At 71.6% G+C, this 115343-nt stretch carries 77 protein-coding genes (1 of these 77 running past the window's edge); 48 read left to right on the forward strand and 29 right to left on the reverse strand.

The window, feature by feature from the left end; genetic code table 11:
* Positions 1–336 precede the first annotated feature (336 nt).
* The 5 genes from K8638_RS29385 to K8638_RS29405 all read left to right on the forward strand — a co-directional run bounded on the left by K8638_RS29385 (position 337) and on the right by K8638_RS29405 (position 5518).
* Entirely contained in the window at positions 337–1692 is a 1356-nt protein-coding gene (locus K8638_RS29385; protein ID WP_223757979.1) for a hypothetical protein, read from the forward strand.
* Positions 1689–2606, forward strand: coding sequence for an AHH domain-containing protein (locus tag K8638_RS29390; protein ID WP_223757980.1), 918 nt, complete (start codon positions 1689–1691; stop codon positions 2604–2606). Before K8638_RS29385 ends, K8638_RS29390 begins: the two co-directional genes overlap by 4 nt.
* Before the next feature lie 18 nt (positions 2607–2624).
* Complete coding sequence (locus K8638_RS29395) at positions 2625–3203, forward strand: imm11 family protein (protein ID WP_223757981.1); 579 nt, start codon at positions 2625–2627, stop codon at positions 3201–3203.
* A 12-nt stretch (positions 3204–3215) separates the two neighbouring features.
* Positions 3216–4007 (forward strand): immunity 49 family protein, encoded by a 792-nt coding sequence (locus K8638_RS29400; RefSeq protein WP_223757982.1) that lies wholly within the window; start codon positions 3216–3218, stop codon positions 4005–4007.
* 95 nt (positions 4008–4102) lie between these two features.
* Positions 4103–5518, forward strand: a complete 1416-nt coding sequence (locus K8638_RS29405; protein ID WP_223757983.1) for a serine/threonine-protein kinase — start codon at positions 4103–4105, stop codon at positions 5516–5518.
* 61 nt (positions 5519–5579) lie between these two features.
* On the opposite strand, the gene K8638_RS29410 is transcribed toward K8638_RS29405, so the two are convergent.
* Positions 5580–6215 carry a DUF2621 family protein gene (locus K8638_RS29410; protein WP_223757984.1) on the reverse strand — a complete coding sequence of 212 codons (636 nt, stop codon included), beginning with the start codon at positions 6213–6215 and terminating at the stop codon, positions 5580–5582.
* A gap of 105 nt (positions 6216–6320) precedes the next feature.
* On the opposite strand from K8638_RS29410, the gene K8638_RS29415 reads away from it, so the two are divergent.
* From K8638_RS29415 to K8638_RS29425, 3 genes are read left to right on the forward strand one after another with little or no spacing between them, the layout of a single operon-like run.
* Entirely contained in the window at positions 6321–7244 is a 924-nt protein-coding gene (locus K8638_RS29415) for a hypothetical protein (RefSeq protein WP_223757985.1), read from the forward strand.
* On the forward strand, positions 7237–8619 hold the full coding sequence (locus tag K8638_RS29420; protein WP_223757986.1) for an ATP-binding cassette domain-containing protein: 1383 nt from the start codon (positions 7237–7239) through the stop codon (positions 8617–8619). The genes K8638_RS29415 and K8638_RS29420 overlap by 8 nt, the downstream gene beginning before the upstream one ends.
* Positions 8616–9023, forward strand: coding sequence for a hypothetical protein (locus tag K8638_RS29425; RefSeq protein ID WP_223757987.1), 408 nt, complete (start codon positions 8616–8618; stop codon positions 9021–9023). Before K8638_RS29420 ends, K8638_RS29425 begins: the two co-directional genes overlap by 4 nt.
* A gap of 112 nt (positions 9024–9135) precedes the next feature.
* On the opposite strand, the gene K8638_RS29430 is transcribed toward K8638_RS29425, so the two are convergent.
* Both K8638_RS29430 and K8638_RS29435 read right to left on the reverse strand, forming a co-directional pair.
* A complete protein-coding gene (locus K8638_RS29430; RefSeq protein ID WP_223757988.1) occupies positions 9136–10359 on the reverse strand; it encodes a hypothetical protein in 1224 nt (407 codons plus the stop codon).
* Positions 10360–10626: 267 nt separating this feature from the next.
* Positions 10627–10944 (reverse strand): hypothetical protein, encoded by a 318-nt coding sequence (locus K8638_RS29435; protein ID WP_223757989.1) that lies wholly within the window; start codon positions 10942–10944, stop codon positions 10627–10629.
* 117 nt (positions 10945–11061) lie between these two features.
* Here K8638_RS29435 and K8638_RS29440 point away from each other — a divergent pair, with 117 nt between their 5' ends.
* The 5 genes from K8638_RS29440 (at position 11062) to K8638_RS29460 (ending at position 21754) form a co-directional block, all read left to right on the forward strand.
* Positions 11062–16776: an alpha-2-macroglobulin gene (locus tag K8638_RS29440; RefSeq protein ID WP_223757990.1), complete on the forward strand. Its 5715-nt coding sequence runs from the start codon at positions 11062–11064 to the stop codon at positions 16774–16776.
* Positions 16773–19337: a penicillin-binding protein 1C gene (gene pbpC / locus K8638_RS29445; RefSeq protein ID WP_223757991.1), complete on the forward strand. Its 2565-nt coding sequence runs from the start codon at positions 16773–16775 to the stop codon at positions 19335–19337. Before K8638_RS29440 ends, pbpC begins: the two co-directional genes overlap by 4 nt.
* 45 nt (positions 19338–19382) lie before the next feature.
* On the forward strand, positions 19383–20192 hold the full coding sequence (locus K8638_RS29450; RefSeq protein WP_223757992.1) for an SAM-dependent methyltransferase: 810 nt from the start codon (positions 19383–19385) through the stop codon (positions 20190–20192).
* Positions 20193–20330: 138 nt separating this feature from the next.
* On the forward strand, positions 20331–21038 hold the full coding sequence (locus K8638_RS29455; protein ID WP_223757993.1) for a hypothetical protein: 708 nt from the start codon (positions 20331–20333) through the stop codon (positions 21036–21038).
* A gap of 68 nt (positions 21039–21106) precedes the next feature.
* On the forward strand, positions 21107–21754 hold the full coding sequence (locus tag K8638_RS29460; protein ID WP_223757994.1) for a carbonic anhydrase: 648 nt from the start codon (positions 21107–21109) through the stop codon (positions 21752–21754).
* 16 nt (positions 21755–21770) lie between these two features.
* On the opposite strand, the gene K8638_RS29465 is transcribed toward K8638_RS29460, so the two are convergent.
* The 4 genes from K8638_RS29465 to K8638_RS29480 all read right to left on the reverse strand — a co-directional run bounded on the left by K8638_RS29465 (position 21771) and on the right by K8638_RS29480 (position 28102).
* On the reverse strand, positions 21771–22907 hold the full coding sequence (locus tag K8638_RS29465; RefSeq protein WP_223757995.1) for a tetratricopeptide repeat protein: 1137 nt from the start codon (positions 22905–22907) through the stop codon (positions 21771–21773).
* Between the two features lie 60 nt (positions 22908–22967).
* Positions 22968–24422, reverse strand: coding sequence for a hypothetical protein (locus K8638_RS29470; protein ID WP_223757996.1), 1455 nt, complete (start codon positions 24420–24422; stop codon positions 22968–22970).
* Positions 24423–24631: 209 nt separating this feature from the next.
* Positions 24632–26380 carry a DUF4215 domain-containing protein gene (locus K8638_RS29475; protein ID WP_223757997.1) on the reverse strand — a complete coding sequence of 583 codons (1749 nt, stop codon included), beginning with the start codon at positions 26378–26380 and terminating at the stop codon, positions 24632–24634.
* Between the two features lie 264 nt (positions 26381–26644).
* The gene (locus K8638_RS29480) at positions 26645–28102 is read right to left on the reverse strand and encodes a M20 family peptidase (protein ID WP_223757998.1); all 1458 of its coding nucleotides are present in this window, start codon (positions 28100–28102) and stop codon (positions 26645–26647) included.
* 209 nt (positions 28103–28311) lie between these two features.
* Here K8638_RS29480 and K8638_RS29485 point away from each other — a divergent pair, with 209 nt between their 5' ends.
* A complete protein-coding gene (locus K8638_RS29485; protein WP_223757999.1) occupies positions 28312–30072 on the forward strand; it encodes a glycosyl hydrolase family 18 protein in 1761 nt (586 codons plus the stop codon).
* Positions 30073–30087: 15 nt separating this feature from the next.
* Here the strand turns inward: K8638_RS29485 and K8638_RS29490 are convergent, their stop codons facing one another.
* Complete coding sequence (locus tag K8638_RS29490; RefSeq protein WP_223758000.1) at positions 30088–30567, reverse strand: hypothetical protein; 480 nt, start codon at positions 30565–30567, stop codon at positions 30088–30090.
* A gap of 138 nt (positions 30568–30705) precedes the next feature.
* Between K8638_RS29490 and thiD the strand changes: the two genes are divergently transcribed.
* Positions 30706–31524, forward strand: coding sequence for a bifunctional hydroxymethylpyrimidine kinase/phosphomethylpyrimidine kinase (gene thiD / locus K8638_RS29495; RefSeq protein ID WP_223758001.1), 819 nt, complete (start codon positions 30706–30708; stop codon positions 31522–31524).
* A gap of 45 nt (positions 31525–31569) precedes the next feature.
* On the opposite strand, the gene K8638_RS29500 is transcribed toward thiD, so the two are convergent.
* Positions 31570–33786 (reverse strand): M3 family metallopeptidase, encoded by a 2217-nt coding sequence (locus tag K8638_RS29500; protein ID WP_223758002.1) that lies wholly within the window; start codon positions 33784–33786, stop codon positions 31570–31572.
* 263 nt (positions 33787–34049) lie between these two features.
* Here K8638_RS29500 and K8638_RS29505 point away from each other — a divergent pair, with 263 nt between their 5' ends.
* Positions 34050–35579: an acetyl-CoA hydrolase/transferase C-terminal domain-containing protein gene (locus tag K8638_RS29505; protein ID WP_223758003.1), complete on the forward strand. Its 1530-nt coding sequence runs from the start codon at positions 34050–34052 to the stop codon at positions 35577–35579.
* A 7-nt stretch (positions 35580–35586) separates the two neighbouring features.
* Complete coding sequence (locus tag K8638_RS29510) at positions 35587–36312, forward strand: tetratricopeptide repeat protein (RefSeq protein WP_223758004.1); 726 nt, start codon at positions 35587–35589, stop codon at positions 36310–36312.
* A 393-nt stretch (positions 36313–36705) separates the two neighbouring features.
* On the opposite strand, the gene K8638_RS29515 is transcribed toward K8638_RS29510, so the two are convergent.
* Positions 36706–37209 (reverse strand): hypothetical protein, encoded by a 504-nt coding sequence (locus tag K8638_RS29515; RefSeq protein ID WP_223758005.1) that lies wholly within the window; start codon positions 37207–37209, stop codon positions 36706–36708.
* Positions 37210–37278: 69 nt separating this feature from the next.
* Between K8638_RS29515 and K8638_RS29520 the strand changes: the two genes are divergently transcribed.
* The 3 genes from K8638_RS29520 (at position 37279) to K8638_RS29530 (ending at position 40834) form a co-directional block, all read left to right on the forward strand.
* Positions 37279–37965 (forward strand): TIGR02269 family lipoprotein, encoded by a 687-nt coding sequence (locus tag K8638_RS29520; protein WP_223758006.1) that lies wholly within the window; start codon positions 37279–37281, stop codon positions 37963–37965.
* A gap of 4 nt (positions 37966–37969) precedes the next feature.
* Positions 37970–38686: a double-CXXCG motif protein gene (locus K8638_RS29525; RefSeq protein WP_223758007.1), complete on the forward strand. Its 717-nt coding sequence runs from the start codon at positions 37970–37972 to the stop codon at positions 38684–38686.
* Between the two features lie 90 nt (positions 38687–38776).
* A complete protein-coding gene (locus K8638_RS29530; RefSeq protein ID WP_223758008.1) occupies positions 38777–40834 on the forward strand; it encodes a DUF3160 domain-containing protein in 2058 nt (685 codons plus the stop codon).
* 10 nt (positions 40835–40844) lie between these two features.
* Here K8638_RS29530 and dusA read toward each other — a convergent pair whose 3' ends face one another.
* Positions 40845–41843 (reverse strand): tRNA dihydrouridine(20/20a) synthase DusA, encoded by a 999-nt coding sequence (gene dusA, locus K8638_RS29535; RefSeq protein WP_223758009.1) that lies wholly within the window; start codon positions 41841–41843, stop codon positions 40845–40847.
* 188 nt (positions 41844–42031) lie between these two features.
* Here dusA and K8638_RS29540 point away from each other — a divergent pair, with 188 nt between their 5' ends.
* Together K8638_RS29540 and trxA are read left to right on the forward strand one after the other, a co-directional pair.
* Complete coding sequence (locus tag K8638_RS29540) at positions 42032–42916, forward strand: LysR family transcriptional regulator (protein ID WP_223758010.1); 885 nt, start codon at positions 42032–42034, stop codon at positions 42914–42916.
* A 122-nt stretch (positions 42917–43038) separates the two neighbouring features.
* Positions 43039–43380 carry a thioredoxin gene (gene trxA / locus K8638_RS29545; RefSeq protein ID WP_223758011.1) on the forward strand — a complete coding sequence of 114 codons (342 nt, stop codon included), beginning with the start codon at positions 43039–43041 and terminating at the stop codon, positions 43378–43380.
* Between the two features lie 38 nt (positions 43381–43418).
* Here the strand turns inward: trxA and K8638_RS29550 are convergent, their stop codons facing one another.
* Positions 43419–45020 carry a sigma 54-interacting transcriptional regulator gene (locus K8638_RS29550; protein WP_223758012.1) on the reverse strand — a complete coding sequence of 534 codons (1602 nt, stop codon included), beginning with the start codon at positions 45018–45020 and terminating at the stop codon, positions 43419–43421.
* 176 nt (positions 45021–45196) lie between these two features.
* Here K8638_RS29550 and K8638_RS29555 point away from each other — a divergent pair, with 176 nt between their 5' ends.
* The 4 genes from K8638_RS29555 to thrA all read left to right on the forward strand — a co-directional run bounded on the left by K8638_RS29555 (position 45197) and on the right by thrA (position 50338).
* Positions 45197–45607, forward strand: coding sequence for a nuclear transport factor 2 family protein (locus K8638_RS29555; protein ID WP_223758013.1), 411 nt, complete (start codon positions 45197–45199; stop codon positions 45605–45607).
* A 166-nt stretch (positions 45608–45773) separates the two neighbouring features.
* Complete coding sequence (locus tag K8638_RS29560) at positions 45774–46400, forward strand: DUF47 domain-containing protein (RefSeq protein WP_223758014.1); 627 nt, start codon at positions 45774–45776, stop codon at positions 46398–46400.
* A 1-nt stretch (position 46401) separates the two neighbouring features.
* Positions 46402–47427, forward strand: coding sequence for an inorganic phosphate transporter (locus K8638_RS29565; RefSeq protein WP_223758015.1), 1026 nt, complete (start codon positions 46402–46404; stop codon positions 47425–47427).
* Between the two features lie 454 nt (positions 47428–47881).
* Positions 47882–50338 (forward strand): bifunctional aspartate kinase/homoserine dehydrogenase I, encoded by a 2457-nt coding sequence (thrA, locus tag K8638_RS29570; RefSeq protein WP_223758016.1) that lies wholly within the window; start codon positions 47882–47884, stop codon positions 50336–50338.
* Positions 50339–50369: 31 nt separating this feature from the next.
* On the opposite strand, the gene K8638_RS29575 is transcribed toward thrA, so the two are convergent.
* Entirely contained in the window at positions 50370–53198 is a 2829-nt protein-coding gene (locus tag K8638_RS29575) for a GAF domain-containing protein (protein WP_223758091.1), read from the reverse strand.
* Positions 53199–53409: 211 nt separating this feature from the next.
* On the opposite strand from K8638_RS29575, the gene K8638_RS29580 reads away from it, so the two are divergent.
* A complete protein-coding gene (locus tag K8638_RS29580; RefSeq protein ID WP_223758017.1) occupies positions 53410–55026 on the forward strand; it encodes a hypothetical protein in 1617 nt (538 codons plus the stop codon).
* A 13-nt stretch (positions 55027–55039) separates the two neighbouring features.
* Positions 55040–55555: a hypothetical protein gene (locus tag K8638_RS29585; RefSeq protein WP_223758018.1), complete on the forward strand. Its 516-nt coding sequence runs from the start codon at positions 55040–55042 to the stop codon at positions 55553–55555.
* A 448-nt stretch (positions 55556–56003) separates the two neighbouring features.
* Here the strand turns inward: K8638_RS29585 and K8638_RS29590 are convergent, their stop codons facing one another.
* Together K8638_RS29590 and rsgA are read right to left on the reverse strand one after the other, a co-directional pair.
* The gene (locus K8638_RS29590) at positions 56004–57362 is read right to left on the reverse strand and encodes a TAXI family TRAP transporter solute-binding subunit (RefSeq protein WP_223758019.1); all 1359 of its coding nucleotides are present in this window, start codon (positions 57360–57362) and stop codon (positions 56004–56006) included.
* Positions 57363–57478: 116 nt separating this feature from the next.
* Positions 57479–58570: a ribosome small subunit-dependent GTPase A gene (gene rsgA, locus K8638_RS29595; RefSeq protein WP_223758020.1), complete on the reverse strand. Its 1092-nt coding sequence runs from the start codon at positions 58568–58570 to the stop codon at positions 57479–57481.
* A gap of 352 nt (positions 58571–58922) precedes the next feature.
* Between rsgA and K8638_RS29600 the strand changes: the two genes are divergently transcribed.
* Positions 58923–60275, forward strand: coding sequence for an APC family permease (locus K8638_RS29600; protein WP_223758021.1), 1353 nt, complete (start codon positions 58923–58925; stop codon positions 60273–60275).
* 10 nt (positions 60276–60285) lie between these two features.
* On the opposite strand, the gene K8638_RS45350 is transcribed toward K8638_RS29600, so the two are convergent.
* The 4 genes from K8638_RS45350 to K8638_RS29620 all read right to left on the reverse strand — a co-directional run bounded on the left by K8638_RS45350 (position 60286) and on the right by K8638_RS29620 (position 64054).
* On the reverse strand, positions 60286–60897 hold the full coding sequence (locus K8638_RS45350; protein ID WP_223758022.1) for a QsdR family transcriptional regulator: 612 nt from the start codon (positions 60895–60897) through the stop codon (positions 60286–60288).
* A 209-nt stretch (positions 60898–61106) separates the two neighbouring features.
* A complete protein-coding gene (locus K8638_RS29610; RefSeq protein WP_223758023.1) occupies positions 61107–61952 on the reverse strand; it encodes an SDR family oxidoreductase in 846 nt (281 codons plus the stop codon).
* On the reverse strand, positions 61949–63517 hold the full coding sequence (locus K8638_RS29615) for an NAD(P)/FAD-dependent oxidoreductase (RefSeq protein WP_223758024.1): 1569 nt from the start codon (positions 63515–63517) through the stop codon (positions 61949–61951). The genes K8638_RS29610 and K8638_RS29615 overlap by 4 nt, the downstream gene beginning before the upstream one ends.
* 150 nt (positions 63518–63667) lie before the next feature.
* A complete protein-coding gene (locus tag K8638_RS29620; protein WP_223758025.1) occupies positions 63668–64054 on the reverse strand; it encodes a response regulator in 387 nt (128 codons plus the stop codon).
* Positions 64055–64335: 281 nt separating this feature from the next.
* On the opposite strand from K8638_RS29620, the gene K8638_RS29625 reads away from it, so the two are divergent.
* Both K8638_RS29625 and K8638_RS29630 read left to right on the forward strand, forming a co-directional pair.
* A complete protein-coding gene (locus K8638_RS29625; RefSeq protein ID WP_223758026.1) occupies positions 64336–64812 on the forward strand; it encodes an FBP domain-containing protein in 477 nt (158 codons plus the stop codon).
* Positions 64813–64845: 33 nt separating this feature from the next.
* Positions 64846–65607, forward strand: coding sequence for an alpha/beta fold hydrolase (locus K8638_RS29630; RefSeq protein WP_223758027.1), 762 nt, complete (start codon positions 64846–64848; stop codon positions 65605–65607).
* 33 nt (positions 65608–65640) lie between these two features.
* On the opposite strand, the gene K8638_RS29635 is transcribed toward K8638_RS29630, so the two are convergent.
* The 3 genes from K8638_RS29635 to K8638_RS29645 all read right to left on the reverse strand — a co-directional run bounded on the left by K8638_RS29635 (position 65641) and on the right by K8638_RS29645 (position 72287).
* Entirely contained in the window at positions 65641–70482 is a 4842-nt protein-coding gene (locus tag K8638_RS29635) for a hypothetical protein (protein ID WP_223758028.1), read from the reverse strand.
* 147 nt (positions 70483–70629) lie between these two features.
* On the reverse strand, positions 70630–71892 hold the full coding sequence (locus K8638_RS29640; RefSeq protein WP_223758029.1) for a trans-acting enoyl reductase family protein: 1263 nt from the start codon (positions 71890–71892) through the stop codon (positions 70630–70632).
* A 245-nt stretch (positions 71893–72137) separates the two neighbouring features.
* The gene (locus K8638_RS29645; protein ID WP_223758030.1) at positions 72138–72287 is read right to left on the reverse strand and encodes a hypothetical protein; all 150 of its coding nucleotides are present in this window, start codon (positions 72285–72287) and stop codon (positions 72138–72140) included.
* 215 nt (positions 72288–72502) lie between these two features.
* Between K8638_RS29645 and K8638_RS29650 the strand changes: the two genes are divergently transcribed.
* The 4 genes from K8638_RS29650 to K8638_RS29665 all read left to right on the forward strand — a co-directional run bounded on the left by K8638_RS29650 (position 72503) and on the right by K8638_RS29665 (position 78203).
* Positions 72503–73807, forward strand: a complete 1305-nt coding sequence (locus K8638_RS29650) for a lanthionine synthetase C family protein (protein ID WP_223758031.1) — start codon at positions 72503–72505, stop codon at positions 73805–73807.
* Positions 73804–76989, forward strand: coding sequence for a lantibiotic dehydratase (locus K8638_RS29655; RefSeq protein ID WP_223758032.1), 3186 nt, complete (start codon positions 73804–73806; stop codon positions 76987–76989). The genes K8638_RS29650 and K8638_RS29655 overlap by 4 nt, the downstream gene beginning before the upstream one ends.
* A gap of 86 nt (positions 76990–77075) precedes the next feature.
* Positions 77076–77660: a hypothetical protein gene (locus tag K8638_RS29660; protein WP_223758033.1), complete on the forward strand. Its 585-nt coding sequence runs from the start codon at positions 77076–77078 to the stop codon at positions 77658–77660.
* The gene (locus K8638_RS29665; RefSeq protein WP_223758034.1) at positions 77661–78203 is read left to right on the forward strand and encodes a hypothetical protein; all 543 of its coding nucleotides are present in this window, start codon (positions 77661–77663) and stop codon (positions 78201–78203) included.
* 16 nt (positions 78204–78219) lie between these two features.
* On the opposite strand, the gene K8638_RS29670 is transcribed toward K8638_RS29665, so the two are convergent.
* From K8638_RS29670 to K8638_RS29680, 3 genes are read right to left on the reverse strand one after another with little or no spacing between them, the layout of a single operon-like run.
* Entirely contained in the window at positions 78220–82899 is a 4680-nt protein-coding gene (locus K8638_RS29670) for a MupA/Atu3671 family FMN-dependent luciferase-like monooxygenase (protein WP_223758035.1), read from the reverse strand.
* A 23-nt stretch (positions 82900–82922) separates the two neighbouring features.
* Positions 82923–83747 (reverse strand): alpha/beta fold hydrolase, encoded by an 825-nt coding sequence (locus tag K8638_RS29675; RefSeq protein ID WP_223758036.1) that lies wholly within the window; start codon positions 83745–83747, stop codon positions 82923–82925.
* Positions 83744–89983, reverse strand: coding sequence for a type I polyketide synthase (locus tag K8638_RS29680; protein WP_223758037.1), 6240 nt, complete (start codon positions 89981–89983; stop codon positions 83744–83746). The genes K8638_RS29675 and K8638_RS29680 overlap by 4 nt, the downstream gene beginning before the upstream one ends.
* 477 nt (positions 89984–90460) lie before the next feature.
* Between K8638_RS29680 and K8638_RS29685 the strand changes: the two genes are divergently transcribed.
* From K8638_RS29685 to K8638_RS29695, 3 genes are all read left to right on the forward strand, one after another.
* Positions 90461–91105 carry a DsbA family protein gene (locus tag K8638_RS29685; protein WP_223758038.1) on the forward strand — a complete coding sequence of 215 codons (645 nt, stop codon included), beginning with the start codon at positions 90461–90463 and terminating at the stop codon, positions 91103–91105.
* Between the two features lie 470 nt (positions 91106–91575).
* A complete protein-coding gene (locus tag K8638_RS29690) occupies positions 91576–92253 on the forward strand; it encodes a heparin lyase I family protein (RefSeq protein ID WP_223758092.1) in 678 nt (225 codons plus the stop codon).
* Between the two features lie 134 nt (positions 92254–92387).
* Entirely contained in the window at positions 92388–94160 is a 1773-nt protein-coding gene (locus K8638_RS29695) for an ATP-binding protein (RefSeq protein WP_223758039.1), read from the forward strand.
* Between the two features lies 1 nt (position 94161).
* Here K8638_RS29695 and K8638_RS29700 read toward each other — a convergent pair whose 3' ends face one another.
* Both K8638_RS29700 and K8638_RS29705 read right to left on the reverse strand, forming a co-directional pair.
* Positions 94162–95856 (reverse strand): S53 family peptidase, encoded by a 1695-nt coding sequence (locus K8638_RS29700; RefSeq protein ID WP_223758040.1) that lies wholly within the window; start codon positions 95854–95856, stop codon positions 94162–94164.
* Positions 95857–96048: 192 nt separating this feature from the next.
* Entirely contained in the window at positions 96049–97269 is a 1221-nt protein-coding gene (locus K8638_RS29705; protein WP_223758041.1) for an amidohydrolase family protein, read from the reverse strand.
* A 125-nt stretch (positions 97270–97394) separates the two neighbouring features.
* Here K8638_RS29705 and K8638_RS29710 point away from each other — a divergent pair, with 125 nt between their 5' ends.
* The 8 genes from K8638_RS29710 to K8638_RS29745 all read left to right on the forward strand — a co-directional run bounded on the left by K8638_RS29710 (position 97395) and on the right by K8638_RS29745 (position 111999).
* Positions 97395–97925, forward strand: a complete 531-nt coding sequence (locus tag K8638_RS29710; protein WP_223758042.1) for a hypothetical protein — start codon at positions 97395–97397, stop codon at positions 97923–97925.
* 13 nt (positions 97926–97938) lie between these two features.
* Positions 97939–100188 (forward strand): TOMM precursor leader peptide-binding protein, encoded by a 2250-nt coding sequence (locus K8638_RS29715; protein ID WP_223758043.1) that lies wholly within the window; start codon positions 97939–97941, stop codon positions 100186–100188.
* Positions 100188–101654, forward strand: coding sequence for a SagB family peptide dehydrogenase (locus K8638_RS44980; RefSeq protein ID WP_305071200.1), 1467 nt, complete (start codon positions 100188–100190; stop codon positions 101652–101654). Before K8638_RS29715 ends, K8638_RS44980 begins: the two co-directional genes overlap by 1 nt.
* Before the next feature lie 2 nt (positions 101655–101656).
* Positions 101657–105553, forward strand: coding sequence for a serine/threonine-protein kinase PknK (locus tag K8638_RS29725; RefSeq protein WP_223758044.1), 3897 nt, complete (start codon positions 101657–101659; stop codon positions 105551–105553).
* On the forward strand, positions 105550–108510 hold the full coding sequence (gene lanM, locus K8638_RS29730; protein WP_223758045.1) for a type 2 lanthipeptide synthetase LanM: 2961 nt from the start codon (positions 105550–105552) through the stop codon (positions 108508–108510). Before K8638_RS29725 ends, lanM begins: the two co-directional genes overlap by 4 nt.
* Positions 108511–108521: 11 nt before the next feature.
* Positions 108522–109745, forward strand: coding sequence for a YcaO-like family protein (locus K8638_RS29735; RefSeq protein WP_223758046.1), 1224 nt, complete (start codon positions 108522–108524; stop codon positions 109743–109745).
* A gap of 14 nt (positions 109746–109759) precedes the next feature.
* Positions 109760–111046 carry a TfuA-like protein gene (locus tag K8638_RS29740; protein WP_223758047.1) on the forward strand — a complete coding sequence of 429 codons (1287 nt, stop codon included), beginning with the start codon at positions 109760–109762 and terminating at the stop codon, positions 111044–111046.
* Between the two features lie 65 nt (positions 111047–111111).
* A complete protein-coding gene (locus K8638_RS29745) occupies positions 111112–111999 on the forward strand; it encodes an aldo/keto reductase (RefSeq protein ID WP_223758048.1) in 888 nt (295 codons plus the stop codon).
* A gap of 304 nt (positions 112000–112303) precedes the next feature.
* Here K8638_RS29745 and K8638_RS29750 read toward each other — a convergent pair whose 3' ends face one another.
* Positions 112304–113305 (reverse strand): aldo/keto reductase, encoded by a 1002-nt coding sequence (locus K8638_RS29750; RefSeq protein ID WP_223758049.1) that lies wholly within the window; start codon positions 113303–113305, stop codon positions 112304–112306.
* 75 nt (positions 113306–113380) lie between these two features.
* Between K8638_RS29750 and K8638_RS29755 the strand changes: the two genes are divergently transcribed.
* Positions 113381–114313: a LysR family transcriptional regulator gene (locus K8638_RS29755; protein WP_223758050.1), complete on the forward strand. Its 933-nt coding sequence runs from the start codon at positions 113381–113383 to the stop codon at positions 114311–114313.
* Positions 114314–114495: 182 nt separating this feature from the next.
* Positions 114496–115251 carry a penicillin-insensitive murein endopeptidase gene (locus K8638_RS29760; protein WP_223758051.1) on the forward strand — a complete coding sequence of 252 codons (756 nt, stop codon included), beginning with the start codon at positions 114496–114498 and terminating at the stop codon, positions 115249–115251.
* A 12-nt stretch (positions 115252–115263) separates the two neighbouring features.
* On the opposite strand, the gene K8638_RS29765 is transcribed toward K8638_RS29760, so the two are convergent.
* On the reverse strand, positions 115264–115343 hold the end of the coding sequence (locus K8638_RS29765; protein ID WP_223758052.1) for a L,D-transpeptidase. It continues 1168 nt past the right edge of the window; the window shows 80 of its 1248 coding nt (coding positions 1169–1248); its start codon lies off the right edge, out of view; it ends in the stop codon at positions 115264–115266.

Consider the following 115343-nt stretch of genomic DNA (forward strand, 5'->3'; position numbering starts at 1 on the left):
GTGGTCTCGCGGCCCCAACATGCCTCCCTACACGCACGGCCAGGGAGCGACACGCTCCCTACACCTTGAAAGGGGTGCTCTTGAGTCCACCATCAAGACAGCATGCAGCCGGGGGTCGCGCAGCAACCCGTCCACGAGTTTCGCAAGCGCGCCCTCGAGTTCCTGGCCCGGACGCAGACCACTCTTGCATTGCACCTCAACTGAAGTGCCACCACGGAGTCTGACCTGGAAGTCGTCTCCAGGCCCCCCTGTCTCCGCAGAGACCTCCACCGGGACATCTCCGCCCTCGACTTCGAACCATTTCAGTGGTTCGCCGGCCAGGACATGGGCCGCCGCATGGGCAATGGCCTTCGCCTGGAAGCCATACCCCCCTGCTCCAGCCATACCACCCGTCGTGTTGCGACGCCCGTGTGCCACGCGATTCCCCATGCCTTCCATTCCTATCCCAGCCAGCAGGCCCACGTCCTGTCCTCGCTCCGTCTTGGGCGGCAGTTGGCAAGCCCCGGGTTCGTGGCTGACCTGCCGCTTCCTCCCCACTGCACGCTTGGTTGGGACATGGTGAGCGTGCCATCATCAGGGACTCACCGGGGGCAGGTGATGAAAGTCGAGGCCATCGGAATGAGTTCCTGCCTGGGTCCAGGGGTGACGGCGTGTGCGGCCTTCAGGGCGGGCATCGTGCGGCACCAGCCCTCGGAGGAGGTGACCACGTTCTCCCCTGGCGACAGCGAGGCCCAGCCCGTCAACGTCTGCGCGATTCCGGGAATCACCCTGGGCTTCTCCGGCGTCGGCAGGCTCGTCGCCATCGCCGAGGACTCACTGGAAGACCTCGGTGCGAAGACGTCCCTGACGGCACTGGGCCGCGAGGCAGGAATCTTTCTCGCACTCCCTGACTTCTCGGCACCTGAAGACGCACCTCGGACCAGAGCCGCCACCCAGGAGGCCCTGGGCCGGCAGGTGCTGGAGCGGGCCCTGGCGACACACCGCGTGTCCTGGTCCGAAGACCGCTGGCGCTTCTTCACCGGTGGCTCGGCGGGTTTCGCACTGGCCCTGGTCGCCGCGCGGCGGGAACTGGAGCGTCGCGCCTTCGATGTGGTGGTGGTAGGTGGCATCGACTCACTCGTGGCCCCCGAGCACCTCCGTTTCCTGCTCGCCGAGCGGCGGCTCAAGACGGCTGACAATCCTGTCGGCCTTCTGCCTGGCGAGGCGGGAGCCCTGCTCGTGCTGCGCGCCCGCGCGCCGGGGGGCGCTGGCGGCAGAAGCCCCCAGGTCGAGGTCACCGCCGTGCATACCGCCGTGGAACCGCGGTCTCAAGGACCGGGGGCAATGCCCGATGGCGGGGCCCTCGCCACATGCGTGCGGGAAGTGCTCGGGGCTTCTCCGGAACAGGACGCTGCCTTCATCTGGGACCTCAATGGCGAGCAGCGCCGCGCCTGGGAGTGGGGCTCCACCCTGGTACGCCTGAAGTCCCACGCCCCGTCTCTGGGGGACGCCCCCGCGTGGGTGCCCGCCACGGGCTTCGGGGACGTGGGAGCGGCATCCGGCGCCGTGGGAGCCTGCATCGCGGTGCGTGCCTTCGAGCGCCGCTACGCGCCCGCACGCCAACTCGTCGTCGTCTCGCAATCAGACTCGGGAGAGCGCGCGGCGTTCGCGCTGGCCGTTGGCGCCCCTTCCCGAGAAGGAGGTCCGGCATGAGCAGCATGCGCAGGGGTGGACTCGGGGCGACGCTCGATTCCCTCATGCAGGGCAACTACGAACTGTACGGCCAGGGCATCGCCAACGGGCACTCCAACGTCCGGGACCTCGGCCCCAAGCCCGGCAGCTCCGGCGCCATGAAACGGAACGAGGCGCGCAAGCAGCAGGTGAACGAGACGAAGAAGCGTCGCAAGGGTGACAGCGCCAGCGATTCCGGAGGCCCCCATGCCAGCGCGTTGACGCCGCACAGGGCCATCCTCGGCAAGGGCACGAACTACGCTCGGAACGGTGCCACGTACATCCGGAGCAACCGTGCCAGCGAGTACAGCACCTTCGGGCACCTGGGGCCTCCAGATTTCCAGGTGAGCGTCGCCGGCCACGCGAGCATCACCCGGATATCCAACTTCGAACCCACACTGAGCGGTCAGCAACAGCCCTATCGGTGGCAGGCCCACCACCTCATTCCAGGGGAAGCCTTTTATACCGAGGACTCCTCGGGAAAGCCTGTCTTCAACAAGGAGGAGAACTTCGACCTCCTCCTTCAAACGCCCTACGACATCGATCATGGCCACAACCTGATCATCCTTCCCGGCGTCTCCTGGGCTGTCCCCGTCCACGCGCTGCTACAACACCCCAACAACCACAACGGATACACGCTGGACGTCATGCAGGGGCTCAAGGACATCGACTCGGCGATCGACACGCTGCGGGGGCAGGAGAAGCCCCACGAGGCCATCGTCGCGAACGTCTTCGACGACCTGAAGAAGCTCGAAGAAAACCTCTGGTCGAAGATGCTGAAGCGCTCACGCAAGGCCGTCCGTGGGGCGGCGGAGGGGCAGCGGTACGATGGGCCCTGGTGCCGATGGCAGACGCAGGAAGGGCGGGATTATGGCGGCTGGCCAGCGCTGTGGTGAGCACGGCAGGAGGGACACATGAGCTTCTGGGTGCTGTCCGGTAGGAATGACGGGGCGGTGCTTGACGCCTATCCGGAAGGACCCGAGGGCTGGCGGTATCTCGAGCCCCAGCCGCTCGCCCGTGAGTTCCGAGCAGGCTCGGTCATGGGCTTCTCGCCCAGCTTTCCGGAACGGCGGAAGGTCTACGACTTCATCAACAACGTCCTGCGCTTGCAGGTTGTCTCCGAGCGCGTCCGCCGCGTCGTCATCGAACTGGCACCGAACGACGTCGAGTTCCTGCCCATCACGCTGGTGGACCACAACAAGGACGTGGTCTCGCGTGAGCACTTCATCATGAACCTGCTCCACCGACGGGAGGTCATCGACTTGGAGCACTCGGATGTCGTGATGAGCTCCATTCTCAAGGCGGAGATCCAGTTCGTGCAGGGGCTGGCGCTCAAGCAGGACATTCCCTCCGAGGGCCCCCACGCCTTCCGGCCTGTCTACCTGCGCAGCCACACCTTCGTGGATGCCGTCCTCCGGGACGCGCTCGTCCAGGCGGGGCTCAAGGGCTGCCGCTTCCTGCCCGCTCACGGCTGGGACGGCGACGAGGACTGAGGCCCGGCACGCATGGAGATTGACTACACGTTATTGCGTGAGGACGCGGGAGCCGCGGTGCGAGCCCTCATCGCGCACATCGGGCGGGGGGACGGCGACCGGGAAGCGCTCCTGAGCAATACCCGAGAGCTGTGCGGGAGCTTCGTCACCATCGCCGCCGCCACGCTACTGCTCGAAGGACGCACCCAGCCCTTCTTCATGAACCTGTGCCGGTCGGCGGAAAACTGGCGCCGCCTCCTCATCCACCTGGAGCAGCGCGGACTGACACCTGCTCCCGCCTCATGGGGCCTCACCCCATTGGCGGGCGCGGTGGTCGCCTGCCACTGGGAGCTCGCGGCCGAGGTCGCCGCGCGCCTCACAGCCCTGCGGCAGGAAGGGGAGGAGTACGCGGTGGAGTTCGCGTGGGTGCACGCGCTCGGGGCCCTGGTGCTTCACGACGTGCGGGGCCAGGACCCCGCGCCATGGCTCGAGCTGCTGGAACGGGACGCCCGTGAGGAGTGCTGGCCCGCGCTCGCGTGGGCGCTGGTGCGCGCGGACTCCAGTGCCTTCACGGCGGCTTTCGACACCGCGATCTCCGAGCACACGACACGCACCGAGAAGCTCGCTCGCGCCTTCACCACGCGAGTGGACCGCTTCGCCGCGCATCGGCACCTGTGGTTCGAGGGGCTCGCCCTGCTCCGAATGGCCCGGAGGCGGGGGCTTGCCGTCCCCAACGGGGGCTACCGCTACTGTCCACCGCTCGCACTTGCGCCCGTGACGGAGCTCTATCAGGGTGACTGGGTGCTCTCCCTATCCCCGTGTTGATTTGACGGGGGCAACTCCCCCAGCCACCGCCCCCGCACGGTTCCAGTACCCTGCCGGCGAGCAGAACAGACCGCGCATCTCCTCGCGAGGCCCCCATGCAGCCTGCCCACCTGAATCCGGCGCGCCTTCCCCTGGGTACCCGGGTGGGGCCCTGGCGCGTGCTGGAGCGGCGCGGGCTGGGGACCTACGGCGCCGTCTACCGCGCCATCGGCGCACAGGCCCCCTCCGGCCCCGTCGCCCTCAAGCTCGCCCTGCACCCTCGCGACGAGCGCTTCGCCAGGGAGGTGGAGCTGCTCTCCCGCATCCGCCACCCCCACGTCCCGCGCCTCCTCGACCATGGCGTCTGGCAACAGCCCTCGGGCCTCGCCACCCCGTACCTCGCCATGGAGCTGGTGGACGGCGCGTCGCTGTACGAATGGGCGCTCAAGCAGCGGCCCTCCTCGCGGCGGGTGCTCCACGTCCTCGCCAGCCTCGCGCGCGCCCTGGAGGCCACCCATTCCGCGGGCGGCGTTCACCGCGACGTCAAAGGTGACAACACGCTCGTCAGAGAGGCCGACGGCCGGGTCTTCCTCACCGACTTCGGCGCCGGGCACTTCATTGGCGCCGCCACGCTCACGCAGCCACCGTTTCCGCCCGGGACGCCGCCCTACCGCTCGCCAGAGGCGTGGCGCTCCGTGCGCCTCCCCATGCGCGAGCCCATCGTGCCCTACGCCCCCGGCCCCGCGGATGATGTCTTCGCGCTGGGCGTCACCGCCTTCCGGCTCGTCACCGGCGAGTACCCCTTCCCCTCCCCGCCACAAGAGGAAGCCGGCGCCCCATTCGCGCGTGCGCTCACCCCCCGCTGCTGCCTGGAGCTGAGCGAGTTGACGGCCCGGATGCTCTCCACGAATCCCGAAGTCCGCGGCAGTGCCCGCGAGTTGGCCGAGGCGCTGGAGGATGCCGCGCACCATGCCGGGCCCGAGGCGGATGTGCCCCTCTTCGTCCAGCAGACACCTCGCCCCGTGGAGGCCAGTGCCGCGCCCAGGCCACTCCCCCGCCGAGCGCCGGAGCGCGCCAGGCGCGGCTGGCTCACGGCGGCCAGTCTCGCGGGAGCCCTGGCGCTGGGAGCCGGGTGGATGCTGCGCGCGCATCCCGGCGAGGAACCTGAGCAGGTGCACGCCTCCGTGGCGGAGGATGCGAAGGATGGAGGCGCCGTCGCAGCCGGAGACTCGGCGTTGTCGGCCCAGGTGCCTCTCACATCAGTCCCCTTTGCGTGGTCAACCATCGCCGTGGACCTGCCCCCCAGGCCCCTTCCCGGGCAGAGGCGGCCGGGTGCCAACGGTCGTTGCCCCAGGAAACTGCAGGTGCCCATCAATGGTGGGTGCTGGGTGAAGCTGCCATTGGACCTGAGGGACTGTGGCGAGGACTATTACGTGTACAAGGGTGAGTGTTACATGCCTGCCATCTCACCGGAGCGCCCTTCCACCTCGAGTCCCGCGATTCATGCAGGCGACGCTGGAGCGCCTCCCTGATACATGCGTTTCGCGGCGTAGCTACTGACACAGCTCCGGCTTGATCCGAGGAAGGCGAGACTCAAGCCTCGAACTCCTCACGATAGGCATCCGGGTCATAGCCGTGCTTGCGCAGCGGCTCACGCACACGGTTCCGCGTCAGCTTCGCGTTGGACAGGATGTACGCGCGCACCACGTGCTCACACGTCACCACGCGCGTGTCGCGCGCCAGGTGCTCGGCGTTGCGCACCACCTTCGGGCGCGCCATCGCGCGGAACAGCGCGGGCACCTCCGCCAGCAGGGACTTCAGCAGCGCCTCCGCCTCCGGCCGCCACGTGAGCGCCTTGGGCAGCTCTGGCAGGAAGCCGTACTCGTCCTCGCTCAGCTCGCGCCACACCACCAGCGAGTGCCCGTCCGGGTCCACCAGTGTCGCGGCCAGCGTCAGCTCCGGCGTGCGCACCGCTTCGTAGACCAGGCGGGCGCCAGCATTCACGAGCACCCGGACGGCCGCTTCCACGTCGGCCACCTGCAGACGCAGGGTGGCGCGGGACTCCGGCCGTTGGGACTCCACCAGCCTCAACAGCACGCCCCCTCCCTCCAGGTCCACGAAACCCTGGCCTTCTTGTTTCACCCTGAAACCCAACACCTGCGCATAGAGCACACGGGCGGACGGGAGGTCGCGGACTGGCAGGTCTACATGGCTGATACCAAAAAACATGAAACACCCGGTTGCAGACGCGGCAGGCGAGTCACCCCTGCCTCATTCACTTGCTAGACACAAAGAGAGGAAACTCCGTAGACAACATCCCGCTTCAAGATTCGCATGCCCTCGCGCTCCGCCTCCCACTTCAAGGATGCCTCCAACCCCGCGCAATGTGTTTCACGGTGCGAGCCGGTAGACAGGCTGCGCTGGCGGGCGTTTTCGTTGCTGGAGCAACTGGCGGCAGGCCCGGAGACGGGCGAGCTGGGGTTGATGTCTGAGCGGGGAGCGCTCCTCGGACGGCTGTTGATGGTGAACGGCAGGATGGGGCTGGTGGAGGACGTGGCGGGCCTGCCGCGCCTGTCCACGATGCTGGAGCAGGAGAGCCCGGAGGCCGCGGACCACCTCAACCATGCCGCCCAGCGCGCGCGAGCCGAGGGACGGCTGCTGGGGACGGTGCTGCTGGAGCTGCAACCGGAAGAGATGGAGCGCATCCGCCGGGTGCTGCTGCGCCAGTTCGCGCTCGGCGTGCTGGCGGTGGCACGTGCCTCGGAGGGCCCGCTGCCGCTGGGCGTATGGCGGCACGCGCCGGACGTGATGCGCGTGGAGGAGTCGCGGCTGAGCGGCTTTCCCCTGGAAGAGGTGGCGCTGGAGATAGGCCGCGCGACGGACGACGGCGTGCCGGACATCGCCTCTCGGCTGCTGGACGAGTGCGGAGACTCCGCCCAGGTGGCGCTGCTCTTCTCCCGCGAGGAGGACGACGGTGAGCTCGGGCCGTATCCGCTCCAGCTCAAGGGGCTGCCGGCCACGGGCCTTGGCGAGCTGCGAGAGCTGTCGTCCTCGGTGCGGCAGATGCTGCGCCCGCCCGCCCTGTGCGCCGCGGGCGTGCGGCCGCGGTTGATGATGCTCGGAGGCCAGGACTCGGACTGGGTGGCGTTGCGAGGCCCGTGCCGGCAGGCGCTGGTGGGCGGGCTGAGCGCTCGCGGCCGCGTGGAAGCCCTGTCGCGGGCAATGCGGCTTTGCCGCGAGGAGCCGTGCCATGGGTGAAGCTGTCCCTGCCGGGATGTCTGGGGGAGTGGCGGCGGCGCCCGAGCGGCTGCTGCGCCTGGAAGGCTTTGGCGTGGCGTACGGCGACCGCGTGGTGCTCAGCGACGTCACGCTGTCGTGTGCCCCCCGGGGCGTGCTGACCGTGCTGGGACCCGGCGGGGCGGGCAAGTCCACCCTGCTGCGTGCGCTGGTGGGAGCGGCGGGACGGCCGCCGTACTTCAGCACCTGGGGCACCGCGGAGCTGGGGGGCGTGCCGCTGGAGTCCGCGCCGCGCCCCGCGCTGGTGGTGCAGAACGCGCAGCGGCTGGTGGGCACCGTGTACGAGGCGGTGGCCAGTGGCCTGCCGGACCGCGCCCTCCTGCCGCGCGCGGAGCAGGCCGGCCGCATCCGCGCCCTGCTCACGGAGGCGGGGCTGGGCACGCTGGGCGGCGCGCTCGGCCAGGAGGTGCTGGAGCTATCCCTCGGGACACAGCGGCGGCTCGCCCTGGTGCGCTGCTGCGCGGCGAACCCGGCCCTGGTGATGCTCGATGAGCCCACCGCGGGCCTCTGCGAGCCGGAGGCCGAGGCGCTGCTGGAGCACCTGCGAGGCGAGGCCACCCGCCGCGCCGTCCTCTTCGTCACGCACCACCAGGGCCATGCGCGGAAGCTGGGAGGACAGGTGGCGTTGCTGGCGGGCGGCCGCGTCCAGGAGGTGCGCCCCTGTGAGGCCTTCTTCACCGCGCCCCGCTCCGAGGCGGGCAGACAGTTCCTGCAAACCGGCGGCTGCGCGGTGCCCTCGCCCACGGCCGTCGCGGAGGAGCTGGACGAGGGAGTGCCACCTCCGCCGCCCCTGCCCGCCGCGGCCGTGCGGGCGGTGCAGCGCGCGGCGGGCCCCCAGGGCTTCCACTGGCTGCGGCGCGGGGCGCTGGCCGGCACGCCACGGCCCGGCCTGCTCGCGGAGCTGGAGCATGACCTGGAGCGGCTGGTGGCCGCGGGCGTCACGGTGCTCGTCACGGTGGAGGACACCCCTCCGCCCGCCGCCGCGCTCGCCCGCCATGGGCTGCGGGCGCGCTACTTCCCCTGCCGCGACATGCAGGCCCCCTCGCTGGACGAGGCCCGCGAGCAGTGCGCCGAGGTGCAGGCCCTGCTGGAGGCGGGCGAGGCGGTGGCCATCCACTGCCGCGCCGGCCTGGGCCGCACCGGCACCGCGCTGGCCGCACAGCTCATCTGGGAAGGCTGCTCCGCCGAGCAGGCCCTCCAGGACGTAAGGCGCGTGGAGGCGCAGTGGGTCCAGTCCGAGGCCCAGGAGCGCTTCCTCCATCTCTTCGCCAAGGCCTGCGCCGACCCGGCCTTCCGGCTCCGCTGTCCCCCCTCACCCCAGGAGAAGTCATCATGAGCAAGCTCGAATCCGCCCTCACCTCCGCCCAGTCCCAGATTCCCGAGTGCGTTGCCTCCGGCTACGTGGAGATGTCCACGGGCATGCTGCTGGCGGTGCGCACCGTCGACTCCCATCCCCGCGAGGTGCTCGACCTGGTGGCCGCGGCCACGGCGGACCTCTTCGAGGGCACCAACGTCAGCGCCATCGAACGGATGTTCAAGAAGGCCCGCGGCCTGGCCGAGGACAACCACCACTACTTCCAGGAGCTGGTGGTGCTGAGCGACAACCTGCTGCACATCTTCCTGCGCGGGAAGAAGTACCCGCAGCACGCGCTCGTCTTCGTGTGCCGCAAGAGCGCCAACCTGGGCATGGCCCTCACCAAGGCCCGCATGTCCCAGGCCACCGTCGAAGGCGCCGTCTGACCGGGCCGGCGCGGGAGTAGACCTCTCCAGCGGCCCGGCCGTTCGAAGGAGCTTGCCGAGAAGCTCGAGAAGGCGCCGCAGCTGTGGGTCATCGGCGGCTCGGGCCCGCAGCTCAGTGCCGCAAGGTCACATCGAAGCCCAGGAACCACCGCTGGAGCCGGTCCTCCAGCGGAACCGAGACGGAGACGCCCGGCAGCAGCGAGTTCCTCCCCTTCGGGACAAGCCGCAGCGAGCTCCCGAGGGAGTGATGGAACTCACTCTTCGAGGAGGTCGTCTCCGCGTACCGGGCGCCCGCCACCTCGAGCGTGGCGACGAACGGTGCATGGCGATAGGCGACCCCCGCACCCCACCGGGGGGAGAGCTGGAAGGAGCTGGCGAAGGGAGAGTACCCATCCAGCCCGGCGTCCAGCCGGAGGGAACAGGTGTCACAGACGGAGCCGGTCAGGAGCAGGGAGGTGCCCACCCTGCCGCCCAGGGCTCCTGGCTGGAACAACACGGCCTGGGTCGGGCGCATCGCCGCCACGGCGGAATTGAGGGCGGCGCCCACCTCGTCCTCGTCGCCCGTGGGAAGGAGCAGCCCGCCATGAAGCACGAGCCAGGTGTCGGCGAGGACGACCCTGGCCCACGCCAGTCCCACGTCGAGGTTGCTCAGCGCCGAGGCCGCTTGGGGGGCTCCCGTGAGCTTCGTCAGGGCGACGGCCGCGTAGGGGCCCAGGCCGCAGCGTCCCAGGAACGCCATGGAGAGGTCGAACCGGACGGGGACTCCATCTCCCCTGCCGTCGAACAGGAACCCCGGCGCGAGGGACAGGTGGCCCCGGCCAGCGAGCGGGTCCAGCAAGGAGAAGAACGCCCCGTACGGCACCTCATCATCCGGAGAGTAGTAGCCGGGCTGAATCATCTCCAGTTCCTCCCGGTCGAGCCCCGCGGTGGCGGCCCATCGCGTGAGCAGCGGTGAGTCGATCTCACGGATGAAGGCGTATTTGAAGTCGGCGGCGATGGCCTCGGCGGCGCCCCGGCCGAGGTCCTGCTCGAGGAGGTACCCCACCGCGCAGATGCGGCCCCGCGAGTCGATGAAGGTGGGGCGCCGCGCATCGGGATGGTCGTCGTTCCGGGGAAACACGCCCGCGCGGGCATAGGCCGCCAGCCGCTCGAGGTTGCGCGCCCGGGCCGCGCGCTCGGCGGGCGTGCGATGCGCGGTGGGACGCTGCCGCAGCAGCTCAAGCACGTACTCCAGATGGACCCGGATGCGGAGGTCCTCCGGGTCGTGCGCCGTCGGAGCCCGGCCGAAGCGAGCCTGGAAGCTCGCATCCCCGAGCACGAGGTTGACGGAGTCCATGTGGAGCGGCTCCGGTGCCGGTGGAGCTCCACATGCGAGGAGGCCGGACAGCAAGAGGATGGCGGAGACAGCCCTACGCCGCGACGGAGTCATGGGAGCGGTGCCCTCCAGGAGTGAGTGCCTTCGAAGCACCACTCTGGGGGAGCGCCAGGAGTCGAGCCGCACGCGGGGCTCATTCCTCCATCACGATTCCATCATGGCCCGCGCCGCATGCCCGGAACGGACGCGGTCGGGCCGGAGAGCGCGTCCGCCGGCGCTGCCGGGCCGCTACGGCAGGGTGACGGCCGCCGTGCACCCGGTAGCGGTCGCATCGGAGGTCAGGGACTGGTTCGATGGGTAGTAGCGGGCGCAGGCGGAGACCGTCAGCACCTCCGTGCCCGGCCCCCTTGCCCTGCCCCGGGAGCCCCGCTCAGCGCGGCGGGGCTTCAGCTCGGCGTAGAAGGTGTGGAGGTTGGCGCGCTCGGGGAGGCCGGAGACCTGTGCAAGTGAGGGTTGCCTCCAGCGACGGCCCTGGAGGTTGACGAAACAAGACGCGAGGGGGCCCGTGGTCACCCGGACACGCACCACGTGGCTGGGAGGACGCACGCGCGCACCGATCGCCTCCGGAAGAGGCCCCTTCGCGGCGTTTCACCCCTGGTACGGCGGTTGCTCTGCGGCCCGTGACAAGCCCTCGCCCCACTTCGCCTCCTCCCAGGAGCCGTCATGCCCACACCCCGTCGCCGCCCGCTGCTCGGGTGGCTCTTCGCCACCTTCCTTGCCGCGGGATGTCAACGCGGCGCCGAGCCCACGGGTCCCGTTCCCTCGGGAAGCCTCGGGGACACTCCGGCCTCCCAGGTCGTCGACTCCTCCGCCCTGGTGAGCCTGCCGCCACCCGTGGAGCCCCCTCCCCTTCCGGCCCCCGAGCCCACCCCGCCCGAGACAGCCCCCACCGAGGACACGGAGCACCTCACCATCGAGCGCGGCGCGTGTGAGCAGGCCGGCTGCGAGCTGGTGCTCACCTTCAGCCAGCCCGTGGAGGAGAAATCGGTGGCCGTCACCTTCGAGCCACCCCAGCAGGGCTCATGGTCCTGGCGCTCCCCCACGGAGCGCGTCTTCACCCCGGCGGCGGGCGCGCTGGGCTGGGGCCACACGGTGACGGTGCGCGTGGACAAGGCCACGCCCGCGGACGATGCGGGAACGGCGTTCGCGCTCCCATGGGAGGACACCTTCCAGGTGCCCTTCTTCCAGGTCGCGGGCAAGGTGGCGGCGTGGCCCGTCCTCCCCGGCCGGCCGCGCTTCATCGCCTTCCTCAACGACTTCACCAACGAAGTCGGCAACGGGCCGCTGCTGGCGCTCTACGACCAGCCCATCTCCGCCAAGGCCCTGAGCAAGCACTTCCAGGCCGAGGACGCGGAGGGCAAGTCCATCCCCGTGAAGGTGGCCGCGCTGGCCGACGACGAGGCGCCCTCCAGCGTGACGGTGGACCCGAAGCACGTCCTCGCGCTGCGCTTCCCCCGCCCTCCCGCGCACGGGAGCACCCTGCGGCTCGTCTACCCCAGCTACAGCGACACGGACTCGCGTGAGCCCGCCGCGGAGACGCAGTCGCTCACCGTCAACCGCCGCCTGACGCTGAACGGCCAGTCGCTCGCCACCGGCGAGGCCCCGGAGCGCGCGCCCCTGGATGCGCGGTGGGAGCTCGCCTTCAACAACCCCGTCGACACGGACGCGCTCCGCGCGCACCTCGTCGTGGAGCCGGAGCCCGAGTCGCTGGACGTGTCCGGCTGGGGCCGCGCCGCCACGGTGACGATGCGGCTCGCCCCCGGCCAGAAGTACCGCGCGTCCCTCACGCGGGGCCTCGAGGACGTGCTGGGCAACCCGCTGGAGGGCACTCCGAAGTGGACGTTCAAGGCACAGGACCTGCCGCCCGTGCTCCAGCTCCCCTCGCAGCACCTGACGCTGGAGCTGCCCGGTGCCCGCCTCCCCTTCCAGGGACGCAACCTGGCCACCGTGCAGGCGCAGGCGCACCGCATCAACGCGCCGGACGCCTTCGTGAAGGCATACGCGCTGGAGCGTCAGCCCACGTGCGAGGACTACGGCGCCCCCATGGGGCCCGCGAGAAACGTGAGCGCCCCCCGGACGAAGGCGCCCAACACGCTGGAGCCGCTGGAGGTCTCCCTGGAGACCGGCAAGCCGGGCCTCTACTGCCTGGAGCTGTCCGCCAGGGGCCGGGGCAGCGAGGCCGGAGTGGAGCCGTGGCAGGACGCGGTGCTGCTCCAGCTCTCCGGCCTGGGCCTCACCGCCAAGGTGCATGACGGCGGCATCCTCGTCTGGCTCACGCGGCTGAGCGACGCGACGCCCGTGCCCCAGGGACAGGTGCTGCTGCTCGACGAGGCCGGGACGAAGCTCGCCTCCGCGGAGACGGGGGCGGACGGTGTCGCGCTGCTGCGCGCTCCGGGCGTGGCGACGGCCACCGGGCTGGAGCGCCGCGTCTTCATCTCCGCGCGCAAGGACGAGGACCGGCTGGTGGCGGAGGTGAACGAGGAGCGCCTGTCATCGGCCTGGCAGTTCGGGCTCACGGGCGAGGTGAAGGGCTCCGAGCGGCTCGCCTCGCTCGTCTTCACCGACCGGGGCGTCTACCGGCCGGAGGAGACGGTCCACATCAAGGCCCTGGTGAAGGACGCCGGGCGCCTGCCGAAGGCCCAGCGCGACGTCCAGGTGCGGGTGATGGACCCGCGCGGCCAGGGCGTGCTGGACACGAAGCTGACGCTGGACACCTTCGGCGCGGCGGACGTGGACCTGAAGCTGAAGGCGGGCGCGGCCGTGGGCGAGTACTCGCTGCGCCTCACGCATGGGGAGCGCGCGGTGGGCCACAGCTTCCGCGTGGAGGAGTACCGCGTGCCCACCTTCGAGGTGAAGGTGTCCACCGCCGAGAAGGAGTGGCCCCTGGGCGCGGACGTGGAGGCGGTGGTGGAGGCGCGCTACCTCCACGGCGGCGAGCTGTCCGGCCGCGAGGTGCGCTACCAGGTGTGGAAGGCGCGTGAGCCCTTCTCGCCCGCGGGCTTCGCGCAGTACGCCTTCGGGCTGCCGGAGGACGGCTCGGGCGCGACGCTCGTCACCAGCGCGGACGAGCGCCTGGACGGCCAGGGCCGCACCCGCGTCCACTTCAAGGCGGACCACCCGTCCTACGCCGGGCCCCAGCGCTACACCGTGGAGGCGAGCGTCACCGACGTGGACCGGCAGGCGTACGCCGGCCGCCTCTCCCGCGTCGTCCACCCCGCCGCCTTCTACGTGGGCGTGCTGCCCCCCGCGCAGGCCGTGGTCCGCGCGGGTCAGACGCTGAAGGTGCCCGTCATCGCCCTCAAGCCCGACGGCACGGTGCAGGAGGGCGTGAGGGTGCGCGCGCAACTGGAGCGTGTGGACACCCATACCTACGCGCGGGTGAGCGGCACCCACGCGCAGCTCGTCAACCGCGAGGAGACGGTGGAGGCGGACCAGTGCCTCGTCACCACGGAGAAGACGGCCGTCACCTGTGAGCTCGACGTCCCGCGGGCGGGCGCGTACCAGGTGCGCGCCTGGGCGCAGGACACGGCGCAGCGGCTGGTGCAGGCGGGCTTCCGCGTGTCCGCGTCGGGCGACAACACCGTGGCCTGGCCGCGCTTCGACCAGGACCGCATCCAGGTGGTGGCGGACAAGCCGCGCTACCTCCCCGGCGAGACGGCGAAGCTGGTGGTGCAGACGCCCTTCCCCGAGGCGCGCGGGCTGCTCACCGTGGAGCGCGGCGGCGTGCTGGAGCACCGCCTCTTCGAGATTCACGGCGACACGCCCACGCTGGAGCTGCCCATCACCGACGCGCACGTGCCCAACGTGTACGCCTCGGTGGTGCTGCTGCGAGGCCGCATCCACACGGAGAAGGACGCCACGGGCTTCGAGACGGGCGCGCCCGCCTTCAAGCTCGGCTACGTACAGCTCCACGTCGAGCCGAAGAACCAGCGCCTCGCGGTGGACGTCTCGACGGAGAAGCCGGTGGCCCGCCCCGGCGGCACGGTGCGCGTGGACGTGACGGTGCGCGACAGCGCGGGCAAGCCCGCCTCCGGTCAGGCCACGGTGATGGTGGTGGACGAGGCCGTGCTGGGCCTCACCGGCTACCGGACGCCGGACCCGGTGCCGGCGCTCTACGCGGCGCTGCCCCTGGGCGTGCGCACCGCGGAGAGCCGGCTGGACCTGCCGCACGCCCGGCGCCAGCGGCACGAGGCGCTCTTCCCCGGTGGTGACGGCGGCGAGGGCTTCGCCCTGGGCGACTTCCCGGCCGACCTGCGCACCCTCTTCCAGAGCACCGCGTACTGGAACCCGCGCGTCATGGTGGGCGCGGACGGAAGGGCGAGCGTGAGCGTGAAGCTGCCGGACAACCTCACCCGCTACCGCGTCATGGCGGTGGTGGTGGACGAGGCGGGCCGGGCCGGCTCGGCGGAGAAGGGGCTGGTGGTGAAGAAGCCGCTGATGCTGCAGCCCGTGCTCCCGCGCTTCGCGTACCCCGGGGACACGCTCCGGGTGGAGGCGCTCGCCTTCAACGGCCAGGCGGAGGCGGGCCCGGTGCAGCTCACCGCGTCCTTCGACGGGCTGGAGCTCCAGCAAGGTGCCGCCCTCACGCCGCCGGCCCGGACGGTGAAGCCGGGTGAGTCCGCGTCCTTCGGCTTCCCGGTGAAGGTGGCCGGCCGTGGCCCCGCGAAGGTGCGCTTCGCCGCGCGCATGGGCGAGGAGACGGACTCGGTGGAGGTGACGCTGCCGGTGCTCAACCCGGGCTCGCGGCGCGTCCTGGTGTCCAGCGCCCAGGTGACGGGGGAGCAGCGCCTGGAGTTGGCGCTGCCGGCGGACCGCCAGCCGGGCAGCGTGGAGCTGGAGGTGACGGTGTCCGGCACCGCGCTCACCGAGCTGAAGGACGCGGTGGGCTACCTCATGCAGTACCCGAACGGCTGCATCGAGCAGACCACCAGCACGGCGTACCCGCTGGTGGTGCTGAAGGACCTGCTGCCGGAGATGGGGGTGACGGTGAGCGAGGCCGACCTGAAGAAGTTCTCCGAGGCCGGCATCAAGCGCATCCTCTCCTTCCAGACGACGGCGGGCGGGCTGTCCTACTGGCCGGGCGGCACGGAGCCGCACGCCTTCGCCACGGCCTTCGGCCTCACCGCGCTCATCGAAGGGAAGAAGCGCGGCTACGACGTGCCGGACGAGGCCCTGAAGCGGATGGGGGACTACCTGGAGCTGCGGCTGCGCGACGGCAACATCACCGAGGAGATTCCCCACGGCGGCATGGCGGACGCGGACACGCGGGCGTACTTCGTGATGACGCTGGGCCGACTGGGCCGGCCGCAGCCCGCGTACGTGTCCACCCTGTGGCGCGAGAAGGCGAAGCTCACCCCGTTCGGACTGTCCTTCCTCGCCGTCGCGGTGAGCGAGATGAAGGGCCAGGACCCGTCCCTGCTCCAGCCGATTCTCGCGGAGGTGGAGGCGGCGGCGAAGAAGTCGGAGCAGGAGGCGTGGTTCGACGGGGACCCGCACGGAGGCTGGTCCATGGACTCGCCGCTGCGCACGCACGCCACCTCCCTGCTGGCCTTCGCCTCCGTGGGCGGGACGGCGGGGAAGATGGGGGACAAGCTGCTGGCCGGCCTGCTCAAGCGTCAGCGGTACGGGCTGTGGGGCAACACGCAGGAGAACGTGTTCGGCATCATGGGCGTGGCCCGCATGGCGCAGTCGACGAAGAACGGCAGCGCGCCGCGCATGTCGCTCACGCTCGACGGCCGGCCGGTGAAGGACGGCGACATGGAGGTCGTCAGCCAGCGCGTGCGCCGGCTGCGGCTGACGGAGGCGGACCTCGGCCTGAAGGCGGGCCGGGCGCACACGCACCAGGTGGCGCTCACCAACCGGGGCCCCGGCCCCGCCATGCTCCGCGTGAGAGCGCAGTACGAGGCGGAGCTGAACGCGAAGAACCGCGCCGCCCGCGAGGATGGCTTCCGCGTGGAGCGCACGTACGAGACGATGACGGGTGAGCCGCTCGACGTGAAGGCCCTTCCGCTGGGCTCGCTGGTGCGGGTGCGGCTGAAGGTGCGCGCGGAGAGCCACCAGAACTACGTGGCCATCGACGACAAGCTGCCCGCCGGCCTGGAGCCGATGAACACGAACCTGGACACCACGGAGAAGGTGTCGCAGGGGCCGCTGACCGCGGCGCTCCAGCGGGGCCTCGCCTCGCTGTCCTATAGCGAGATGCGGGACCACCGCGTGGCCTTCTACGTGGATGACATGAACGCGGGCGACTACGAGTTCAGCTACGTCGCGCGCGCCACCACGCCGGGCACCTTCCTGCGCCCCGCCGCCGGCGCCGAGGCCATGTACGCCCCCGAGGTGGCCGGCGCCACCGCCATCGACGAGGTCACGGTGCGATGAGCCGGCCTGCCTCCATGGGCCCGGCGTCGTCCGAGGCCGAGGCCGCGACTGGCTCCGTGGCAGCGCACGGGCCGGCGACGGTGCTCGGGCCCTCGGACACATCCGAGCCCGCCAGCACGCGTGGCCCCACGAAGCCTGGCCGCGCCGGCCCCGCCGCGCGCCCGCGCCCGAAGCGCCGCCGCGTCCTCCGCCTCGCCGCGGCCACCACGGGCGCACTGACCCTCGGCCTCATCGCCTGCGCCGCCGCCCTGTGGGCCTACGTGGTCCTCCACCCCTACCCCGTGGAGGAGCTGCACGCGCGCACGGGGGACTCGCTGCGCATCCACGACACACAGGGCCGGCTGCTACGCGAGGTGGTGAACGCGGAGGGCGAGCGCATGCGGTGGCGCGCCCTGGAGGACATCTCCCCGCTGGTGGTCCAGGCCACCATCGCCGTGGAGGACGCTCGCTTCCACGAACACCCCGGCGTGGACGTCCGCTCGGTGGCACGCGCGGTGGCGCAGGCCCTCCGCTACCGGCGCGTGGTCTCCGGTGCCTCCACGCTGACGATGCAGCTCGCGCGGCGCCTCCACCCGCACCCGCGCACCCTGCGCGGCAAGCTGGGAGAGATGCTCGTGGCGCTGCGCCTGGAGCGAGCCGTGGACAAGCACACCGTGCTGGAGCAGTACCTCAACCGCGCCCCCTACGGCGCGGGCACGGTGGGCGTGGAGGCCGCCAGCCAGCGCTACTTCGGCAAGCCCGGCACGCACCTCAGCCTGGCGGAGGCGGCGCTCCTCGCGGGACTCCCGCAGGCCCCTACAAGTCTCAACCCCTTCAAGGACCTCGAACGGGCCCGGGTCCGCCAGCGCACGGTGCTCGCCCGCATGCGCGCCACCGGCGCCATCTCCGAGGAGGAGCACGCCCGCGCCCTCGCCGAGCCCCTGCGCCTCGCCGGGCGCGACGCGCCTCCCTCCACCCAGGCCGACACGGCGCTCCACTTCACCGACTACGTCGTCTCCCTCCGCCCGCCCCAGGGCGAGGTGCGCACCACGCTGGACGGCGACCTCCAGCGGGAATTGGAGTCCCTCGTGCGCGGACACGTGGACGCCCTCTCCGCGGGCGGCGTGACGAACGCGGCCGTGGTGGTGCTGGACAACACCGACTGCCACATCCTGGCCATGGTGGGCTCCGCCCGGTACGGAGACGCCGGGGCCGCGGGCTCGGTGAACGGGGCGCTGGCCCGCCGCCAGCCGGGCTCCGCGCTCAAGCCCTTCACCTACGCGCTGGCCTTCGAGCGCGGCGACACGCCCGCCTCCGTCGTCGCGGACGTGGAGACGCGCTACGGCGAGGCGGACGGCGACCTCTTCAGCCCGAGGAACTACTCCGGCGACTACTCCGGCCCCGTGCTGATGGGCGAGGCGCTGGGCCGCAGCCTCAACGTGCCCGCCATCCGCGTGGCCCGGCGCGTGGGGCTGGAGCCCCTGCTCACGCGACTGCGCGACGTGGGCTTCTCCTCACTGGACGCGCCCGCCTCGCACTACGGCCTGGGCCTCACCCTGGGCAATGGCGAGGTGACGCTGCTGGAGCTGGCCCAGGCGTACGCCATGTTCGCGCGCAAGGGCCTCACCTGCCGCGCCACACCCTTCGCCGGCCCGCCCGCTCCGGGCGACGCGCCCCACCGGGCCTTCTCCGAGGAGGTGGCCTGGCTCATCACCGACGTGCTCTCCGACGAGTCCCTGCGCATGCGCGGCTTCGGCGCGGGTAACGCGCTGATGCTGGGCTTCCCCGTCGCGGTGAAGACGGGCACCAGCACCAACTGGCGCGACAACTGGGCGGTGGGCTACACGCCGCGCTTCACCGTGGCCGTGTGGACGGGTGACTTCTCCAACCGCCCGCTGAACGGGATGACCGGAGCCACCGGCGCCGGCCCCCTCTTCCACAAGGTGATGAAGCGCGTGGTGCGGCGCGCGGACCCCTCCGCCGAGCCGGAGCGGACGCCCCCGCCGGAGGGCATCGTGGAGGGCCAGGTGTGCGCGCACTCGGGCCAGCTCCCCACATCCTCGTGCCCGGTGCGCCGGCGCGTGCGCCTGCCGAAGGAGCATGCGCCCGACCAGCCCTGCCCCTGGCACCGCGAGGTGCGTCTGGACGCGCGCAACGGCCTGCTGGCCGGGGACAGGTGCCCGGAGGAGCACGTGGTGAAGCGGGCCTTCGCCTTCCTCCCGGCCCCGTACGCTTCCTGGCAGGCCACGCACGGGCGGGAGTCCGCGCCCGCCGCGCCCACGCGCTACTCCCCCCTGTGTCCGGAGCAGGGCCCCGTCCCGGGAGCGCTCGTCATCACCTGGCCCCGCCCGGGAGAGGTCTTCCTCATCGAGCCCGGCTACTCGCGGAGCACCCAGACGCTGCGACTGAGCGCGGAGGTGGAGCCCCGGCTCGCGGCGGTGACCTGGCTGGTGGACGGCAGGCCCGTGCGGCAGGCGCCGTGGCCCTATGACGCCTCGTGGGCCCTCCAGCCCGGACGGCACCGGCTGGAGGTGGTGGCCCGGGGGCTGCGCAGCGAACCGGTGGACATCGAGGTGCGCTGAGCGATAGGGACACATAGGACTTCCCTCCTCCGGAGACGCCACCGCATGGATGTCAATGAGCTGGCCCGCGTGCCAGGAGTCAACCCCAAGGTCCCCGAAGCGTCCCGCATCTACGACTACACGCTGGGCGGCACGAACAACTTCGAGTCGGACCGCCAGGCGGCGGAGTTCATGTTCTCGCTGGTGCCCTCCACCCGGAAGTGGGTGCGGATGTTGCGCGCGTGCCTGCAGACCGCGGCCCGGCGCATGTCCGCGGACGGCTTCACGCACTGGGTGGACTTCGCCTCGGGCCTGCCCACCGCGGACCACGTCCACACGGTGCTGCCCAACACCCGGGTGCTCTATAGCGACATCGCCCCGCTGACCATCGCCATGGCCAAGCACCTGCTCGGCGACGACCCGCGCGTTCGCTACATGCAGTGCGACATCCGCCAGGCCGGGGACTTCCTGCGGCGGCCCGACGTGGAGTCCTTCCTCCAGGGCCAGCGCCGCGTGGCCTTCGGCGCCAACGCCATCTGCGTGTTCCTCTCCGCCGAGGAGAACCGGAGGTTCTTCCGGGACCTCTACGACTGGGCCGCGCCGGGCTCCAAGCTCTTCGCCACCTTCGAGACGAAGGAGGCGGGCCTCACCACGCCCCAGTGGGAGCAGTTCATCGGCATGTTCCGGAAGATGGGCGAGTCCTTCAACCTCTACTCGCTGCCCGAGTACCTGGACATCTGCGGCCCCTGGGCCCAGGACAAGATGGGCGTGGTGCCGGTCAGCGAGTTCCTCGGCCTGCCTCCCGGGTACATCACCGAGGAGGACCGCGAGGGCATCGGCATCGAGTTCTACGCCGTCATCCTGGAGAAGCGGTAGGGCGCCCGTCCGCCCGCTCCCCCTCCCGCCGTGCGCCTGGACGTGGGTCGGCTCCGCGGCCGTCCCTCCGCACGGTGTCTCCATCGCGTGACTACCGTGTCCGGAAGGACAACGCGCGCAACGGAGAGGAGGCAGTACATGTTCCAGGCGAGAAGGCGCCGGGTGCTCGGGGGCGTGGCCCTGGGAGCCATGCTGGCGATGTCGGGCAGCGGGTGCGGCACGTCCCGCGAGGCAAAGGTGGATGAGGCCTGGCTGGCCCGCGTCCCGGAGGAGCAACTGGGCGACGTCCGCTCGGCCCAGTCGGAGCGCCGCAAGGCCCAGGACGAGGTCACCCGCGCCGACGTGGCGCTGAAGGACGCGGAGCGGGAGCTGCAGGTGGCCCGCCACAACGAGGAGGCGTCCAAGCAGCGCAAGAAGGCGAACGAGGCCTCGCTGGAAGCGGCCCAGGCCACCGGCCAGAGTGCGGAAATCGAGCGGGCGAAGGCCGAGCTGCTGAACTCGGAGAATGGCGTCGCCGCGGCCCAGGCCCGGGTGAACTGGCGCCAGCAGTCCATCGACGCCATGAAGGCGCAGAAGCAGCTCCGCGAGCGGGAGCTGGAGATGGCCGACGCCCGGCTCCGTCAGGCCGAGTACCAGGCCCTCAAGCAGAATGGGGACGTCCGCGTCGCGGAGATGTCCGAGGCGGACTTCGCCGCCGCCGTCGCGGACGCCCAGAAGAAGGTCGAGGACGCCCGGAGGCAGGTGGACTCGCAGTCACAGGAGGAGCAGCAGGCCCGCGCCCAGTGGGAGCGCCTGCGCACCCAGGCCCAGGGCTACGGAGGCAGCGGCGCCCCCGTCCAGCAGTGAGCCTTCCTGGCGCGGCGCGGCGTGGGAGTGCCTTCCCCGCCGCGCCCGCTCGTGCGAGGGTGCCGCCCGTGACTCCCTACGAGAAGATCTTCGAGAACAACCGCCGCTGGGCCGAGGAGCAGCTCCGCACGGACCCGGAGTATTTCGCGAAGCTCTCCGTCGAGCAGCGTCCGGACTTCCTCTACATCGGCTGCTCCGACAGCCGCGTGCCGGCCAATCAAATCATGGGCCTGCCGCCGGGTGACGTCTTCGTCCACCGCAACATCGCCAACCTGGTGAACAACGTCGACCTGAACGTGATGTCGGTCATCTCCTACGGCGTCCAGACGCTCGACGTGAAGCACATCATCGTGTGCGGCCACTACGGGTGCGGCGGCGTGAAGGCGGCCATGCAGCCCAGGGATTTGGGCATCCTCAACCCCTGGCTGCGCAACATCCGCGACGTGTACCGCCTGCACAAGGCGGAGCTGGACGCCATCAAGGACGAGGCCCAGCGCTACGACCGCCTGGTGGAAATCAACGTCACCGAGCAGTGCATCAACATCATCAAGACGGCCGCGGTGCAGAAGTCCTTCCTCATCCGGGGCTTCCCCACGGTGCACGCCTGGGTGTTCGACATGCGCAACGGCCTCATCAAGGACCTGAAGCTCGACTTCCGGGCCACCCTGCGCAACATCCAGCAGGTCTATGACCTGACGGGCAGCAGCTGGGACTGAGCCGCGGCGCGCGGCCTCACAGCGAGTGGAGCAGCGCGCGGAACTCCTCGTCCTCGGGAATGGGGTGGATGCCCGCGTCCTGGAGCTCCGTCTCCCGCACGGACTCGCCGCCCAGCCGGAGCGCCTCCGCCAGCAGCGAGCGCGCCTCCTCGCGCCGGCCCTGGAGGAAGGCGATGTAGCCCGCGTTCCCCAGCGCCAGGGGCTCTCCCGGGCGGCGGTCCAGCGTCGCCTCCACCCGCTCGCGGGCCTGCTGCAGGAGCACCAGCGCCCGCTCCCGCTGCCGGGGCCAGAGCCGCTTCGCCTCGCGGAGCAGCGCGAAGCCCGCGCTGTTGAGCGCGTTGGACACGCGCTCGCGCAGGGCCGGCTCCGTTGCTCCGGCGAACCGGCGCACCACGTCGTCGAAGCCCGCCAGCGCCTCGTCCATCCGCTGGAGCTGCCCCAGCAGCTCCGCCCTGCACACGAGCGCGCGGGCCACCTCCACCCGCAGGTCCAGCGCGTGCTCCCCGCCGAAGCGCCGGTCCACCTCCTCGAAGGCGGCCATGGACTCCTCGTTGCGCCCCAGCTTCCCCAGCAGCGACGCCTTGAACATCAGCGACCGGGCGGCCTGCATGCGCAGCTCCGCCTCCGCGTCGTTGCTGAAGCGGCGCACCAGCTCGTCATGGACGGGCAGCGCCTCCTCCGCCCGGCCCAGGAACCGCAGGAACACCGCCTTGCGCAGGAGCGCCTCGGACAGCAGCTCCCGCTGGACGAGCTCCGTCGCCCCCTCCAGCCGCCGGAAGGCCTCGTCGCAGACGGCGACGCCCTCCTCGGGCAGCCCGAGCTGCCCCAGGGCCACGCACTTGTAGAGCAGCACCCGGGCCATTCCCTCGCGCAGCTTCGCGTCGTTGGAGCCGCCGAACTGCCGGAGGGCCTCATTGCACGCGGCCAGCGTGTCCTCGGGCCTGTCGAGCTGCACCAGCGCCAGCGCCTTGTTGACGAGCGCGCGGAGGACCTGCAGGCGCACGGCCGGAATCATCGTCCCGCCGAACCACTGGATGACCTCTTCGTAGAGGGCGAGCGCCTCGTCGAACCGGCCCGTCTCGCCCAGCTCGTTGGCCCTGTCGAGCAGCGCCTGTGAGACGTGCTCGGGGCTCGCCGTGTCATCCATCGCCATGGGTCCCTCCCTCCCGTCGGGCGCACGAGCATAGGCCGAAGGGAACTCCCGCGCTGGACGTCACTTCGGCGGGCGGAAGACGTACTGGAAGACGGGCTCGTCGCGCCCCGGCGGGTACTGGGCGTCCAGGAAGGCGAAGTACGCGTGGCCGGCGATGAGCGGGTCCTTGAGGCTGTCGTAGAGCGTGTCCACCTGGGTGGCGCGCCCATTCTCGTCCACCTTGACGCGCACCTTGAGGTTGCCCTTCAGGTCCGGCTGCTGCTTGAGCCGCTCCATGTAGAGCGCGACCAGGCCCAGCGACACCCGGCTGTAGATTGTGTCCTGCGTCCCCTTCGCGGGCGTGGAGGGCAGGCGGAAGAGGCGGACCAGCGCGGCGGCCTCCGCCTCCGCTTCCGGCACCCGGCGCTCGGGAGCCGCCAGCGCCGCGCGGTACGCCGCCAGCGCCTCCTGGAACAGCTCCCGCTTCATGAAGAGCCGGGCCCGGCGCACGTGGATGTCGGCGCGCCCCGGCGCCCGCTCGGACGCCTTCAGGAAGAACCCCTCGGCGGCGGCCCCGTCGCCCCCCGCCTCGGCCAGCTCCGCCAGGCGGATGGCCGGCTCCGCGTCCTTCGGGTCCGCCTCCAGGAGCCGGAGCAGGGCCTTCGTCTCGTCGGCGGCCCGGCCCAGCTCCGCGTACAGCCGCGCCAGCAGCCCCAGCGGCGCGGGCTCCGCGCCACCCAGCGCGACGTACCGCTCCAGGGACTGCGCGGCCTTCTCCTTCTCCGAAGCGGCCAGCCACAGGTCGGCCTGCAGCCGGTGCGCCTCCTTGTCTCGCGGCTTGAGGGCGACGAGCTTGTCCCCCGCCACCGCCGCCGCGCGCACGTCGTTCGACACCCGGGCGAGCTGCGCCAGCGTCCTCAGCGCCTCGGGCTGCTCGGGCCAGGCCTCCACCGAGCGCGTCAGCTCCGCGCGCGCCTCCGCCTCCCGCCCTGGCAGCTTCGCCAGGAGCAGCCCCAGGCTGGTGCGAATCTGCGGCGCGTCCAGCCCCGCCAGCGCCTCGCGAAACCGCGCCTCCGCCTCCGCCGTCCGGCCCTCCGCCTGGAGCAGCAGCCCCTCCCCCCACAGCGCGGGCGCGAAGCCGGGCGCCTCGCGCAGCGCGGCGGCGAACATGGGCCGGGCCTCCACCGGCAGCTTCCAGCGCAGGTAGACGAGTCCCATGCCCACATGGGGCCAGGGGTTCTCCGGGTAGAGCGTGGAGACGGCCTTCAGCTCGTTCCAGCACGCGTCCGCGGGGAACTGGAGCCACGCCAGGTAGACGCGGGGCATCGCGTCGTTCGGCCGTGTCCGGACCTGCTCCTCCAGGTCGGCCTCCAGCGCGCGTGTCTTCCCCTGCGCCCGGGCCGTCTCGAGCTGGCGAAGCATCCCCATCACCTCCGAGGGAGGTGGCGGCGCCTGCGCGGGGGCGGCGCTCGCGGCGGGGACGGCCAGCACGAGCAAGACGAGGGCCGGGAGACGGAGGAACGAACGGAGGGCCATGGAAACTCGCGCGGACCATACCAGACGGCCCGCGCCGCGCCGCCCGACCTGTCCGGGAGCGCCTGCCCCCCCTCCCCCTGCCCTACTCCCGAGAGAGGGCCCGGAGAGTCTTCCCGGACCCGGCCCGAAGGGGTGATACCGGGAGTGCGTCCCGCTCCGGGGCCCTGCCTCCGGAGCGGAAGCCTCAGCCCGCGACGGGGAGACGGGCCTCAGCCAATCTCGACGCCGCAGGTGGCGCTGCAGCCGTCACCGTTGCGGGTGTTGCCGTCGTCGCACTCCTCGCCGTACTCCGTCTGCGGGTCGCCGCCGTCACCGCAGCGGGGGCCCCACACGCAGCCCCGGGCGCACTGCCCGTAGCCGCCGTCATTGGCGATGTCGTCGCACTCCTCGCCCGGGTCCACGGTGCCGTTGCCGCACGTCGCGGTGCACACGCTGCGCTGGGTCTCGAAGTTGTTGAGCGTGAGCCGGTACGAGGACGCGGTGGTGTGGCGCTCGGCCTGGAGCACCAGGACCTCGTAGATGCCACCCTTCGTGAGCCCCAGTTCGGCGGCCTTCTGGGACAGCGTGATGGAGCCGTCCAACGCGCCGTGGACGCCGCCCAGGTCCAGCGCCAGCTTCCGGTTGATGAACACCCACACGTCGTCGTCGCCGCGGAAGGTGAGCACCTCGGTGCCCTTGTACTCGAACCAGTAGCGGGCCTCGCTGGTGAAGCTGAAGTTGTGGCCGTTGTTGCGGGGGCTCTCGTTGCCGGAAGCCACCCAGCCCAGGCCGTCGAGCGGGAAGAAGGTCTGGTCGTCGAACACGTAGGAGCCATTCGACGTGTCGCGGGTGAGCTCCAGCGTCCCCACCACCGTCTTGTTGACGTTGTCCACGTCCCGGTACCACTGGTCGAAGGCCGCCTTGCCGTTGGTGTTCGCGGAGCTCACGCTCTCCTTTGCATAGACGGGCTTGCCGTCCTCGCCCAGGTTGGTCGCGACGATGCCCGTCTCATGGCCCGCGTTCTTGTTCTCGAAGTCGATGTGGCCGCGCGGCAGGCCGTTGCCCGCCGGCAGGTCATAGCCGCGGAAGTCACGGTAGACGACGGGGATGGACACCTTCGCCGGCGGGGCCTCGGTGACCACCTGGCACACGTAGCCCTCCTCCTTCTTGCACGTGGGCGAGCAGCCGTCGTAGGCGCGCGTGTTGCCGTCGTCGCACTCCTCGGTGGTGCTGTTGGGCAGCATCACGCCGTCGCCACACACCGCCTCGCAGGTGCCGTTGGTGCAGCGCGGCTCGCGCGTGCACAGCGGCGAGCAGCCGTCGCCGGTGTTGTTGTTGCCGTCGTCGCACTGCTCGGTGCCCTCGGGCTCGCCGTCGCCGCAGGTGGTGCGGGTGCAGGGCTGGCCGGGGGGGCACTTCCAGCCGGGCTCCAGCCGGCACGTGGAGCTGCAGCCATCCCCGTTGCCGGTGTTGCCGTCCTCGCACTCCTCGTCGCCGGCGATGATGCGGTCACCACACTCCTTGGCATGGCAGCGGCCGCCGGACTGCGGGCAGTTCCAACCAGCCTCCACGGTGTCGCACGTCGCGTTGCAGCCGTCGCCCGAGATGTTGTTGCGGTCATCGCACTTCTCGGGAGCGTCGACACGGCCGTTGCCGCACCCCTCCACCTTGATGCAGGCCTGGCCCGGGGTGTCACACGACCAGCCGGTCTCCACGGCGGAGCAGTCGGCGGTGCAGCCGTCGCCGCTCGTCGTGTTGCCGTCGTCACATGCCTCGCCGGCCTGCTTCTCCTTGTCGCCACACAGGAGGCTGCCGCCATCCACGCCGGAGTCCGGGTCGTCCGGCCCGGAGCCACCATCCGGCTTCGCCGAGCCACCACCGCCGCCACAGGCGGCGAGTGAGACGAGAAGAGAAGCGAGCACGAGACTCGCGATTCGATTTCTACGAGGGGGGAGCTTCGAGCGTGGGGGGGTCTGCATGAAACAGATGGTGAAATTGCTTGGAGCCCCTGTCAACGCGTCCAATCAGCCCGGCCGCTGAGCACGAATTGAGCCGTGCAGGCGGCGCGCACATGTGCAGAACAGGTGGACTTTCGCTCGGAGATTGGGACCTGTCCCCACATCCACATCCATGAACGGAGAGCAGACAAACAGGAGCCACCAGCAACACGATGACTCCTGGCGTCCGGCTGCACGGGCTACACGGGCGCGCGTGCAAGCCCTCCCCGCGGGGCGCCTGCCCCCTCAGTGCGTGGCATTGCGCAGGTACTGTGCGTAGAAGCGCACCGCTTTCGCATAGCCCTGGATGGACACGCGCTCATCCCTGCCATGGAGGCGCGCGAGGTCCTCGCGCTCCAGGTGCAGCGGCATGAAGCGGTAGACGCTGTCACTCAGGCCGGCGAAGTGGCGCGCGTCGGTGGCGCCCACCATGAGGTACGGCGCGACGAGCGTCTCCGGGAACACCTGGCGGATGCTCCGCTGGAGCACGCTCCACGCCTCGGTGTCCGTCCGCGACACCGGCGAGGCCTCGCTGATGAAGCCCAGGGTGCCCACCTTGACGCGGGGGTCGTCCACCACGCGCCGCACGTGCTCGAGCACGCCCTGCACGGTGTCCCCGGGGAGGGTGCGGAAGTTCACCACCGCCCGCGCGCGGGCCGGCAGCACGTTGTCCTTCACGCTGCCCTCGAACATGGTGGCCGCGGTGGTGGTGCGCACCGCGGCGTTGGTGGAGGGCCGCGCGGCGAGCTGGCGCACGACGAGCGGCTCGAAGAGCCACAGGTTGGCGAACACCAGCCGCATCCCGAAGGGCATCTCCGGCCCCACGAAGTCGAAGAGGGCCCGGCTCCCGCCACGCAGCTCCGCGGGCATCGGCTCCTCCTCCAGGCGCGAGACGGCGCGGCTGAGCACGCCCACCGCCGTCTGCCTCGGCGGCATGGACGAGTGGCCGCCCTCCCCTTCCGCCACCAGCTCCACGCTGACCATGCCCTTCTCCGCCACGCCCACCACGGCCACCGGCGCCTTCACGCCCGGGACGGTGCCGGTCAGCATCATCCCTCCCTCGTCCAGCACGGACTCCAGCGTCACCCCACGCTCGCGGAGCAGCTTCGCCATGGCCTCCGCGCCGAGCCCGCCCACCTCCTCGTCCGCGCCGAAGGCGAACAGCACCGTGCGCTTCGGCCGGTGTCCCGCCGCGAGCAGCGCCTCCACCGCCTCCAGGATGGCGAGCACGCTGCCCTTGTCGTCCAGCGCGCCGCGCCCCCACACGTACCCGTCCGCGATGTCCCCGCTGAACGGGGGGCGCGTCCAGGTGCCTTCCGTGCCGGGCTCCACGGGCACCACGTCCAGATGCCCCATCAGCAGCACCGGGCGCAGCGAGGCGTCCGTGCCCGGCCACGTGTAGAGCACCGAGTGCGCGCCCTGGGGCTCGCGCCGCAGCTCCGCGTGCACGCGGGGGAAGTGCTCCCGGAGGTAGTCATGGAGCGCGGCGAAGGCCGCGTCCTCGGCGGGCCGGCCTTCCGACGCGGCCAGCGTCTTCAGCCGCAGCGCCCCCGCGAGGCGGACGGCCGCGGCGTCCGCGTCCACGGAGAACGGCGCGGCCGCCTCCGGAGTGACTTGACGGGAGGAGAAGCCCACCGCCCGCGTCACCAGGACGGCGGCCAGCAGGCAGATGCCGAGCAGCATCATCAGGAAGAGGCGTTTCATCGGCGGGCTCGCGAGAGGAACTCCGCACGCTATCAGACGGCCCCGTGGCGGCCCCGCGGCCCCACGCCGGCTATCGACTTCTCACATGCCGAGACAGATGCAACGCGTGTTTCAACACGGGAAACCCCGAGAGACACTAATATTCAATTTTCCACTGTAAGTGTCAGCCCTGCCCCGTATATACGGCGCCTGTCCGAGGGGGTGGGTCCATGAAGATTCAGTCCACATTGAACCGGCCCGGAGTGCTGCCGCTCCTGCTGGGAGCCCTGCTGTGGGGCTGCGGGGGCGAGAAGGTCGTAGGTGACGGGCTTCCGGGAACGCCGTCCGCCGTGCGGGCCGAGGCCGCGGATGCCATGGCCCTGGTCAGCTGGACGCCTCCCACGACGGATGGCGGCAACCCGCTGCTGTACTACCTGGTCCGCTGCGAGCCGGTGTGCGGTGGCGCCATCGTGGCCGCGGACCAGATGCAGGCCACCGTGCGCGGGCTCAACAACGGAATCCCCTACACCTTCAAGGTGTCGGCGGTGAACACCCGCGGGGAGGGCCCCCACTCCATCCCGACGGAGTTCGTGACGCCCATGGCCGGCGCCGAGGTGGCCAACCCCACCGCGCCGGGCCAGCCGCGCGCCGTCCGCGCGACGGCGGGCAACAGTGGCGTGTACGTGAGCTGGCTGGCACCGGCGACCTTCGGCGGGCGTCCCCTGCGCTCCTACCGCGTCACCGCGGAGCCCGGCGGCGCCACGGTGACGGTGCCCCCGACGGAGTCCATGGCCTTCATCCCCGGCCTGTTCAACGGCCTGCACTACCGCGTCAAGGTCGTGGCCTCCAACGAGGTGGGCGAGGGCCCGGAGGCGCTCAGCGCGAAGGTGATGCCGCACTCCGGCGGCGAGCCGGCGAGCTGGGTGGCGGGCTACTACGTCGGCTACCAGCGCGGGCTGCTCCCCATGGACTCGGTGGACTTCTCGGGGATGACCCACCTCATCGTCGGCCGCTTCAAGCCGGGGCCCTTCGGCACGGTGAGCGCGGACCTGGACGTCACCGAGTACGAGGGCCCCATCATCGCGAAGGAGCTGGCGACGCGGGCGCACCAGGCCGGGCGCAAGGCGCTGATGATGCTCGGCGGCTACGGCGAGCACGACAACTTCGTGCCGGCCACCACTCCCGAGCGGCGCCCCATCCTGGTGCGCAACCTCATCAAGCTCATGGACGAGCTGGGCTACGACGGCATCGACATCGACTGGGAGCCCATCAACCTGCCGCCCGTGGGCAATGATGGCGAGCAGCTCCTGGCCCTGCTGGACGACCTGCGCGCCGCCCGCCCCGGCATCATCCTCGCGGTGCCCGTGTACTGGGTGAACTCCAACTACGGCATCAGCGAGCAGGAGAAGGCGTTCATGCGCGAGCTGTCGGCCCGCGTCGACCAGCTCAACATCATGTCCTACAAGATGAGCGGGAACTGGGGCGGCTGGGAGAGCTGGCACTCCAGCCCGCTGGAGGACGAGGCGCCCAACCGGCCCACCTCGGTGGCCAGCTCCGTCCGCGGCTACCTGGACGCGGGCGTGCCCGCGGGGCGTATCGGCGTGGGCATCGGCTTCTTCGGCACGTGCATGCGCGGCGTGACGGAGCCGCGCACGCCGCTCGCGGACCGGGACGTCGTCGAGGTGCAGAGCGACAACGCCATGAGCTACACCAACATCATGCAGCTCTACTACGAGCCTGACTCGCGCCGCTGGGACGAGAAGGCGAAGTCCCCCTACCTGTCCTTCACCCATGAGAGCGGCCCCGGACGCTGCAACTTCATCACCTACGAGGACGAGCAGTCCATCGCCGCCAAGGGCCGGTACCTGCGCAAGGAGGGCCTGGGGGGTGCCATCATCTGGACCATCAACCAGGGCCACCTCCCCCTGGAGCCCCAGGGGAAGAAGGACCCGCTGCTGGACGCGGTGAAGCGCGCGTTCCTGGACCGGTGAGGCCTCCGGCGGGACTCAGCGGGCGAGGCAGATTTCCCCGCTGGCCTCGTTGATGAACGTCGAGGTGCCGGTGCCCTGGAAGAGCAGGTAGCCGGTGGCGCCGGCGAAGATGCCGGTGCCGCCCACCACCACGTCCCGCGCGCCGATGAGTCCGTTCTCCGTATCGAGGATGCCCGTATCGCGGGTGGTCAGCGTGCCGTCCTTCGTCTGGATGGTCAGCAGTCCCGAATAGACGAGCGTCGTGGGCGCCTCGGTGGGCGCCGCCGGCATCAGCGAGTCCGCGACGAAGGTCGTGCGGCCGTTGAGCAGGCCGTTGCCCTCGAACTCACCGGTGGTGCAGATGCCCACCGGGCTCGCGCAGGCCCCGCTGCTCATGGCGCTCGTCAGCGTCCCGGAAATCTTGAAGCACTTCTGCCTCGGACGAGGCATCGCTGAAGCCGACAGTCCACCCGCCACCACCGCGCCCACGAGGACTGGAACCGCGAACCGACGCACGCTCTGCCACATGAGGTACCCCTCCCGCGAGGCTGGAAAGATACAGCATGCCCGCCAAGACGGTAGTACCTGTAGGGGAATTTTCACACCCACGGTGGAACACGAAACGCTGGCCGCGGTGAGGGGCCGTGCCGCACCATGGGAGTCATGGAGACCCCCAAGCCCGTGGCCACCGCGCTCACCATCGCCGGCTCCGACAGCGGTGGTGGCGCCGGCATCCAGGCCGACCTGAGCACCTTCGCCTTCCACCGCGTCCATGGCACCAGCGCGGTGACGGCCATCACCGCGCAGAACACGCTGGGCGTCACGCGCGTGGACGTGCTGCCCGCCGAGTCCGTGGCCGCGCAGGTGGACGCGGTGGCGGCGGACATCGGCGCCGGGGCGGTGAAGACGGGCATGCTCGTCAACCCGGCCATCATCACCGCCGTGGCCTCGCGGCTGCGGGAGCTGAAGCTGGGGCCGCTGGTGGTGGACCCCGTCATGGTGTCTCGGGCGGGCGCGCGGCTCATCGACGACGAGGCCGTGGGGGCGCTGAAGGCGCTGCTGCTGCCGCTGGCCGCCGTCGTCACGCCCAACCGCCATGAGGCGGAGCTGCTCGCGGGGATGGAATTGCGCACGCTGGAGGACATGCGCGAGGCCGCGCGCCGCATCCACCGGCTCGGCCCCCGGGCGGTGCTCGTCAAGGGCGGGGGGATGCCGGGGGCGCTGCGCGGGACGGACGTCTGGTTCGACGGCGAGCAACTGGAGACGCTGCACCTGCGCTCGGTGGAGACACGCAACACCCACGGCACCGGCTGCACGCTGTCCGCGGCCATCGCCGCGCACCTGGCGCTCGGGCGGGGCACGCTGGAGGCCACCCGGCGCGCCAAGGCCTACGTCACCGCCGCGCTGGAGCACCCGCTGGCCCTGGGCCGGGGGCCCGGCCCCTTCAGCCACTTCTTCCCGCTGGACGGGTAGAGACACGAAGGGGGCCGCGGTCGCCCACGGCCCCCTCCGGGTGCGTCAGCGCGTCGCCTTCGTCTGCGCCGCCGCGCCGGGCACGGGGAAGCCGCGCTTGCGCATCAGCGCGTCGATGCCCGCGTCGCGTCCCCGGAAGCCGCGGTAGCCCTCGGCCGGGTCCAGCGTGTTGCCCACGGAGAAGACGTGCTGGCGCAGCCGCTCGGCCACGGCCTTGTCGTAGGCGCCCCTGCCCGCCGTGAAGGCCTCGTAGGCATCCGCCGTCAGCGTGTCCGACCACAGGTAGCTGTAGTAGCCCGCCGAGTACCCGTCGCTGGCGAAGACGTGGCCGAACTGCGGCGTGCGGTGCCGCATGACGATTTCCTTCGGCATGCCCAGCGACTTCAGCGTGTCGCGCTCGAAGACGTCCGCGTCGATGGGCGTGTCACCGGCCAGGTGCAGCTTCATGTCGATGAGCGCGCTGGACAGGTACTCCACGGTGGCGAAGCCCTGGTTGAAGGTGGAGGCCTTCTCGATGCGGGCCACCAGCGCCTTCGGGATGGGCTTGCCCGTCTGGTAGTGCAGCGCGTACGTGTTGAGCACCTCGGGCGTGGACAGCCAGTGCTCCAGCAGCTGCGAGGGGAACTCCACGTAGTCGCGCGCCACGGACGTGCCCGCCAGCGACGGGTACGTCACGTTGGAGCTGAGGCCGTGCAGCGCGTGGCCGAACTCGTGGAACAGCGTGGACGCGTCCTCCCAGGAGATGAGCACCGCCTCGCCGGGCGCGCCCTTCACGAAGTTGGAGTTGTTGGAGACGATGGTCGTCACTTCGCCGCGGAACCGCTCCTGGTTGCGGTAGGCGTTCATCCACGCGCCGGAGCGCTTGCCCGGCCGCGCGTACGGGTCGAAGTACCAGAGCCCCACATGGCGGCCGCTGGCCTTGTCCTTCACCTCCCAGGCGCGGACGTCCGGGTGGTAGACGGGCACGTCATCCACCTGGGTGAAGGAGAAGCCGAACAGCTCGCCCGCCACCCAGAACATGCCCTCACGCAGCTTCTCGAGCTGCAGGTACGGCTTCACCTCGTTCTGGTCCAGGTCGTACTTCGCCTTGCGGACCTTCTCCGCGTAGTAGCGGTAGTCCCAGGGCTCGATGCGAATCTTCGCGCCCTCCTTGTCCGCCACGGCCTGCATGTCCCGCACCTCCTCGTGGACGCGGGCGACGGCGGGCTTCCAGACGGCTTCCATCAATTCCATGGCGCGCTCGGGCGTCTTCGCCATGGTGTTCTCCAGGCGCCAGTGCGCGTGCGTCTTGTAGCCCAGGAGCTTCGCGCGCTCGGCGCGCAGCTTCAGCACCTCGGAGATGAGGGCGTTGTTGTCGCGGGTGTCGCCGTTGTCGCCGCGGTTGACGTAGTGGCGCCAGACCTTCTCGCGGAGGTCGCGCCGGGCCGAGTACGTCAGGAACGGCTCCATGGAGGAGCGCGTGTTGGTGATGACCCACTTGCCCTTCATGCCGCGCGACTCGGCGGCGGCCGCGGCGCCGGCGCGGACGGAGTCGGGCAGGCCGGCGAGGTCGCCCTCGGACTCCAGGACGACGGTGTAGCCCTCCTCGTCGGCGAGCACGTTCTGGCTGAAGGAGGTGTAGAGCGACGCGAGGCGCTGGTTGATGGCGGCCAGCCGCTGCTTCGCCGCCGCGTCCAGCTTCGCGCCCGAACGGACGAAGCGGGTGTAGTGCAGCCAGGTGAGCCGCTGCTGCTCGGGCGTCAGCTTCGCCTTGTCGGGCGAGTTGTAGACGGCCTCGAGGCGCTGGAAGAGGCCGGCGTTCTGGTAGATTTCATCGTCGAAGGCGGCGAGCTTCGGCGCCATCTCCCGCTGGAGCGCCTGGAACTCGGGGGTGCTCAGCGTGGAGCTCCAAACGCCGTAGAGCGTCTCCACGTCGGAGAAGGTCCGCCCGGCGGCCTCCAGCGCGACGAGGGTGTTCTCGAAGGTGGGCGCGCCGGGCGTGTTGACGATGGCGGCGATTTCCCGGCGGTTCTCCTCCATGGCCGCCTCGAGCGCGGGCTTGAAGTGCTCGACCTTCACCTGGGCGAACGGGGGCACGCCGCCGTGGGGACCGGTCCACTTCGCCAGCAGCGGGTTGGACGCGGCGGCGGGTGCGGGGGGCTCGGCGGGGGCAGTGGAGGCGGAAGCCATGTTGCTGGACTCCTGGGCGGGCTGGGCGGTGGTCGCGCATCCGGTGGACGCGAGCACGGCCATGCCCGCACCGGCGAAGAGGAGCTTACGCATGAGCAGGGGGTCTCCCAACGAAAGGGTGGCTTGTCTGGTAGGGATGGGGCCAGGCGTCGGCCCGCCGCGAACCGTAGGACGGAATCGCGGCGGGCCCAACACGCCTGGCCGCCCTCCTCTTCCCGGGCTTCCCAGTCCTCGGACTTATCCGCTCCGTCGGAAATGCTGAGGGCCGCCTCCTACCCCGTCCCCCGGGGCAGCACCCGCTATGCCATCTTCCCCCTGAGAACGACCCTCCCACCCTGGCCGTTCTTCCATGATCCATGAGCGAAACGAGCACCCTGAAGGACCGCATCGAAAACCCGGAACTGCTGGCGAAGGTCGTCCCCGTCGAGGAGGCGGTGAAGCACGTCACCGACGGCAACACGCTGGCCATCAGCGGCTTCACCAAGTCGGGTGAGCCGAAGACGTTCCTCCCGGCGCTGGCCTTCCACTTCGCGCAGAACGCGCCGCAGTCGCGAATCACGCTGCTGACGGGCGCCTCGCTCTCCGAGGACGTGGAAGGCCCCCTGGCGCCCTTCATCCGCAAGCGCGGCCCCTACATGTCCTCGGCGGCCTCGCGCCGGCGCATCCACGCGGGGGAGATGGACTTCACGGACGTGCACCTGTCCGCCTTCGCGCGCAACCTGATGTACGGGTTCTACGGGGACGTGGACGTGGCCGTGGTGGAGGTGTCGCGCATCCGCCGCAACGGCAGCGTCATCCTCACGTCGTCGGTGGGCATCAGCGTGGAGGCCCTCACCCGGGCGAAGAAGATCATCCTCGAGGTGAACACCGCGGTGCCGGACTACACGGGCTTCCACGACATCGTCGTGCCGACGGTGCACCCGCACGTGGGCTGGCCTCTGCCGCTGGTGAACGTGAGAGACCGCATCGGCAACCCGTACGTGGAAATCGACCTGCGCAAGGTGGTGGCGGTGGTGGAGTCCCGCACGCCGGACTACCCGGTGCCCTTCAAGGCCGCGGACGACACGGACAAGCGCATCGCGAGGAACGTCATCGAGTTCCTGCTCCAGTGCAAGGAGCAGTACAACTGGGGCAAGCGCCTGCCGCCGATTCAATCCGGCGTGGGCAACGTGGCCAACGCCATCATCGGCCAGCTCTACGACTCGCCGTTCCAGAAAATCCGTTTCTGGACCGAGGTGTTCCAGGACGGAATGCTGCGCTACGTGGAGGACGACGCGAAGTTCGAGTACGCGTCGTCCACGGCGGTGTCCTTCTCGGCCGAGGGGCGTGAGCGCTTCCTGCGGTTGTTCGAGCGCTGCAAGGACCGGCTGGTGCTGCGGCCCATGTGGCTGTCGAACAGTCCCGAAATCATCTCCCGGCTGTTCATCATCGCGATGAACACGCCCATCGAGGTGGACATCTACGGGCACGTGAATTCGACGCACATCGACGGCTCGCGCATCGTGAACGGCCTGGGTGGCTCGGGGGACTTCTTCCGGAATGCGTACCTGAGCATCGTGCACACGCCGTCCACGCGCAGGCTGAAGGACGGGCGGACGGTGAGCTGCGTGATGCCGTACGTGCGGCACATCGACCACACGGAGCACGACATCAAGTGCGTCGTCACCGAGCAGGGCTACGCGCTGAACATGGACATCCGCTCGCCGAGGCGGAGGGCGCAGGACATCATCGAGCGGTGCGCGCATCCGTACTTCCGTCCGCTGCTGAAGGCGTACCTGGACATGGCGGGCGAGGGGGATGAGCCCCGGGCCACGGACGTCCAGGCGCTGAACGGCTGGTGGCGGGACTACGAGGAGGCGTGCCGCAACTTCCCCAAGGGAGGGTGAGCCGCGGATGGTGGAGCGCAACGGGCGCGAGGCGTGGCCTCCGGAGATGTCCGAGCAGATGCGAGAGGTGGACCGGCTGCGCAGGAGCGGCCGGTACACGTCCGCGCTCGCGCTCATCCGCCAGCTCGCGGAGGGGAATCCGCGGCAGGTGCGCCTCCTGAGCGAGCTGGGGCAGACGCTGAGTGTCTGGGGTGGGGCTCCAGCGGAGGCGCTGGTCTGGTTCGACCGGGTGCTGGAGCTGGCGCCCGGGCACAACACCACGCGGCTGCACCGGGCGCTCGCGCTGGCGCGGCTGGGGCGGCACGGGGAGGCGGTGGCGGACTTCGATGCGCTGGTGGCGGGGGGCTACCGCAAGGCGCTCGTGCTTCACATGAAGCGCGCGGAGTCGCTGGAGGCGCTGGGCCGGATCGAGGAGGCGGAGAGGGATTGGACGCTCGCGCTGGAGGAGGACCCGGACAATCCGTGGCTGCTTCAGCAGCGCGCGGCTGCGCGGGCGCGGATGGGGCGGCTGGCAGAGGCGGTGCGGGATTTGACGGCCGCGCTCGCCACGCAGCACGGTGAGGACGTGGACCCGGAGCTGCTGTGGGAGCGCGGAGTGCTGCGCGCGAGGATGGGGGACGTGGATGGTGCGCGCACGGACTTCGAGGCGGGACTCGCCGCGTTCCGGGAGGGAGACCCGCCCGAACTGCTGGATGCGCTGCGACAGGGGCTCACTGAGTCCAGGCGTCGGTAGGGCCTTCAGCGTCAGCAAGGCCGCTCCAGTTCTCACGTGGAGGCAGCAACGAGAGCGTCACCTGGGAGGTTCAGGCCCTACCGCGCGCTGAGCGAGAGTTCCGGGACGCGCGTGGGCTTGCGGTGCTGCTCGTGGTCGTAGAAGCACTCGGGCCCGAGCACCGTGAGAGCACAGTGATAGCCCTCTTCTCCTCGTAGAAAGCCACGAGGGCATCGTAGTCAATCCGTCGCGGATCCACCCGCCCGCCATAGCGGAAGCGCCCATAACGCATGGGCTGGAACCAGCGGTATTCCTCGAACAAGCGCCGCAGGAGCTCATGGAACTCCAATGGAGTTGGAGGTGTCGGGGGCAGATTGATGTGGGTAACGATGTAGAGCGGAGCCATGAAGTCGCTCACGGAAAGTACCGCACGGTGACGCCATGGGCTTTCTCAAGCTTCGTGAACTCTTCCTGCAGGGGCGCGGTCAGTCGCGTTCTTCCCGAGGGGTGACGAGCGGAGCGAAACCATATCTCGATGTGCCCACCAAAGGCTTCCACGTAATCCATCATGGCCTTGAGATTGCCGGTGAGCGCCATCTCTCCACGGGCCTTCACCTCGATGAAGCGATAGGGCCTGCCCCCCACCAACTCCTCGGGGTTGCCCAGCACCGAGTCCGGGATGAAGCCTTGGGCGCTGCTGCCCGGCGGAGGCAGCAGCAGGGCCGTGTTCTTCTCGTAGCCGTTCGCCTTGAGCACCTTCTGCTCGAACTCGCCGCCCTGCCCCAGGTTCTCCAGCACCGTGCGGTACATCCGCTCCCACTTCGAATCCGACGCGTAGCGAAAGCGCGGGTACCTGCCCGGGTGGCGGAACTGGTAGTCCACCCACGCCTGCGCCAGATGCTCCGCGCGTCCCGGCACCAGCCTCGCTCCTTCCAATGTTGATATGACCTCTGGTCGGCCCCAGCGGAGGGCTGGTAGGGAGGATTCATGAACTGGAGCCGCGTCTGCTGGCTGTGGCTATGCGCCGCACTGTGGTCGTGCGCGTCGACTTCGCCATCCCTCGATGACGAAGAGGACGTGGCGGAATACCCGGAGGCGTACACCCGGCTCGAAGAGGGCGCGTGCGTCATGTTCCTCTTCGCCGGGGACGCGTGCGGCCTCTTTCGCTGTGAGGACGTGGCTGCCGGCCGGATTGTGCGGGCGCGGGGGACCTTCGTCCTCCCGCCGAGCGCTGTCCAATCTCCCCGGCGGAACTGGGCCTACCCGTGGCAACTGCCCGGACGGCCGGAGCCTGTCTTTGTCATTCCCTGGTACGGGCGGGAACTACTGCCCAGCCAGAAGCGTTTTCTGGAGATGGCCCGGGCGCTGGCCTCACAGCCGAGGGAGAAGCACCACATCTTTCCACAGGAAACGGGGCTGAAGGAGTGGTTCGAGTCCCGAGGCATCAACATACATAAAGAGACGATGCTGCTCGACATCGAAACCCACCGTCGCATTCACAAAGGGCCCAGTGGCGGTCCCTGGAATGAGGCCTGGAAGAAGTTCCAGAGAGCGAATCGGAGCGCTTCCCAGGAAGACATGTACCGATATGCGCGTGAGCTGATCATCCGTTTTGATTTGCTCGGCCCCATTCTTCCCTACCATCTACTGGTAGGGCCTCCTATCGAGTACTGACGCCATGAAGTTCTACGAACTTGAGCCTGGAGACATCAATCTTCAAAAAGGCACATACAACGCCACCTACAAGTGGAAACTTCCGGGCGTATCTTGCCCTACATGCAAAACCATCTGGGGCGGAGCAGGTACCAACTATCCAGCCGTGGACCTGTCGGTACTGCCGGAGGCCCGGAAGTATCTGAAGGCCCGCCTGGAGGAGAACTTCGACGAGTACGAGCGGCTGCGCGATACGGTCCGTCCTCTACTCCCCCCTGATGACCCGCTCGAGCCTGCGGCCACCTTTGGTCCTCTCGTGGGAAAAGCCAGGGGACCGTTCTCCGCATTCGTCCACCAGTACGGCGACATCCTGCTCGTCCAGCCCACGGCCCTGGAAGTCTTGCAGGGCGAGGGACTCCGTGGCCTCCGAGGCTGCCGAACCGAGATCCGATTCAGCCCCAAGGGCATCCCCGAGCTGCTCGACCTGCACATCGAGCCGCGCGGCCTGCTGCACCCGGACTGCATCCCGCGCGGCACGCCCCCGCCCTGTCCGAAATGCGGCCGCCATGCCTTCAGCCTCCCCAAGGAGCCCATCCTCGACGCGGCCTCGCTCCCCAAGGACCTGGACCTGTTCCGCCTGCGCAACTTCGCCACCGTGCTCATCGTCACCGAGCGCTTCAAGGACGTCGTCGAGCGCTTCGAACTGGACGGCCTGACCTTCCGCGAGCTTCCGGTCCGCTGAGGCGCCAACACCGCCCCGGTGCGCCCCTCATGAGCAACCCATGATGAAAGCGTGATGAAGGAGGCACGGACCGCGTGAGACAGACGTCTCATGCGCCCTCTCCTTCCCGCACTGCTCCTCGTGACGACGCTCCTGTCCGCCTGCGCCGCCCATCGGACGGACCTGCCGGCCTTCACGCCCGACCTCGACGGCCGGCTGTCGGCCTCCGCCACGTCCATCCTGCGCTCGAAGGACCTGGTCATCTCGACCGAGCCCCGAATCCCGAGCTTCCACCTGGGCTACTCGGGGCTCTTCAAGGCGCACGCCCCCATGTACTTCACGGCGGACAGCCTGCTCCACGCACTGCACCGCTCCCATGACAACATCTTGAGGACGGTCGAACACGAGTCGCTCTCCCCGGAGCTGGGCACGCTGCTGGCCGAGCTGCGCCAGGGGCTCGCGCGAACCCCGGGTGGCTCTCCCGACGCCCGCGCGGAGGTGGACTTCCTGCTCGCCGTGGCGGAGAGCCTCCACCAGGGCACGGTCGCAGCCCCCGTCGCCGGGGCCCGCCAGGAGGACATCGAGACCTGGTTCCTCGCGGCCAACGCGGAGGGCCCCTGCCAGCTGGCACGTAGCTATGATTCCTTTCCCGCCCCCCACACCGCCGAGAGCCGGCTGTCCGAAGCGTGGCCCCTCAGAACCATCGAGCGCATGGACCTCTCCATGCTGCGCCCCCGAGGCCACTACACCCAGTCTCCCCAGCTGTGCCAGTACTTCCAGGCGATGATGTGGCTCGGACGCGCGGAGCTGAGACTGGCCCGCCCCACGCGGACAGGCTGGGAGGTGGACCGGCTGACACTGGAGACCGTGCTGCTCCTCGAGTCCCTCCTCTCGGAGCGCGCCGAGCAGGCCTGGCGGCGCATCGACGAGGCCACCCGGACCTTCGTCGGGCCTGCGGACTCCATGTCCTTCCCGGGCCTGAGACGGGCGGCCCAGGCGCGCGGCCTCCAGGGTGTCCCGGCGCTCGCGCAACTGACGGACGCGGAGCTCGTGGCCGCGCTCCGGCCGGAGGCGGCCCAGCGCATCGCCAGCAGCCTCCGGCATACCCAGGAACCCGGCATCGACTTCCTCGTCTTCGGCCAGCGCTACGTCTTCGACAGCGAGGTGCTCTCCTCGGTGAGCCACGGCGCGCTCGAGCAGAAACGGATGATGCCCAGCCCGCTCGACGTCGGATGGGCCGCCCTGCGCAACCCTGCGGCGCTGCCGCTGCTGAAGCCCGAGCTCGAGCGCTACCGGTACCGTGACGCGCTCGACGCGGTGGCCCGGCGCGGTGACGAGGCGGGCCCGGAGCTCTGGGAAGGCAGCCTGTATCACCTGTGGCTGAACGCCCTGCGAGGCCTCTCACCCGACAGTCAGCGGGACCAGCACCTGCCGGCGGTGATGCGCTCGGAAGCGTGGGGGCGCCGCCTGCTGAACAGCCAGCTCTCCTCGTGGGCGGAGCTGCGTCACGACACGCAGCTCTACGCGAAGCAGTCCGTCACCATGCAGTCCCTCTGTGAGTTCCCGGCCGCCTACGTCGACCCCTACCCCGACTTCTACCGGGCCATGGAGAAGTTCGCGGCCCGAGGCGGGGCCCTCGTCGAGCGGCTCGGCTTCGGGAACGCGAAGGCCCGGGAGCGGGTGGTCCAGTACTTCGAACGGCTCGGAGAGGTGGCCTTCACCCTCCGGGAGATTGCCGAGCGGGAGCAGCAGGGCTGGGAGATGACGGCCGAGCAGCTCGACTTCATGAACCACGCGGTCTCCTACAACGGCAGGGAGGTGGGCTGCGACGGCTCGGAGCGCTGGCAGCCGGGCGGCTGGTACGCGGACCTCTACTACTTCTCAGAGGACGTGCTCGCGCACGAAGCCGTCGTCGCGGACGTGCACACGCAGCCCACCGATGAAGGCGGCCGGGCGGTGGGAAAGGTGCTGCACGTGGGCACCGGGGAGCCCCGGCTGATGACCGTCACGCTCCACACGAACTCGGGCCCGCGCACCTACCAGGGCTTCGTGTCCACGTACCTCGAGGAGACGACCGGGGACTTCAAGCGCCTGGACAACGAGGAGTGGAGGTCCACCCTGAGCTCACGCCAGGACGTGCCCTGGATGCGGGACCTCATCGCCCGCTGAGACGGGGCCCCTACGCCGCGACGTCCGCCTCGGGAGCGCGCCGCACCTTCGCGAGCGCGGCAACCACGACCTCCGGGCCCGCGCCGGCCTTGTGCGCGTTCTCACTCAGGTGCCTGCGCCACGCGCGCGCCCCGGGCAGGCCCTGGAAGAGCCCGAGCATGTGCCGGGTGATGGAGCCCAGCGGGGCCCCCTGCTTCATCCGCCGCTCGATGTACGGGAGCATCGCCTCCACCACGGCATGGCGCTCGGGCGGGGCCTCCGTCGCGCCGAAGAAGCGGCGGTCCGCCTCGGCCAGCAGGTAGGGATTCTCGTAGACGGCGCGTCCAATCATGACGCCGTCCACGTGCTTCAGGTGCTCGGCGGTGGCGTCCAGCGTCTTGATGCCGCCGTTGATGCTGATGTCCAGGTGGGGGAACTCGGACTTGAGCCGGTAGACGAGCTCGTAGCGCAGCGGGGGCACGTCCCGGTTCTCCTTCGGGCTCAGCCCCTGCAGCCACGCCTTGCGCGCGTGCACGATGAAGCGCGTGCAGCCGGCGGCGGACACCTTCCGCACGAAGTCCACCAGCGTCGGCCACTCCTCCAACTCGTCGATGGCGATGCGCGACTTCACCGTCACGGGGATGGACACGGCCTCGCGCATGGCGCCCACCAGCCGGGCCACGAGGTCGGGCTCGGCCATGAGACACGCGCCGAAGCGGCCGGACTGGACGCGGTCACTCGGGCAGCCGCAGTTGAGGTTGATTTCGTCGTAACCCCACTCCTCGCCGATGCGGGCCGCGGCGGCGAGCGCCTCGGGCTCCGAGCCTCCGAGCTGGAGCGCCACCGGGTGCTCCGCCGCCTCGTAGCCCAGCAGCCGGTCGCGGTCCCCATGGAGGACGGCGCCCGTGGTCAGCATCTCCGTGTAGAGCAGCGTGTGGCGGCTGATCTGCCGGTGGAAGTACCGGCAGTTCCGGTCCGTCCAGTCCATCATCGGCGCGACACACAGCGGAATGGGGCGAGGCGGCATCATCGAAGAACCCGGGGGAGCGGCCGGAGCGTCCAGCGAAGCAGGCCGCCTCCCTGGCGGGAGCATCTACCCGGGTTTCCCGCCCCTGCCCACCCCTCTTTGCCGCCCGGAGGCCCGGAGAGGGAGGAGGCGGACACCCCGCCCCATGTAGGCTCCCCCCCGTGTCCCCGAGCCCTCCCCTTCTGGATGACATGCTGCTCTTCGCCGAGGTGGTGGCGACGGGTGGCATCACCGCCGCCTCGGAGCGGCTGGGCCTGCGCAAGTCCACCGTGAGCCGCCGGCTGGCCGCCCTGGAGGAGCGGCTCGGGGTCCGCCTGCTGGAGCGCAACACGCGCCGGCTGCGGCTCACCGAGGCCGGGCGGGACTATCACGCGCACTGCGCGCGGCTCGTCGCCGAGGCCCGCGAGGTGAACCGCGCGGTGAGCGAGTCGCGAGGCACGCCCCGGGGCACGTTGCGCATCGCCACCCTCTCCCTGCTCGGCGAGCTGCTCACGCCCCTCATCTCCGAGTTCCTCCTGCGCCAGCCCTTGATGCGCGTGGAGGTGTCCCTGGCCGAGGCGCACGTGGACCTCATCGCCGAGGAGTACGACCTGGCACTGCGCACCGGGCCGCTCGCGGACTCCACGCTGGTGGCCCGCCGGCTGGGCCGCCTGCGCACCGGCTACTACGCCAGCCCCACCTACCTCAGCCGCCACGGCACGCCCCGGACCGTCGATGAACTCCAAGGGCACGAGTGCGTCCTCCTGGCCGAGCCCGGCACCGACGAAGTCTGGTTCTTCGGCGAGGGCAAGCGCACCCGGACGGTGCCCGTCACCGGCAGGCTGCGAGTGCCCAGCGTCCGCGCCGGACAGTCCGCCGCGCGTGCGGGGCTGGGCCTGGTGCGACTGCCGGCCTCGCTCGTCGTCGACGACGTGCGTGGGGGAATGCTCGTTCCCATCCTCGAGGACCAGACGCCCCCGGGCATCCCCGTCTACGCCGTCTACCCCAGCAGCCGCCAGCTCCCGCTCAAGGTGCGCGCCTTCCTGACGCTGCTGGCGGAGCGCGGCGCCGCGCTGCCGTGGGAGGAGAACGGTTAGGGGCGCTTCGCGGAACAATGCGTTGCCCCAGGGCCTCTCGTCCCCGCCGCCCACCGCCATTACACCTTCTCGCGTCACGAGGCGGGGCCCTGAAGCCCGCGCCTTCCGAGGAGGAACACACCATGGCAGGAAACGTCATCGAGATTGGGGACGCGGAGTTCAAGCGTGAGGTGCTCGAAGCGCGCGAGCCGGTGCTGGTGGACTTCACCGCGACGTGGTGCCCTCCGTGCCGCATCATCTCGCCCATCCTCGACGCACTCGCCACCGAGTATCAGGGGCGGATGAAGTTCACGAAGATCGACGCCGACACGAACCAGGAGACGGCGCAGCAGTACGGCATCCGCGCCCTCCCCTCCCTGCTCGTGTTCAAGGACGGCAAGGTGGTGAAGCAGCTCGTCGGCGCGATGCCCCGGAAGCGGCTGGAGGAGGAGCTGCGCTCGCACCTGTCCGTCACCCACGCGTGAGGAAATCAGGCGTGGCGTCCCCAAGAGGCCCTGCAACCTCACCCCTTCCCGGGGGGGATGCCCAGGGCCTTGAGGCGGGAGGCCAGCGTGGTGGGTGCCAGGCCCAGCAGCTCCGCGGCGCCTCCCGGGCCGTACACCTTGCCGCCCGCCGCGGCGAGCGCGGCGCGCAGGTTCTCCCGCTCCCGCTGGCGCCACTCCTTCTCGGTGAGGAAGGCCGCCTCCGGCGTGGGCGTGGGCTCCTTCCGCTCCCGCGTCGCGCCCACCGCCTCGGGCAGCGCCCCTTCGAGCCGCAGCCGCCCGCCGCGCGAGAGGATGACCGCGCGCTCCAGCACGTTCTCCAGCTCGCGCACGTTGCCCGGCCAGTCGTAGCGCTGGAGGGCCTGCACATGGGCCTGCGTCAGGCGCGGGGGCGGAAGCTTGAGCCGCGAGGAGACCCGCCGCAGGAAGTGCTCGGCCAGCAGGGGAATGTCGTCCCGGCGCTGGCGCAGCGGCGGCACCTCGATGGGGAAGACACTCAGCCGGTAGTAGAGGTCCTCGCGGAAGCGCCCCGCCGCCACCTCCGCCTTCAAGTCCCGGTTGGTGGCGGCGACGATGCGCACGTCCACCTTCCGGGTGACGTCCTCTCCCACGCGCTCGAACGTCCCCTCCTGCAGCACGCGCAGCAGCTTGCCCTGCAGCTCCAGGGGAATCTCCCCCACCTCGTCCAGGAAGAGCGTGCCCCCGTCGGCCGCCTGGAAGCGGCCCGCCCTGTCCCTCAGCGCTCCGGTGAAGGCCCCCTTCACGTGGCCGAAGAACTCGCTCTCGAACAGCTCCCGGGGAATGGAGGCGCAGTTGACGCGGATGAGGGGCCGCTCCCTGCGCGGGCTCTGGTCGTGGATGGCGCGGGCGATGAGCTCCTTGCCCACCCCCGACTCACCGAGGATGAGCACGCTGGCCGTGGTGGCCGCCACGGGTTGAATCTGCTGCACCACCCGCTGGAGCGCGGCGCTCTTCCCCACCAGCTCTCCGAAGGACAGCGCGTCCTTCACCTCCTCGCGCAGGTAGTCGCGCTCCAGCTCGAGCTGGCCTCGCAGCCGCGCCACCTCCTCGAAGGCGCGCGCGTTGGACAGGGCCACCGCCGCATGGTCCGCGAACGTGCGCAGCCAGGAGAACTCCTGGGCCCCCAGCACCCGGCGGCTGAACACCGCCAGCACGCCCAGCACTTCGCCCCGGAAGACGAGCGGCTGGCCCGCGAAGCTCTGGATGCCCTCGCGCCGCGCCCACTCTCCTCGCACCAGCCAGTCGGCCTGCCCGCCCAGGCTCTGCAGGAGGATGGGCTCGCCGGTGGCACCGACATGGCCCACCTTGCGCACCCCCAGCGGGAAGCGCCGGAACGCTCCGTCCAGCGCCGACCACTCCTCCTCCGGCGACTCCCGTGAGCCTCCCGCGCTCGCCGCCAGGTGCAGGCACCGGGAGCGGTCCGCGCACTCGGCGCGCATGGGACACTCACCGCAGATGTCCCCGGGGGCGATGAGCCACAGCCGCGCCAGCGCCACGTCCGGCTGCGCCGCCAGGCCATGGACGATGCGCGCCAGCACCAGGTCCACCGAGCGGACCTGCGCCACGGCGAGGGCAACGGACTGGAGCGCCTCCGCGTACATGGCCCCTTCCTATCCGCACCCCCGGCAGGGCACCACGAATTCTCGTCCCCACGAATCTTCGTGGTGCCCACCGGGAGGGAAACGCCAGGACTTCCAGGGGGTTGGCGCGGGACTCCAGGGCATGGCCGGTGCAATGGGGCGGGGCCTCCCCTTTCCCTCGAGACAGGAGCCACACGATGCCCCCTCCCCTCCGCCCTCCCTTCAATGCCGAAACCGCCCGCGCCAAGGTCCAGGCGGCCGAGGACGCGTGGAACAGCCGGGACCCCGAGCGGGTGGCGCTCGCGTACACGGTGGACTCCGAGTGGCGCAACCGCACGGAGTTCTTCCGGGGGCGCGAGGCCATCAAGGACTTCCTGCGCCGCAAGTGGGCGAAGGAGCTGGACTACCGGCTGATGAAGGAGCTGTGGTGCTTCACCGGCAACCGCATCTCCGTGCGCTTCGAGTACGAGTGGCACGACGCCGCCGGCCAGTGGTTCCGCACCCACGGCAACGAACACTGGGAGTTCGATGAAGAAGGTCTCATGCGCCGCCGCGACATGAGCGCCAACGACGTCCCCATCTCCGAGGCGGAGCGCCGCTACCGCTGACGGCCGCCGCTCCCCTGCCCGCCGTCTGGGACACGCAGTGAAATAAAAGGAAGTGTGGCGATTCTCCCCAGGTAGGGTAGTCACGGGCGCGCAACGGGGGCGTCACGGCCATGTGACGCCTCCCCGGAAAGCCTCGCCTGGACCTCCAGGCGACCTGGAGGGACGGATGCTCGAGAAGCTGATGCCCAAGTCGGATGAGTTCTTCGACGACTTCGACAAGCAGTGTGCCGTCACCGTGCAGGGCGCCAAGATGCTGCACGAGCTGCTGAGCGACTACCGGGACGTGGCCGCGCGGGTCCAGGCGCTCAAGCAGGTCGAGCACCAGGGTGACGAGGTCACCCACACGGCCTTCAACCGCCTGCACAAGCAGTTCATCACCCCGTTCGACCGCGGCCAGATTCACACGCTGCTGTCGCGCATCGACGACGTGCTGGACCTGACCAACGCCGCCGCGGCGCGACTGCACTACTACGAAATCGAGCACAGCCTGCCTGACGCCACCGAGCTGGCGCGGCTGCTGGTGCTGAGCACGCAGAAGGTCCAGGAAGTGGTCGCCGCGCTGCGGCTCATCAAGAAGCCGGAGCAGATTCTGGCCGGCTGCAAGGAAATCAAGCGGCTCGAGTCCCAGGCGGACGACGCGCTGCGCTCCGGTGTGGGCCGGCTCTTCAAGAGTGGCGCGGATACCCTCACGGTCATCAAGTGGAAGGAGATCTACGACTTCATCGAGACGGCCACGGACAAGTGCCAGGGCGTGGCCAACATCATCGAAGGCGTGGTGCTGGAGCACTCCTGAGATGCTACTCACCGCCGTCATCCTCATCGTCGCGGTCGCGCTCATCTTCGACTTCATCAATGGATTCCACGACGCGGCGAACTCCATCGCCACCGTGGTGTCCACGCGCGTGCTGTCCCCCAACCTGGCCGTGGCCTGGGCCGCGTTCTTCAACTTCATCGCGGCCTTCGCCGGGGGCGTCCATGTGGCCAACACCATGGGCAAGGGCATCATCAACTTCGAGATGCTCCGCGCCCAGGGCTCGTCCGCGGTGCTCGCGGTCATCTTCTCCGCGTTGATGGGCGCCATCGCCTGGAACCTGCTGACGTGGTGGTGGGGGCTGCCGTCCTCCTCGTCCCACGCGCTGGCCGGCGGCATGATTGGCGCCACGCTGCCGGTGCTCGGCTTCGCGGGCCTGGTGGGCTCGGGCATCGCGAAGATTGCGTCCTTCATCGTGCTGTCGCCGCTCATCGGCATGACGCTCGGAATCACGCTGATGGTGGCGAGCACGTGGGTGGTGCACCGCCAGACGCCGCTGCGCGTGGACGCGTGGTTCCGCCGGCTGCAGCTCGTGTCCTCCGCCATCTTCTCCTACAGCCACGGCACCAACGACGCGCAGAAGGTGATGGGCATCATCGCGGTGGTGCTCTTCGGCACCATCTGGAAGGACCGCCCGTTCCACATCGACTGGTGGATGATCATCTCCTGTCACGCGGCCATCGCGCTGGGCACCTTCTTCGGCGGCTGGCGCATCGTCCGCACCATGGGGCACAGCCTCACGAAGCTGGCCCCCATCGGCGGCTTCAGCGCGGAGACGGGCGGAGGCGTCACCATCATCGCGCTGGCGGAGCTCGGCATCCCCGTGTCCACCACGCACACCATCACCGGCGCCATCGTCGGCGTGGGCTCCACCAAGGGCTGGCGCGCCGTGAAGTGGGGCGTCGCGGGCCGCATCATCTGGGCGTGGGTGTTCACCATCCCCGCCGCCGCCCTGATGGCGGTGCTCGTCTACGGGCTCACCCAACTCGTCGTGAAGCTGGTGAGCTGAAGTCCGCCTCCGCGGGTCCGCCCGGCGGCGCGGGCCCCTGGCTGCCTGCCTCCCCTGCCGTGTGACACCTCGAGGGCCGTGACGGGACGACCTGTCACGTGCCCCAGGCGGGCGTGGCCTTCCGGCCCCCGGCTTGACTTGCGTCGGGGTGTTCAGCCAGCCTTCCACCCCGTGAGCGATTCGAACGTGTGCACCGCGCGGCGCGAGGGACTGATGTCCTCCGCCTCCGTGCGCCCGGCGACCGCTTCCACCACTACCACCACCACCACGACTACCCGCGGAGCGCGGGCGGTCTAGCTTGGAACCCGAAGGTTTCCAGCCAGGCCCCGCGCTCTCCGGCGCGGGGCCTTTTTGTTTTCACGCCACCCTCCAGGAACCCCATGAAGCCCACGACCCCGACGACGCCCCCACGGTCCTCCCGCTCGCCGTCCTCCCTCCGCCAGGAGGCCGCGCCATGCGAGTGATGAAGTTCGGCGGCACGAGCGTGGGCGGCGCGGAGCAGATGCGCCGGTTGGTGGACCTGGTCGCGGCGGCGCGGAAGGAGACCCGGGTGATGGTGGTCGCCTCCGCCGTGTCCGGCATCACCAACCTCCTGGTGGACGCCGCGCGGGTGGCGCAGGAGGGCGGCTCGGTGGAGGCGCTGCGCTCCCGCTTCGAGGACGTGCACGCCTCCATCGTCCGCGAGCTGGCGGGCGAGCTGGGGGCCTCGCGCCAGCGCACGCTGGACGCGGGGCTCGCGGCCCTCGCGTCGGAGCTGAGCGGACTCCTGCAAGGCGTGGGACTGCTGCGCGAGTGCTCCCCCTCCGTGCTCGCGCACCTGTCGGGGCTCGGAGAGCGCGCCTCGTGCCTCATCCTGGTGGCGCTGATGGAGGCACGGGGGCTCGCGCCCCACCCGGTGGACCCGCGCGAGGTGCTCATCTGCACGGGGGACCCGCTCCAGGCCACGCCGCTGATGGAGGAGTGCCGCGCGCGCTTCGCCCCGCTGCGTGAGGGCGGCCCCGGGCTCATGCTGATGCCGGGCTTCTTCGGCGGCGACGGCAAGGGCAAGACGCTGTCGCTCGGGCGCGGAGGCTCGGACTACTCGGCGGCGCTGGCGGCGGCGGTGCTGGACGCGGCGCTGCTGGAAATCTGGACCGACGTGGACGGCATCTACAGCGCGGACCCGCGCATGGTCCCCGAGGCCTTCCCGCTGCCGGAGGTGAGCTTCGAGGAGGCCATGGAGCTGGCCTACTTCGGCGCCAAGGTCCTGCACCCGAAGACCATCGCCCCGGCCCGCGAGCGCGGCATCCCGGTGCGTGTCTGCAACAGCTTCCGCCCCGAGCACCCGGGCACCCGCGTGACGGCCACCGCCGCCCCGCCCGAGCACCCGGTGCGCGGCCTGTCCTTCCTGCGCGACATCGCCCTCATCAACATCGCGGGCGCGGGGCTGAAGGGTGTCCCCGGCACCGCGGCCCGCGTGTTCGAGGCCATGGCCCACGCCGGCATCTCCGTGGTGCTCATCACCCAGGGCTCCAGCGAGTGCTCCATCAGCTTCTGCGTGCAGCAGGCCGAGGCGGAGCGCGCCGTGCGTGCCCTGGAGGCGGCCTTCGAGGTGGAGCGCGAGGCCGGGAAGGTCGACACGATTGAGCGGCAGGGCGGCCTCGCGATTCTCAGCATCGTCGGGGACGGGATGCGGCACCGCGTGGGCGTGGCGGGCACGTTCTTCAGCGCCCTGGCGGACGTGGGTTGCAGCATCGCCGCCATCGCCCAGGGCTCCAGCGAGCGCAGCATCTCCGCGGTCATCTCCGAGGCCGACGGCCCGCGCGCCATGGCGCACGTGCACGGGAAGTACTTCGGCACCACGGAGGTGGTGGAGCTGCTGCTGGCGGGCGTGGGCAGCGTGGGCGGCGAGCTGCTGCGGCAGGTCCGGCAGCAGGCCCCCAAGCTGCGCGCGCACGGCGTGGACCTCCGCGTCTGCGCCATCGCCAACAGCCGCCACTGCGTGGTGGCCAGCGAGGGCGTCCCCCTGGAGGGCTGGAAGGAGCGGCTCGACGCGGGCGGTGACGGCCCGGCGATGGACACCTTCCGGGACTGGGCCCGGGCCAAGCGCCCCGGCCGCCCCATCTTCGTGGACTGCACCAGCAGCGAGGACGTCGCGCTCGCCTACCCGTCGCTGATGGAGGCCGGGCTCCACGTGGTGACGGCCAACAAGAAGGCCAACGCCGGCCGGTGGAGCCACTGGCGCGCGCTGCGCGAGACGGCGTCCCGGCACCAGCGCCGCTTCCTCTACGAGACGAACGTCGGGGCGGCGCTGCCCGTCATCGACACCCTCAAGAACATGCTGCGCACGGGGGACCGGGTGCTGCGCATCGAGGGCATCCTCTCGGGCTCGCTCTCCTTCATCCTCGGCCTCGTCGAGGAGGGCGTGCCGCTGTCGAAGGCGGTGGGCACGGCCATGGAGCGGCGCTTCACGGAGCCGGACCCGCGCGACGACCTCCATGGCACGGACGTGGCGCGCAAGGTGCTCATCCTCGCCCGCGAGCTGGGGCGCACGGACGAGCTGGAGGGCGTGGCCCTGGACTCGCTCCTCCCCCGGGACTTCGACGCGTCCGGCCCCCTCGACGACTTCCTCGCCCGCCTGCCCCAGGTGGACGCGGCCTTCCAGCGCCGCGTGGACGCGCACCGGAAGGAGGGCAAGGTGCTGCGCTACGTGGGCAGCGTCACCCCGGAGGGGTGCTCCGTGGGCCTCGTGCCCGTGCCGCTGGAGCACCCGCTGGCGGCGGTGAAGGGCGGGGAGAACGCGCTCAGCTTCCTGTCGGAGCGCTACAGCCCCACGCCCATGGTGATTCGCGGCTACGGCGCGGGCGCGGCGGTGACGGCGTCCGGCGTCCTCGCCGACGTGCTCCGGCTGGTGGAGGGGCCGCTGCCCTGACGGGTGCCTGGGCGGGCCCTCACGCGGCACGTCAGGGCTCCGGCCCCTCGGTGGGGCCGGCCCTGGCGGACTTCACGCCGGGCCGGAAGTCACGCGGCAGGTCCACCGTGAAGGTGGAGCCCTCCCCGGGCCGGCTCTTCACCGCGATGGAGCCGCCGTGGGCCTCGACAATCTGCCGGGTGATGAAGAGGCCGAGCCCCAGCCCTCCGTAGTTCCGGGGGGAGACGGCGCGCTCGAAGCGGCCGAAGATGCGGGAGAGGTCCTTCTCCGGAATGCCGATGCCCTGGTCCTGCACGGTGAGCCGGGCGAAGTCCCCCCGCTCTTCCACGCCCACCGTCACCGGACCGCCGGCCGCGTACTTGATGGCGTTGGAGAGCAGGTTGGCCAGCACCTGCTCCAGGCGGAGCCGGTCATACCGCCCCGTCACCGGCCCCTCCGCCCGCAGCACGAGCCGGCAGTCCGCGCGCGCGGCCTCCTGCTGGAACTGCTCCAGGACCTCGCTGGCGAGCTGGGTCAGGTCCAGTGGCTCCAGGTTGAAGCGGAACTGCCCCGTGCTGATGCGCGACACGTCGAGCAGCCCCTCGATGAGCTTGTCGAGCCGGTGTATCTGCCTCGCGGAGATGTCGAGCCTCCGGCAGAGCGTCGCGTCGCCGCTCTTCGCGCAATGGCGCTGCAGGTGCTGGAGCTGGAGGTGGAGCGTGGTGATGGGGGTGCGCAGCTCGTGCGAGGCGATGGAGAGGAACTCGTCCCGGAGGTTGATGGCCTTCTGGGCCTCCTGGTACAGGCGCGCGTTGTCGATGGCCATGGCCGTGCGGTGGGACAGCTCCTCCGCGAGCAGCAGGTCGACGGGGCCATAGCGGCGCTTCCGCGCCGCTCCGAAGGTCAGCGCTCCGAGGATGCGGCCCCGCGCGACCAGGGGCACGGCGAGGACGGTGTCCGAGCCCAGCTCCCGGATGAGCCGCGCGTGCGCCGGACTCTCCACGAGCGGCAGCAACCGCGCATCGGAGAGGTCGGAGTAGAGCTCCGGCTGGCAGGAGCGGAGCACCCTCGTGGCGGGAGGGTTCGTGTCCCATCTCGCCGGGTAGCGCACCTGCAGCTCACGCAACAGCGGCTCCCTCGCGGGGTCGGCGTGCGCGGCCGCCACCCGCCGGAGGACGTTCCCCTCCTCGACGACGTCCACCACGCACCAGTCCGCCAGCAGCGGCACGCCAAGACGGGAGACCCGTGAGAGGGTGGTCTCGTAGTCGAGCGACTCCACCAGCACCTTCGTCGCCTCGCCCAGGAAGCGCTGGGACTGCTCCGCCCGCCGCAGCTCCTCGTAGAGGCGTGCGTTGTCCACCGCATAGGCGGTGCGCCGGGCCAGCTCCTCGGCCAGCGCCTGCTCCCCACGCGTGTAGGGGTGGCCGAGCTCCTCGCGAAAGAGGGTGAGTGTCCCCAGGGTGCGGCCCCGGGCGAGCATCGGGGCGACCAACACCGATGCGGGGCGGAACCGCCGGAACAGCACGAAGCGGCCGGAGTCCTCCTCCCCGAGCCTTTGGAGGAGCCTCGAGGTATCCGGGAGGAAGCGCGAGCGGCCCGTACGCAGCACGCGGACGAGCTCCGTCGGAGCCTCTCCCTCCTCGGGGCCGAGCAGGTCGCCACAGTGCCGCTCCGCCCGGCTCCCGGGAGCGTGCTCACAGGCCACCCGCCGGACACGGCCTCCGCCCTCCTGGAGGTGGATGAGGCAGGTGTCCCCCAGCAGCGGGACGGCGCGGTGGGCCACGGCCGTCAGCGCGGCGTCGGAGTCCAGCGAGGACACCAGCACCGCGCTCGCCTCGGCCAGCAGGCGCTGCTGCTGCTCGGCGGCGCTCGCCGCGGCCAGCAGGCGCTGCTGCCGCTCGGCCCGCTTGCGCTCCGTCATGTCGCGGCTGACCTCCGCGAACCCGCGCAGCCGGCCGTGCTCGTCCCGCAGGGACGTGAGCACCACGCCCGCCCAGAAGCGCGTGCCGTCCTTGCGCAGCCGCCACCCCTCCACCTCCAGCCGCCCCCGCGCCGTCGCGCCACGCAGTTGCGCCTGGGGGCGCCCCCGCGCCACGCTGTCCGGCGGATGGAAGTCGGAGAAGTGCTTGCCGAGCGCCTCCGCGGCCTCGTAGCCCAGGATGCGCTGGGCCCCGGCGTTCCAGCTCACCACGAGGCCCTCCGGGTCCAGCATGATGAGGGCCTGGTCCTTCACGCCGTCCACCAGCAGCCGGAAGCGCTCCTCGCTGCGCCGGAGTGACTCCTCCGCCCGGGTCCGCTCCGCCGTCTCCAGTGCCATGGACACCACGTGGCCGATGGAGCGGGCGAAGGCCTGCTCCTCCGCCGTCCAGACCCGGGGCGCTCCTCCCACGTGCTCGTGGCACACCACCCCGCCCAGACTCCCTCGCACCCAGACGGGCACGTCCAGCATGGCGGTGATGCCCCGCGGCTTCAGGTAGCTCTCGGTGAACTCACTCGTCCGCCCGTCCCGCCGCGCGTCGTCCGCGGCGATGTACAGCTCGTCCAGCAGCGCCTGGAAGTAGCGGGGGAAGTCACGGCGCCTCAGCTCGGTGCCTCCATCGAACGCGTTCGCGTCCCGCCGGTACAGCACGTCACAGCGGATGGCCTCGGCTCCCGCCGAGAACGACCAGTAGCTCACCCGCTCCACGCCCAGCAGCTCCGCGTCGCTCTTGAGAATCTGGCGCAGGCTGGCCTGGAAGTCGGGCGCCTGGGATGCCGCCAGCTCCAGGAGCACGGACTGCTCCAGGAGCACCGACTGGCGGTGGAGCACATGCCCCCTCTCCAGCACGGCCCCCGGCACGTCCATGCCCGCCTCCTCGCTCGTGGCCTCGGGTACAGTCATCAATGAAAAGTGCTGCCTCCCGGTGGGCCCACCAACCACACCGGGCCGGCCCTCGAACCCGCCGCCCGGCCGCCCGGGGACGTCGCGCGCCGAGGGCCCTTGCCGGACTCCCCTGATTGCGAGCACCCCGGCGAGCGCATTTGAAGTCGGCCGCGGAACTGCCCAGAATGCGACGCTGCCCTCGACAAGCGAGCGGCAGGGGGAGAACGGAATGTTCGTGTCTCGCAAGCCAGTCTGGGGCCTCACCGGGAGGGTGCTGGCACTCGCGCTCACCCTCGCGCTGAACGCGGCGTGCCCCGGTGATGATGACGATGATGATGACAGCAGCCCCTACACCGGAGGTCCGCTGACGCTGACCGGAAAGGTGACCTACGACTTCGTGCCGGCCACGTACTCGGCGACGACGCGCTCGGGTACGCTCGCCTTCTCACAGACCCAGGTGAAGCCCGTGCGCAGCGCCGTCATCCAGGTCCGCCAGGGCACGAACGTCCTGAGCACCGGAACGACGGACGAGCAGGGCAACTATCAAATCACCTACACGCCGAACACCAACGCGTCGGTGACGCTCGTCGCGCTCGCGAAGACCACCAACCCCGCCATCCAGGTCGAGGACAACACGGACGGAAACGCGGTCTGGGCCGCGGGAGCCTCGCTCCCCCTCACCACCACCACCCGGGACCTGCATGCGGGCCATGGATGGAACGGCTCCAGCTACACCGCCTCGCAGCGGCTCGCGGCGCCCTTCGCCATCCTCGACAGCATGTACACCGCGGCCCGGTCCTTCATGGCCGTCCGCACCGTCAGCTTCCCCGAGCTCAAGGTGAACTGGAGCCCGAAGAACGCCCCGGAGCGGGGGAACAAGTCGACGGGCCAGATCGAGACGTCGCACTACTCGCCCCAGGACAACGAAATCTACATCCTCGGCCAGGCGGGGGGCGACGCCGACGAGTTCGACACCCACGTCATCGTCCACGAGTGGGGTCACTACTTCGAAGCCAACCTGTCGCGCTCGGACAGCCCCGGGGGGCCTCACACCGCCGGTGACGTGCTCGACCCGCGCCTGTCGTTCGGCGAGGGCTACGGCAACGCGCTCGCCGCCATCATCCTCCCGGAGTCCATGTACGCCGACACGTTCTGGAACGGCGGCTCGCTGATGGCCTTCGGCTTCGACGCGGAGACGGAGCCCGCCGCCCCCAACTCGGACGACCCCGAGCCGGGGGCCTTCTCGGAGTCCAGCGTCATGCGCATCCTCTATGACCTGTACGACTCCGGCTCCAACGAGTCGGCGTATGACAACGTCTCGTTCGGCCTCGGCACCTTCTACGACGTGCTGGTGGGCCCGCAGAAGTCCACCGACGCGCTGACCACCATCGGCTCCTTCATCACCGGGCTCAAGGCGCAGCCGGGGGTGAACGCGGCGGCGGTGGACACGCTGCTGGCCCGCTACCAGGTCGGCGCGGTGACGTCGGCCTTCGGCGATGGGGACTCGCGGCTGCGCGCCATGTACACCCCGGTGACGTCCTACCCGTACAGCACCAGCGTCACGCTCCAGGGCGGGGTCGAGGCCAACAAGCGGCAGCAGAACCAGTACTTCGTCTTCACGGGCACTGGCCGGACGATGAACATCTCCGCGACGCAGGCGTCCGTGGACGTGGACATCGAGGTCTACCGCCGGGGCACCGTCGTGGCCTCGGCCTACACCTCGAGGCCTGGCACGGAGTCCATCAGCTTCTCCACCCAGGCCGACACGCAGTACGTGCTGGTGTTGACCGGCTACCAGGAGCAGAAGGCCGACTACTTCGTCTCCCTCTCCATCACGAGCCCGTAGTCCAGGAGCACACATGAATCGCAAGGCACTCGCAATCCTCTCGGGCCTCCTCGCGCTGACGGCGCCGGTCGCCTGCTCCTCCCAGTCCAAGGCCGCGCCGGACGCCAGGGCCGACGGCGCGAACGGCGACACCGCGAAGGCCAGCGCGCCCGTGGCGGTGGACGCGGAGCTCGGCGACGGCCGGGCCCGTGTCACCCTGCGCTTCGACTCCCCGGCCAGCGACGTCAAGGTGAACGTCTCGGGCCTGGACGGGCTGACGGTGAAGAGCGCCCCCACGCCCGTGGACGGCGCCAGCTTCGTGCAGTCGGCGGTGTCCACCTTCGACGTGGAATTCACCCCGGGCGCCGGCCGCTCGCACCTGGTGGTGGCCGTCACCGGCGACTTCCAGGGCGCCCGCCGCGCCAAGGTCGCCAGCTTCGCCGTGGGCACCCCCACCACCGAGCAGCAGAAGGCCTCCGGCACCACCGTCACGGGCAGCGACGGCGAGCGCGTGAAGATCATGCCCGTGAACGGTGACGGTCAGCAGTAGCGCGCGGGAAGCGCCCCAAAAAACACGGCGGGAAGCGCGCCCCCCGACGCACTTCCCGCCGCATGAGCCACCCTGACGGGGGCTCCAGTGCTCCAGAAAAAAACATTGGGAGCACGCCCCCTCGACGTGCTCCCAATGACATCGCGCTCCCCACTGCGGAGCGCCCCCCGTTTGGAAGCAGACCCCCCCGGGCCGGCTTCCCCCCCTTCCGCCTCGGACGCGGTACGTCCGAAAAATGGAGGTGCCGTTGACCACCCGGACACCTTCTCCGTCCCCCCTCTCAGACGCTCTGCGCCCGAAAGCCTTGGGCTCCAGCGGCTCTGCCCCAGTGCCCCCACCTTCAATTAATCAAACGCGGACCGCCCGAAATCTTGAGTGCGGCCACGTCGATTTTTTCGCTCCCCACGGAGGACCACACCCGCCGACATAGCCCGTTCCACTCGGGGGCTCACCCCGTGGCCTCGGCCTCATGTGCCAGGTGTGTGGGGGCTTCCGACAACCGCCGGACAATCCGCCGGCGGACCACGTCGATGTGCTCGCGGAAGAAGTAGAGGTTCTCGGAATATGAGAGCGGCATGGGGATGCGGTTCACCTCGCGCTCCGCCTCGTCGAGCCGCCGCAGCATGTCGCCCAGCATCTCCCGGCCGGGGCTCTCGTCGAGCTGGAGCTCCACCTCCTTCAGGCGGGCGTACCAGCGGAAGATGCGGGAGCGGACCCGCCACAGGAACAGCGCGGGCACTGCCCGCACCAGCGGCACCACCACGGCGATGATGGGCACCAGCATCACCCAGAGGCGGTCCACCAGGTTGGCGGCCCAGAACGGCAGGTAGCGCTGGAGGAGCGGGACGCCGGACTCGTAGTAGCGGCGGGCCTCGCTGCTGAGCGGGAAGCCCGTCTCCAGCGCGGCCGGGAACTCCCCCGTCCTGTCCAGCATCCCGGCCTTGCCGTGCACCTCGCTCGCGGCGCGCAGGAGCAGGTACGCGAGCGCGGGGTGCAGCGTGTCCCTCGCCACGAGGTTCGCGGTGGGAGCGATGAGCGTCACGTCCGACTCGGGCACGTCCGCCGCCAGGTCGAACACGCCGCGCGGCAGCACGTGCCGCGACAGGTAGGTGTACCGGCGGACGTAGGCGTCCGCGCGGGCGAAGCTGAGCATCCGGATGCCGGGCACGGCCGCGAGCTTCTGGATGGCCGGAGAGTCCGCGGGAGAGACGAGGAACACCGCGTCGAGCTGGCCCTGCTTGAGCTGCTCGATGGCCGCGTCACGCCCGAGCGTCACCAGCTCCGTCGGGGCCTGGTCCACGCGGTTGGCCGCCAGCATCGTCAGCGCGAGCGAGCGCGTCCCGCTCTCCTCCAGCCCCACGGAGATGCGCCGGCCCTTCAGCTCGCGCACGTCGTGGATGGGCTCGCCCCGGTAGAAGACCCACAGCGGCACGTACGAGAGGCTGCCGAGCGAGACGACGCCCTCGGCCTTCTCCGCGGCGACCGTGCCGCTCTGCACGAAGGCGACGTCGACGCCCGAGTCCTCCTGGGTGAGCAGCTCGATGCTGGTGACGGACCCCTTCGTCGGACGCACCTCCAGGGTGATGCCATCCCGGGCGAGAATCTCCTGGTACTTCCGCGCGAAGTACCGGAAGCCGCCCTCCTCCTGTGGCGTCGCGATGACCAGCGTCTTCGGAGGCGCGGGTTTGATGAAGTAGAAGGTGACGGCGAACGCGAGGGCGATGATGGCCAGCACGGGGCCGAGCGTGAGCCACAAGTCTCGGCGCAGCGTGCGCCGGAGCTGGGACGTGAGCGAGTCCGTCTTCATGGTGGGCGCGGAGTATAGACGCCGCGCATGTCCCGCCGCGCCCGACCGGAGGGCACCCGGGCGGGCCTGAAGCCCCGGGGGCCCGGGGATGTCCCCGGGCCCCACGGAGAAGCGCGTCAGCCGCCTCGCCGCTTGAAGCGCACCCCTTCGTACGCGGCCCGGGACAGGTTGCGCTCGAAGCGCTTGTGCTCGCGCTGCGCGGCGGCGTCCGTCTGGCGCGCCACGTAGGCCTGCTCGCGCCGCAGCCTGTCGAAGCTGTCGAGCCGTGCCCGCGGGAGCTCGCCCGCCGCCACGGCCTCGTGCACCGCGCAGCCCGGCTCACTCCGGTGCTGGCAGTCGGAGAACCGGCAGCCGCCAGCCAGGGCGAGGATGTCCGCGAAGGCGTGGTCGATGCCCTCCTCCTCGCCCCACAGCCCCAGCTCGCGCATGCCCGGGCCGTCGATGAGCAGCCCGCCGCCGGGCAGCACGAACAGCTCGCGATGCGTGGTGGTGTGGCGGCCCTTGCTGTCCTCCCCGCGAACGGCCTGGGTGGCCAGCAGCTCTTCGCCCATCAGCCGGTTGACCAGCGTGGACTTGCCCACGCCCGAGGAGCCGAGCAGCGCGCCCGTCTTCCCGGCGGGGAGCAGGGAGCGCAGCGCCTCCACGCCCTCCCCCGTGTGCGAGCTGAGGGCGACGACGGGCACGCCGGGGGCCAGCGCCTCCACCTCGAGGACGCGCTCGGACACCTCCGGGTGGAGGTCCGCCTTGCTGAGCACCACCACGGGCGCCGCGCCGCTGTTCCACGCCACGGCGAGCGCCCGCTCGATGCGGCGGGGGTTGTAGTTGTCGTCCAGCCCGGCCACGAGGAACACCACGTCCAGGTTGGCGGCGATGAGCTGGCCGTCCCGCTCGCTGCCCGCCTCGCGCCGCATGAGGACGCTCCGGCGGGGCAGCACGGCGTGGAGCAGCGCCTCCCCCTCACCCGCGGGGATTTGCAGCGCCACCCAGTCACCGATGGTGGGAAGCGCCTCGGCGCCGGGGGCCTCGTGGAGGAGCCGCCCCGCGGTCCGCGCGAGGAGGACCCGCTCGGAGGTCTGGACGGAGAGGAGCCCGCGTGCCTGGCGCACCACGCGCCCGGGGACGAGGGGAAGGGAGGACTGCGACAGCACGACGGAGAAAGCGTGGCCGAGGTCGGTACCCCAGCCGAGGAATTCGAGTTCGTAGGTCACTGGAAGGAAGCTCCGGACAGAGCGGTGCCTTGCGGGCACCTGGTTCTTCAGGGCGCCCTGGAGGGAGCGGAACCGCGCTGCGCGGACCTTCGTGGCCGCCCGGCTAGGAGACGACCCGCGCCCTCGGGGCGAACAGGACTTCCACCGCGACAAGATCAAGGGCGGCGTTCATGTAGGCCTCCAGAGGGCTCGCGGGGCGGCGTCCATCGCCGCCCGGTATCCGCACTCATAGCAATTCCCCCGGCACTCCGCACGCCCGGCCTCCGCCCCAACCCCGCCGGACCGGGAATTCGGGTGCGGGGCCGGGGTGCGACTATCCTCCGGCCCCCACCCCTGCCGGCGTCCCCTGCCCATGACGACCCCTTCCCCCACGGCGGTGGCCCCCACCGCGACGACGACCTCCTCCGCCACGGCGCCCCAGGACCTGGGCATGAAGCGCGCGGTCTCCCGCTGGGAAATCGTGGGCTTCTCCATCAACGACGTCATTGGCAGCGGCGTGTACCTGCTGCCGGCGGCGGCGGCCGCGAACCTCGGCTCGGCGAGCGTGGGCGCCATCGTGCTCGCGGGACTGGGCGTGCTGATGCTGGTGCTCTGCTTCGCGGAGGCGGCCAGCTACTTCGACCGGCCCGGCAGCGCCTACGTCTATACGCGCGAGGCCTTCGGCGAGTGGGTGGGCTTCGAGGTGGGGTGGATGACGTGGCTGGCCCGCGTCTCCTCGGTGGCCTCGCTGTCCGCCGGCTTCGCGCGGGCGCTGGGCTACCTGTGGCCCCAGGCCAACGAAGGCCTGGGGCGCGGGCTCGCCATCGCGCTCCCGCTGCTGCTGCTCACGGCCATCAACGTCGTGGGCGTCAAGTCCGGGGCGCGCACGGCCGTCTTCCTGGCCATCACCAAGACGCTGCCGCTGCTGCTCTTCATCAGCGTGGGCATCTTCTTCGTGTCGTGGGAGCAGGCGGCCTCCGTCGCGGCCAGGCCGGACGGCGGCCTGGGGGCGGCGGTGCTCCTGCTCCTCTTCGCCTACGCGGGCTTCGAGAACACCGCCGCGCCCGCGGGCGAGTTCAAGAACCCGCGCCGCGACGTGCCCTTCGCGCTCATCGTGCAGATTGGCGTCGTCACCTTCATCTACACCGCGGTGCAGTGGGTGGCCCTGGGCACGCTGCCGGGCGTCGTGGACGCGAAGACGCCGCTGGCGGACGCGGCCGCGCGCTTCCTCGGCGGCTGGGGTGGGCTGGTGATGACGGTGGGCGCGGTGCTCTCCATCCTGGGCACCAACAGCAACACGGTGCTCGCGGGGCCGCGCTACCTCTACGCCCTGGCCCGGGACGGCTTCGGCCCCCGCGCGCTCGCATCCCTCCACCCCCGCTACCGCACCCCGGCTGCCGCCATCCTCACCCAGACGGCCATCGCCCTGCCGCTGGCCTTCTCCGGCTCGTTCGAGGTGCTCGCCACCCTCTCGGTGGTGGCCCGGCTGGCGACGTACTTCGGCACCGCCCTGGCCGTCCCGGTGCTGCGGCGCAAGCTCCGCCAGCAGCCCGGCGCCTTCCGCATCCCCGGCGGGCCGGTGATTCCCGTGGCCGCCGCCGCGCTGTGCGTCGTCTTCGCGATGAGCGCGCAGGCGCGCAACCTCGTCGCCGGAGCCATCGCCCTCGCGGTGGGCGGCGTGCTGTACGCACTGCGCGGCCCGCCCCGGACCGGAACCCCGGAGTAGCGCGAGGCCCTCAGCGGCGCGTCCACCTCACGTCGTCCCGCTCCACCGTGAGCAGGATGCGGATGGCGGTGATGGCGGACTCGACGTCCACCGGGTCGCCGGTGATGGCGTCGCGGTAGAGGAACGACTCGCCGATGCGGACGATGACGTAGGCCAGCGAGTCCAGGTCCATCACCGGCCGGATGAGGCCCCCGCGCACGCCCTCCTCCAGGGAGGCGCGGATGCTCGCGGCGCAGCGCTGCTCCACCGTGCTGCTGCGCGACATCAGGACGCGCATCGCGTATTCGGCGTCCTGCTGGACGAAGCGCCGCAGCGGCTCGTCCGTCACCAGCAGCCTGAACAGCCGCTGGGTGATGTCGGCGATGAGCTCGGGCCCCTCACCCCGGGCCTCCATCCGGGCGAGGGTGAGCGCCTCCTCGAACAGGGAGGAGATGACCTCGCCGTAGAGCAGCTCGCGGCTGCCCACCCAGCGGAACACCGTGGCACGGCTGACGCCCAGCTCCCGCGCCATGCGCCCGATGTCGAAGCGCTCGCCCTTCCTCCACCAGTCCAGCGCCAGGGCGAACAAGTCCTGGGGTGTTGCCCGCGAGGGCGTGTCCAGCCGCCGGGCGAGCGGCGTCACCCGGGCAGCATCCTGCCGCGCGCGCCGGGGCACCGGAGCCGGCGAAGTGGAATGGAGCGTCCGTTCCGAAGCCGACGAAGCGGAACGGACCGACCGCTCCGGAGCCGGCGGAGCGGAATGGAGCGTCCGTTCCGAAGCCGGAGGCGCTGAGCGGACGGGCCGCTCCGGGGACCCGCGGGCGGCCGCGCTCCTCCTCGCGCGGGGAGTCTTCATGTCCCGGCCTCCAGCAGCTTCTTCCGCCGGCGCCGCGCACCCGCCACCAGCAGCCGCTGGTACAGCGAGGGCAGCAGCCGCTGCATCAGGTCGATGAAGACCGCGTCACCGCCGATGAGCTGGCGCCGCCGGTTCTTGAGGATGGCGGAGAGGATGTCGGAGGCGGCGCGCTCCGGCGTGGTGCTGAAGGCCTTCTCGAAGTCCCGGTTCGAGCGCTCGTCCACCCACCCCTTGCGGTGCATCAACCGGGCGTTCCGGGCGATGTTCGTCTTGATGCCGCCCGGGTGGACACAGGTGACTCCGATGGGAACCTCCTCCACCTCCAGCTCCTGGCGCAGCGCCTCGGTGAAGCCCTTCACCGCGAACTTCGCGGCGTTGTAGGCGCCCTGCGTGGGCACGCCGATGAGGCCGAACACGCTGGAGACGTTGACGATGTGGCCCTCTCCCGCCGTCCGCAGGTGCGGGAGGAAGGCCTTGGTGCCGTGCACCACGCCCCAGAAGTTGATGTTCATCAGCCACTCGAAGTCCTCGTACCGGGTGTCCTCGATGGTGGCGCCCAGGGCGACGCCCGCGTTGTTGACGACGATGTGGACGGCGCCCAGCTCCCGCGCCACGTCGTCCGCCCAGTCGTGCACCGCCTCGCGCAGCGCGACGTCCACCCGCGCCGTGCGCACCTGGACACCGTGACTCCGGCACCGCTCCGCCGTCTCCGCGAGCCCCTGCTCATTCACGTCGGACAGCGCCACGTGGCAGCCGTGGCGCGAGAGCAGCTCCGCCGTCGCCCGTCCGATGCCCGAGCCCGCGCCGGTAATGGCCGCGACCTTCTCCTTCACCGTCTTCATGGGGTGCCTCCCGTGAGTCGCTCCGTGGAAGAGGACGTGTGCTCAGGCATGGCCCCCCTCCGGGAGGGCGCGGGGAGCGCCGCGGGCCTCCGGCCATGGGGGTGGATGGCGACGTACTCGGAGGGCTCGAAGCGCTCCACGCGATGCCGGAAGGTGAAGGTGAAGCCCGGCCACAGGGTGGACACCCGTCCCGTGGCGTCCTGGTACCAGCTCACGCAGCCGCCCTGCATCCACACCGTGCCCGCCATCCGCGTGTCGACCTGCTGGACGAACTCGGCCTGGGCCTCGCGCGTCGGCTCCACCGCGGCCAGCCCGCGGCCCTCCAGGTAGCGCAGCGCGCCCAGCACGTGCTCGATTTGACTCTCAATCATCACGATGACGGAGGTGTGCCCGAGCCCGGTGTTGGGCCCCAGGAGCATGAAGAGGTTGGGGAAGCCGTTCACCGAGGTGCCCAGGTGCGCCGTCATGGTGCCCCCCCACGCCTCCTTGAGCGAGCGCCCGTCGCGCCCGCGGACGTGGTCCATGAAGGGCATGGTCGTCACGTGGAAGCCGGTGCCGAAGATGATGGCGTCCACCGGGTGCTCGACGCCGTCCTTCGTCACGATGGAGTGCTCGCGCACCTCGAGGATGCCGTCGGTGAGGACGTCCACGTTCTGCTTCGTCAGCGCGGGCAGGTAGTCGTCCGAGACGAGCACGCGCTTGCAGCCCAGCGTGTAGTCCGGCGTGAGCTTCGCGCGCAGCACCGGGTCGGGAACGGACTGCTTCAGGTGCCGCAGCGCGCGGCGCTGTACCAACCGCAGAATCCAGGGGTGCATGAACCCGAGCGCCAGCAACTCGCGGAGCGCGTAGAGCGTCCCCCGCACCAGGCGCTGGAGGCCCGGTAGCCGCTGGAAGAGCCGCCGCATCCCCTCGCTGATGGGCCGGTCGTTCCTCGGCATGACCCATGGGGCCGTGCGCTGGAAGACGAGCAACCGGCCGACCTGCGGCTGGATGGCCGGGACGAGCTGGATGGCGGAGGCGCCCGTGCCGATGACGGCCACCCGCTTCCCCGTGAGCGGGTAGCCATGGTCCCACCGCGCCGAGTGCATCACCTTGCCCTGGAACCGCTCCAGGCCGGGCAACTTGGGGATGGAGGGCTCGCTCAGCCCCCCCACCGCGGCGACGAAGACGTCCGCCGTGTAGGGCCCTTCGGAAGTCTCGATGCGCCAGCGCTGCTGGACGTCATCCCACCGGGCCTCGCGGACCGTGTGGTTGAAGCGGATGTGCGGCCGGATGCCGAACCGCTCGGCGCAGTCGCGCAGGTACGCCTGGATTTCCGCCTGGGGCGAGAAGGCACGGGACCAGGCCGGGTTCGGCGCGAACGAGAACGAGTAGAGGTGGGACTGCACGTCGCAGGCGCAGCCCGGGTACGAGTTGTCACGCCAGACACCGCCCACGTCCTGGGCGCGCTCCAGGATGACGAAGTCCCGGAAGCCCTCCTGCTTCATGCGGATGGCCATTCCGAGTCCGCCAAAGCCACTGCCAACGATGGCCACGTGGAAGTGCGGCGGGGGGCGAGAGAGCACTGGAGACCTCCTGGAGGGAGCCCATGCTACGAAGCCTCAGCATGAAGCCGGATGCGTCAACTGGGGATAGTGACGCATTCACGACGCATCCGCGAATCCCGACGAAGCACTTCCCCCTCGTGCCCCACAAAGGGGCGTCGTCGCCGGGGCTCAGGCGCTCCCGGGCACGGGGACGTGTGACTCGAGGAGGGACCTCACCGTGGCAATGAGGTGCTCGTTGTCCCAGGGCTTGCTGAAGAAATGGGAGACGACTCCCTCCGCCGATGGGCAGCCCCCGGTCCGCAGGTCCGCATGGCCCGACAGCAGCACCCGCACCGTCCGCGGCGCGGCGTGCATCACCTGCCCGAGCAGCTGCAGCCCGTTCATGCCCCGCATGCGGAAGTCGGAGATGACCAGGTCCGCCTCGAAGGTGCGCAGCTTCTCGAGCGCTTCCTCCCCGCTGAGCGCCACCTCGATGGCGAAGCCCTCGCGGCGCAGCAACCGCCGGAGTGCTCCCAGGACGTGCACTTCATCATCGACGATGAGGATTCTGGCCATGAGGCGCGCCGGACGGCCGTTGGAGCCTGGAGGGGCTCTCCGGCGAATCAAGGGCACGGTACCATGGCGGCCAAATGGCTCACCAGCGTGCAGCAAGGGTTGACCGTCTGGGGCGGGCCGCACCCGGGAGGCCGCGCCAGACGGGCTGGCTCATGCCTGTGCCGGCAGGTCCCCCTTCTTCATGCCCCCAGGCTTGACGGGAGGGGGCCCGGCTGCCCCCCTGCTCGGGGTGGATATGGATGGGGCTGACTGTTAGTGCAGGCGTTCGACAAGGAGCCGCCGTGTTTCGATTCGAGAATGACCGGGAGCTCATCGAGTCCTTCCGCTCGCGGGACCGCCGGGTCATCGAGATGCCCGAGGGCCTCACCTTCCCGCTCTTCGTCCGTGACTACCTCGCCTGGACGGAGACGTCCGGCGCGCGCGTGTACCTCATCTTCTCCGCGCCCGGCAGCCGCAAGCCCATTGGCCTCATCTTCCGCCGCGAGCCCCCGGGCGGGGAGCCGACCTACCGCATGTGCGAGTGGTGCCACAGCCATGGCACGTCCAGCGAGGTGGGCATGCTCACCACGGACGTGGACAACAAGCGCCGCGTGGGCGTGACGCTCTGCAATGACTTGCAGTGCAAGCAGAAGCTGGAGGACGCGGCGGACCGCGCCGGGCGCCACCCGCTCCCGTTCCTGGAGCAGCTCAACACACGCATGTACCGCTTCGCGCAGGAGGCGCTCGGCATCGAGTCGCAGACCCAGCCCGTGGCCTAGGCGCGCGGCGCTTCATGCTCGGAGGAGTCACGCATGAACACAACGCCTGTCACGCACACGGTCACCGTCGAAGGCATGGAGCTGCGCTACACGGTGCGAGGCCAGGGCGCCCCGCTCGTGCTGCTGCATGGGTTCACCGGCGCGGGCTCGGACTGGAAGCATGTCTTCGACCTGGACTCGCTCGCGGAGCGGTACCGGCTCATCGTCCCCGATCTGCGAGGCCATGGCGGGAGCAACAACCCGTCGGACGCGTTCACCGTGCGCCAGTGCGCGACGGACGTGCTCGCACTGCTGGACCAACTGGGGATTGAACGGTTCCGCGCCATCGGCATGAGCCTGGGCGGAAACACGCTCCTGCACATCGCCACCCGGGCGCCGGCGCGCGTGGAGCGCATGGTCGTCGTGTCCAGCCCGCCCTACTACCCCGCGCAGGCCCGCCGCATCATGGCGACGCTGACCGAGGAGAGCCGCACGGAGGCCGAGTGGGCCGAGATGCGGGCGCGGCACTCGCTGGGGGATGAGCAGATTCGCGCGCTCTGGCGGCACGGGCGCGGCTTCGCGGACAGCTACGACGACATGAACTTCACGCCGCCGCTGCTGTCCACCATCTCCGCGCCCACGCTCATCGTGTACGGGGACCATGACCCGCTCTACCCGGTGGAGCTGGGGCTCGAACTGTACCGGTCCATTCCCCGGTCCCAGCTCTGGGTCGTCCCAGGTGGGGGCCACGGCCCCATCTTCCTGGAGCATCGCGACGCCTTCGCGCGCACGGCGCTGGCGTTCCTCGGCGAGTGAGCTGGGCAAGCGCGGCGCGGTCTCCCCCCGCGCTCAGTCCCAGTCGCGGAGCTGGACGCGCACGCGTCGCACCAGCAGCTCCCACTCCTGGCGCTTCAGGGTGGCCAGCACCCGCGCGGCCACGATGGAGAGCCCGGTGAGCGTCATCACCAGGAAGCCGATGCGGTGGTCCCTCAGCCCGGCGTTGAGCAGGTTCGCCACCACGTCCAGCGTGAGGAAGAGCGTCCCCAGCGCCAGGTAGGCGCGAATCTGCAGCGCCATGCCCGCCGCCACGCCCAGCAGGCACACGGCGCCGAAGACGAGCGCATACGTCCCGTCGGCCGACTCGCCCACCCGCAGCGCCAGCTTCGCCGCCGCGGGCACGTACAGGAGCAGCCCCCCGAGGATGCGCACCGCGTTGCGCGCCGCATGAGGGAGGCTCGACGTGAAGAGCTGGCCCAGCATCAACAACAGCAGGCCGAGCGGCGCCAGGTACACCTCCAGGCCCTCCAGTCCATACGCGAGCGCCGCGATGAGCAGCCCCAGGTTGCACGCCGCCGCCGCGAACGCGCCGAACATCCGGCTGCGCTCCACCGCGCCCAGCGCCGCGTACAGCAGGCCCGAGCCGCCCGCGAGCAACGCCGCCTCGCCCGTCGCGTCCCCCGGCAGCACCAGCGCCACGCCAATGGGGAGCAGCGCCGCGAACCGCCGCGTCGCGGCCTCCACCGGACGCACTCCCGCCCGGCGCGCCAGCACCGTCACCCCCACCAGCACGAAGCCCAGCGCCAGCGCGAAGAGCGCGTCATGCTCGGGCCGCAGGCCGGGCGCATACAGGCCGCGCACCAGCGCGTAGACGCCCACCACCGCCACCTGCACGAAGTACACATGCCGGCCCGTGTGCTCGCGCCACGCGCAGTGCAGCGACACCAGCACGCCCACCCCGATGGCCGCGATGGCCAGCGGAAGCGAGTCCTCGGGGGCCCGGCCGCTCACGGCCACGACGGCGAGCAGCACGCCGCTCGTCACGAGCCACGCGTCCCGTCCCCACCCCAGTCCGCCCGCCACGTCCCGCCGGCTCCGCTGCGTCCACGGATAGGCCAGGTGCAGCGCCAGGACACTCCCCGCGGCGGCCAGGGCGAGCGCCGCCCCGTGCACGGTGAAGAGCTCCGAGTACGACGGCCAGGGGCCAACGCGGCTCGCGCGAATCACGATGGACGCCATCAGCGCGGAGACGGCGGCGCCTCCCGCCACGCTCGACCCGAGGGCGGCGACGAACCCCGCGAATGCCCCCCGCCACTGGAACGCCGCGACGAACAGCGTGGCCGCAATCAGCGCCAGCGTCACGGGAACCGCGGCGGACACCATCCACTGTCCCCCCAGGCCGAAGAACGTCTCCACCACGAGCATCGGGACGGCCAGCACGGGCGAGGTGTCGCCCTTCACGGCCAGCGCGTACACCAGCGCGGCGGAGAGGTAGATGCCCGCGGCCTGGAGGGCGCGCACGCGCGTCGCGCCCGGGTCGAGACCGCGCGTCCTCGCCACCCAGGGACTGAGCGCCACCACCGCGAGCCCCACCAGCGCGAGGACGGGCCCCGGCCACGCCTCCAGGATGGGCACCCGGTGAGCCATGGCGTGGACGAGCAGGAGGATGCCGGCCCCCAGGACACCGCGCCCCTGCTGGCGAGCCCCTCCGAGGAAGAGCACCGCGCCCGTGGCGAAGGCCAGCCCCGCTGACGGCAGCCCGGGCTGGAAGAACGCGGCGGCGCAGACCAGGGCCACGGCCGTGACGGACCACCGGCGCAGCGCCCGCTGGAGCGGCTCATTCCGGGCCGCGAGCGCCGCGGCGGCATACACGAGCCCCGCGGCGGAGATGCCGGCGAACGCCCGCTGCCACAGGAGGAAGAGCGTGTCCCCCGGAGCGAGCCACGCCTCGGGCTGGAGCCAGTCCAGGACCTCGGAGGACGCGAGCGCCGCCGAGGCACGCACCCACTGGCCATCGGGAGGCAGCATCGCCACCAGGTCCGGACCGAGCAGGTCCTGCCGCGAGGCCCACAGCGCGGCACCCGGCAGCCCCAGCAGGAGCCCCACCTGCGCCAGCAGCACCGAGCGGAAGGAGACGGCGAGCAGCAGCGACAACAGCGCCGCGCCCAGCAGCGTGAGCGGTGGCACCAGCCCCAGCGCGCGGGACGGGTCGGGCATCCCCACGCCCACGGCGCCACGCACGAGGACCACGGCCAGCGCGGCCACGCCGGCATGAGGCACCGCATGGTAGAGGCGTCCGTGCCGGGGGTTCTCCAGCAGCCTTCCGAGCGCGGGCCCGAAGCGCCGCGTCGCCAGGGCCACTCCCCATAGCGCGATGCCGATGAGCGGCAGACGCCACGCCGACACATCCGGCGGAAGCGGACGGCCCGCGCGGTTGATGACGGCGGTGAGCGCGATGAACCCTCCGCTCGCGGCGAGCGTCACCACCGAGCCACGCAGCCCCCACGCCACGAAGCCTCGCGACATGAACGCCACCACGGCACTGGCCGTGAGCAGCCCACCCGCGAGCAGCACCGTCGGCCGCTCGGCATCGTTGGGACTGGAGAGCCACTGCGAGAGCGTGACGGTGGCGGCCGCGGCCTGCACGAACGCGGCGCCCGCGAAGCCATCCAGGAAGAGCGGCAGGCCGTGGGCCCCGAACGGCAGGGGAATGAAGCCCAGCACCCGCCGCCCCTTCACGCGCACTCCCGCCGCGGGCCCGGCCTGGGGAACGAGGACAGGGCCGCGCAACGCCGCGAGGACCGCGAAGCCGAGCCCCACGGACGCGGAGACGATGGCGGCTCGCGCCGAGCTGAAGTCGGAGACGGTGCCGGTGACCTGTGCCACCACCAGCCCGAATCCCGAGGCCGCGAGGAAGGCGACCAGCCGGCTCCCGTCCCGCCGCGCGCTCGGCAACAGCAACACGGCCGCGAGCGCCGTGGGCATGAAGGCAAGCGCTTCACCAGAGCTCGCGAGCAGGGCGGGCAACGCTGGCATGACGCCGACGGCCAGCACCACCCCGAGCGACGCCATTGCCAGCGAGAGGTCCTCCAGCGGTCTCAGCGCGTCGCTCCGCCCGGTGCGGCGCATCCAGGCGCCCTGCGCGAGCCCGGCGAGGCCGTAGAGCCATCCCGCCAGCGCGAAGACGGCCAGGACCGTCCAGCTCCCGTCGAGCGCTGGAGTCCCCGAGACGGCCGCGAGCGCGCCGAAGAGCGCGGCGGCGCCGCCCAGGTAGTGGAGGCCCCGCCAGCGCCAGCCTCCCGCGAGGTGGGCGGCCCCCGCGATGAGCAGCCCCGCCAGGGCCCTGGGCCAGGGGCCCACCGGTCCCCAGCCCCACTCCAGCGGCGTGAAGGCCGTCATCGTCACCAGCGAGCCGGCGACGCCCCAGGCCAGGAGCCGGATTCGAGGGCCCTGCGACACCGTCGCCCGCGCCACGAGCAACAGCCCGGAGGACACCGCCGCGGCGCCAAGAACCCACCACGCGGGCTCCACGGGCGCCCGGGTCCGCGCGAGCACCACGCCCGCGAGCAACGCGGCCATGGCCGCCGGATGCACCAGCGCCCGGCGCCGGGGCTCCAGCAGGAAGAAGAGCGCGGAGGCCCCCGCGGGCGCGAGCACCGACGCAACCTCCGCCCAGAAGTCGTCCCCCGGCGTGGAGGAGAACGCGCCCAGGGCGCCCGCGAGCGCGCCGCTGGCCACCACCGCGTGCGCCAGCGTCTCCAACACCGGGCCCGCGCGTGGATGCGCGTCGCGCACGGAGTCGGAGGTGGCCGCCATCGCCACCACCGTGGCGAGCGCCACCGCCCACAGCGTCATGCCCGCGAACAGGGAGCTTCCCGGCTCCAGCGCATCGAAGCCGGAGGGCGCGCTGGCCACGCAGAAGAGCGCGAGACAGAGGGCCCCGTAGAGCGCCGCGCCCGAGCTGACGACCGCGGCCATCGCCGAGCCCGCCGCCCGCGCGCGCCACACCGAGGCGACGAGCGCCACCACGCCGGCGGACGCGCAGAGCGCGCGGAGCCAGGGCGCCTCGTCGAACCCCATCAGCGGGAGCCCGGCCAGGAGCGAGGGGACCAGTGCCACCGCCAGCGACCCTCCGGACGTCCCATACAGCAGCCGCCCCGCCGCCCTCAGCGGGAGGAACCCGAGCCCGGCGACACCGAGCGCGACGGCGACACCCATGACGGGAGTCAGCGCCGCCAGCGCGGACAGCGCGACGAACACCACCGGCAGCAGCGCGAGCCCGATGCCGGCCAGGATGCGCCCGGCCGACAGCGAGCGCCGCGACAGGAACACCCCGAGCCCGATGAAGCCCGCGTGGTAGCCGAAGAGCGCCCCCGTCACCAGGAGCTGCCGGGGCACTCCGCCCAGGGCCCGCCACGCCTCGCGCACCCCCATGAGGGAGCCGCCCAGCACCAGCACCGCGCCGAGGAACCACCAGATGTACTCGTTGAGACGGGGCGCGCTCGCCGGCCCTTCATCGAGCGCCACCACCGCCTCCAGCCCGCCGCCGAGCGAGCCCGCCCCCTGGGCGAAGAGCGCCTGCCCCGACCCCAGCGCGGAGCCCAGGCCGTCCTCGCCGGAGTCCCCCGTCCGCGCTCCCGCGCGCCGCCGGGCCACCTGCTCCCGCTCCGCCTTCTCGGCTTCATCCAGCGAGCGGGCCAGCGCCGCCCCCCAGCCAGGGCGCCACCCCACAGCCTCCCGGAGCGACGCGGCGATTCCGTCCGCCCACGCCTCCACGCGGGCAGCGGGGTCCTCCGGCACCTGAGCGGGCGCAGGCGCCTCGGCCCGCACGGCGGAGAGCGACGCCTCCATCCGGACCGCCGTGGCGGCGTCCACGAGCCCGTCGGCGCGCCAGCGCTCGATGTGGCGTCGCACCGTCGCCTGCACGAGCGCTTCGAGATGGGGCTCCGTGGCGGGGACGAGCGCGGTGCCACATTCCGGGCACGAGGTCCCCGATTCATCGGCGCGGAGCCGCGCGCAGGCTGGGCAGATCATGTGAGGCCCAGCATAACGCCAGGCCGCCTATGAGGCCTGCTCCTGCACCTCGAACGTCATCCCCGCCCGGCGCAGCCGCTCCACCAGCCGCATGCCCATGCACGAGGCCGGGGTGAGCACCCCACCCGACGTGGGCACGCTGTCGAAGGCGAGGCTGAGCGCGGACTCGGAGAGCATGCGAGCGGTGGCCGCGTAGCCAGGGTCTCCCTTCGCCGCCACCTTGCCCTTCAGCCGCACCTCGCGCCCGGTGCGCGGCGACACGCCCTCGCCCAGGAGCTGGGCCACGAAGAAGCCCTTCTCCCGCGCCTCCGCCGACGGCCCCTGCCCCGGCGCGGGCAGCACCTTCGACTCCAGCAGCTTGCGCAGCGGCTTCACCTGCAGCGCGACGAAGAAGCCCCCCAGGCCCGCCGTCATGCTGGTGGCACGCGCCAGGCCCTTCGCTCCCGCGCCGTAGCTCGCCACCTCCGAGTAGATGAAGTCCCGCCCCCACGGGTAGCCGAGCAGCGCGTGGCTGCGCCGCACCACGCGCGTGTTCACCGCGGCCATCACGAAGGGCCCCGTCCACTGGCCCAGCTCCTGGCTGTAGCGCACCGACATCAGGTCCTTCTCCGCCGGGTTGCGTGGCTGCTTCGGGTCGGGGTCCAGCGCATGGGGATTGACGAGGATGCGTCGGACGGAGCGGTCCTTCTCCCCTTCCTCCACCGCTTGCAGCGCGCTGGCCACCGTGCCGCCGCTGGCGCCTCCCCGCATGGGACCCATGTAGAGACGGACGGAGCGCAGGTGCCCGCCATGCTTCTCGCGCATGTGCTCCTGCATCATCAGCACGCCCAGGTCCGACGGAATCGAGTCGAAGCCGCAGGTGTGGACGATGCGCGCGCCGGTCGCCCGGGCCTCGTCGTGGTGGGCATCAATCATGCGCCGCATCCACTGCACCTCGCCCGTCAGGTCGCAGTAGTCCGTGCCGGAGCGGGCACAGGCCGCCACCAGCTCGGTGCCGTAGCGCGCGTAGGGCCCCACCGTGGTGCACACCACCTTCGTGCGGGACACCAGCGCGTCCAGCGAGGCCGCGTCCTTCGCGTCCGCCTTCAAGAGCGGCAGCTCCGCGCATGAGGGCACCTGCGTGGCCAGGCCCCGGCGCACCTCCTCCAGCTTCCCGAGGTCCCGTCCCGCCAGTGCCCACTTCGCGCGGTGGGCCTCCTGCGTCCTGGCGAGGTACTCGGCGACGAGGCGGCCGGTGAAGCCGGTGGCGCCCCACACGACGATGTCGAATTCCGCGGCGGACTTGCTCATGGGCCCGGCACTCTGGCCGCGCGTCCGCGCCGCCGCAACCTCCACGTGAGGGCCCCCGCCCGGCCACGGCACTTCATTATTGAACAACCAACGGACCCGCGCCTCTCAATGGGAATGCCTTGCGGGAAGAACAGCCATCTGGATTTGCGACGCACTGCAATATGCCGAATGTGATTACCCCACCGGATGAGGGCACGGCTCCCCACCCGGTGAGGCCTCAGCGAACGGACAGCGCTCCTGACGTATCAGAAGTCGCAGCGCGGGCCGCCCTCGGTGCAGATCGGGGTGGTGATTTCGTGCTGCTTGCCAGGCACGGTCTCCGGGTTGGAAAGGATGCGGACAGTCTCACGGCTCAGGCTCAGCTTCTTGGGCTGCTTGTTCTCCTGCTTGTTCATGGCGTCGCCTTTCCTGTCGTTGTGGTGCATCACCGCCGAACCGGGCGGCCCGGGAATCTTGCAATCCCTGACCGCGCATCCACAAGGCTCCCCTCCAAAGGCTGACGAAACACCCTCATGCGGCAACATATTTTTGCACCTGCCTTGCAATAGCAACCTTCACCCCTGCGGATTTCCATTCCCTTGCAACCACCCACTGAAAGAAGCTCCTGGGCGTGAGAGATTTCGGCAGCGAAGGCCCGCGGCGGGCGGTGAACTGGAACCCCTTGCTGGAGGGAGCCGAGCGCGAGGCCGCGCTACGAGCCCTGGAGTGCATCATCGAGGACCTGCCCCGCTTCCGGGTGCCGGGCCCCCTGTCCTCCTCGCTCGCGCAGGGGCATCCGGGCGTGGCGGTGCTGTTCGCCTATCTCTCACGGGCCTGGAGGGACGCCTCGCACGGCGCCCGGGAAGAAGCCCTGCTGGACGAGGCCACGGAGACGCTCGCCACGGCGCCCCTGCTCCCCGACCTCTTCGACGGCTTCCCCGGAATCGCCTGGGCCCTCCAGCACGTCCGGGGGACGCCCGAGGCCCCGGACGAGGACCCCCTGAGCGACATCGACACGGCACTCGCGGAGTACCTCCAGGCACGACCCTGGCGTCACCGCTATGACCTCGTGAGCGGGCTGGTGGGGCTCGGCGTCTACGCGCTGGAGCGGCTTCCCCGCCCCGGGGCATCGCGGTGCCTGGAGCACGTGGTGGCGCGGCTGGCCGAGCTCGCGGAGCGGACCGGCGCGGGCCTGCGCTGGAAGACCACGCCCGGGAATGTCGAGCCGCAGGCCCGCGAGTCACATCCCCACGGGTGCTACAACCTGGGCGTCGCGCACGGAATGCCGGGCGTGCTGGCCGTGCTGGCAGGCGCGGTGTCCACCGGCGTCGCGGCGGACACGGCGCGCGGGCTGCTTCGCGGCGGCTGGGAGTGGCTGATGGCGCAGCGCGCCCCCGACGCCATTCCCGCGCGCTTTCCCACGCGCCTGGGAGGCGATGCCACCCCCTGTGCATGGCCGGGCCGTCCCGCGTGGTGCTACGGGGACCCTGGCGTGGCGCTCGTCCTCCACCGTATCGCCCGCGCCGTGGGTGACGCCGCCTGGGAGAAGGAGGCCCTCGTGCTCTGCCGCGAGTCGGCGGGCCAGTGGAACCGGGCCGGGCAGGTGAGGGACGCGGGTCTCTGCCATGGCGCGGCGGGCCTGGGCCACCTCTACAACCGGCTCTTCCAGGAAACGGGAGAAGGACTCTTCGCGGACACCGCGCGCAACTGGTTCCGCCATGCCCTCGCGCTGCGGAGGCCGGGTCTGGGCATCGGCGGGTTCCAGACGCTGGAGCTCTTCCCCGACGGCACCGAGGGCTGGACGGACCACCCCGGCCTGCTCGCGGGGGCCGCGGGCATCGGCCTGGCCCTGCTGGCGGCGACCTCGGCGGTGGAGCCGGAGTGGGACCGCCTGCTGCTCATGTCCCTGCGCTCCGCCCCTTCCCATCCGTCATGAGTCCCCCCCTCACCGCGCTGCCCGGCTACACGGCCTCGGGCTTCTTCCTCCTCCGCACGCCCCTGCTGCCCTTCGACGCGCTGCGCGCCTGGAGCGAGGGCGGCGCACGGGAGCGGGCGCTGCCGCGCGAGCGCCTCGCCGCCGGGCTCGCGCGCGCGGAGCTTCGCGAGGCGCTGTTCCTCGCCTCGCCCTCGCTCGACGAAGGTTTCCCCACGTGGCTCCGCGCCCCCGAGAGCGAGTGGGGCCAGAAGGTCGAACGGACGCTGGTGCGCTACTGGCAGCGCATGGCCTCGCGCGCGACACCGTTCGGCCTCTTCGCTGGCGGCTCGGTGGGCACCCTGGGCCCGCGCACGCGGCTCACCCTGGGGCCGCGCTCGGCCTACCGGCGCCACACGCGGCTGGACATGGACTACGTCAGCGCGTTGACGGAGCGGCTCGCCCGGGAGCCCGCGCTACGGGACGCCCTGCGCTACCGGCCCAACTCCAGCCTCTACCGGACCGCGGGGAAGCTGCGCTACGCCGAGTCCCACATGACGGGGCGCACGCGCGCCTACCACCTGGTCGCCGTGGAGCCCACGGACTACCTGGAGGCCACGCTGGAGCGGGCCCGCCCCGGAGCGCGGCTGTCCGAGCTGGCCCGGGCCCTCGCCGAGGCGGACCCCGAGGTGGCCCCCGAGGAGGCGGAGGCGTACGTCGGCATGCTGGTGGACCACCAGCTCCTCGTCCCCGAGCTGGCCCCGCGGGTGACGGGCCCCGAGCCCCTCCAGGAAATCCTGGAGCAACTGGCCACCGTGCCCGCCATGGAGGAGCCCCACCGCCGGCTGGCACGCGTCCACGCGGCGCTGGCGGACCTGGATGCCTCTGCGCTCGGCGCGGCGCCGTCGCACTACCGCGACCTCGCCCGCGGCCTGGAGGCGCTGCCGGCCCCCGTCGAGCCGAGCCGCCTGTTCCAGGTGGACATGGTGAAGCCGGCCGAGGCGCTCTCCCTGGGGCCCCGGGTGCTGGAGGAGCTGGCCCGGGGCGTGGCCCTCCTCCACCGCATCAGCCCGGCCACGGAGTCTCCGACGCTGAGGCGCTTCCGAGAGGCCTTCACGCGGCGCTACGAGGGACGGGAGGTTCCCCTCGTGGAAGCGCTGGATGAGGACGTGGGAATCGGCTTCGAGGTGGGCAGTCCCATCACCGCGGAGGGCTCGCCCCTGCTGCGGGGGCTGGCCTTTCCCACGGACGCCGCCGAGGAGCGGCGGCATTGGGGAGCAGCGGCCCAGGCCCACCTGCTGCACCGGCTCACGGGAGTCCTGCGCGCGGGTGGCCAGGTGCTGGAGCTGGACGCGTCCGACCTGAAGGCGCTGGAGAATCCCCGGACGGCCCCGCTGCCGGATGCCTTCTCCGTCATGGCGAGCGTGGTGGCCGACTCCGCGGCGGACATCGACGCCGGGCGGTTCCAGGTGGTGATGGAGTCGGTGATGGGCCCCTCGGGCGCGCTGCTCCTGGGGCGCTTCTGCCACGTGGACCCGGAGCTCCACCGCCACGTGGAGGCCCACCTGCGCGAGGAGGAGGCGCTGCGCCCGGACGCCGTCTTCGCGGAGCTGGTCCACCTGCCCGAGGGGCGCGTGGGCAACGTCATCTGCCGCCCCGTCCTCCGCGAGCACGAGCTGGTGTTCCTCGGGCGCTCGGGCGCGCCGCAGGAGAAGCAGCTCCCCGTCACGGACCTTCGCATCTCCGTCCAGGGGCGGCGCATCGTCCTGCGCTCCGCGAGCCTGGGGCGCGAGGTGCTCCCCCGGATGACCCACGTCCACGACTTCGGCCGCGCCCACCTGCGGGCCTACACCTTCCTGGCCACGCTCCAGCAGCAGGGAGTCTCTCCCGGCCTCCGGTGGCGGTGGGGCGGCCCGCTCGCGGACAGCGCGTTCCTGCCTCGAGTCACCGCCGGCAGGCTCATCCTCCATCGCGCCCGCTGGCGCCTGCGCGAGCCCACGCTCCGCGCGCTGGGCACGGCGCCCGAGTCGGAGCGCTTCGACGCCATGCAGCGCCTGCGCGCCGAGCTGCGGCTGCCGCGCTTCGTGGGCGTCGAGGACCGGGACAACGTGCTGCCGGTGGACCTGGACAACGTGCTGAGCATCGACACGTTCGTGCACCTGGTGAAGGACCGGCGGCAGGCGGACCTCGTGGAGCTGCTCACCGAGAGCCTCTGCGTCCAGGGCCCGGAAGGGCGCTTCGTCCACGAGCTGGTGGTGCCCTTCGTGCGCTCGGCTCCCTCCGCGCTGCGTCCCACGGCACCGCTCCCCGCGCGGCCGGCACCGCTCGTGCGCTCCTTCACGCCCGGCTCGGAGTGGCTCTACGCCAAGCTGTACACGGGCACGGGCACCGCCGAGCACGTCCTGCGCGAGGCCGTGGCGCCCCTGGCGCGGGAGGCGCTGGCCTCGGGCGCGGCGCGGCAGTGGTTCTTCCTCCGCTATGGAGACCCGGACTGGCACCTGCGTGTGCGCTTCCTCGGAGACGCGGCCCGCCTCCGGACGGAGGTGCTGGAGCGCCTCCACGCCCTCGTCGCGCCGCTGAGCCGGGAGGGGCTCGTCCACCGCGTCCAGCTCGACACCTACGAGCGCGAGGTGGAGCGCTACGGCGGCGCCGAGGGCGTGCTGCTCGCCGAGCGTCTCTTCCACGCGGACAGCGACGCCGCGCTGGAGCTGCTGGACACACTCACCGGTGACGGGGGCGCCGACGCGCGCTGGCGGCTCACGCTGCTCGGCCTCCACGCGCTGCTCGACGACCTGGGCCTGGACCTGGAGTCCCGGCGCGCGCTCATGGCCGGGCTGCGCGGGGCCCATGGCCAGGAGTTCCAGGTGGACGGCGCCCTCGAGCGGCAGCTCGGAGACAGGTTCCGGGCCCACCGCCGCGAGCTGGAGTCCCTGCTCTGGGAAGCGCCTCCGCGCGAGGGCCCCCTGGCGGAGGGCCTGGCGGTGTTGCGTCGGCGCTCGGAGCGTCAGGCCCCCCTCATGGACGCCCTGAGGGCGCTCGACTCCCGGGGCGCGCTGGGGCAGTCGCTGGCCCACCTGGCCGGGAGCCTGGCCCACATGCACGCCAACCGGATGTTGCGCTCGGTCGCGCGGGCGCAGGAGCTGGTCCTGTACGACTTCCTGCACCGGCTCTACGAGTCCCGGGCGGCGCGCCAGCGCCGGGGCTGACACGCGAGTCGCGGTTCCTGCCCGGCTCCCCGCGTGCTTCCCTCGGAGCGCGGGTGGCATGTGGGTTGCTCGTATCATGGCCCGCCATGACCCCGACTCTCTCGAATCCGTCCCCGGCCTCGCGCCACCTCCGCCGCTGGGCGGCGCGCCTCACGCTGCTCGTGGCCTGTATCGGCACGGTGGCGACCTCCAAGGTGGCGAGTCCGCCCATCACCGCGGAGTACCAGGGAGAAACACTGCGCCTGACGGCCGCGTCGCCCACGGCCACGCGCCGGGTCGTCATCCGGGCCTCCGCGAAGGACTCGTCCGACACCGTCGGGGGAGACTCCTCGGTGGAGCTCGTGGCGCACTGGCGGACCACCACCTCCTCTCCCACGGACAAGCCTTCGCTGCGCGTGCGCTGGCGCCACCAGGATGACGACAACAAGCAGGGCACGACGCATGTCCTCGAGGCGCCCGGCCAGGCAAGCCCCCTCTACGACGGCGAGTTCCTCACCGGCAGGTGCGAGCTCGACGAGAACTGTGAATGGCCCCTGGTCCTCGACATCGAGGCGCAGGGAGTCGCGGGTGAGGACGTGGTCGAGGTGGACTGGAAGGTGATTGCCAACGTGGAGATCTGGGACAAGACCGAGCAGCCCGAGGGCTTCCAGGTCCACATCTCGGAGCCCTGAGTGTCCTCCGCCGCGCCGCACCGCTCGGAGCCCTTCGCCGGCAGCGCGCTGCTGCACCCGCTGGTGCTCGGCGCGGTGGTGCTCCTCCTCCTCAATGACCACGTCTTCAAGGCCCGCTGGCCGTCGTGGTGGACGGGGAAGCTGTCGGACGTGGCCGGGCTGGTGATGTTCCCCGTGCTGCTCCAGGCGCTCTGGGAGAAGGCCTGCGTGCGCGCCGGGAGAGGCTTCCACCCGTCCCGCGCGGTGCTGGTGACGTGTGTCCTGCTGACGGGGCTGTGCTTCTCCGCCATCAACGTCTCGGAGGCCGCGGGGCAGGCCTGGCAGTGGGCCCTGGGCGCGCTTCAGTGGCCCGCGCGCGCCGCCTGGGCACTCGTCACGGAGAGCAGGACGCCCCGGGTGGCGCCCGTCGCGCACACGGTGGACGCCGAAGACCTCCTCACCCTCCCCGCCCTGCTCGTGGCCCTGGCCGTGGGCTGGCGGCGTGCCGCGGCACCGCGCGAGGCGGGGCCGGTTCCAGAGAGAGTCTCCGGAACCGGCGACTGACACCGGGGCGGCGGGCCTACCTCCGCCGGCGCTGCATGTTCCGCCGGGCCGCCGCGCGCGCCTCTCCGCGTGCCGCGACCTCCTTGAGCGCCTCGTCCTCTCCACTGTCACCGGAGATGAAGGTCGAGAGGGCACGCACGGTGGGGTAGCGGAACAGGTCCACCAGCGTGAGCGGCCGCTCCACCTTCGTCTTCAGCTTGTCCAGCACCTGCACCATCAGCAGCGAGTGGCCGCCCAGGTCGGCGAACTTGTCCTCCACGCCCACCTTGTCCAGCTTGAGCACCTCCTGCCAGATGCCGGCGATGAGGGACTCGGTCTCGCTCTCCGGCTGGGTGAAGGCGCCGCGCGCCTGCGCCTGCTCCGGTGGAGGCAGGGCCTTGCGGTCCACCTTCTTGTTCGGCGTCTGCGGGAAGGCGCTCATCGTGACGAACGCCTGCGGCACCATGTACTCCGGCAGCCGCGCGCGCAGGAAGTCGCGCAGCGCGTCCGCCGCCGGCGGCTCGCCCGGCTTCGCGATGAGGTAGGCCACCAGGCGCTTGTCACCCGGCGTGTCCTCGCGCACCACCACCACCGTCTCGCGCACCGAGGGGTGCTCGCCGAGCCGGGCCTCGATTTCGCCCAGCTCGATGCGGAAGCCGCGCACCTTCACCTGGTGGTCCAGGCGGCCGATGAACTCCACCACGCCGTCCTGCCGCCAGCGCGCCGCGTCACCCGTGCGGTACATCCGCGCGCCCGGCTGCGGGGAGAACGGGTCCGCCACGAAGCGCTCCTGGTTCAGCTCGGGACGCTGGTGGTAACCGCGCACCACGCCCGCGCCGCCGATGTACAGCTCGCCCGTGGCGCCGATGGGCAGCGGCCGCTTCTGCGCGTCCAGCACGTAGAGCTGCGTGTTGGCGATGGGCGTGCCGATGGGCACCGAGTCCCCCACGTTCCTCACCACGTGCGTGGAAGACCAGATGGTCGTCTCCGTCGGCCCGTACATGTTGACGACGTCGCCGGACACCGTCTCCGAGAGCTGCCGCGCCAGGGGCACGGGGAAGGCCTCGCCGCCCACCATCATCTTCTTCAGGCGCTTGAGGCCCTCCCGCGCGCGCTCCTCGGCCAGCAGCATGCTGGCCTGGGACGGCGTGCACTGGAGGTGCGTCACCGGGTGGCGCTCCAGCAGCGCGGGGACGGAGCCGTCCACCTCCGCGCCGTCATCCACCGGCTTCAGGCCCACGCTGGCGTTGGCGCGCTTGCGCACCTCGGCGAGCAGCGGCAGGTGCTTCATCACCAGCTCCGTGGGCACGCCGAAGTCCACGAGGCAGGCAATCTCGTCGATGTCCAGCCCCTTGAGCCGGTCCACCATGGCCACGCAGAAGTCCACGCTACCGAAGAGGCCGGACGTCTGGAAGTAGCGCTCGAAGGAGAAGTCGAGCAGCGCGTCCATCTCCTCGGCCGACAGGTGGTCGGTGCCGAAGTTGCCGTTGGACAGCGTGGTCTGCGCCTTGAACGCAGGGAAGCTCCAGGCCGCCTCCTTGATGAGCCCCACCGACGACTTGAGGTAGGCCTTCATCGGGCCGCGCACCACTTCCTTCACGGCGGCCTCGGACTCGCCGACGAAGGTGTGCAGCATCAGTGACACGGTGCCCTTGCCGGGGTGGCCGCACTTCGCCCACGTCTCGCGGTAGAGGGCAATCTTCTGCGCCACCTCCTCCACCGTCTGCCCGAGCAGGTGGGTGAGCACGTGGCAGCCGGCGCGAGCGGCCTCCTCGAAGGTCTCCGGGTTGCCAGCGGTGGTGACCCAGATGGGCACCTCCTTCTGCACCGGCCGGGGCAGCGTACGCACCTTCACCATGTTGCCGGAGCCGCTCTTCACCTCCAGCGCCTCGCCGCGCCACAGCCTCCGCACGTCTTCAATCTGCTGGAACATGATGCGCTTGCGGTCCGGGAAGTTCTCCGGCCGCAGCGCGAAGTCATTGGGCTGCCACCCCGCCGCGAAGGAGATGCCTGCGCGGCCGTGAGAGATGTTGTCCACCACCGACCAGTCCTCGGCGATGCGCAGCGTGGGGTGCAGCGGCGACACGAGGCTGCCCGCGCGGAGCTGGACGTTGCGCGTAATCGCGGCCAGCGCGGCGGACGTGACGGCCGGGTTGGGGAAGAGGCCGCCGAAGGCGTGGAAGTGCCGCTCCGGCGTCCACACGGCGCAGAAGCCGTTCGTGTCCGCGAAGCGCGCGCTCTCCATCAGCAGGTCGTAGCGCCCCTCCGGCCGCTCCCCCTCGTCGCTGGAGAAGTAGAAGAGGCTGAAGTCCATGGCGCGCGAGGCGTGCTGGCCCTCCCGCGCGGCGCCGTGCCGCTCCGCGTGGATGACCACGGTGAAGCCCCGGGTGAGCGTCCAGAGCAGCTCCAGCACGGAGATGTCGAAGTTGAGGCTGGTGACGGCGAGCCAGGTGCCGCGCTCCGTGCCCAGGCGCTCGTCCATGCCGATGCCGAAGTTCACGAAGTTGCGGTGCTCAATCATCACGCCCTTGGGCTTGCCGGTGCTGCCCGAGGTGTAGATGACGTAGGCGAGGCTGTCCGGCCCGCCCGGGGGCGTCTGGACGTCCGCCGAGGCGGCAATCTGCTCCCACGCCGCGTCCACCGCGAGCACGCGCTGCGCGGCCTTCGGCACGCGCGCCAGCAGCCGCTCCTGGGTGAGCACCAGGTGGCAGCCCGCGTCCTCCACCATGAAGGCGATGCGCTCGGCCGGGTACGCCGGGTCCAGCGGCACATAGCAGCCGCCCGCCTTGTGCGCGGCCAGCACGCCCACCATCATCTCCAGCGAGCGCTCCATGAAGATGCCGACGCGCACGTCGCGGCCCACGCCCACGCCGCGCAGGTGGCGGGCGAGCACGTCGCTGCGCTCGTCCAGCTCTCGGTAGGTCAGCGTCTTGCCGCGGCAGACGAGCGCGGTGGCATCCGGGGTGCGCTGCGCCTGCGCCCGGAAGAGCCCGTGGATGGTGGCGTCCTTCGGCAGCTCCCGCCGGGTGTCGTTCCACAGCGCGAGCAGCTTGCGCTCCTCCGCGCCCAGCAGGTCGTGCTCGCCCACCGGCTTCGCCGGGGCCTCCTGGAGCGACGCGAGGAACGCGGAGAGCTGACGGGACAGCTCGGAGACACGGCCCTTCTCCACCCGGGCGGCGTCGAAGATGAGGTGCGCCTTGGACCCATCCGCGTCCACGGAGACGGTCAGCGCCGCGCCGGGCACCATGTGGCTCAGCTCGCCCGCGGAGGAGATGCGCAGGGCCACGGGGTACGCCACCTCGCCGTTATGGCGCGGCAGGCCGGAGAGCTGCGGAGAGCGGCCCAGCACGTCGCGCGCCATGGCGCCCTTCTCACGGAGCTGGGTGAGTCCCTTGCGGAAGGCCGCGGCGGCGGCCGCCGGCGCCTCCTTCATCGGCAACTCCAGCCGGAGCGGGAGCTGCGAAGCGAAGAACCCCTCCGCGCCCTGGATGCGGGCACGCGTGGAGGCGTCGCTGAAGCCCACGTCGAAACGCGGCTCGGGAGACAGGCGCGACAGGAAGGCGGCGGCGGTGAAGAGCAGCCGCTCGTCGGCGGGCAGGTCGGAGGCCCAGCCGGCGGCGATGTCCGCGGCGGCGAGCGTCACCGTGTGCGTCCCCTCCTCCTTGGCGCTGCCGCCCAGGAAGGGCAGGTCCGGAGGCGCGAGCGTCTCCAGGCGGTGGAGGAAGAAGTTCTCCGCCTTGCCGGCGACCGGGCCCACCTCGGAGAGGCGGGCGCGAAGCTCCGGAGGGGCCGGCGGGAGCGCGTCGCCCACCGCGAGGTTGCGCGAGCCCAGCAGCTCCGCCCACGACAGCGGCGCGCCGCACTGGCCCTTGGGGCCCTTCAGCGTCAGGTCCCCGCCCTCGAAGGCCAGCGTCAGCGCGTCGCCTTCAATCGAAACGATGGAGCCCGGGCTCGCGCCGGAGCCCTCCTCCACGCGGCGCGCCTCGGAGATGGCGACGGGCGCGCTGCCCAGCCACAGCTTGGCGAACGCGAGCGGGTTGGGATAGCCGCCGTAGTCCAGCGCCGCCACCAGCGCGCGCGCTTCCTCGACATCACCGTGGGTGTCGAGCAGGGCCGCCGCCTCCGGGCGCTGCGCGAGCCCGAAGTAGCTGCGCAGGGAGAAGTCCTGCTCGACGGGCTCCACGCGGCCCTCGACCAGCTCCGCGGCGAGCTCCGCGAAGGTCTCCATGCCCAGCGTGTAGCAGCGCGCGTTGAGGCTGAAGGCCGTCTCGTTGGGGGCGATGTCGAAGAGGCGCTGCTTGAGGATGCGCCCCTTGTCCGCGCCCGAGGTCATCTCGTGCCAGGTGACGCCGTGCTGCGTCTCACGGTGCAGCAGGGCCCACGAGGTGACGTTGAGGCCGGCGTAGCGGGGCAGCGGGCCGTCATGGAAGTTGATGGCCATGCGGCGGGGCAGCCGCAGCACCTCGTCCTTCACCATGCTCAGGTTGACGATGCTGAAGAGCCAGTCGAAGGGCGCCCTCGACAGGAAGGGCAGCACCTGCTCCCCGGGAGGGACGTGCGGGACGCCCTGCTCCTCCGCCCACTTCTGGAGGGAGGGCTCGCGGGTGACGAGCCCGAGCACCCGGACGCCACGCTCCATGAGCGCCTGGGCACAGGGGACGACGAGGGTGCCCTCGCCAATGATGAAACAGGAAGGCGACTCGCCTGCCGCGCTCATACGGTTCTCCGATTGCGAAAAATTCATGGTTCCAGGCCCGCCCGCGCCTCGGCGAGAGCGGCTGGGTGCTTCAGCAGTTCCGAGTGCCCCACCCCCGGGAACGACTGGAAGGACGCGCCCAGTCTGCGGGCCACCTCCTCGCCGTGGGCAGGGGGTAACGCGGGGTCCGCCAGTCCGTGCAGCACGCGAGCGGGCGGCAGGCCGGAGATGGCGAGCGGCAGGTTGTCGTAGCGGTCCGGAAGCCGCAGCCGGCCCCAGAGCCCCTTGTCCGTCACGTCCATCCGGGTGAACGGGGCCATGAGGACCAGGCTCCGCGCCGGCTTCCCGTCGTGCGCGAGCGCGTGCGCCGCCGCGAGCGCCGCGTGGCTCCCCATGGAGAAGCCCACCAGGTACAGCGCGGACGGCTGGTGCGTGGTGACGAGCCAGCGCACCGCGGCCTCGCTCGCGGCACGGAGGGCCTCCGGCGACGGCGCCCCCTCCGAGCCGTCGAAGCCCGGCGGCGCCACCGCGGCCAGCCCGAGGCCCCGCCCCGCGTCCAGGGACTCCAGGACGCCTCGCGCCTCGTCGAGATACCCCGGGCCGTTGCCGCCGAAGAAGACCACCCAGCGCGTCTCTCCCCCGCTGGGAGGCCGCGCCAGCGCCCGCTGCCGGAACGGGCCCGCGACGTCGCTCAGCGTCCAGCCGCCCGCCGTCAGCCGGGCCTCGGCTCCAGGAGGGAGCGGTGCGCCGTCATACACGAACGGTCCCGGCGCGGGCTCCCGCCGGTCTGGCCACCCGAGCTTCACGGAGAGGACTCCCAGGGCGCCCACGAGGAGCGCCGCGACGACGAACCAGCGCGCACGGCTCACTTGCCGCCCGCCTGCTGTGCTTCGTCCAGGGCGGCGCGCAGCAGCCTCCCCAGGATGTGGACGTTGGGCTCGCGCACGAGGCTGTCGTGGTCACCCGGCACCTCTCGGATGCGCAGCGCCGGCACGAGCGGCTCCCAGCCCAGGCTGGTGCCCATGTGCGAGTAGATGGGGTTGACCTCCTGCGCGCGGAACAGCGTCACCGGCCCCGGGTAGGGACTCGGGCTGTAGCGGCCCGCCAGCTCCGCGAAGCGCTCGGTGAGCAGCAGGTCGCGCAGCTCGATGGGCAGCGCCTCTCCGCGCTGCTCGTACCACTTCAGCTTCAGCCGGTTCACCAGCCGGTTGCCGTCGCGCTCCACCTTCTGGCGCAGCCGGTTCGTCACGTAGGCCGGGCCCTGCTCGCGCAGCCCCTTCAGCCGCTCGTCGAGGCTCAGCCGCCGCTCCCGGGTGCTCGGGTGGAAGGTGTCGAGGAAGGCGACCAGGTTCACCGGCTCGCCCATCTCCCGCAGGCGCTGCGCCATCTCGTAGGCCACCACGCCGCCGCCGGAGTAGCCGCCGAGCAGGTAGGGCCCGTGCGGCCGCACCTGACGGATGCCCTCCAGGTAGATGGACGCCATCTCCTCGATGCTCTCCGCGGGCGGCAGCTTGCCGTCCACCCCTCGGGCCTGGAGGCCATAGAAGGGCTGGTCCTTGCCGAGTGTCCCCGCCAGGTCGCGGAAGTTGAGGACGTTGCCGCCCGCGCCGTGCACGCAGAAGAAGGGAATGGCGTTGCCGCCCTTCTGGATGGTGACGACCGGCGACCACTCCTTCGCCTGCGGCTTCCCGCTGGGAGTCGCGGTGGGCGCCGGCGCCGCCTCGCCCGGAGCGGCGTCCGGGGTGAAGGGGATGCCGGCGGCCTCGCGGACCAGCGCGGCGCACTGCTCCAGCGTGGGCGCCTCGAAGAGGGTGGCCAGCGTCAGGTCCGCCCCCAGCATCTTCTTGATGCGCGCGAACAGGCGCACCGCGACGAGCGAGTGCCCGCCGAGGTCGAAGAAGTTGTCCTTGAGCCCCACCCTCGGGACGCCGAGGAGCTGCTGCCACAGCTCGGCCAGCTTGCGCTCCACGTCATCGCGCGGAGCATCCGCCGCCGTCTGTCCCGTGGCCGTGCCCTGCTGCTGCACGGGCGCGGAGGCCGCGGGCTTCTCCTCCTGCTTCGGGCGCATGCGCGTCGCCAGCCCGTGCAGGTCCATGGAGCTGACGAAGAGCGCGTGGGTACCGGAGAGGGCCAGCGCGCGCAGGAAGGCCTCCTGGCCCTCCGCGGGCTTGATGCCCAGCGGCAGCCACGACTCCAGCAGCGAGCCCTTCTTCTGGGGCGAGCGGCCGAACCGCTTCGCCTCGACGGCGGCCACGAGGTAGCCCTCGATGGCGCAGAAGACGCGGCCGTCGGTGTCACAGAGGGTGACATCGAGCAGCGCCCCGCGGCCCTCCTCCTGGCGCACGCGCACGTGGCTCAGGGCGGCCTCGGGCCAGGGGCCCCACACCCGCAGGTGCCGGTAGGAGACGGGCACGTGCAGCTTGCCCGGCTGGCCCGCGTCCGGCAGCAGCGAGAAGGCGAAGCCGGACGCGATGTCCAGCAGCCCCGGCGGCAGCCCGTACGTCGACAGGTCCTCGCGGAACGCGCCCGGCAGCTCGAACCGGCCGAGCGCCTCGGACGCGCCGAAGCCCGCGGAGCGCAGCACCTTCCAGCGCGGCCCGAAGGCGATGAGGGCGTCCTGCGGCAGCGCCTGCTCCCCCTCGCCGAAGGTGAGCGGCCGGTCCGCGCAGCGCGAGCGCGCCGCCGCCACGTCCAGCGGCGCGGGAGGCCCGCCCGCCACGGAGCCCAGGCGCGCGGTGGCGTGGTCCGCCCAGGCGCTTCCCGCCGCCCGGCTCGCCACGCGGAAGGTGAAGCCGTCACCGTCCGGCGTCAGCGACACCTCCACCTCGCGCACCTCGCCGTCCGGCACCTCCAGCGGCGCCACGAACGACAGGTTCGACAAATCCAGGGGGACGCCGGGCCGCGCCGTCGCCCAGGCCGCCCGGGCCAGTTCCACGTAGCCCGTGCCGGGAAGGACGGGCCCGCCGCCGCGCATGCGGTGCTCGTCCAGCACCCACAGGGCCTTCGCGTCGTAGATGGCGCGGAAGACGAACTGGCCCTCGGGCGCGTCCACGCGCCGCTGCAGGAGCGGGTGGCTCACCGGCTCGCCCGGGGGCAGCCGCGGCGCCACCTGCGCCGCCGCCATGCCGACCTCCTGCCAGACGCCCCACCCCAGCGCGAGCGCGCGCTTCGCCGTGCCCGAGGACTCCAGCCGCTGCGCCTGCGCCAGCAGGAACGCGTTGGCCGCGACGTAGTCCACCTGCCCCGGGGGCCCGAGGTACGCACTCGTCGAGGAGAAGCTGACGAAGAAGTCGAGCTGCGTCCCTCGCAGCGCCTCCTCCAGCGCGAGCGCGCCGAGCGCCTTGGGCGCCAGCACGCGCAGCACCGAGTCCCGCGTCTTGGCCTCCAGCGGCCCGTCCTCCAGCGCGCCCGCCGCGTGCACCACGCCGTGCAGCGCCCCGAAGCGGGCCTTCACCTCGGCGATGGCCGCCTCGAGCTGCCCCGCGTCGGACGTGTCCGCCTTGAGCAGCAGCACCTGCGCCCCGAGCCCCTCCAGCGTGCGCTGGAGCTCCGCGTGCGAGGCGCTGGCCGCCGACCGCGACACCAGCGCGAGGCGCGCCTTCGCCTTGCGCGCGAACAGCTCCGCCAGCGTCCGGCCAATGCCGCCGAGGCCGCCGGTGATGAGGTAGACGCCCTGCTCGCGGAGCGCCGACGGGCCCTCCTGGAGGGCGGCGCGCTCCAGCACCTGCACGTGGCGGCGGCCACCGCGCAGCGCCACCGGCGCCTCCACGTCCGGACGCAGCAGCTCGTCCGCCAGCTCACGGGCCTGCGTCGCCGGGGCGGCGCCGGGCTCCAGGTCCACCACGCGCGCCGACAGCTCGGGCAATTCCTTCGGGCCCACCAGCACCGGCCCCAGCGCGAGCGCCTGCTCCGGACTCCGCGCGGCACCGCCCGCGGCGAGCCCTCCGCGCATCACCCGGACGTAGCGCAGCCCCCTGGGCAGGGACTCGGCCGTCAGCGACTGGAGCAGCGCGAGCGGCGCCAGGAAGTGGCGCGACACCGCGCGCTCCCAGCCCCCCTCGGAGGTATCCGCGGCAGCCAGGTCCACGAGGCGCGAGGGCACGCGGCCCTCCGAGCCCTGTGCGTCCCAGAGTGCCTCCCAGTCCTCGCGCGCGTCGGGGCGCACGGTGAAGGCACCGTCCGGCCGGCGCCCGAAGGCGTCCCCCGGCACCACGCGCAGCACCCGGGCGCCGCGGGCCACCAGCTCACGGGCCAGCTCCTCCGCGAGCGGCTCCTCCGGCGCGGCCAGCAGCCAGCGCTCGTTCGCGGGCACTCCTTCCGGCTGCGGGCCCGGCTGCTCGCGGAAGTGGGGCGCGTAGCCCCAGCGCGTCACGTCCTCCTCGCGGACCAGCGGACGCTCTCCCTCGCGGCGGGCCATGAAGCTGCCCGCGCCCGGCTCCACCCAGTGGCGCTCCCGCTCGAAGGCGTACGTGGGCAGCGCGACGCGGCGCCGCTTCTGTCCCTGGAAGAGCACCGCGGCGTCGAGGTCCACCCCCGCCGCCCACAGGCGCCCCAGCGCGAGCTGGAAGAACGCGAGGTCGGGGACGGTGTCATTGGGGTGCCGCAGGGACGGCACGAGCTGCTCGGCCTGGGGCTTCTCGTCCTGGGCGCGCAGCAGCGAGATGAGCGTCTGGCCGGGGCCGACCTCCAGGTACACGCGGGCCTTGTCCGCCAGGAGCACGCCCGCGCCCTCGGCGAAGCGCACCGGCTGACGCAGGTGGCGCACCCAGTAGTCGGGCGACGTGGCCTCCTCGGGCGTAATCCACGTGCCCGTGACGTTGGAGACCCACGGACCGGTGGGCGGCGAGAAGCGCACCTTGGAGAGGTACTCGCGGAACGCGCCGAGGATGGGCTCCAGCATGCGCGAGTGCGCGGCGACGCGGATGTGCAGGCGCCGGGCCTCCACCTCGCGCGCCTTGAGCTGCGCCTCCAGCGCGTCGATGGCGGCCACCTCGCCGGAGACGAGGCACAGGCCGGGCGCGTTGTGCGCGCCCAGGTCCAGCCCGGGCCCCAGCAGCGGCTTCAGCTCCGCCTCCGGCAGCTCCACGCTCAGCATGGCGCCCGGGGGGAGCTGGTCGAACAGCCGGCCGCGGCAGGCGACGATGCCGAGCGCGTCCTTCACCGACAGCACGCCCAGAATCTGGGCGCAGGCGTACTCGCCCATGCTGTGGCCCATGCAGGCCACGGGAGACAGGCCGCGCGATTTCCACAGCGCGGCCAGCGACAGCTCCACGGACAGCAGCGCCGGCAGCGCGTACGTGGCCTGCTCCAACTGCGCGCGAGCCTCGGCCTCCTTGCCGGCCTCGGGGAACAACAGCGGGCGCAGCTTCAGGGACTCGTGCTGCTCCAGCAGCGTGAGGCACTCGTCGAGCGCGCGGCGGAACACCGGCTCCTGCTCGTAGAGGCCCTTCGCCATGCCCGGGTACTGCGCGCCGCCGCCGGGGAAGAGGAAGACCACGGAGCGGTTCTCCGCCTCCGTCTTCGCCTGGGCGGTGCGGCTCGCGTCGGGCGTCTCCAGCAGGCGGACGGCCTCCTCGCGCGAGGACGCCACCACCGCGCGCCGGTGCGAGAAGCGGCGGCGGCCGGCCAGCAGGGTGAAGGACACGTCGCCCAGGTTGGGGGCGTTCTCCTCGCCCAGCCGCTGCGCCAGCCGGCGGCAGGCCCGCTCGAGCGCGGCGGGGGTGCGGGCCGACAGCCAGAGCGTCTCGAAGGGACGCGGCGCGGAGGTCGGCGGCTGGGCCGGGGCCTCCTCCAGGATGACGTGCGCGTTGGTGCCGCCCACGCCCAGCGAGTTCACCGACGCGCGGCGGGGACGCCCGGCCTTCGCCGGCCAGTCGCGCAGCGAGGCGTTCACCACGAAGGGCGTGCGGGCGAAGTCGATTTGCGGGTTGGGCTTCTCGTAGTTGAGGCTCGGCGCCATCTGCCGGTGGCGCAGCATCTGGACGACCTTGATGAAGCTCGCCACGCCGGCGGCGGTGTCCAGGTGGCCGATGTTGGTCTTCACCGAGCCGATGCGGCAGTACCCGCTCTTCTGCGTCTGGGTGCGGAAGGCCTGGGTGAGCGCCGTGATTTCAATCGGGTCGCCCACCGGCGTGCCGGTGCCGTGGCACTCGATGTAGTCGATGCTGTCCGCGGTGACGCCGGAGACGTTGAGCGCCTCCACCACGGCATCCGCCTGGCCGTCGACGGACGGCGCCAGGTAGCCCACCTTGCGCGCGCCGTCGTTGTTCACCGCGCTGCCCTTCACCACCGCGTAGATGGTGTCGCCGTCGGCCAGCGCGTCCTCCAGCCGGCGCAGCGCCACCACGCCCACGCCGCTGCCGAAGAGCGTCCCCTGCGAGCGGTGGTCGAACGCGCGGCAGTGCCCGTCCGGGGAGAGGATTTCCCCCTCCTGGTACAGGTAGCCCCGGTAGTGCGGCATCTCCAGTGTGACGCCGCCCGCGAGCGCCAGGTCACACTCCCGCGAGAGCAGGCTCTGCACGGCCGCGTGGATGGCCACCAGCGACGTGGAGCACGCCGTCTGCACGTTGAGGCTGGGGCCGCGCAGGTCCAGGCAGTACGAGACGCGCGTGGTGAGGAAGTCCTTGTCGTTGCCCGTGTGGCGGACGAGGAACAGGCCCACCTGCTCCATGAGCTGCGGGTTGGTGAAGAGGTTGTACGGCATGTACGCGTTCATGCCGGAGCCACCGAACACGCCGATGGGCCCCTTGAAGGACTCGGGCGGGTGGCCGCAGTGCTCCAGCGCCTCCCAGCACACCTCCAGGAAGTGCCGGTGCTGGGGGTCCATGATGGACGCCTCGCGGGGGCTGAAGCCGAAGAAGCCCGCGTCGAAGTCCTCCAGCCCTTCGAACACCATCCCCGCCTTCACGTAGTTGGGGTCTCTCAGCAGGGCCGGGTCCACCCCCGCGCCCAGCAGCTGCGCATCGGTGAACCAGGTGACCGACCCCACGCCGTCGCGAACACGGCGCCAGAAGGTGTCCACGTCCCGCGCCCCGGGCAGTCGCGCGGCCATCCCCACCACCGCGATGTCCGGAGAATCCGAAAGCCCCTCAGCGTCTTCCGTCATGACAGAAACTCTTCAGCCTAGCGCCTTTGGGGAAATTCATTCCACCACACCCGGAGGGTCGCTTACGCCCCAGCAGCGGGCGCCGGGCCCCCTGCCTGCTCCTGGTGTGACTGTTCGTCCGCGCCCCCCAGGCGGTTTAGGACAAGACGAACAACGTCGGTTTTCTTGGGGAATCCGGGCCCTTCTCTCCGCACGAGCCGTGGGCCGACGCTCGCATCCTGCCCCAAGCGTCATCTCATTTCCGGCGTCGTTTCGCCAAGGGGCCACCAGGAGCGAGGCCTCACCTCATGCTCTCCAGGCTCTCCGACGGCTTCCACGGGATGCTGTACGTGGGGGCGCTCTCGCCCTCCATGCCCGCGACGTCGCACGGCGGGAGGACGGGCGGGCCGGCGCAAGCGGGCAGGGAGCCGCGTGGATGCGCAACTTGAGCCTTGGCCCGGCACCTCCATCCATCCGGGCAGCCGAGGAGCGTCCCTCATGTCCACCTCAGGCGCCCCTGTCCGCATCGACGTCTGGAGCGACTACGTCTGCCCCTTCTGTTACCTGGAGCTGCCCGTCCTCGAGCGCCTCCAGTCGGAGCTCGGCCCGGAGCTGGAGGTCCACTGGCGCGCGTACGAGCTGCGCCCGGCGCCGGTGCCCACGCTCGACCCGGCCGGGGAGTACCTGCGGACCACCTGGGCGCGGGCCGTCTACCCGATGGCCGAGCAGCGGGGCATGACGCTCCGCCTGCCGCCCGTGCAGCCGCGCAGCCGACTTGCTCTGGAGGCGGCCGAGTTCGCCAAGGACGCCGGCGCCTTCCCCGCCTTCCACCAGGGCGTCTTCCGCGCCTTCTTCGAGGAGGGACGGGACATCGGAGACCTGGCCGTCCTGGGTGACATCGCCGAGGCGAGCGGGTTGGACCGCGAGGCGCTCACCCGGGCGCTCAAGAGCGGGAGCTACACCGGCCGCGTCGTGTTCGACCAGGAGGCCGCGCAGCGGCTGGGCATCCGCGGCGTGCCCACCCTGCGCATCGTGGGCGCGGGCGGCCACGTGGTGCAGTTGAGCGGCGCCCAGCCGGGGGAGATGGTTCACAGGGCCATTGCCCGCGTGCGCCCGGAGGCCTCGCAGGCCGCGGCGCCCTGACCCGCGAAGCTCCTCCCGCCGTTCCTCCACGACAGCACCCCACAGGCTGGACGAACCCCTGGTCGCCCATCCAGATGTCGTGCGGCGCGGCGATGACTCGGCAGGACGCCGACCTGGCCTGACGTTCCCGCCTTCCGCGGCGACCCGGGACGACAGGCCGACAGGTCAGCGGCCTCAAGCACTGCCCCAGCACAATCAGTGCAGGCGTCGCTTCACGGCCAGTGGGGTGCATCTCCCGCGCCGGCTTCTCACCCTGTCGCTGGAAAGCGAACAGAGAGGGAACGATGCCAGAGATCAGACCTGGAACGACTCCGGGCAGACCAGACACGTACGCCGTTGGGCTGAGAGCCGCAGGGGTCCTCTGGCGGGGTTTCGATGTCCCGGACCTCAGCCGCTGGTACACGACCCAGGTGCAGGACAACCAGACGGGCAGAACGATCTCCCACAACCCCCAGGTGGCTCAGCAGGTGATGCTCGTCCGGCCCATCGACCCGGGCTCCAATCCCTTTGCCGAGCCCTACAGGTTCGACCTCGCGGTGAGGCCATGCAACGGCGTGAGCCGGACCGAGCTCGTCCACTACCCGGTAAATGGGACCCCTGGCGGCGCGAAGTACTTCTACCGCTGGAGCACGCTGTTCCCCCTGGGTGAATCCGAGTTCAACAGCGCCTTTCCCATTGGACCGGGCACCCAAGGCATCTGGCAGGTCTTCACGCAATGGCACCAGGCGAGCAACACGGGGAGCCCCCCCATCGCGTTCAGCGCCAAGCGGGAGAAGTCGAGCAACGCGCCGTACATCGGGCTCGAGCTGAGCATGCCCGGGACGCCGTACCCCATTGGCGTTTGGAAGGCGCCATTCACATACAACGAATGGCACAACTTCGTGGTGTCCGTGGTGTACTCGAACAGCTCCAGCCAAGGTGAGGTCGGGCTCTGGTACAGCACCGGGTGGGCGATTCCTCCCCAGGCGGTACAAACCTGGAATCTGAAGACGACCGCCTCCACGAACCCGAACGATAAGACGACGGGGCCCTACCTGAAGCACGGGCTCTACCGGAGCCAGAAGTACTACGGTCAGCGCCACAGCTACGTCGCGCACTGCGGAATGGTGGAAGGCGACAGCCTGGCCGCGGTCCTGGCCAATCCGTAGCGGAGCGGGCGAGGACCATGGAGCATGCCCGGCCCTCGCCCCACTCCATCCTCCAGTTCCCAGGTTGGGGAGTTGACAGCGTCCCAGCCGTCATTGAGCCTGACCCACTGCCTTCATGAAGCGGTGGGTCCATCATGCCGATGCTCGTCTACAACCTGGGTCAGCCCAACGAGGTGGTGTTCCCCTTCGGGACCGAGCCCGTCACCATCGGCAGGGCCGACTCCCAGCCCATCTGCATCCCCCACCCCAGCCTGTCGCGCCAGCACGCGCTCATCGAGTGCACCGACGGCCGCTTCTTCGTCGTGGACCTGCAGAGCAAGAACGGCACCTTCGTCAACGGCACGCAGGTCCGCCGCCAGGAACTCCGCTTCGGGGACACGCTCCGGCTGGGCGACCTCCACTTCCTCTTCATGGACAAGAGCCCGTCCGTCCTCGCCGCGGACGCCAGCGCGGACGGCACGGGCCCGCTGTCCGCGCTACGTCCCCAGGTGGTCCGCGCCGTTACCCGCGTGCCCTTGCAGGAGCTGGTGCGGGACGCGCCTTCCGGGGAAGGACATCCGAGCGCGTCGGATGCCGCCGCGACGCGCACGCGCGACAAGCTGCGCATCCTCCTCGAGGTGGCCAAGCTGTTCTCCGCCTCCGACAACATCGACGAGGTGCTGAGCAGGATTCTCGACCTGGCCTTCCAGATTCTCCACGTGGACCGCGGCGCCGTCCTGCTCGTCAACGAGGCCACGGGGGAGCTCGAGCCCCGCGTCGTCAAGACGGCGCAGGGCACCCCCGTCCACGGGCAGATCTACAGCCAGAACATCGTCGAGTACGTCATGCGCCAGAGCGTGGCGGCGCTCTTCTCGGACGCGACACAGGACCCGCGCCTCGACGACGCGCAATCCGTCATCATCCACAGGATTCGCGCCTCCATGTGCGTCCCGCTCAAGCCCAAGGACGACATCATCGGCGTGCTGTACGTCGACAACCTCTCGCTCCCCAACCGCTACTCGGAGGAGGACCTCGAGTTCCTGGTGGCCTTCGCCAGCCAGGCGGCGCTCGCCCTGGAGAACGCGGCCCTCTACCGGCGCATCGAACGGGAGACGGTGGAGCGGATGCAGCTCATCATGGACGCCAAGCTGGCCTCGCTGGCGGCGCTGGTGGGCGGGCTGGCGCACGAGCTGCGCAACCCCCTCAACTTCATCAACAACTTCGCCCGGCTGTCGTCCGCGCGGGTGGGAGAGCTGTCGGAGCTGCTGGACGGCCAGCGGGCGGCGCTGCCCACCGGGACGGCGGAGGACGTGGACGACGCGCTCTCCAGCCTCCGGGAGAGCACGACGAAAATCTACGAGCACGGCCAGCGGGCCGACTCGCTCATCCACGGCATGCTGCTGCATGCCCGCAGGCCCGCGGGCGTCCGGGAGGAGCGGGACCTGAATGCGCTCGTGGCGGAGAGCGTCGGGCTCGGGCAGGGCGGCGTGCGAGGCCCGCCGCTCGAGGTAGTGGTGGAGGCGGAATACGACGCGGACCTGGGGCGCGTGGAGATGGTGGCCGCGGACCTCTCGCGGGTGTTCATCAACGTGGTGGACAACGCCCTCTATGCCATGCGGCAGAAGCGCCAGCAGGCCGGCCCCGCGTACACGCCGACGCTGCGAATCCGGACCCTGAGCCGGGGGGCCCAGGCCGAGGTGCGCATCCGCGACAACGGGCCGGGGATTCCCAGGGAGCTGGCGGAGAAGATTTTCGAGCCGTTCTTCACCACCAAGCCCCCGGGACAGGGCACGGGGCTGGGGCTGTCGCTCAGCCACGAAATCGTGGTGCAGGGCCACCAGGGGACGCTCCGGATGGAGTCGACCCCGGGTGAGTTCGCGGAGTTCATCATCACCCTGCCCAAGCGGGCGCGGGCCGGACAGCGCTGAGCTACTTGCGGCCTCCTCGGCGCCCCGCCACCGCGCGCGCCTGCCGGGGCTTCACCGGCCAGGCCCCCAGCGCCGCGGCCAGCTTCTTCCCGTCCGGAGACCCCAGCCCGGTGCACGGATTCCACCGCCGCTCCGGTTTGGCCTGATAGCCACCATTGTTTCCCTGGGAGATGGGCCGGCACACCTTCGCGCCCTCCTCCAGGCAGAGCCGGTACAGGTGCGGGTTGAGCCACCCCACGCGAGTCCCCGGCCCGTGGTTGGCCTCCAGCCCCTCGTTCATCAGCGTCAGCAACGCCGCCCACATGGGGGCCGCCGCGCTGGTGCCGCCCATCGTGTTCCACCGCCGCTGGAAGATGAACTCATAGCCTGTCATCCAGTCCGCGCTGGCCGCCACGTCCGGCGTGCCCCGCCCATGGAACGTGTCCACCCGCTGGAGGTCCCCGATGAACCAGTAGCAGTCCACCACCGGAGGGACCTCCGCCGCGTCCTGATAGGCCGGGCGCTCGTAGAGGCGGCTGATTCCGCCGCCGGTCGCCATCGGGTACGGGAAGGCGTTCTGCGCCTTCGGCCAGTTCAGGAACAGCATGGGCCGGGTCAGCGAGTTCCAGACCGTCTCTGAATGAATGGCCCCGTCCTTCGCCAGCAGCGTCGTCCCTCCACAGGCCAGGGCGTACGGGCTGCTGGCGGGGAAGTTGGCCGCCGGCACCGCCGTGGACCTGCCATCGGAGGAGGTGATGGGCGTGAGCGCCCCGCTGTCACCGCTCGACATGCACACGGAGATGCCCTTCCACGCCGCCAGCACGAGCAGCTCGTCGAGGATGTCGGCCTCGAGCTGCGTGGGCCCCTGGCCCTCGATTTCCGGGAAGGACCAGCTCATCGACAGCACCGAGGGCTTGTTCACCTCGTCGAAGATGGCCATGCACAGCGCGGTGAGGATGCCGTTCACGCTGACGTCATGCGAGTTGTAGACGGCGATTCTCGCGCGGGGGCACACCGCGCCCACCAGGGAGATGTCGAACGTCACCTCCACGTTGAAGCGGCCCCGGCCCCGCTTGTTCTCCCCGATGAAGACAAGCTCCGGATACGGAAGGTCCAGGGCCTGGAAGTACTGCTGCAGGTCCTTCTCGACGGCGCCTCCGCCCAGTTGGAGGAGCCCCACGCACTGCCCCTCGCCGGACAGCTCCGGGTAGCCATAGAAGCGCGCGACATCGGGCGCGAGGTGCCCCCGGGGCACCAGCATCTCCTTCAGATGGGGCTGCTTCGCAATCAGCTTCGGCAGGGGCTCCCTGCCGCTGCGCATGAAGGCCGGGGAACGGGACAGCTCCCGGTCGTCCAGTCCGAAAATCCAGCGCACCTTCCCGGCCAGCGCGGGAGGTACGGAAGCCTCGACGAGGTCGCTGGCGCCGCCCGGGGGAAGGAACGCCTTGGCCACCGCCTCCGGCGTCCCGCTCACCACCACCATCGCCGCGGCCGGGTACACCCGCTCGATGTCCAGCCCCCTCTCGGCGACGAAGGCCTCCACCGCCTCGAGGTCCTCCTTCGAGGCCCCGAAGTCCTTCAATTCCTCCGCGCCCAGGTACTTGCGGCGGGCGGGCGGCAGCTTCGCCATGGCCTCCGCGGAGGGGACGCGGCGCTGCCGCCGCAGCGCCAGGGTGACGGTGATGGGGCCGGTGTCCTCCGCCTCCGGAGCGCTCACCGGCGCGGGGACAGGCGCCCTCCGGGGACGGCCACGGGGCCGTAGCTTCTCCAGGGCCGCCCGCAGATGCGGCCGGAGACGGAGCTTCGCTTCCGGAGGGATGATGGGGTGACGCTTGGAGGGAGGCTTGGGGGCTCGGGGCTTGAGAGTCACGAAAGGCTCACTGTCTGGCGCTGCTTCGAGGAGGCGCGCCTAGCCGCGCACGCCGTAGAACCGGCATCCATTGTCCCAGAGTATCTTCCCCGCCACCCGCGAGCCCAACCGCTCGGCCAGCAGGGAGGCATCCTCCTGGACATGCGGAGGGTGGTCCAGGTGGGGGAAGTCGGACGCGTACAGCACGCAGTCCTCGCCCACCATGTCGATGACCTGCTCGATGCCCGGCTCCGAGGGCTCGCAGGTGATGAAGCACTGCCGGGCGAAGTACTCCGAGGGCTTGCGCCGCACGTGCTCGGACACCGTCCACCCGTCCCGCTCGTAGGCGGAGTCCAGCCTCCAGAGCCAGAAGGGCAGCCAGCCACATCCCCCCTCCAGCAGGCCCACCCGCAGGCCCGGGTGCCGCTCGAGCACGCCCCCTTCCAGGAGCGTCAGCAGCGCGAGCGTCAACTGCATCGGATTGGCCGCGGCGTGGATGCCAAACTGAGTGCGGACATGCCCCGTCCCGGCATCCGGCAGGCGCATGTGCGCGCCCCCGTGGAGGCCCACCGCGATTCCCAGCTCCTCGCACCGCGTCCAGAATGGCTCGAAGGCGGGGTCGCTCAACAGCCGCCCCTTGACCTTCTGCGGGTGCACCATCACCGCCTTCCAGCCCCACTCCGCGATGCGCTCCACCTCCCGCACCATGGCCTCCGGCTCATGCCGGCACAGCGCGCCCACGCCGTGGAGGAAACCCGGGTCCGCCGCGCAGAAGCCTCGCAGCCAGTCGTTGTAGGCGCGCATCAGGGTCGCCGCGAACCCAGGCTCCATGTCGTCCACCGCCAGCAGCAGGAGGAAGACGGTGGGATAGAAGAAGGCCCGCTCGACGCCCATGGCCCGCATCACCTCGGCGAAGGAGGCGCCGTCGAAGCCGCCGCGGATGAGCGGCAGGTAGCGGGTGAAGGCGCCCGCCGCGAGCGGCGCCCAGACCTGCCGCGCCACCTCCGGCAGCAGCGGCACCCCATCCACCTCCAGGTACTGCAGGCCGGGCTCCGCCCGCGCCATCGCCTCCTCCACCTCCTCCACGTCCAGCCCCTCCCGCTCGCACGCGAGGACGAGGCGCGCCCGCCACTCCACCTCCTCCTGCCACGTGCGCGCGCGGGGCTCGGGAGCGCGCAGCCGCATCCGCTCGCGGAACCCGCGCGGCAGGGAGTGGGTCCACACGTGGCTCGGCTCCACCACGTGCGCGTCGACATCCAGGATTCTCGGTCGCTTCGCCATTCGTGATGGCGTTCTACTCCATCGCCGCGAGGCCCGTTCCATCAGGGCACGATGAGACACGGGCGTGGCTCATTGCGGTTTGAGACAAGCCACTGTTAGCATCCGCCGCCCTCGGAGGAGTGGAGATGGCCACCAAGAAGAGCAGGCGTAGCGCAGCCCCCTCGGTGAAGACGAGCAAGACTTCCGCGAGCAAGAAGTCCTCGGCGCGCAAGGCCCCGGCCCGCAAGGCGTCCGCGACCAGGACTTCGACGCGCAAGACTTCGACGCGCAAGTCTTCGGCACGCAAGCCCTCGACGCTCAAGGAAGCGGTCCGCGGGCTCAAGGAGCGGGTGAAGGGTGGAAGGCCGGTGACCAGCCTCGGGCACGAGGTCGACATCTCGTGGATGAAGACCTGGCCGCGCATCGTCGCCCGCGCGTGGAGCGACCCTTCCTTCCTGGACAGGCTCAAGCGCGAGCCGGCGGCGGTCTTCAAGGAGTACGACCTGCCGCTGTTCCCCGACTTCGATTACGCCGTCCGGTCGGGCTCGGGGAAGCCCATGGTGACGCTCAACGTTCCCCCCAGGCCGGCCGCCGCCGGACAGGAGAGCGTGGGGGACATCACCTACGAGGGTGGAAGCGCGCGTCCGAAGAGCTGCACCAACACCTGCGGCTTCTGAGCGCGCTGTCCGCGTGAAGCGCGTCCCCGCCGCTCGGGCCCCCGGCGCTTCCGCCCGGGCGTCCCATCCCCTGGAGGCACCCGCCTTCAAGGCGCACCTGCGGGTGGAGCCCCTCCCGCCGGATGGCGTCCTGCTCGACGGCGGTGGAGAGCGGGTCCGGCTCCGGGGGCGCCTCTACTTCGACCTGACCCGCCTCATCGACGGGCGGCGGACGGTGGACCAGCTCCTCCAGTCGCTCACCCTGCGGCACTCCGCCGCCGAGGTCCATTACGCGCTGGAGCGGCTCGTGGCCCAGGGCTTCCTCATCGAGGCCGAGCCGGAGGTGCCCGCGGGGCTCGCCGCGCACTGGCATTCGCTGGGCGTGTCCGCGCGAGCGGCGGCTGACATTCTGAAGAAGGCCACCGTGGAGGTGCGCGCGCTCGGTGACGCGCCCGTGCTCCCCGTCCGCGAGGCGCTCCACGCGGAGGGACTGCGCACCTCGCGGCGCGGCGCGTCCCTGATGCTCGTCCTGGTGGACGACTACCTTCAGGCCTCCCTGGAGGAGCTGAATCACGAGGCCCTGCGGACGGGCACGCCGTGGGTGCTGGCGCGTCCGGGAGGTGCGGTGGCGTGGCTGGGGCCCCGCTTCGTCCCGGGTACCACCGCCTGCTGGGAGTGTCTCGCCCAGCGCCTGCGAGCCAACCTCCCGCCGTCCCCACGCGCCGCGCGGCGCGGCGCTCCCGAGGGCCCCGTGCGCGCCGCGGCCGGGCTCCTGGCCTCCGCCCTCGGGCGGCTGCTCGTCACCGGGGACGACGGGCTCGCGGGAACGGTCGTCACGCTGGATGCGACGCGGCTGCGCGCCGAGCACCACGCCGTCGTGCGCCGCCCGCAGTGCCCCGCCTGTGGAGCGCCGGGGCTCGTCGCCGCGGGGCAGCGACGCCCGCTCCGGCTCCAGCCCCGTCCCAAGGGCTTCACCTCCGACGGCGGCCACCGCGCGTTGGGCCCCGAGGCGATGCTGGCCCGCCACCAGCACCACGTCAGCCCGGTGACGGGCGTGGTGCACCTGCTGGAGCCACTGCCCGGGGTGGAGGACGAGCGGCTGCCCGTCATCAACGCGGGCCTCAACCGCGCACGCCGCGCGACAGCGGACACACCGCTGAGCACCACTCGAGCCCTCAGCACCGGCAAGGGCGCCACCCTCCCCCAGGCGCGGGCCAGCGCGCTGGGCGAGGCGCTGGAGCGCTACTGCGGCGTCTTCCAGGGAGACGAGGCTCGCAGGCGCGCCACCGCGCGGGCGCTGGGCGAGGCCGCGGTGGAGCCGCACCGCCTGCTGCTCTTCAGCGAGCGCCAGTACCGCGAGCGCGACGCCTGGAACGCCGCCCGCCCCCGCCACGAGCATGTCCCCCTGCCCTTCGACGCGTCGTTGCGCATCGACTGGTCTCCCGTCTGGTCGCTGACGCACGAGGCGCGGCGCCATGTGCCCACGGCGTACTGCTACTACGGCTACCCGGAAGCGGACGCGCCCTTCTGCGGAGCCGACTCCAACGGCTGCGCCGCGGGCACCAGCCTGGAGGAGGCCATCCTCCAGGGCTTCCTGGAACTGGTGGAGCGCGATGCGGTGTCCCTCTGGTGGTACAACCGCGCGCGCCGTCCCCGGGTGGCGCTGGAGGGCTTCGGGGACCCGTTCCTGAAGCAGCTCGTGGACGCGTACCACCGTCTCGGGCGGGAGCTGCACGTGCTGGACCTCACCACGGACCTCGGCATCCCCGCCTTCGCCGCCGTCTCGCGCCGCACCCGGGGCCCCGAGCGCCTCTGCGTGGGCTTCGGCGCGCACCTGGAGGCCCGGCTGGGCATCCAGCGCGCCATCACCGAGATGAACCAGTTCCTCCCGCTGGCGGGGCAGGACCTCCGTGACAGGCCCCTCGGAGACGAGCAGCTCACGCGCTGGTTGGAGGAGGCCTCGCTGGAGAACCAGCCCCACCTCGCGCCCGCGGACGTCCCCGCGCTCGAGGCGCACACGTACCCGCGGACGGCCACGAGCGACCTGCGCGACGACGTGCGCGCGTGCGTGGAGCTGGCGCGGCGGCGGGGCCTGGAGACGCTGGTGCTGGACCAGACGCGGCCCGACGTGGGCCTGCGCGTGGTGCGCGTCATCGTCCCGGGCCTGCGCCACCTGTGGCCGCGCTTCGGGCCGGGGCGGCTGTATGACGTGCCCGTGAAGCTCGGGTGGCTCTCCCGCCCCACGCCGGAGGAGCGCCTCAACCCGCTGGGAGTCTTCTTCTGATGGCCCGGGCCCCGGCCACCCTCTCGCCCTGGCTCGCCCTCAGCCCCGGCGCGGCCTTCGTCCGGGCGCGGCGAGGACACCTCCGGGTGCGGAGCCGCGAAGGTGACTTCTCCCTCGGCCCCCTGCCCACGGCCACCGCGAGCGCCCTCCAACTGCTCCAGGGACGCGGTGCCCCCGAGGACGAAGTGCTGGAGCGCGCAAGCACGGGAGGACAGGAAGCGGAAGCCCACCTGCACCTGCTGCTCCGGGGGCTCGCGCGGCGGGGGCTCCTGCGCTACGCCGTCCACGGACGCGCAGGCGCGCTCGCCACGCTGGAGCCCCTCTCGGAGCTCTTCGAGCTGGCGCCCGGGCCTCCTCCACCGGAGCAGCCGCTGCGCCTCTCCCGCTTCGCGTACGTCCGCCGGGACGGCGAGGCGCTCGTGCTGGAAAGCCCCCGCGTCCGCGCGCGCGTCCACCTCGCCCCCGCGGCCCTTCCGCTCCTCGCGGCGCTTGCCGCCCCCACCCCGGCGCGTGACGCGGCGGGACATGCGCGAGGCAACGTCCGCGCGGCGAGGGCGCTGGTGGCCCTGCTTGCCCGGGCCCGGTTGTTGGTGCCGGCGGACGCGGAGGGAAACACCGAGGAGGAGCGACACCCCGCCCTGCGGCTCTGGGAGTTCCACGACCTGCTCTTCCACACCCGCACGCGCCGCCCGCTCCACGGCCAGCGCCTGGGCGCCACGCACCGCCTGGCGGGCCACGTCCCACCGCTCCCGGCCATCCTCCCTCCCCGGGTTCCCGTCATCCCCCTGCCCCGGCCGGACCTGGACATCCTCGCCCGCGAGGATTCCTCCTTCGCCTGCGTGCTGGAGCGCCGCCGGAGCGAGCGCCGCTATGGCACCACACCCCTCACCCACGCCCAGCTCGGCGAGCTCCTCTTCCGCGCCGCCCGCGTGCGTGAGCTGCATCCCGGTGGGCCCGAGGAGCGCTCCCTGCGCCCTGCCCCTTCCGCGGGGGCCCTCCACCCGCTGGAAATCCACGCCGTGGTGGGGGCATGCGAGGGGCTCGCGCCCGGCCTCTACCGCTACGAGCCGCTCTCCCACGGCCTGGAGCCTCGCGCCGGACCCACCCCGGCGGTGCGGGCGCTGCTCGCGGACGCGCGCCAGGGCCACTCCCCCGTCCAGGTGCTGCTCGTCCTCGCCGCCCGCTTCCAGCGCGTCTCGTACAAATACGAGGGCTTCGCCTACGCCTGCCTCCTCAAGGACGCGGGCGTCCTCCTGCAGACGCTCACCCTGGCCGCCACCGCCATGGGGCTGGCCTCCTGCATCGTGGGCTGGAGCAACCCCGATACCTTCGAGCGCGCCGCCCTCACCCCGGGGGAGGAGGAGACGCCGGTCGCGGAGCTGGTCATCGGCAGCGCGCCGACGGCCCGCTCACGTCCCGGGGCCCGGCGGCGCTATCATCCGTCGTCCGTTCGAAGGAGACGCTGACCATGGAACCGGTGAGGACAGGCAGCACGGGCTCGGACCGCACGGGGCCTGACACGGAGCTGCTCACGCCAGGCCAGCGGCTGGGCCGGTACGAGGTGGTGGAGCGGGTGGGCGCGGGCGGCATGGGTGTCGTCTACAAGGCGCGTGACACCGTGCGAGGCCACACCGTGGCCCTCAAGACGCTCCACCGCCTGGAGCCGGGGGCCCTGCTTCGGCTCAAGAACGAGTTCCGCTACGTCGCCAACGTCACGCACCGCAACCTCGTCTCCCTCCATGAGCTGATGGAGGCGGACGACAAGTGGTTCTTCACCATGGAGTTCATCGAAGGCGAGAGCCTCTGGTCGCTGCTGCATCGCGGCGCCCAGGCGGCGGCGAGCGCCTCCGAGACGCCGGGCTCCCGGTCCGACGCCACCGTGACGGTCACCCGAAACGGGCAGGCGGCCTCGGACGCCACGGTGACGTCCGAGCGCCCCTCGGGACAGACGCCCGCGCCGGCCACGAGCACCACGGACGTGACGGTGACGCAGGGGAAGCTCTCTCCCGGCACCCTCGTGGCCCCGCCGCCCGGGCCCACGCTCCGGGCCAGCCAGCCGGTGCTCCCCATCGACGAGCTGCGGCGCATCTTCGGCGAGCTCGCGCTCGGCATCTTCGCGCTCCACTCCTCGCGGAAGTTCCACTGCGACATCAAGCCCCGCAACGTCATGGTGGAGAAGAGCGGGCGCGTGGTGCTGCTCGATTTCGGCCTCGCCAGCGACCGCGCGGAGCCGTCCACCGGAGAGCTGGCCGGGACTCCCGCGTACATCTCCCCGGAACAGCTCATGGGCCAGCCCAGCTCGGAGGCCACCGACTGGTACGCCTTCGGGGTGATGCTGTACGAGGCGCTCGCGGGCGGGCAGTCCTTCCGGCGCGGCAAGCTGCGTGAGCAGGTGCACCAGGAGGCGCCGCCCCTGGAGCCCTCGCCCCTGATTCCCGAGGACCTCCGCACACTGGCCATGGACCTGGTGCAGGTGGAGCCCTCGCGCCGTCCCACGGGGCAGGAGGTGCTGCGGCGGCTGGGGTTGACGGTGAGCCCCCCGTCAGCTCCGAGGGTCAGGTCCCTGGTCGGCCGGGAGGGCCCCCTGGAGTCCCTCCTCGCCGCGTACGACACCATGGCGTCGGGGCGGACGGTGGTGGTCCATCTGCACGGCCCCTCCGGCATGGGCAAGACGGCGCTGGTGCGCAGCTTCGCCGAGGGGCTGGGCGCGCGCCGGCCGGGCAGCGTGGTGCTGAGCGGCCGGTGCTACGAGCGCGAGTCCGTGCCGTACAAGGGCTTCGACAGCCTCATCGACGCCCTCACCCGCTACCTGCGCACGCTGCCTCCCCAGGTGATGAAGACGCTGGTCCCCCAGCACCTGCCGGAGCTGCTGCGCATCTTCCCGGTACTGCGGCAGGTGGAGTCCTTCTCGAAGGTGACGCCCACCCCGCTGGAGGCGGGCCGCGAGCAGCAGGAGCTGCGTCTGCGCGCCTTCCGCGCCTTGAAGGAGCTGCTGGCCCGGCTGGGAAACACGGCGCCCCTGGTGCTGCACCTGGACGACCTCCAGTGGGGAGACGCGGACACCGCGCAGGCGCTCAGCGAGCTGCAGGAGGCGCCGGGCACGCCGCGCATGCTGCTGCTCTGTGGCTATCGCACCGGCGAAGGCATCGCCGCCGGGCTGCTGGAGGCACACCGCAAGCTCGCCGCGGCACCGGGCAATGCGCTCGACGTCCGGGAGCTGGCGCTGGCCCCGCTGTCGGAGGCGGAGGGCCGCGAGCTGGCGGTGGCACTGCTGGGCACGGACGCGACCGACGCGCGCGCGGCCACCCTCGCCCGTGAAGCGCGGGGCAGCCCCTTCTTCATCGAGGCGCTGGCGCAGTACGTACTGGAGCAGGGAGAGGCGCCGCTCGCCCAGGGCGGCACGGTGACACTGGAGCAGGTGGTGCTTGCCCGGGTGGGCAAGCTCACGCCGGAGCCGGCCCGCCTCCTCTCCGCGGTGGCGGTGGCGGGTCAGCCCGTGCAGCGGGGGCTCGCCTTCCGCGCGGCGGAGCTGGCCACGGACCCCCACACCCCGTGGACCCAGCTCCGGGCCTCGCACCTCGTCACCACCCACGGCCCCCGGGACGAGGACACGGCGGAGTGCTACCACGACCGCATCCGCGAGGCCGTGTACTCAAGCCTCCCCCCGGAGGCGCTGAAGGCGAACCACCTGCGGCTGGCGGAGCTGCTGGAGGAGACGGGCACCGCGGAGCCGGAGCGGCTGGCGCGGCACTTCCGGGGCGCCGGAAGGCTGGACAAGGCGGGCCCGTACGCGGTGAAGGCGGCGGACCGCGCCGCGAGCGCCCTGGCCTTCGAGCAGGCCGCGGCCCTCTATGCCCAGGCGCTGGAGAGCACTCCGGACGATGCGGACCTGCTGGAGAAACAGGCGGACGCGCTCGTCAACGCGGGGCGCGGCGCGGAAGCGGCGCCGCTGTACGTGAAGGCGGCATCACTGGTGCACGGCGACCGGGCCTTCGACCTGCGGCGGCGAGGCATGGAGCAGTACCTCGTCAGCGGACTGCTCGAGGAGGGCACGGCCCTGCTGAAGCAGCTCCTGGCGGAGGTGGGGCTGCCCTACCCGTTCAGCACCCCGCTGACGCTGGCGGGCATCATCTTCCACAGCGTGCGCTTCGCGCTCTTCGGCAAGCGCGTCCGCCACGTCCCCCAGGGCGAGGTGTCCCCGCTGCTGCGCAAGCGGGTGAACCTGACGTGGAGCGCGGCCCGGGGCCTGGCGGTGCAGGACATGCTGCGCATGGGCTACTTCGCCGTGCGCAACGCCCTGTTCTCCGCCCAGGCAGGGGACGAAGTGCGGACCGCCTACGGCCTCCTGGGGCTGACGGCGGTGACGTTCGCCCGAGGCTCGGCGAGCGACGTGAAGCGCGGCCACCGCTTCCTGGAGGAGGGCACGCGGCGGGTCGAGGCCCTGAACACCCCGGCCCTCAACGGCTTCTTCAAGTACGTCCACGGCTCCATCGAGATGATGCTGGGGAACTGGAAGCGCGCCGACCCTCTCCTGGCGGAGGGCATCCGGATTCTGGAGAACGAGTGCACCGGCGTCATGGCGGACCTGGACCAGACGTACTCGTGCCGCGTGTACGTGCTGCGGATGATGGGCGAGCTGCGGGAGCTGGCGGCCATCGGCAACCGCTGGCTGCGCTTCGCGGAGCAGAACCAGAACCGGTACGCGGCCGGGTGGATGCACATCCAGCTGGCGTCCACGCGGGTGGCGGAGGACAACCCGGGCGAGGCGCTGGCGAAGCTGGAGCCGCTGGCCAACGGGTGGAGCGCCCAGCGCTTCACGCCGCAGAACCTCTACGCGGTGCTGGAGAGCGCGCGGTGCGACCTGTACCAGGACGCACCGGCGACGGCCTGGGCTCGGCTGGAGAAGGCCTGGCCGGTGGCGGAGTCCAACTTCGTGCTGGGGCACCTGTACTTCCGCATCTACGCCCTGCGCGTCCGCGCGGGGGCGGCGCTGGCCATGGCCGCGTCGCGCCCGGCCGAGCGCGAGCGCTTCCGCGCCGTGGCCCGCAAGGACCTCCGGGACCTCGAGGGGCAGCGGCACCGGAGGGACGCACAGGCGGAGGCGCGGCTTCTGCGAGCGACGGAGGCGGCGCTGGACGGGAAGAGCTCGGACGCGCTCCGGCTCCTGGGCGAGGCGGAGGCCGACTTCCAGCGCCTGGACATGCCGCTGCACGCCGCCTCCGTCCGCAGGCGCAAGGGACAGCTCACCGGCGGTGAGGCCGGGGCACGGCTCATCGAGGAGGCGGACGCCATCCTGAAGGCGGCGGGCATCCGCGACCCGGCGCGCTGGGCCGCCATGGAAGCGCCCGGCTTCCCGGCGAAGTGAGCAGCGGCGGCTCGGTACGGTGGGGGCACGGCGAGGCCTCCCTGCGGGCGCTGGAGCTGCTGCTGCGAGGAGCGGCCCGGGCCCCGGAGTCGGCCCTCGCGGCCTGGGAGGGCCCTCCCGGCCAGTCCACATTGGCGGGGCTGCTGGCGGCGGCGGACGCGGAGCTCGGGCGCGACCTCGCGCGCTCCAGGGCCCGGGTGCTGCCGTCCGCGCGCCGCGACCTGGTGCTGCTCCTCTCGGCGCGCCTCATGCGCGCCTGCCTGAAGGTGCTGGCCCTGGAGTGGCGGAGCCAGGAGGCACTCGGGCTCGGCGGCGAGCTGGACCCCAGCGTGGACACGTGGCGGGAGCGCTTCGCCGCGTACCCCGTCCTGGCGGAGCGGATGGGCGGCACGTTCCTCCGCTGGCGCGCCCACGTGCGGGAGCTGCTCTCACGGCTCGCGGCGGACCGCGAGGCACTGGGCCGGGCGTTATGGAGGGGACGCGCCCCGGGCGCCCTCGCCCATGTGGACGGGGATGCGGGAGACCTGCACGCGGGGGGCCGCTCGGTGGCGCTGCTGCGCTTCGAGGACGGCCGCCGCGCCGTCTACAAACCCAAGGACCTGCGCGTCACCCGCGCGGTGCTGGACCTGTACGCGCTGCTGAACGACTCCGGGCTGCCCCTCGGGCTCCACGTGCACACCGTGCTGTGCCGCCGCGGCCATGCCTGGGAGGAGTACGTCGACGCGAAGCCCTGCCGGACGGCCGCGGGACTGGAGCGCTTCTACGTGCGCGCGGGCATGCTCGCGCGCCTCATGCAGTTGCTGGAGGCGCAGGACCTCTGGCTCGACAACCTGGTGGCCCACGGCGAGCACCCCGTCCTCGTCGACCTGGAGATGGTGCTGCAACCCCGGCGGGCGGGACGTGCGCCGGACGCGGCGGCGCGGGCGGCGGAGGACTTCCTGTCCGAGTCGGTGGCGCCTCTGGGACTGCTGGCCGCGCCGCTCGGCATCTTTCCGGGTGTGCCGGCGGAGGACCTCGGCGCGCTGACGCCCGCGCGCTCCTTCCTCATCCCGCGTCCATGCGAGCCGGTGCGCGACGCGCTGGAGGGCCGGCACAGGCCCTGCCGGGATGGCTACACGGTGGAGACTCATGCCCGGCACGCGCCGGGCTTCGACGGGCGTCCGGGGCGGGCGGCGGAACACCTGGAGGCGCTGCGCGAGGGCTACCGGGCGATGCACGCCACGCTGCGCGCCAACCGCGCCCGCCTGGAAGCGGGCAGGAGCCCCCTGCGCGGACTGGCGCGCCTGCCGGTCCGCTATGTCCACCGGGACACCTGGACGTACCACCGCATCCTGGAGGTGCTGACGGAGCCGCGTGTGCTCGCGAGCGCGGAGGCCCAGGCGAAAGAGTTCGCGGGTCTCCTGCGCTCCGGCGACGGCCAGCCGCGGGCACGAGCCCTGAAGGCGGTGGCCCGGGAGGAGCTGGAGTCCCTGCGCGCGCTGGAGATTCCGTACTTCACCTGCCACCCCGGGGATGGCGCGCTCCTGGGGCCTGGAGGGCAACCGGTCCGCGCTCGCTTCTTTGAAGGCACCGCGCTGGAGCGCCTCCGGGCGCGGCTCCGGGGGCTGGACACCTTCCCACTCGCGCGCCACGACGCCCTCCTCCGGTCCACGCTGGCCAGCGGGGGCCGCCACGAACTGGTGCCACCGCCGCGCCCACCGCTCCGGCGAGGCGGAAGCGCCCCGGACTGGCTCGCCGAGGCCGTCTCCCTCGGCGACAGCCTGCTGCGCGAGTCGTTCGCGGAAGACGGTGGGCTCGCATGGATTGGCTTGAGGCACGAGCCGCTCTACGCGCTCCGGCAGCTCGACGTGCCCGGGCCGGACCTGCTCTCGGGCTCGGCGGGCATCGCCATCGCGCTGGCGGAGCTGGCCGCGGCCAGCCGTCTGCCCCGATTCCGGGACGCGGCGCTCGCGGCGCTGGAGCCGGCGCGGGTTGCGCTCGGGCGGGACGGCGCGGGGCCGTGGACGCGCGCACCGGATGGCACCGTCGAGGTGGGCGCGTTCCGTGGCATCGGCGCGCGGCTCTATGCCCTGCATCGCTGCGCCGCCGCACTGGAGCTGCCGGAGCTCGCCCGCGAAGCGCGTACGCGGGCCCGGACGCTTCCCGTCGAGCCACTGGCGGAGCAGGCCTCGCTCGACCTGGTGACGGGAGCCCCGGGACTGCTGCTCGCGCTGCGCGCCTGTGGTGCCACCGGCCCCGCCCGGCGGCTGGCAAAGGCCCTCGAGCGGCGGCTCCAGCGCGGTGCCATGCCGGGAGCCCTCCATGTCCCGGGGCTGCCGGACGCCGCCAGCGCCCTGGCGCTCTGCGAGATGCTGGTTCCGGAGGCTGCGCTGGAGGGAGGACAGCCGATAGGGAGCAGGACATCCGCTGCACGGCGGTCACGCACCGCGCTCCGAGGGCCGCTGACTCCAGGTACCGCGCCAGGAAGAGGCGCGCCAGCGGGGAGCGACACGTCTGGCGCGCGGCTGTCACGCACCGCGCTTCGCGGACCGCTGGCCCCAGGAGCCGCATCAGGAGGAGCCCCCGCGGTGGGGAGAGATGCATCCGGAGAACTGCTGTCACGCATCGCGCTCGCGGGCGGGGCGGCGCGAGCCCGCCCGGCCCTGCTCGCCGGGGTCCGCCGCGTGCTCCGCCAGGCGGAGGTGGGCTCCGCATGCCTGGAGGCCCTGGAGCTGGCCCTCACGGCGGGACGGGAGCTGCGCGAACCGGCGCTATTCCAGGAGGCCCTCCGCCCCGGCCGGCTGCTGGTGGCCGGACATCGCCTGCATGGGCGCTGGTTCCCGGACCGCCTGGAGGCGGATGAGCACGACCTGTCCGTCCTCGGAGGGCTCAGCGCGCTACTCCGCGCCCTGCTCGGCCTCCACCGGCCCGAGACGTGGACGTCGCTCCGGCTGGTCCGGCCGAGCGAGATGATATGAATCCCCGGCGCATGCGGCCGTTCCCACCCAGCCCGAAAATCGGACCGCTCTCGTCCCGTGTCGTCCGCGCCGAGGAGACGGAAGCACGGGTGCTCGCCATCCGCGCGCGAGTCCCCATCACCCGCCTCTCGGACCTGACGCCGCTCGACCCCATCCGCCTTCCGGTGTTCTCTGCCGTCACCCCGCTGGCCCTGGACCTGACCACGCACCTGGGCAAGGGCGCGGACGCGGTGAGTGCCCGGGTAAGCGCCATGATGGAGGCAGTGGAGCGGGTGTCCGCTGAGCGCGCGCCACGGGGCGCCACGCGGCGCGGCAGCTTCACCCGGCTCTCCCGCGCGAAGTCCTCGCGGCCCATCGACCCGGTGACGCTCCACCTTCCCGCGGACACCCGCTACACGCCGGAGGAGTCATTCACCTGGGTGGAGAGCCAGGACGTCGTCTCCGGGGACCGCGTGCTGATGGCGGCGGACCTCGCGCTCACGCCTCCCTCGGAAGGCCTCCTGCGGGACGTGGACACGAATGGCCTCGCCTCCGGCAACACCCTCCTCGAGGCCATCGTGCACGGGCTGTGTGAGGTCATCGAGCGGGACGTCCAGAGCCAGCTCGACTTCGCGACCGCGTTCGGCGACGCCGGGATGCCGCTGCCGCCGTTGGTGTCCGTCGACCCCACGAGCCTTCCCACCCAGGCCCGTGAATGGCTGGACCGGCTGACGGAGGCTGGACTCGACGCGCGGGTCCAGGACGCGACCGGAGACCTCGGGGTCGCCACCTTCCGGACGGTGCTCGCCGACTACGACTACCCGACGGCGGCCGGCCCCGTCCCCATGCTGTTCACCGGCTGGGGGACGGCGCCTCATGCCGAGGCCGCGCTCCTGCGCTCCATCACCGAGGCCGTGCAGGCGCGGCTCGGGTTCATCCAGGGCGCACGGGACTCGTTCAACGTCCGATGGGAAGGCTCACACGCCACGAGCAGGGCCCACCGGCTCCGGGAGCTGGAGCCGCCCCGCGTGGCCCCCTTCCCGCGCACGCCCTCCTTCGAGTCCCCGGACCTGCGCGACGACCTGGAGTTCCTCCTGGGGAGGCTTCGAGCCGCGGGGTTCGAGCGGGTCATCGTGACGGACCTGACGCGCGAGGACCTCGGGATTCCCGTCGTGCGCGTGCGCGTCCCGGGACTCTCGTGCTTCACCGTCAACCAGCGCCGCGTGGACTGGCGGTGCCTGCGCCACCTCCTGTGATGACCCGCGCTCCCATGCCCGCCCCCATCGTCTATCTCGGGCCCAGTCTGTCACGCCGCGAGGCGGAGGCCTTGCTGCCAGGAGGCGACTTCCGTCCGCCGGTGCGACGGGGGGACCTCTACCGCGCGCGTGCGGAGGGCGGCTCGGCCTTCCTGATTGTCGACGGCGTCTTCATGCAGCAGCACGCGATATCGCCGCGAGAGGTCGTCGACGTGGTGCGGGATGGGGCGCTCGTGGTGGGTGCATCCAGCATGGGGGCCCTGCGCGCGGCCGAGTGCTGGCCGGCGGGAATGCACGGCGTCGGCGCCATCTACCGGCTGTTCCGCCGGGGACGGCTGAGCTCCGACGATGAAGTGGCCGTCGTGTTCGACCCGGAGGGCGAGCGCCCTCCCTCACTCGCGCTGGTGAACGCGCGCCATGCCCTGGCCCGCGCGGTGCGCCAGGGACACCTCACACGTCCGGAGGCGGAGTGGCTCGTACGGGTGGCGGAGGAGACCTTCTACGCGGAGCGGACCTGGCGGACGCTGCTGGCACGCGCCGGGTTCAAGGACCGCGCGAGACTCGAACGGCTGCTCTCCGCCTGGGACCTCAAGGCGGAGGATGCGAGGCGCGCCCTGCGGTACGTCGCCCGCCGGCTGGCACCTCCCCCCACGAAGCGCCAGCGCACGGGGCCGAACCTCGCGGGCCGCGCACGCGAGCAGGGCCCCGACGCGCTCGCGGGGCTGAAGCCCGCCGAGGTCCGTCGTGCGCTGGCCCGGTGGCATCTGGTGAGCGGCCGCTACGCCCGCCATGCGCTCGCCATCGCGGCGGCCAGTCCGGAAATGGGACTCCCGGAGCGGCTCCGGACGAACGAGTTCGCGGCTTCGGTCCTCTCGGCCCCGCTCCTCCTGCCCACCCCACGGGGAACGACGGCACGGCTCGCCGCCACGAAGAAGGAGCAACGGGGAGTGACGTCCCTGCTCGCGCTGCGGCTCGCGCTGGCCGAGCTGTGGACCCTGTTCATCGCGCACGAGGCCCTGTTCGCGGACAGGCTGTGGCAGCAGCTCAACCTCACCCACGAGCTCGACGCGGAGGTCTTCCGCTGGCGGGCGATTCACGAAGCAGCCGCGCGGGCGAGGGCGTCGGGCCTCGTGGCGCGGCCTCGCGACCGGCACCTCGCGCGCGAAGAGATGGCCCACGCCCACGGGTTCGACACCTGGGGAGGGCTGGAGCACTCCGCGCGCGCCAGACCCTGGTGGCCCTCCTTCCTCGACTATGTCGAGACCCGCGCCCTCTCCAGGCGGATGCGCGAACTCCTGTAGTGTGCCCCCGGCTCTCCGGACGCCGACCTCGCGGCCTTCAACCACATCCAGGAAAGGACCTGTCCATGAAGCTTCAATCCGCCATCCCCGTGGAGAAGAGCGGCACCTTCACCCTCGGTGGGGACCTCGTCATCCACCGGCTCGGGTACGGCGCCATGCAGCTCACCGGCCCCGGCATCTGGGGACCGCCGAAGGACCCCGCCGAGGCGCTGCGCGTGCTGCGCCGCGCGGTGGAGCTGGGCGTGGACTTCATCGACACCGCCGACTCCTACGGCCCGCACGTCAGCGAGGAGCTCATCGCCGAGGCCCTGCATCCCTATCCCCGGGGGCTGCTCATCGCCACCAAGGGCGGCCTCGTCCGCACCGGCCCCAACCAGTGGCACCCGGTGGCCCGCCCCAAGTACCTCCGCCAGCAGGTGGAGATGTCGCTGCGGCGCCTCAAGCTCGAGCGCATCGACCTGTATCAACTGCACCGCATCGACCCCCAGGTCCCCGTCGAGGACTCCCTCGGCGAGCTCAAGGCGCTCCAGACCGAGGGGAAGATTCGCCACATCGGGCTGTCCGAGGTCTCCGTGGCCGACATCGAGCGGGCCCGCCGCGTCGTGAAGGTGGTGAGCGTGCAGAACCGCTACAACCTCGCGGACCGGACCCACGCGGAGGTGCTCGCGTACTGCGAGCGCGAGCACCTGGGCTTCATCCCGTGGTTCCCGCTGGCGACCGGCACCCTGGCGAGGCCGGGGACTCCGCTCGACGCGGTGGCGCACAAGTACGACGCCGCGCCCGCGCAGGTGGCCCTGGCGTGGCTGCTCGCGCGCTCGCCGGTGATGCTGCCCATTCCGGGCACGTCCTCGGTCAAGCACCTGGAGGAGAACCTCGCCGCCGCGGAGCTCCGGCTTTCCGCGGAGGAAGTGGCCGCGCTCGACGCCCAGGGCGCCGCGAGCCGGGGCGCTTGAGTCCTGACGCTCGGGGGTGATGGTTCGTCTGCTCGCCGGGGCGCCCGAGTGCACGGGGCATCTTGGCTACGGCCGCTCTTACCGTCCCGGGGGACGGCAGTGGGCACGCGGCGTGGCCTCTGCGAGAGAGGCCACGCTGCTTCGCGAGCACTCGGTCACCCGAGCCTCACTACCTTAGGACCGTTAGGTGGGCGTGTCGGACCCGTGCGGCCGGACACCCCGGCGAGCAGACGAATCAACAACCGCGCGTTCAGAAGAGCATGCGGCTCCTGACGCGAGCGCCGCGCGCCGCCTGACAGCCGCGCTACCGGCGCTCGCTGTCGAGGAGCCGCATCTGCTCCGCCCCGTAGCGCTCTCCAGAGAGGGTCACGAGCTTCTCGAGCGACGCGACGTCCTCCTTCGACAACGGCCGCTCCAGGGCGCCGAGCGCGTCCTCGAGCTGCGCGACCGTCTTCGCGCCGACGAGAGACACGAACTTCGGCTGGCGCGCGAGCACCCAGGCAATCGCAAGCTGCCCCGGCGTCATCCGCCGCTCCTGGGCGAACCGCTGGAGGGCGTGCACGACGTCCTCGTTCTTCTCACGGTTCTCACCGGTGAAGCGGGGCAGGTACGCGCGGAAGTCCCCCGGCCCCTTCGGCTTGCTGCCGGTCAGGAGCCCTCGCGAGAGCACGCCATAGAGCGTCGCGCTCATGCCCAGTTCGGAGAGCGCCGGGAAGATGTCCGCCTCGGGCGCCCGGCTCGCGAGCGAGTATTCAATCTGCAGGTCCACGATGGGATGGACGCGGTGCGCGCGGCGGAGGGTCTCCACGCCCACCTCGGAGAGCCCGATGTGGCGGACGTAGCCTGCCTTCACGAGACCGGCGATGGCGCCGATGGTCTCCTCGATGGGAACGGCGGGGTCCAACCGCGCGGGACGGTAGATGTCGATGACGTCCACGCCCAGCCGCTTCAGGCTGTAGGCCGCGAAGTTCTTCACCGCGGCGGGGCGCGTGTCCATGCCGCCCCAGCTCCCGTCCGGCCCCCGGAGCGCGCCGAACTTCACGGAGAGCTGGACCTTCTCCCTCCGGCCCGCGATGGCGCGGCCCACGAGCATCTCGTTGTGGCCCATCCCATAGAAGTCCCCCGTGTCAATCAGGGTGACGCCACGGTCGATGGCGGTCTGGATGGTGCGGATGCTCTCGGCGTCGTCGGTCGCCCCGTACATGCCGGACATGCCCATGCACCCCAGCCCGAGCGGGAATACCTCGGGGCCCGTGGACCCCAGCTTCACCGTGCGCTGCGCCTGCTTCGTTTCGTGCGTGCTCATCGTGCGTCCCTCCGTTGCACGCCTACATTCACGCCGCGCCATTCTGAAATCCAAGGAATAGGATGTATCTCGAACATGAACGGCATCTATGGACGAAACCTCGACCTCAACCTGCTCCGCGTCTTCGTCGTGGTGGCGGAGGCGGGCAGCGTCACGGCCGCGGCGAGCCGCCTGTACCTCACGCAGCCCGCGGTGAGCGCGGCGCTGAGGCGCCTCACGTCAACGGTAGGGGCGCCGCTCTTCGTACGCGCCGGGCGGGGGCTCGTCCTCACGGCGCGCGGCCAGCGTCTGCTCGCCACGGCGCGGCCGCACCTCGGGGCGCTCGTCGAGGCCGCCCTCTCCCCGGCGACGTTCGACCCGAAGACGAGCGAGCGGACGGTGAGGCTCGGGCTGTCCGACGTGAACGAGACCTGGCTCCTCCCGCCGCTCCTTCGGGTGCTCGCCGAGCAGGCGCCGCGCATGAGGCTCGTCGTGATTCCAGTCCAGTTCCGCACCGTGGCGGAGGCGCTGAGCTCCTCGGCGGTGGACCTGGCGGTGACGGTGGCCGACGAGCTGCCGGCGGGCACACGGCGCGTCGCCCTGTACACCGGAGGCTTCGTCTGCCTCTACGACCCGCGGCATGCGCGAGTGGGCAGACGCCTGGCGCTGGAGCGCTACCTGGAGCACGAGCACGTCATCGTCTCGTACAACGGAGACCTGCGGGGCGTCGTCGAGGACATGGTCGGCGTGCAGCGGCGGGTGCGGGTGTCGGTGCCGGCGTTCCAGAGCATCGGGGCCGTCGTGGAAGGCAGCAGCCTGCTTGCCACCGTGCCTGTCATGGTCGCCCGGGAGGTGACGTCGCTGCGCCCGCACCTCCGGACGACGGCGCTGCCGTTCTCCCTGGGAGGCACCCCCATGGAAATGCTCTGGCGGAGCGCGGTCGAGGACGACGAGGCCATCCGCTTCATCCGTGAACAGGTGATTGCCGTGGCACGGAGTCTCCAGCCCGTGAGCAGCGGCCCTCGCTGAGCGCCCCGGGTCTCGAGCTCCACGCAGCCGCGGGCCGTGTCCGGCCCAGCGCGGCTGAAGTGAAGCCCCGCCTCGGTAGCCCCTCAACCCGCCCACCTGGGGAGCAGGCGGTCAGGCAGGCCCTTTCGGCAGCTCGCGCTAGCATCCGGCTTCGCACCGCCATCCCCGCTGGAGGCCCGCGAATGTCCCTCAGCCGTGTCCACGGCCCATGGAAGAGTCTGTCCCTGCTCGTGCTCACCCTGGGAGCAGCTCCCGTGCTCGCACGCGAGCCGAGCTTCTGCGGAGAGCAGCCCACGCCGCACCCACGCGCGCTCTCTGTCGGAAGGGCGTCACGCGGCGAGCTGCGGGGAGCACGGGCCCTGGAGTCCGACGACGCCGTGCGCCTGCTACCCCGGAGGCACCTGAGCCGCTGCCTCAACTGGGCCACGCCCCGGCTCGTCGCCGCCCTGAAGCGCGCGGGCGAGGCCGTGCGCAGGCATCTCCCGGACTCTCCGCCACTCGGCGTGGGGGACCTGTCCCGGGCCGCCGGGGGTCCCATCCCGCCCTACTCCCGCTCGCACCAGTCCGGGCGTGACGCGGACCTGGCCTTCTTCCAGGTGGACGAACAGGGCCAGCCCGTGCCCGCCGAGGACCTGCTCCCCTTCGACACGAAGGGCCGCGCCTCCGAGGGAAGACTGCGCTTCGACGCCCGGCGCACGTGGCTGGTCGTGCGAGCGCTGCTGGAGGACCCGGAAGTGGACGTGCAGTGGATGTTCATCAGCAACGCCCTGCGCCGGGAGTTGCTGGAGGAAGCACGGCGGCTCAACGAGCCCGCGGCCCTGGTGGAGCGGGCCGCGAGCGTGCTCCACCAACCCACCGACTCGAGCCCGCACGACGACCACGTCCACCTGCGCATCCGCTGCACCCCCGAGGAGCGCGCCGAAGGCTGCCGGGACTGAGCCCTCCTCCCCTCACGGCGCGGCGCCGACCGCCTCGGATGGCACGGCGGGAATCACTCCGGGCTTCGCCCGCTCCACCACCACGTGGAGCG

Origin of the sequence: Myxococcus sp. RHSTA-1-4, assembly GCF_020037125.1 — a bacterium.
Classification (GTDB): domain Bacteria; phylum Myxococcota; class Myxococcia; order Myxococcales; family Myxococcaceae; genus Myxococcus.

Excerpts from the sequence above, each read along its gene's own strand:
- K8638_RS29385 (WP_223757979.1), top strand. The coding sequence starts at position 337 with ATGGGCAATGGCCTTCGCCTGGAAGCCATACCCCCCTGCTCCAGCCAT.
- K8638_RS29390 (WP_223757980.1), top strand. The coding sequence starts at position 1,689 with ATGAGCAGCATGCGCAGGGGTGGACTCGGGGCGACGCTCGATTCCCTC.
- K8638_RS29395 (WP_223757981.1), top strand. The coding sequence starts at position 2,625 with ATGAGCTTCTGGGTGCTGTCCGGTAGGAATGACGGGGCGGTGCTTGAC.
- K8638_RS29400 (WP_223757982.1), top strand. The coding sequence starts at position 3,216 with ATGGAGATTGACTACACGTTATTGCGTGAGGACGCGGGAGCCGCGGTG.
- K8638_RS29405 (WP_223757983.1), top strand. The coding sequence starts at position 4,103 with ATGCAGCCTGCCCACCTGAATCCGGCGCGCCTTCCCCTGGGTACCCGG.
- K8638_RS29410 (WP_223757984.1), bottom strand. The coding sequence starts at position 6,215 with ATGTTTTTTGGTATCAGCCATGTAGACCTGCCAGTCCGCGACCTCCCG.
- K8638_RS29415 (WP_223757985.1), top strand. The coding sequence starts at position 6,321 with ATGCCCTCGCGCTCCGCCTCCCACTTCAAGGATGCCTCCAACCCCGCG.
- K8638_RS29420 (WP_223757986.1), top strand. The coding sequence starts at position 7,237 with ATGGGTGAAGCTGTCCCTGCCGGGATGTCTGGGGGAGTGGCGGCGGCG.
- K8638_RS29425 (WP_223757987.1), top strand. The coding sequence starts at position 8,616 with ATGAGCAAGCTCGAATCCGCCCTCACCTCCGCCCAGTCCCAGATTCCC.
- K8638_RS29430 (WP_223757988.1), bottom strand. The coding sequence starts at position 10,359 with ATGGACTCCGTCAACCTCGTGCTCGGGGATGCGAGCTTCCAGGCTCGC.
- K8638_RS29440 (WP_223757990.1), top strand. The coding sequence starts at position 11,062 with ATGCCCACACCCCGTCGCCGCCCGCTGCTCGGGTGGCTCTTCGCCACC.
- pbpC (WP_223757991.1), top strand. The coding sequence starts at position 16,773 with ATGAGCCGGCCTGCCTCCATGGGCCCGGCGTCGTCCGAGGCCGAGGCC.
- K8638_RS29450 (WP_223757992.1), top strand. The coding sequence starts at position 19,383 with ATGGATGTCAATGAGCTGGCCCGCGTGCCAGGAGTCAACCCCAAGGTC.
- K8638_RS29455 (WP_223757993.1), top strand. The coding sequence starts at position 20,331 with ATGTTCCAGGCGAGAAGGCGCCGGGTGCTCGGGGGCGTGGCCCTGGGA.
- K8638_RS29465 (WP_223757995.1), bottom strand. The coding sequence starts at position 22,907 with ATGGCGATGGATGACACGGCGAGCCCCGAGCACGTCTCACAGGCGCTG.
- K8638_RS29470 (WP_223757996.1), bottom strand. The coding sequence starts at position 24,422 with ATGGCCCTCCGTTCGTTCCTCCGTCTCCCGGCCCTCGTCTTGCTCGTG.
- K8638_RS29475 (WP_223757997.1), bottom strand. The coding sequence starts at position 26,380 with ATGCAGACCCCCCCACGCTCGAAGCTCCCCCCTCGTAGAAATCGAATC.
- K8638_RS29480 (WP_223757998.1), bottom strand. The coding sequence starts at position 28,102 with ATGAAACGCCTCTTCCTGATGATGCTGCTCGGCATCTGCCTGCTGGCC.
- K8638_RS29485 (WP_223757999.1), top strand. The coding sequence starts at position 28,312 with ATGAAGATTCAGTCCACATTGAACCGGCCCGGAGTGCTGCCGCTCCTG.
- thiD (WP_223758001.1), top strand. The coding sequence starts at position 30,706 with ATGGGAGTCATGGAGACCCCCAAGCCCGTGGCCACCGCGCTCACCATC.
- K8638_RS29500 (WP_223758002.1), bottom strand. The coding sequence starts at position 33,786 with ATGCGTAAGCTCCTCTTCGCCGGTGCGGGCATGGCCGTGCTCGCGTCC.
- K8638_RS29505 (WP_223758003.1), top strand. The coding sequence starts at position 34,050 with ATGAGCGAAACGAGCACCCTGAAGGACCGCATCGAAAACCCGGAACTG.
- K8638_RS29510 (WP_223758004.1), top strand. The coding sequence starts at position 35,587 with ATGGTGGAGCGCAACGGGCGCGAGGCGTGGCCTCCGGAGATGTCCGAG.
- K8638_RS29520 (WP_223758006.1), top strand. The coding sequence starts at position 37,279 with ATGAACTGGAGCCGCGTCTGCTGGCTGTGGCTATGCGCCGCACTGTGG.
- K8638_RS29525 (WP_223758007.1), top strand. The coding sequence starts at position 37,970 with ATGAAGTTCTACGAACTTGAGCCTGGAGACATCAATCTTCAAAAAGGC.
- K8638_RS29530 (WP_223758008.1), top strand. The coding sequence starts at position 38,777 with ATGCGCCCTCTCCTTCCCGCACTGCTCCTCGTGACGACGCTCCTGTCC.
- dusA (WP_223758009.1), bottom strand. The coding sequence starts at position 41,843 with ATGATGCCGCCTCGCCCCATTCCGCTGTGTGTCGCGCCGATGATGGAC.
- K8638_RS29540 (WP_223758010.1), top strand. The coding sequence starts at position 42,032 with ATGCTGCTCTTCGCCGAGGTGGTGGCGACGGGTGGCATCACCGCCGCC.
- trxA (WP_223758011.1), top strand. The coding sequence starts at position 43,039 with ATGGCAGGAAACGTCATCGAGATTGGGGACGCGGAGTTCAAGCGTGAG.
- K8638_RS29550 (WP_223758012.1), bottom strand. The coding sequence starts at position 45,020 with ATGTACGCGGAGGCGCTCCAGTCCGTTGCCCTCGCCGTGGCGCAGGTC.
- K8638_RS29555 (WP_223758013.1), top strand. The coding sequence starts at position 45,197 with ATGCCCCCTCCCCTCCGCCCTCCCTTCAATGCCGAAACCGCCCGCGCC.
- K8638_RS29560 (WP_223758014.1), top strand. The coding sequence starts at position 45,774 with ATGCTCGAGAAGCTGATGCCCAAGTCGGATGAGTTCTTCGACGACTTC.
- K8638_RS29565 (WP_223758015.1), top strand. The coding sequence starts at position 46,402 with ATGCTACTCACCGCCGTCATCCTCATCGTCGCGGTCGCGCTCATCTTC.
- thrA (WP_223758016.1), top strand. The coding sequence starts at position 47,882 with ATGCGAGTGATGAAGTTCGGCGGCACGAGCGTGGGCGGCGCGGAGCAG.
- K8638_RS29575 (WP_223758091.1), bottom strand. The coding sequence starts at position 53,198 with ATGACTGTACCCGAGGCCACGAGCGAGGAGGCGGGCATGGACGTGCCG.
- K8638_RS29580 (WP_223758017.1), top strand. The coding sequence starts at position 53,410 with ATGTTCGTGTCTCGCAAGCCAGTCTGGGGCCTCACCGGGAGGGTGCTG.
- K8638_RS29585 (WP_223758018.1), top strand. The coding sequence starts at position 55,040 with ATGAATCGCAAGGCACTCGCAATCCTCTCGGGCCTCCTCGCGCTGACG.
- K8638_RS29590 (WP_223758019.1), bottom strand. The coding sequence starts at position 57,362 with ATGAAGACGGACTCGCTCACGTCCCAGCTCCGGCGCACGCTGCGCCGA.
- K8638_RS29600 (WP_223758021.1), top strand. The coding sequence starts at position 58,923 with ATGACGACCCCTTCCCCCACGGCGGTGGCCCCCACCGCGACGACGACC.
- K8638_RS29610 (WP_223758023.1), bottom strand. The coding sequence starts at position 61,952 with ATGAAGACGGTGAAGGAGAAGGTCGCGGCCATTACCGGCGCGGGCTCG.
- K8638_RS29620 (WP_223758025.1), bottom strand. The coding sequence starts at position 64,054 with ATGGCCAGAATCCTCATCGTCGATGATGAAGTGCACGTCCTGGGAGCA.
- K8638_RS29630 (WP_223758027.1), top strand. The coding sequence starts at position 64,846 with ATGAACACAACGCCTGTCACGCACACGGTCACCGTCGAAGGCATGGAG.
- K8638_RS29640 (WP_223758029.1), bottom strand. The coding sequence starts at position 71,892 with ATGAGCAAGTCCGCCGCGGAATTCGACATCGTCGTGTGGGGCGCCACC.
- K8638_RS29645 (WP_223758030.1), bottom strand. The coding sequence starts at position 72,287 with ATGAACAAGCAGGAGAACAAGCAGCCCAAGAAGCTGAGCCTGAGCCGT.
- K8638_RS29655 (WP_223758032.1), top strand. The coding sequence starts at position 73,804 with ATGAGTCCCCCCCTCACCGCGCTGCCCGGCTACACGGCCTCGGGCTTC.
- K8638_RS29660 (WP_223758033.1), top strand. The coding sequence starts at position 77,076 with ATGACCCCGACTCTCTCGAATCCGTCCCCGGCCTCGCGCCACCTCCGC.
- K8638_RS29670 (WP_223758035.1), bottom strand. The coding sequence starts at position 82,899 with ATGAGCGCGGCAGGCGAGTCGCCTTCCTGTTTCATCATTGGCGAGGGC.
- K8638_RS29680 (WP_223758037.1), bottom strand. The coding sequence starts at position 89,983 with ATGACGGAAGACGCTGAGGGGCTTTCGGATTCTCCGGACATCGCGGTG.
- K8638_RS29685 (WP_223758038.1), top strand. The coding sequence starts at position 90,461 with ATGTCCACCTCAGGCGCCCCTGTCCGCATCGACGTCTGGAGCGACTAC.
- K8638_RS29690 (WP_223758092.1), top strand. The coding sequence starts at position 91,576 with ATGCTCGTCCGGCCCATCGACCCGGGCTCCAATCCCTTTGCCGAGCCC.
- K8638_RS29695 (WP_223758039.1), top strand. The coding sequence starts at position 92,388 with ATGCCGATGCTCGTCTACAACCTGGGTCAGCCCAACGAGGTGGTGTTC.
- K8638_RS29705 (WP_223758041.1), bottom strand. The coding sequence starts at position 97,269 with ATGGCGAAGCGACCGAGAATCCTGGATGTCGACGCGCACGTGGTGGAG.
- K8638_RS29710 (WP_223758042.1), top strand. The coding sequence starts at position 97,395 with ATGGCCACCAAGAAGAGCAGGCGTAGCGCAGCCCCCTCGGTGAAGACG.
- K8638_RS44980 (WP_305071200.1), top strand. The coding sequence starts at position 100,188 with ATGGCCCGGGCCCCGGCCACCCTCTCGCCCTGGCTCGCCCTCAGCCCC.
- K8638_RS29725 (WP_223758044.1), top strand. The coding sequence starts at position 101,657 with ATGGAACCGGTGAGGACAGGCAGCACGGGCTCGGACCGCACGGGGCCT.
- K8638_RS29735 (WP_223758046.1), top strand. The coding sequence starts at position 108,522 with ATGCGGCCGTTCCCACCCAGCCCGAAAATCGGACCGCTCTCGTCCCGT.
- K8638_RS29740 (WP_223758047.1), top strand. The coding sequence starts at position 109,760 with ATGCCCGCCCCCATCGTCTATCTCGGGCCCAGTCTGTCACGCCGCGAG.
- K8638_RS29745 (WP_223758048.1), top strand. The coding sequence starts at position 111,112 with ATGAAGCTTCAATCCGCCATCCCCGTGGAGAAGAGCGGCACCTTCACC.
- K8638_RS29750 (WP_223758049.1), bottom strand. The coding sequence starts at position 113,305 with ATGAGCACGCACGAAACGAAGCAGGCGCAGCGCACGGTGAAGCTGGGG.
- K8638_RS29755 (WP_223758050.1), top strand. The coding sequence starts at position 113,381 with ATGAACGGCATCTATGGACGAAACCTCGACCTCAACCTGCTCCGCGTC.
- K8638_RS29760 (WP_223758051.1), top strand. The coding sequence starts at position 114,496 with ATGTCCCTCAGCCGTGTCCACGGCCCATGGAAGAGTCTGTCCCTGCTC.